This window comes from Nocardioides donggukensis, assembly GCF_014842875.1.
GTDB classification, from domain to species: Bacteria; Actinomycetota; Actinomycetes; order Propionibacteriales; family Nocardioidaceae; genus Nocardioides; species Nocardioides donggukensis.
Window position 1 is genome coordinate 168,087 of sequence record NZ_JACYXZ010000004.1, and the last position, 113,742, is coordinate 281,828.

Annotated in this window: 108 protein-coding genes, 1 tRNA gene and 1 riboswitch (2 of these 110 running past the window's edge); of the genes, 29 read left to right on the forward strand and 80 right to left on the reverse strand. The window is 73.0% G+C overall.

Annotated elements, in window-relative coordinates:
* A protein-coding gene (locus IE331_RS14555) for a Ppx/GppA phosphatase family protein (RefSeq protein ID WP_192144183.1) crosses the window boundary here: on the reverse strand, positions 1–188 show its 5' end (the start). Its footprint begins 802 nt before the window's first position; 188 of the gene's 990 nt are visible here — the first part of the coding sequence; it begins with the start codon at positions 186–188; its stop codon lies beyond the left edge, outside the window.
* Positions 189–260: 72 nt separating this feature from the next.
* Between IE331_RS14555 and IE331_RS14560 the strand changes: the two genes are divergently transcribed.
* From IE331_RS14560 to IE331_RS14570, 3 genes are all read left to right on the forward strand, one after another.
* Positions 261–1,004 carry a hypothetical protein gene (locus IE331_RS14560; protein ID WP_192144184.1) on the forward strand — a complete coding sequence of 248 codons (744 nt, stop codon included), beginning with the start codon at positions 261–263 and terminating at the stop codon, positions 1,002–1,004.
* 98 nt (positions 1,005–1,102) lie between these two features.
* On the forward strand, positions 1,103–1,741 hold the full coding sequence (locus tag IE331_RS14565; RefSeq protein ID WP_192144185.1) for a VOC family protein: 639 nt from the start codon (positions 1,103–1,105) through the stop codon (positions 1,739–1,741).
* 2 nt (positions 1,742–1,743) lie between these two features.
* Entirely contained in the window at positions 1,744–2,442 is a 699-nt protein-coding gene (locus IE331_RS14570; protein WP_192144186.1) for a class I SAM-dependent methyltransferase, read from the forward strand.
* A 12-nt stretch (positions 2,443–2,454) separates the two neighbouring features.
* Here the strand turns inward: IE331_RS14570 and IE331_RS14575 are convergent, their stop codons facing one another.
* Positions 2,455–3,492, reverse strand: a complete 1,038-nt coding sequence (locus IE331_RS14575; protein ID WP_192144187.1) for a LacI family DNA-binding transcriptional regulator — start codon at positions 3,490–3,492, stop codon at positions 2,455–2,457.
* Positions 3,493–3,588: 96 nt separating this feature from the next.
* Between IE331_RS14575 and radA the strand changes: the two genes are divergently transcribed.
* The gene (gene radA, locus IE331_RS14580; protein ID WP_192144188.1) at positions 3,589–5,010 is read left to right on the forward strand and encodes a DNA repair protein RadA; all 1,422 of its coding nucleotides are present in this window, start codon (positions 3,589–3,591) and stop codon (positions 5,008–5,010) included.
* A 105-nt stretch (positions 5,011–5,115) separates the two neighbouring features.
* On the forward strand, positions 5,116–6,201 hold the full coding sequence (disA, locus tag IE331_RS14585; RefSeq protein WP_201931812.1) for a DNA integrity scanning diadenylate cyclase DisA: 1,086 nt from the start codon (positions 5,116–5,118) through the stop codon (positions 6,199–6,201).
* Between the two features lie 16 nt (positions 6,202–6,217).
* Here the strand turns inward: disA and IE331_RS14590 are convergent, their stop codons facing one another.
* Positions 6,218–6,991 carry a hypothetical protein gene (locus IE331_RS14590; RefSeq protein ID WP_192144189.1) on the reverse strand — a complete coding sequence of 258 codons (774 nt, stop codon included), beginning with the start codon at positions 6,989–6,991 and terminating at the stop codon, positions 6,218–6,220.
* Positions 6,992–7,079: 88 nt separating this feature from the next.
* On the opposite strand from IE331_RS14590, the gene IE331_RS14595 reads away from it, so the two are divergent.
* Positions 7,080–7,964 (forward strand): A/G-specific adenine glycosylase, encoded by an 885-nt coding sequence (locus IE331_RS14595; protein WP_192144190.1) that lies wholly within the window; start codon positions 7,080–7,082, stop codon positions 7,962–7,964.
* Between the two features lie 166 nt (positions 7,965–8,130).
* Here the strand turns inward: IE331_RS14595 and IE331_RS14600 are convergent, their stop codons facing one another.
* From IE331_RS14600 to IE331_RS14645, 10 genes are all read right to left on the reverse strand, one after another.
* A complete protein-coding gene (locus tag IE331_RS14600; protein WP_192144191.1) occupies positions 8,131–10,704 on the reverse strand; it encodes an ATP-dependent Clp protease ATP-binding subunit in 2,574 nt (857 codons plus the stop codon).
* Between the two features lie 261 nt (positions 10,705–10,965).
* A complete protein-coding gene (locus IE331_RS14605) occupies positions 10,966–11,316 on the reverse strand; it encodes a histone-like nucleoid-structuring protein Lsr2 (protein ID WP_192144192.1) in 351 nt (116 codons plus the stop codon).
* 119 nt (positions 11,317–11,435) lie between these two features.
* Positions 11,436–12,215 carry a type III pantothenate kinase gene (locus tag IE331_RS14610; RefSeq protein WP_192144193.1) on the reverse strand — a complete coding sequence of 260 codons (780 nt, stop codon included), beginning with the start codon at positions 12,213–12,215 and terminating at the stop codon, positions 11,436–11,438.
* Positions 12,212–13,084: a carboxylating nicotinate-nucleotide diphosphorylase gene (nadC, locus tag IE331_RS14615; protein ID WP_201931831.1), complete on the reverse strand. Its 873-nt coding sequence runs from the start codon at positions 13,082–13,084 to the stop codon at positions 12,212–12,214. The genes IE331_RS14610 and nadC overlap by 4 nt, the downstream gene beginning before the upstream one ends.
* 71 nt (positions 13,085–13,155) lie before the next feature.
* Positions 13,156–14,865 carry an L-aspartate oxidase gene (locus IE331_RS14620; protein WP_192144195.1) on the reverse strand — a complete coding sequence of 570 codons (1,710 nt, stop codon included), beginning with the start codon at positions 14,863–14,865 and terminating at the stop codon, positions 13,156–13,158.
* A 9-nt stretch (positions 14,866–14,874) separates the two neighbouring features.
* Positions 14,875–15,294 carry an aspartate 1-decarboxylase gene (gene panD / locus IE331_RS14625; RefSeq protein ID WP_192144196.1) on the reverse strand — a complete coding sequence of 140 codons (420 nt, stop codon included), beginning with the start codon at positions 15,292–15,294 and terminating at the stop codon, positions 14,875–14,877.
* On the reverse strand, positions 15,294–16,169 hold the full coding sequence (panC, locus tag IE331_RS14630) for a pantoate--beta-alanine ligase (protein WP_192144197.1): 876 nt from the start codon (positions 16,167–16,169) through the stop codon (positions 15,294–15,296). Before panC ends, panD begins: the two co-directional genes overlap by 1 nt.
* A complete protein-coding gene (locus tag IE331_RS14635) occupies positions 16,166–17,065 on the reverse strand; it encodes a Rossmann-like and DUF2520 domain-containing protein (RefSeq protein WP_404821751.1) in 900 nt (299 codons plus the stop codon). The genes panC and IE331_RS14635 overlap by 4 nt, the downstream gene beginning before the upstream one ends.
* A 267-nt stretch (positions 17,066–17,332) precedes the next feature.
* Positions 17,333–18,964, reverse strand: coding sequence for a class I SAM-dependent methyltransferase (locus IE331_RS14640; RefSeq protein ID WP_192144199.1), 1,632 nt, complete (start codon positions 18,962–18,964; stop codon positions 17,333–17,335).
* Positions 18,965–19,080: 116 nt separating this feature from the next.
* Positions 19,081–20,289 carry a hypothetical protein gene (locus tag IE331_RS14645; RefSeq protein ID WP_192144200.1) on the reverse strand — a complete coding sequence of 403 codons (1,209 nt, stop codon included), beginning with the start codon at positions 20,287–20,289 and terminating at the stop codon, positions 19,081–19,083.
* Positions 20,290–20,361: 72 nt separating this feature from the next.
* Between IE331_RS14645 and IE331_RS14650 the strand changes: the two genes are divergently transcribed.
* Positions 20,362–21,795: a bifunctional cytidylyltransferase/SDR family oxidoreductase gene (locus IE331_RS14650; RefSeq protein ID WP_192144201.1), complete on the forward strand. Its 1,434-nt coding sequence runs from the start codon at positions 20,362–20,364 to the stop codon at positions 21,793–21,795.
* 5 nt (positions 21,796–21,800) lie between these two features.
* Entirely contained in the window at positions 21,801–22,766 is a 966-nt protein-coding gene (locus IE331_RS14655; protein WP_192144202.1) for a sulfotransferase family protein, read from the forward strand.
* Here IE331_RS14655 and IE331_RS14660 read toward each other — a convergent pair.
* The 15 genes from IE331_RS14660 to dacB form a co-directional block, all read right to left on the reverse strand.
* A complete protein-coding gene (locus tag IE331_RS14660) occupies positions 22,763–24,001 on the reverse strand; it encodes a hypothetical protein (protein WP_192144203.1) in 1,239 nt (412 codons plus the stop codon). The two genes, IE331_RS14655 and IE331_RS14660, sit on opposite strands and share 4 nt — an antisense overlap.
* The gene (locus tag IE331_RS14665) at positions 23,998–25,083 is read right to left on the reverse strand and encodes a sulfotransferase family protein (protein WP_192144204.1); all 1,086 of its coding nucleotides are present in this window, start codon (positions 25,081–25,083) and stop codon (positions 23,998–24,000) included. The genes IE331_RS14660 and IE331_RS14665 overlap by 4 nt, the downstream gene beginning before the upstream one ends.
* Before the next feature lie 31 nt (positions 25,084–25,114).
* Entirely contained in the window at positions 25,115–28,648 is a 3,534-nt protein-coding gene (locus IE331_RS14670; protein WP_192144205.1) for a bifunctional glycosyltransferase/CDP-glycerol:glycerophosphate glycerophosphotransferase, read from the reverse strand.
* A gap of 149 nt (positions 28,649–28,797) precedes the next feature.
* On the reverse strand, positions 28,798–31,740 hold the full coding sequence (locus IE331_RS14675; RefSeq protein ID WP_192144206.1) for a CDP-glycerol glycerophosphotransferase family protein: 2,943 nt from the start codon (positions 31,738–31,740) through the stop codon (positions 28,798–28,800).
* Between the two features lie 22 nt (positions 31,741–31,762).
* The gene (locus tag IE331_RS14680; protein WP_192144207.1) at positions 31,763–32,350 is read right to left on the reverse strand and encodes a hypothetical protein; all 588 of its coding nucleotides are present in this window, start codon (positions 32,348–32,350) and stop codon (positions 31,763–31,765) included.
* Positions 32,351–32,359: 9 nt separating this feature from the next.
* Positions 32,360–32,836: a DUF3180 domain-containing protein gene (locus IE331_RS14685; protein ID WP_192144208.1), complete on the reverse strand. Its 477-nt coding sequence runs from the start codon at positions 32,834–32,836 to the stop codon at positions 32,360–32,362.
* 31 nt (positions 32,837–32,867) lie between these two features.
* On the reverse strand, positions 32,868–33,434 hold the full coding sequence (gene folK / locus IE331_RS14690) for a 2-amino-4-hydroxy-6-hydroxymethyldihydropteridine diphosphokinase (protein WP_192144209.1): 567 nt from the start codon (positions 33,432–33,434) through the stop codon (positions 32,868–32,870).
* A gap of 6 nt (positions 33,435–33,440) precedes the next feature.
* Complete coding sequence (gene folB, locus IE331_RS14695; protein WP_318646830.1) at positions 33,441–33,839, reverse strand: dihydroneopterin aldolase; 399 nt, start codon at positions 33,837–33,839, stop codon at positions 33,441–33,443.
* Complete coding sequence (folP, locus tag IE331_RS14700; protein ID WP_201931813.1) at positions 33,836–34,687, reverse strand: dihydropteroate synthase; 852 nt, start codon at positions 34,685–34,687, stop codon at positions 33,836–33,838. The genes folB and folP overlap by 4 nt, the downstream gene beginning before the upstream one ends.
* 29 nt (positions 34,688–34,716) lie before the next feature.
* Positions 34,717–35,331, reverse strand: a complete 615-nt coding sequence (folE, locus tag IE331_RS14705) for a GTP cyclohydrolase I FolE (RefSeq protein ID WP_192144211.1) — start codon at positions 35,329–35,331, stop codon at positions 34,717–34,719.
* Complete coding sequence (ftsH, locus tag IE331_RS14710) at positions 35,328–37,418, reverse strand: ATP-dependent zinc metalloprotease FtsH (protein WP_192144212.1); 2,091 nt, start codon at positions 37,416–37,418, stop codon at positions 35,328–35,330. The genes folE and ftsH overlap by 4 nt, the downstream gene beginning before the upstream one ends.
* A 114-nt stretch (positions 37,419–37,532) precedes the next feature.
* Positions 37,533–38,084: a hypoxanthine phosphoribosyltransferase gene (gene hpt, locus IE331_RS14715; RefSeq protein WP_192144213.1), complete on the reverse strand. Its 552-nt coding sequence runs from the start codon at positions 38,082–38,084 to the stop codon at positions 37,533–37,535.
* A gap of 126 nt (positions 38,085–38,210) precedes the next feature.
* Entirely contained in the window at positions 38,211–39,224 is a 1,014-nt protein-coding gene (gene tilS, locus IE331_RS14720) for a tRNA lysidine(34) synthetase TilS (RefSeq protein WP_192144214.1), read from the reverse strand.
* A 3-nt stretch (positions 39,225–39,227) separates the two neighbouring features.
* Positions 39,228–40,316, reverse strand: coding sequence for a zinc-dependent metalloprotease (locus IE331_RS14725; protein ID WP_201931814.1), 1,089 nt, complete (start codon positions 40,314–40,316; stop codon positions 39,228–39,230).
* Positions 40,317–40,358: 42 nt separating this feature from the next.
* Positions 40,359–41,795, reverse strand: coding sequence for a D-alanyl-D-alanine carboxypeptidase/D-alanyl-D-alanine endopeptidase (dacB, locus tag IE331_RS14730; protein WP_192144215.1), 1,437 nt, complete (start codon positions 41,793–41,795; stop codon positions 40,359–40,361).
* Between the two features lie 102 nt (positions 41,796–41,897).
* On the opposite strand from dacB, the gene IE331_RS14735 reads away from it, so the two are divergent.
* Complete coding sequence (locus IE331_RS14735) at positions 41,898–42,392, forward strand: inorganic diphosphatase (protein WP_192144315.1); 495 nt, start codon at positions 41,898–41,900, stop codon at positions 42,390–42,392.
* 24 nt (positions 42,393–42,416) lie between these two features.
* On the opposite strand, the gene IE331_RS14740 is transcribed toward IE331_RS14735, so the two are convergent.
* The 9 genes from IE331_RS14740 to IE331_RS14780 form a co-directional block, all read right to left on the reverse strand.
* A complete protein-coding gene (locus tag IE331_RS14740) occupies positions 42,417–44,357 on the reverse strand; it encodes an acyl-CoA dehydrogenase family protein (protein WP_192144216.1) in 1,941 nt (646 codons plus the stop codon).
* Positions 44,358–44,400: 43 nt separating this feature from the next.
* Entirely contained in the window at positions 44,401–45,798 is a 1,398-nt protein-coding gene (locus IE331_RS14745; RefSeq protein WP_192144217.1) for a C40 family peptidase, read from the reverse strand.
* Between the two features lie 263 nt (positions 45,799–46,061).
* Complete coding sequence (locus IE331_RS14750; protein WP_192144218.1) at positions 46,062–47,111, reverse strand: phosphatase PAP2 family protein; 1,050 nt, start codon at positions 47,109–47,111, stop codon at positions 46,062–46,064.
* A 29-nt stretch (positions 47,112–47,140) separates the two neighbouring features.
* The gene (locus tag IE331_RS14755; protein WP_192144219.1) at positions 47,141–48,142 is read right to left on the reverse strand and encodes an ABC transporter ATP-binding protein; all 1,002 of its coding nucleotides are present in this window, start codon (positions 48,140–48,142) and stop codon (positions 47,141–47,143) included.
* A gap of 2 nt (positions 48,143–48,144) precedes the next feature.
* Positions 48,145–49,800, reverse strand: coding sequence for an ABC transporter permease (locus tag IE331_RS14760; RefSeq protein ID WP_201931815.1), 1,656 nt, complete (start codon positions 49,798–49,800; stop codon positions 48,145–48,147).
* Positions 49,776–50,873: a thiamine ABC transporter substrate-binding protein gene (locus tag IE331_RS14765; RefSeq protein WP_201931816.1), complete on the reverse strand. Its 1,098-nt coding sequence runs from the start codon at positions 50,871–50,873 to the stop codon at positions 49,776–49,778. Before IE331_RS14765 ends, IE331_RS14760 begins: the two co-directional genes overlap by 25 nt.
* Positions 50,865–50,997, reverse strand: a riboswitch (TPP riboswitch). Its footprint overlaps the gene before it by 9 nt.
* A gap of 30 nt (positions 50,998–51,027) precedes the next feature.
* Positions 51,028–52,326, reverse strand: a complete 1,299-nt coding sequence (locus tag IE331_RS14770) for an MFS transporter (RefSeq protein ID WP_192144220.1) — start codon at positions 52,324–52,326, stop codon at positions 51,028–51,030.
* A gap of 9 nt (positions 52,327–52,335) precedes the next feature.
* Complete coding sequence (locus IE331_RS14775; RefSeq protein ID WP_201931817.1) at positions 52,336–53,937, reverse strand: SLC13 family permease; 1,602 nt, start codon at positions 53,935–53,937, stop codon at positions 52,336–52,338.
* A gap of 106 nt (positions 53,938–54,043) precedes the next feature.
* The gene (locus tag IE331_RS14780) at positions 54,044–55,072 is read right to left on the reverse strand and encodes an MBL fold metallo-hydrolase (protein WP_192144222.1); all 1,029 of its coding nucleotides are present in this window, start codon (positions 55,070–55,072) and stop codon (positions 54,044–54,046) included.
* A gap of 155 nt (positions 55,073–55,227) precedes the next feature.
* On the opposite strand from IE331_RS14780, the gene IE331_RS14785 reads away from it, so the two are divergent.
* Entirely contained in the window at positions 55,228–55,932 is a 705-nt protein-coding gene (locus IE331_RS14785) for a GAF and ANTAR domain-containing protein (RefSeq protein ID WP_192144223.1), read from the forward strand.
* A 13-nt stretch (positions 55,933–55,945) separates the two neighbouring features.
* Here the strand turns inward: IE331_RS14785 and IE331_RS14790 are convergent, their stop codons facing one another.
* Positions 55,946–57,526, reverse strand: a complete 1,581-nt coding sequence (locus IE331_RS14790; RefSeq protein WP_192144224.1) for an ABC transporter permease — start codon at positions 57,524–57,526, stop codon at positions 55,946–55,948.
* Positions 57,523–58,464 carry an ABC transporter ATP-binding protein gene (locus tag IE331_RS14795; protein WP_192144225.1) on the reverse strand — a complete coding sequence of 314 codons (942 nt, stop codon included), beginning with the start codon at positions 58,462–58,464 and terminating at the stop codon, positions 57,523–57,525. The genes IE331_RS14790 and IE331_RS14795 overlap by 4 nt, the downstream gene beginning before the upstream one ends.
* Positions 58,465–58,519: 55 nt before the next feature.
* On the opposite strand from IE331_RS14795, the gene IE331_RS14800 reads away from it, so the two are divergent.
* The 3 genes from IE331_RS14800 to IE331_RS14810 all read left to right on the forward strand — a co-directional run bounded on the left by IE331_RS14800 (position 58,520) and on the right by IE331_RS14810 (position 61,244).
* Complete coding sequence (locus tag IE331_RS14800) at positions 58,520–59,002, forward strand: GbsR/MarR family transcriptional regulator (RefSeq protein ID WP_192144226.1); 483 nt, start codon at positions 58,520–58,522, stop codon at positions 59,000–59,002.
* A gap of 127 nt (positions 59,003–59,129) precedes the next feature.
* The gene (locus IE331_RS14805) at positions 59,130–59,978 is read left to right on the forward strand and encodes a serine/threonine-protein kinase (protein WP_192144227.1); all 849 of its coding nucleotides are present in this window, start codon (positions 59,130–59,132) and stop codon (positions 59,976–59,978) included.
* Positions 59,979–59,987: 9 nt separating this feature from the next.
* On the forward strand, positions 59,988–61,244 hold the full coding sequence (locus IE331_RS14810; RefSeq protein ID WP_192144228.1) for a patatin-like phospholipase family protein: 1,257 nt from the start codon (positions 59,988–59,990) through the stop codon (positions 61,242–61,244).
* A gap of 16 nt (positions 61,245–61,260) precedes the next feature.
* Here the strand turns inward: IE331_RS14810 and IE331_RS14815 are convergent, their stop codons facing one another.
* From IE331_RS14815 to IE331_RS14840, 6 genes are all read right to left on the reverse strand, one after another.
* Positions 61,261–61,776 carry a DUF6314 family protein gene (locus IE331_RS14815; protein ID WP_192144324.1) on the reverse strand — a complete coding sequence of 172 codons (516 nt, stop codon included), beginning with the start codon at positions 61,774–61,776 and terminating at the stop codon, positions 61,261–61,263.
* A 1-nt stretch (position 61,777) separates the two neighbouring features.
* Entirely contained in the window at positions 61,778–62,263 is a 486-nt protein-coding gene (gene bfr, locus IE331_RS14820) for a bacterioferritin (protein ID WP_192144229.1), read from the reverse strand.
* Positions 62,250–62,456 (reverse strand): (2Fe-2S)-binding protein, encoded by a 207-nt coding sequence (locus IE331_RS14825; RefSeq protein ID WP_192144230.1) that lies wholly within the window; start codon positions 62,454–62,456, stop codon positions 62,250–62,252. The genes bfr and IE331_RS14825 overlap by 14 nt, the downstream gene beginning before the upstream one ends.
* A 79-nt stretch (positions 62,457–62,535) precedes the next feature.
* Positions 62,536–63,336: a siderophore-interacting protein gene (locus IE331_RS17040; RefSeq protein WP_192144231.1), complete on the reverse strand. Its 801-nt coding sequence runs from the start codon at positions 63,334–63,336 to the stop codon at positions 62,536–62,538.
* A gap of 225 nt (positions 63,337–63,561) precedes the next feature.
* Positions 63,562–63,637 (reverse strand) — tRNA-Thr (locus tag IE331_RS14835).
* A 109-nt stretch (positions 63,638–63,746) separates the two neighbouring features.
* Positions 63,747–63,944 (reverse strand): hypothetical protein, encoded by a 198-nt coding sequence (locus IE331_RS14840; RefSeq protein ID WP_192144232.1) that lies wholly within the window; start codon positions 63,942–63,944, stop codon positions 63,747–63,749.
* A gap of 115 nt (positions 63,945–64,059) precedes the next feature.
* On the opposite strand from IE331_RS14840, the gene IE331_RS14845 reads away from it, so the two are divergent.
* Positions 64,060–64,992: a LysR family transcriptional regulator gene (locus IE331_RS14845; RefSeq protein ID WP_192144233.1), complete on the forward strand. Its 933-nt coding sequence runs from the start codon at positions 64,060–64,062 to the stop codon at positions 64,990–64,992.
* Positions 64,993–65,013: 21 nt separating this feature from the next.
* Here the strand turns inward: IE331_RS14845 and IE331_RS14850 are convergent, their stop codons facing one another.
* The 8 genes from IE331_RS14850 to IE331_RS14885 all read right to left on the reverse strand — a co-directional run bounded on the left by IE331_RS14850 (position 65,014) and on the right by IE331_RS14885 (position 76,808).
* Positions 65,014–65,463, reverse strand: a complete 450-nt coding sequence (locus tag IE331_RS14850; RefSeq protein ID WP_192144234.1) for a DUF1801 domain-containing protein — start codon at positions 65,461–65,463, stop codon at positions 65,014–65,016.
* A 78-nt stretch (positions 65,464–65,541) separates the two neighbouring features.
* Positions 65,542–67,113: an alpha/beta hydrolase gene (locus IE331_RS14855; RefSeq protein WP_192144235.1), complete on the reverse strand. Its 1,572-nt coding sequence runs from the start codon at positions 67,111–67,113 to the stop codon at positions 65,542–65,544.
* Positions 67,110–68,264, reverse strand: coding sequence for a DNA polymerase III subunit delta' (locus tag IE331_RS14860; protein ID WP_192144236.1), 1,155 nt, complete (start codon positions 68,262–68,264; stop codon positions 67,110–67,112). The genes IE331_RS14855 and IE331_RS14860 overlap by 4 nt, the downstream gene beginning before the upstream one ends.
* On the reverse strand, positions 68,261–68,938 hold the full coding sequence (tmk, locus tag IE331_RS14865) for a dTMP kinase (protein WP_192144237.1): 678 nt from the start codon (positions 68,936–68,938) through the stop codon (positions 68,261–68,263). Before tmk ends, IE331_RS14860 begins: the two co-directional genes overlap by 4 nt.
* Before the next feature lie 398 nt (positions 68,939–69,336).
* A complete protein-coding gene (gene topA / locus IE331_RS14870; protein WP_192144238.1) occupies positions 69,337–72,066 on the reverse strand; it encodes a type I DNA topoisomerase in 2,730 nt (909 codons plus the stop codon).
* A 169-nt stretch (positions 72,067–72,235) separates the two neighbouring features.
* On the reverse strand, positions 72,236–73,795 hold the full coding sequence (locus tag IE331_RS14875) for a DUF7059 domain-containing protein (RefSeq protein WP_192144239.1): 1,560 nt from the start codon (positions 73,793–73,795) through the stop codon (positions 72,236–72,238).
* Positions 73,796–73,942: 147 nt separating this feature from the next.
* Entirely contained in the window at positions 73,943–76,261 is a 2,319-nt protein-coding gene (locus IE331_RS14880; RefSeq protein WP_192144240.1) for a sodium-translocating pyrophosphatase, read from the reverse strand.
* A 205-nt stretch (positions 76,262–76,466) separates the two neighbouring features.
* Complete coding sequence (locus IE331_RS14885) at positions 76,467–76,808, reverse strand: STAS domain-containing protein (protein WP_192144241.1); 342 nt, start codon at positions 76,806–76,808, stop codon at positions 76,467–76,469.
* A 169-nt stretch (positions 76,809–76,977) separates the two neighbouring features.
* On the opposite strand from IE331_RS14885, the gene IE331_RS14890 reads away from it, so the two are divergent.
* Positions 76,978–79,302: a DEAD/DEAH box helicase gene (locus IE331_RS14890; RefSeq protein WP_201931818.1), complete on the forward strand. Its 2,325-nt coding sequence runs from the start codon at positions 76,978–76,980 to the stop codon at positions 79,300–79,302.
* Between the two features lie 114 nt (positions 79,303–79,416).
* Here IE331_RS14890 and IE331_RS14895 read toward each other — a convergent pair whose 3' ends face one another.
* The 14 genes from IE331_RS14895 to IE331_RS14960 all read right to left on the reverse strand — a co-directional run bounded on the left by IE331_RS14895 (position 79,417) and on the right by IE331_RS14960 (position 88,895).
* Complete coding sequence (locus tag IE331_RS14895) at positions 79,417–80,733, reverse strand: signal peptidase I (RefSeq protein WP_192144243.1); 1,317 nt, start codon at positions 80,731–80,733, stop codon at positions 79,417–79,419.
* Positions 80,733–81,335: a TasA family protein gene (locus IE331_RS14900; protein WP_192144244.1), complete on the reverse strand. Its 603-nt coding sequence runs from the start codon at positions 81,333–81,335 to the stop codon at positions 80,733–80,735. Before IE331_RS14900 ends, IE331_RS14895 begins: the two co-directional genes overlap by 1 nt.
* Positions 81,332–82,102, reverse strand: coding sequence for a hypothetical protein (locus tag IE331_RS14905; protein ID WP_192144245.1), 771 nt, complete (start codon positions 82,100–82,102; stop codon positions 81,332–81,334). Before IE331_RS14905 ends, IE331_RS14900 begins: the two co-directional genes overlap by 4 nt.
* Entirely contained in the window at positions 82,099–82,695 is a 597-nt protein-coding gene (locus IE331_RS14910) for a signal peptidase I (RefSeq protein ID WP_201931819.1), read from the reverse strand. The genes IE331_RS14905 and IE331_RS14910 overlap by 4 nt, the downstream gene beginning before the upstream one ends.
* An 82-nt stretch (positions 82,696–82,777) precedes the next feature.
* Positions 82,778–83,323 carry an alternate-type signal peptide domain-containing protein gene (locus IE331_RS14915; RefSeq protein WP_192144246.1) on the reverse strand — a complete coding sequence of 182 codons (546 nt, stop codon included), beginning with the start codon at positions 83,321–83,323 and terminating at the stop codon, positions 82,778–82,780.
* Between the two features lie 151 nt (positions 83,324–83,474).
* Complete coding sequence (locus IE331_RS14920; RefSeq protein WP_318646831.1) at positions 83,475–83,963, reverse strand: Rv3654c family TadE-like protein; 489 nt, start codon at positions 83,961–83,963, stop codon at positions 83,475–83,477.
* Positions 83,960–84,403, reverse strand: coding sequence for a TadE family type IV pilus minor pilin (locus IE331_RS14925; protein WP_192144248.1), 444 nt, complete (start codon positions 84,401–84,403; stop codon positions 83,960–83,962). Before IE331_RS14925 ends, IE331_RS14920 begins: the two co-directional genes overlap by 4 nt.
* Positions 84,400–84,567: a DUF4244 domain-containing protein gene (locus IE331_RS14930; RefSeq protein ID WP_192144249.1), complete on the reverse strand. Its 168-nt coding sequence runs from the start codon at positions 84,565–84,567 to the stop codon at positions 84,400–84,402. Before IE331_RS14930 ends, IE331_RS14925 begins: the two co-directional genes overlap by 4 nt.
* A gap of 167 nt (positions 84,568–84,734) precedes the next feature.
* Positions 84,735–85,460, reverse strand: coding sequence for a type II secretion system F family protein (locus IE331_RS17045; RefSeq protein WP_192144250.1), 726 nt, complete (start codon positions 85,458–85,460; stop codon positions 84,735–84,737).
* Positions 85,457–86,278, reverse strand: coding sequence for a type II secretion system F family protein (locus tag IE331_RS14940; RefSeq protein ID WP_192144251.1), 822 nt, complete (start codon positions 86,276–86,278; stop codon positions 85,457–85,459). The genes IE331_RS17045 and IE331_RS14940 overlap by 4 nt, the downstream gene beginning before the upstream one ends.
* Positions 86,272–87,129 carry a CpaF family protein gene (locus IE331_RS14945; RefSeq protein WP_192144252.1) on the reverse strand — a complete coding sequence of 286 codons (858 nt, stop codon included), beginning with the start codon at positions 87,127–87,129 and terminating at the stop codon, positions 86,272–86,274. The genes IE331_RS14940 and IE331_RS14945 overlap by 7 nt, the downstream gene beginning before the upstream one ends.
* An 83-nt stretch (positions 87,130–87,212) precedes the next feature.
* On the reverse strand, positions 87,213–88,199 hold the full coding sequence (locus IE331_RS14950) for a hypothetical protein (protein ID WP_192144253.1): 987 nt from the start codon (positions 88,197–88,199) through the stop codon (positions 87,213–87,215).
* Complete coding sequence (locus IE331_RS14955; RefSeq protein WP_192144254.1) at positions 88,199–88,381, reverse strand: hypothetical protein; 183 nt, start codon at positions 88,379–88,381, stop codon at positions 88,199–88,201. Before IE331_RS14955 ends, IE331_RS14950 begins: the two co-directional genes overlap by 1 nt.
* A gap of 106 nt (positions 88,382–88,487) precedes the next feature.
* On the reverse strand, positions 88,488–88,895 hold the full coding sequence (locus IE331_RS14960; protein WP_192144255.1) for a hypothetical protein: 408 nt from the start codon (positions 88,893–88,895) through the stop codon (positions 88,488–88,490).
* Positions 88,896–89,094: 199 nt separating this feature from the next.
* Here IE331_RS14960 and IE331_RS14965 point away from each other — a divergent pair, with 199 nt between their 5' ends.
* Positions 89,095–89,250 carry a hypothetical protein gene (locus IE331_RS14965; protein ID WP_192144256.1) on the forward strand — a complete coding sequence of 52 codons (156 nt, stop codon included), beginning with the start codon at positions 89,095–89,097 and terminating at the stop codon, positions 89,248–89,250.
* A 148-nt stretch (positions 89,251–89,398) separates the two neighbouring features.
* On the opposite strand, the gene IE331_RS14970 is transcribed toward IE331_RS14965, so the two are convergent.
* The 3 genes from IE331_RS14970 to IE331_RS14980 all read right to left on the reverse strand — a co-directional run bounded on the left by IE331_RS14970 (position 89,399) and on the right by IE331_RS14980 (position 91,390).
* A complete protein-coding gene (locus IE331_RS14970; protein WP_192144257.1) occupies positions 89,399–90,439 on the reverse strand; it encodes an AAA family ATPase in 1,041 nt (346 codons plus the stop codon).
* A 173-nt stretch (positions 90,440–90,612) separates the two neighbouring features.
* Positions 90,613–91,014 carry a DUF2116 family Zn-ribbon domain-containing protein gene (locus IE331_RS14975; RefSeq protein WP_192144258.1) on the reverse strand — a complete coding sequence of 134 codons (402 nt, stop codon included), beginning with the start codon at positions 91,012–91,014 and terminating at the stop codon, positions 90,613–90,615.
* Positions 91,015–91,123: 109 nt separating this feature from the next.
* Positions 91,124–91,390 (reverse strand): MerR family transcriptional regulator, encoded by a 267-nt coding sequence (locus tag IE331_RS14980; RefSeq protein ID WP_192144259.1) that lies wholly within the window; start codon positions 91,388–91,390, stop codon positions 91,124–91,126.
* A 464-nt stretch (positions 91,391–91,854) separates the two neighbouring features.
* Between IE331_RS14980 and IE331_RS14985 the strand changes: the two genes are divergently transcribed.
* Complete coding sequence (locus IE331_RS14985) at positions 91,855–92,883, forward strand: hypothetical protein (protein WP_192144260.1); 1,029 nt, start codon at positions 91,855–91,857, stop codon at positions 92,881–92,883.
* On the opposite strand, the gene IE331_RS14990 is transcribed toward IE331_RS14985, so the two are convergent.
* From IE331_RS14990 to ssd, 5 genes are all read right to left on the reverse strand, one after another.
* On the reverse strand, positions 92,866–93,999 hold the full coding sequence (locus IE331_RS14990; RefSeq protein ID WP_201931820.1) for a DNA methyltransferase: 1,134 nt from the start codon (positions 93,997–93,999) through the stop codon (positions 92,866–92,868). The genes IE331_RS14985 and IE331_RS14990 overlap by 18 nt on opposite strands.
* Positions 94,000–94,004: 5 nt before the next feature.
* Positions 94,005–95,483, reverse strand: a complete 1,479-nt coding sequence (locus IE331_RS14995; RefSeq protein ID WP_192144261.1) for a recombinase family protein — start codon at positions 95,481–95,483, stop codon at positions 94,005–94,007.
* A complete protein-coding gene (locus tag IE331_RS15000; RefSeq protein WP_192144262.1) occupies positions 95,480–95,890 on the reverse strand; it encodes a hypothetical protein in 411 nt (136 codons plus the stop codon). The genes IE331_RS14995 and IE331_RS15000 overlap by 4 nt, the downstream gene beginning before the upstream one ends.
* Positions 95,891–96,010: 120 nt before the next feature.
* Entirely contained in the window at positions 96,011–96,382 is a 372-nt protein-coding gene (locus IE331_RS15005; RefSeq protein WP_192144263.1) for an ATPase, T2SS/T4P/T4SS family, read from the reverse strand.
* Entirely contained in the window at positions 96,379–97,431 is a 1,053-nt protein-coding gene (ssd, locus tag IE331_RS15010) for a septum site-determining protein Ssd (protein WP_192144264.1), read from the reverse strand. The genes IE331_RS15005 and ssd overlap by 4 nt, the downstream gene beginning before the upstream one ends.
* 140 nt (positions 97,432–97,571) lie before the next feature.
* Here ssd and IE331_RS15015 point away from each other — a divergent pair, with 140 nt between their 5' ends.
* Complete coding sequence (locus tag IE331_RS15015; protein ID WP_225580163.1) at positions 97,572–98,369, forward strand: HAD family hydrolase; 798 nt, start codon at positions 97,572–97,574, stop codon at positions 98,367–98,369.
* 349 nt (positions 98,370–98,718) lie between these two features.
* On the opposite strand, the gene IE331_RS15020 is transcribed toward IE331_RS15015, so the two are convergent.
* Positions 98,719–99,483 (reverse strand): Fic family protein, encoded by a 765-nt coding sequence (locus tag IE331_RS15020; RefSeq protein WP_192144266.1) that lies wholly within the window; start codon positions 99,481–99,483, stop codon positions 98,719–98,721.
* Positions 99,484–99,536: 53 nt separating this feature from the next.
* Between IE331_RS15020 and IE331_RS15025 the strand changes: the two genes are divergently transcribed.
* The 7 genes from IE331_RS15025 to IE331_RS15055 all read left to right on the forward strand — a co-directional run bounded on the left by IE331_RS15025 (position 99,537) and on the right by IE331_RS15055 (position 107,408).
* Positions 99,537–100,394 carry a class I SAM-dependent methyltransferase gene (locus IE331_RS15025; protein WP_192144267.1) on the forward strand — a complete coding sequence of 286 codons (858 nt, stop codon included), beginning with the start codon at positions 99,537–99,539 and terminating at the stop codon, positions 100,392–100,394.
* A gap of 4 nt (positions 100,395–100,398) precedes the next feature.
* Entirely contained in the window at positions 100,399–101,511 is a 1,113-nt protein-coding gene (locus tag IE331_RS15030; RefSeq protein ID WP_192144268.1) for a sensor histidine kinase, read from the forward strand.
* Positions 101,508–102,266, forward strand: a complete 759-nt coding sequence (locus IE331_RS15035) for a LytR/AlgR family response regulator transcription factor (RefSeq protein ID WP_192144269.1) — start codon at positions 101,508–101,510, stop codon at positions 102,264–102,266. Before IE331_RS15030 ends, IE331_RS15035 begins: the two co-directional genes overlap by 4 nt.
* On the forward strand, positions 102,263–102,640 hold the full coding sequence (locus tag IE331_RS15040; protein WP_192144270.1) for a DUF485 domain-containing protein: 378 nt from the start codon (positions 102,263–102,265) through the stop codon (positions 102,638–102,640). Before IE331_RS15035 ends, IE331_RS15040 begins: the two co-directional genes overlap by 4 nt.
* Positions 102,637–104,163: a sodium/solute symporter gene (locus tag IE331_RS15045; RefSeq protein ID WP_192144271.1), complete on the forward strand. Its 1,527-nt coding sequence runs from the start codon at positions 102,637–102,639 to the stop codon at positions 104,161–104,163. The genes IE331_RS15040 and IE331_RS15045 overlap by 4 nt, the downstream gene beginning before the upstream one ends.
* Before the next feature lie 136 nt (positions 104,164–104,299).
* Positions 104,300–106,285 (forward strand): acetate--CoA ligase, encoded by a 1,986-nt coding sequence (gene acs / locus IE331_RS15050; RefSeq protein ID WP_192144272.1) that lies wholly within the window; start codon positions 104,300–104,302, stop codon positions 106,283–106,285.
* 208 nt (positions 106,286–106,493) lie between these two features.
* Positions 106,494–107,408: a hypothetical protein gene (locus tag IE331_RS15055; RefSeq protein ID WP_192144273.1), complete on the forward strand. Its 915-nt coding sequence runs from the start codon at positions 106,494–106,496 to the stop codon at positions 107,406–107,408.
* A gap of 173 nt (positions 107,409–107,581) precedes the next feature.
* On the opposite strand, the gene IE331_RS15060 is transcribed toward IE331_RS15055, so the two are convergent.
* On the reverse strand, positions 107,582–108,259 hold the full coding sequence (locus IE331_RS15060; protein ID WP_192144274.1) for a Crp/Fnr family transcriptional regulator: 678 nt from the start codon (positions 108,257–108,259) through the stop codon (positions 107,582–107,584).
* A gap of 137 nt (positions 108,260–108,396) precedes the next feature.
* Here IE331_RS15060 and nth point away from each other — a divergent pair, with 137 nt between their 5' ends.
* Genes nth through IE331_RS15080 form a run of 4 tightly spaced genes read left to right on the forward strand, consistent with a single transcriptional unit; the run spans position 108,397 to position 111,594 of the window.
* On the forward strand, positions 108,397–109,101 hold the full coding sequence (gene nth / locus IE331_RS15065) for an endonuclease III (protein WP_201931821.1): 705 nt from the start codon (positions 108,397–108,399) through the stop codon (positions 109,099–109,101).
* Positions 109,098–109,712, forward strand: coding sequence for a TlpA family protein disulfide reductase (locus IE331_RS15070; protein ID WP_192144275.1), 615 nt, complete (start codon positions 109,098–109,100; stop codon positions 109,710–109,712). Before nth ends, IE331_RS15070 begins: the two co-directional genes overlap by 4 nt.
* Complete coding sequence (locus IE331_RS15075; RefSeq protein ID WP_201931822.1) at positions 109,709–110,422, forward strand: NUDIX hydrolase; 714 nt, start codon at positions 109,709–109,711, stop codon at positions 110,420–110,422. The genes IE331_RS15070 and IE331_RS15075 overlap by 4 nt, the downstream gene beginning before the upstream one ends.
* Positions 110,419–111,594 carry a MarP family serine protease gene (locus tag IE331_RS15080; RefSeq protein WP_192144276.1) on the forward strand — a complete coding sequence of 392 codons (1,176 nt, stop codon included), beginning with the start codon at positions 110,419–110,421 and terminating at the stop codon, positions 111,592–111,594. Before IE331_RS15075 ends, IE331_RS15080 begins: the two co-directional genes overlap by 4 nt.
* 15 nt (positions 111,595–111,609) lie before the next feature.
* On the opposite strand, the gene IE331_RS15085 is transcribed toward IE331_RS15080, so the two are convergent.
* The 3 genes from IE331_RS15085 to IE331_RS15095 form a co-directional block, all read right to left on the reverse strand.
* Positions 111,610–112,011, reverse strand: coding sequence for a phage holin family protein (locus IE331_RS15085; RefSeq protein ID WP_192144277.1), 402 nt, complete (start codon positions 112,009–112,011; stop codon positions 111,610–111,612).
* Between the two features lie 45 nt (positions 112,012–112,056).
* Positions 112,057–113,307, reverse strand: a complete 1,251-nt coding sequence (gene nhaA, locus IE331_RS15090) for a Na+/H+ antiporter NhaA (protein ID WP_192144278.1) — start codon at positions 113,305–113,307, stop codon at positions 112,057–112,059.
* 81 nt (positions 113,308–113,388) lie between these two features.
* Positions 113,389–113,742, reverse strand: the 3' end of a protein-coding gene (locus tag IE331_RS15095; protein WP_192144279.1) for an MBL fold metallo-hydrolase. Its footprint extends 465 nt past the window's final position; the window shows 354 of its 819 coding nt (coding positions 466–819); its start codon lies beyond the right edge, outside the window; its stop codon occupies positions 113,389–113,391.

Consider the following 113,742-nt stretch of genomic DNA (forward strand, 5'->3'; position numbering starts at 1 on the left):
GCCTCGGCGGTGAACTCGGCGAGCGCGTCGATGCCGGCCCGCGTCACCGCGCCGTCGTCGTCGAGGTGCTCGGCGAGCCGGAGGGGCGCCTTGTGCGAGAACGCGGGCAGGGGCGCGGCGCCACCGTGCGCATCCACGACGAGCAGGTGTCCGGTGTTGGATCCGATGTCGAGAACACCCAGCCTCATCGCGGCCTCGTGTCCCCGCCGTGCAGCCAGGGCCTCATGGGTCCCCACGGTATCCCCACGTAGGGTGGGCGAGTGCCTGAAGTGGACCTCGACTTCCCCCGCGCCTGGATCGAGTTCACCGATCCGGCCGACGCCGACCAGGTGTTCCGCTGCGACCTCACGTGGCTCACCTCCCGCTACACCTGCATCTTCGGGCAGGGCTGTCCGGGCATCTACGCGGACGCCCCGGGGGTGGGCTGCTGCACGCTGGGGGCGCACTTCAGCGACAAGGCCGACGAGCGCCGGGTGGCCGGCTTCGTGGCGCAGCTCGACGACGACACCTGGGAGCACCGGGCGCAGGGCCGCGGCAGGCGCTGGGTGACCACCGACGAGGAGGGCGCCCGCAAGACCAGCACGGTCGACGGCGCCTGCATCTTCCACAACGGCCCGGACTTCCCCGGCGGCGCCGGCTGCGCCCTGCACGGGCTCGCGCTCCGCCAGGGCCGGCACCCGCTCGAGACCAAGCCCGACGTCTGCTGGCAGCTGCCGATCCGCCGCAGCTACCGCGACGTGGAGCGCCCCGACGGCACCGAGTACACCGAGGTCTCGATCGCGGAGTACGACCGCCGCGGGTGGGGGGCCGGGGGCCACGACCTCGACTGGTACTGCACCGCGAACACCGAGGCGCACGTCGCCCTGGAGCCGCTGTTCGTCACCAACGCCGCCGAGCTCACCGAGCTGATGGGCGAGGCCGGGTACGCCGCCCTGGCCGAGCACTGCGAGGCCCACCTGCGGTCCCGTTCGGCGCTGGCGCGGCATCCGGCCGACCCCGCCTGAGCGCGCCCGCGGGCCCCGACCCCGGCCAAACCCTCTCGACGTCAAGAGACCCGACCCCGATGTCCGCCGGTCATCCGCCGGAGTTCACAATGCTTGACATGCGCTTGGATCATCTCTCCTTCGCGGCCGGACCCGACGGGCTGGCCGGTACCGCTCAGAGGCTCGGGGACCTGCTCGGCACCGGATTCCTCGACGGCGGCATCCACCCCCGATTCGGCACCAGGAACATGATCCTGCCGCTGACCCAGGGCACCTATCTCGAGGTGGTGGAGGTGCTCGACCACCCGGCCTCGGACAAGGCGCCCTTCGGCCAGGCCGTCCGCGCCAGGTCCGCCCTCGGTGGCGGCTGGCTCGGCTGGGTCGTGGCCGTCGACGACATCGTGCCCCTGGAGGCGCGGCTGGGTCGCGAGGCCGTGGACGGCAACCGGCACCGGCCCGACGGCAAGGAGCTGTGCTGGAAGCAGCTCGGCGTCAACGGGCTGATCTCCGACCCGCAGCTGCCGTTCTTCGTGCAGTGGCTGTGCGCCGACGAGGACCACCCCAGCGCCGGCGGCTCGCCGGACTACGCCCTGGCCTGCCTCGAGATCGCGGGCGACCCGCACCGCGTGAGCGAGTGGCTGGGGCAGACCGTCGAGGAGCCGCTCGAGGACGTCAAGGTCGAGTGGGTGGCCCCGAACGGCACCCCCGGCATCATCGCCGCGCACATCCAGACGCCGAACGGCCTCGTGCGGATCTGAGCATGGCCTCGGTGTCCGCGGGGGCGGTGCCGAGCCCCAACATCTGGCACCACACCGCGACGTACGAGCTCGAGAACCACGCCGCCGACCCCGAGCGCAACATCGAGGCCGCGATGCGGCGGATCGCCGACTGGACCGGGCGCAGCCTGCTAGACCTCGGCTGCGGCACCGGCTTCCACCTCCCCCGCTGGGCCGAGGATGCCGCATCGGTGCTCGGCGTCGAGCCGCACGGCGACCTGGTGGCCCTGGCCCGGCGGCGTACCCGCCGGCTCGCGAACGTGCAGGTGCGCCAGGGAGCGGCGCAGCAGATCCCGGCGGCGGACGCGTCGGTCGACGTCCTCCAGGTCCGCTGGGCCTACTTCTTCGGTCCCGGCTGCGAGCCCGGACTGGCCGAGGTCGAGCGGGTGGTGCGCCGCGGCGGCACCGCGTTCGTGATCGACAACGACGCGACCAGGTCGACGTTCGGCGGCTGGTTCCGCAGGGGGTACCCGAGCGTCGACCCCGACGCGGTCGAGCGGTTCTGGGCCGGGCAGGGGTTCACCCGGACGCCGGTGGACATCCGGTGGGCCTTCGGGTCCCGCTCCGACTTCGAGGCGGTGGTCCGGATCGAGTTCGGCCCGGACGTGGCCGAGCAGGTGCTGGCCGAGCACGACGGGGCCGAGGTGGACTACGCGGTCAACCTGTGGAGCCGGACGTACTGAGGCTGCCGGGACCTACCGGGCCGCACTCGTGCCCCGCACCCGCAGCGTCGGCTCCAGCAGCCTCGGCGGCAGCAGCATCGGAGGCCGGGCGAGCAGCCCCTCCAGGGCCGCGACCACCTCGATCGCCACCTCCTCCAGAGGCAGCCGCACCGAGGTCAGCCCGCCCGGCACCAGCTGGGCGGCCTGGGAGTCGTCGAAGCCCACCACGGCCACGTCCCGGCCCGGGGTGATCCCCCGCTCGGCGAGCGCGTGCAGGGCACCCATCGCCAACGTGTCCGAGGCGCACAGGATCGCGTCCGGCCGGGCCTCGTCGAGCAGCATCGCCGCACCCTCGCGGCCCGACGACAACGTGTCGTCCACCCGCGCCGCCAGCCCCGTGGTCGGCAGCCCGGCCTCGCGCACGGCGGCGGTCCAGCCGGACCGGCGGTCCTCACCGATCCGGGAGTCCTTGCGCCAGCCCAGCCAGGCGATCCGCTGCCGGCCGACGGCCAGCAGGTGCCGGGCCGCGAGCGCACCGCCGGCCGCGCCGTCGACGTCGACCCAGGGGTGCTTGGCGGACGGGGACTCCCAGGGCCGCCCGAACGCCACGAACGGCACCCGCTGCCGCTCCAGCCAGGTGGTCTGGGGGGTCCCGAGGAAGGTGTCGGTGACCACGAAGGCGTCCACGGCGGTGGAGTTCACCAGCTCCTCGTAGCCCACGGACGGGTCGGCGTCGTCCCCGGCGAACAGCAGGACGTGGTAGCCGGACTGGCGGCACCGGTCGACCAGCGAGTGGACGAACCTGTCCATGAGGGCATCGGCTGTGCCCTCGTGCGCCGGGGGGTGCCGCAGGCCGATCAGCCGGGAGGAGCGGGTGCGCAGGTTGCGGGCGGCCCGGTTCGGCGTGTAGCCGAGCTCGGCGATCGCGTCCTGCACCCGCGCCAGCGTGTCGGGGCGCAGCAGGGCGGGGTTGTTGAGGGCGTTGGAGACCGTCTGCCGGGAGACCCCCGCCCGGTCGGCGACATCGGCGAGCGTCGGCGGCAGGACCGGACGCCGGTACGGCGCGGTCACGCGGCCCGCCTCGATCGAGGCCTTGATCGATCCAATGTCACAGGGCCGAGCATGCCATCCCGCGCCTGTCGGTGTCGTGACCTAGGTTGGGCGACCATGAGCAGACGACAGGGCCGGGCCACCTACCGCTGCGCCGAGTGCGGCTGGGAGACCCCCCGGTGGGTGGGTCGGTGCGGCGAGTGCCAGGCGTGGGGCTCGGTCGCCGAGACCAGCACCGTGACCCAGACGCGAGCCAGCGCCGGGCCGGTCACCGCCCCGGCGGTGCCGATCGGCGAGGTCGCCGCGGAGCACGCCGCGACCCGCGCCAGCGGGGTCGCCGAGCTGGACCGGGTGCTCGGCGGCGGGCTGGTGCCCGGGGCCGCGATCCTGCTGGCCGGCGAGCCGGGCGTCGGCAAGAGCACGCTGCTGCTCGAGGTCGCCGCGCAGACCGCCCGCGCCGGACGCCGCACCCTCTACGTCACCGGGGAGGAGTCCGCCTCCCAGGTGCGGATGCGCGCCGACCGCACCGGCGGGGTGCAGGACGAGCTCTACCTCGCCGCCGAGACCGACCTCGGCGCCGTGCTCAGCCACGTCGAGGAGGTCCGGCCGGAGCTGGTCGTGGTCGACTCGGTGCAGACGATCGGGTCCTCCGAGATCGACGGCGTCCCCGGCGGGGTCACCCAGGTCAAGGAGGTGGCCGCGGCCCTGGTCCGGACGGCCAAGACCCGCAACATCACGCTGGTGCTGATCGGCCACGTCACCAAGGACGGCTCGATCGCCGGGCCGCGGGTGCTCGAGCACGTCGTCGATGTCGTGCTCGGCTTCGAGGGCGACCGCAACTCCCGGTTCCGGATGCTGCGGGCGATGAAGAACCGGTTCGGCCCCATCGACGAGGTCGGCTGCTTCGACCTCTCCACCGACGGCATCAGCGCGGTCGCCGACCCGACCGGCCTCTTCGTGGAGCACCACCAGCAGCAGGTCCCCGGCACCTGCGTCGCCGTGAGCATGGAGGGCCGTCGGCCGCTGCTGGCCGAGGTGCAGGCCCTCGTGGCGCTGACCCCCTCGGAGAAGCCGCGGCGCACCACCTCGGGGCTGGACTCGGCCCGGGTCGCGATGGTGATCGCGGTGCTCCAGCAGCACGGCAGCCTGCGCCTGCACTCCCAGGACGTCTTCTGCTCGACGGTCGGCGGCGCCCGGCTCACCGAGCCGGCCACCGATCTCGCGATCGCGATCAGCCTGGCGTCGTCGACGTACGGTCGGGCGGCCCCGCAGGGCATCGTCGCCATGGGTGAGATCGGGCTGGCCGGCGAGCTGCGCCGGGTCCGCGACCTCCCGCAACGGCTCGCCGAGGCGGCCCGGCTGGGCTTCTCCTACGCCGTGGTGCCGACCGACCGGGCGCACGGCGGCCCGCGGCACCGGGGCGAGGAGCGGATGGTGGACGGCCTCAAGGTCATCGACGTGCCGACCGTCGCCTCGGCCCTGCACCTGCTGGGGTTCCACGGGGCGATCACGGCGGCGCCGGACCTCGAGGTGCGCTGAGGGGGACGGATCCGGCACCGGTCGCCTAGACTGACGGGCACCGGCGGACGAGGGCCGCACCGGTGGCGCCGCTGGGCGTCGCAGAGGACATGACGAGGGAGCAGCGTGGTCGGCATCGAACGCTCGGACGACCTGCTGCGCCTGCGGGCGACGCTGGCGTCGATCGCACCGGGCACCGCCCTGCGCGACGGCCTCGAGCGGATCCTGCGCGGGCGCACCGGCGCCCTGATCGTCCTGGGCCACGACCACAAGGTCGAGTCGATCGCGACCGGTGGCTTCACCCTCGACGTCCCGTTCACCGCCACCGGACTCCGTGAGCTGGCGAAGATGGACGGCGCGATCATCCTCGACTCCGAGATCAGCCGGATCCACCTCGCCGCGGTGCACCTGATGCCGGACCACACGATCCCCAGCGCCGAGACCGGCACCCGGCACCGCACCGCGGACCGGGTCGCCCGGCAGACCGGGTTCCCGGTCATCTCGGTGTCCCAGTCCATGCAGATCATCGCGGCGTACGTCGGCGGCACCCGGCACGTGCTCGAGGACACCGGCCAGATCCTGTCCCGGGCCAACCAGGCACTGGCCACGCTCGAGCGCTACAAGCTGCGCCTCGACGAGGTGGCGAGCACGCTGTCCGCCCTCGAGATCGAGGACCTGGTCACGGTCCGCGACGTGGCCGTGGTCGCGCAGCGGCTGGAGATGGTCACCCGGATCGCCCGTGAGATCGAGGACCACGTGCTCGAGCTCGGCACCGACGGCCGGCTGCTCTCGCTGCAGCTCGAGGAGCTGGTAACCGGGGTCGACGCCGAGCGCGAGCTGGTGGTCCGCGACTACCTGCCGGCCGGTCGCAGGCCGAAGAGCGCGGAGGCACTGCTCGGTCGGCTCGACGCGCTCTCCCCAGCCGACCTGGTCGACCCGGCATCGGTCGCCCGCGCCCTGGGCCTCAGCGCCAGTGAGCACCTCGACGGAGCGGTGGCTCCGCGCGGCTACAGGCTGCTCGCCAAGGTCCCGCGGATGCCACCCACGGTGGTGGACCGGCTCGTCGAGCACTTCGGCACCCTCCAGAAGCTGCTCTCGGCCGGCATCGACGACCTGCAGGCCGTCGACGGCGTGGGCGAGCTCCGGGCCCGCAGCGTCCGGGAGGGGCTCTCCCGGCTGGCGGAGTCGAGCATCCTCGAGCGCTACGTCTGAGCCAGGTCCGACCGACTCAGCCGTCGGGCTCCTGGGCACCGTCCCGCTGACCGTCCGGGGTCTCCTCGGTCGGCCGGGTCTCGCCGTCGGCACGCTTCGTCTTCTTGTCCTGCGGCTCCGGCTCGGCGGTGCGGGTCACGGTGGTCTGCGGCTGCCGGCGGAGCCGGAACTGGGTGTCGGTCGGCTCCCCGCCGAGCGAGGCGGCCACGACGTGGTAGTAGCCCGGCACCGCCCAGTCGGTGAACCGACTGCAGTCCTCGTCCGAGCGCTTGCCGTTCCAGGTGAAGGCGTATCGGGCTGGCTGCTTCTTGCGCACCACCAGGTCCTTGGCCGGGAGGACACCCGGGCACTGCTGGCTGCTCCAGATCTCGTCCCGGCCGGAGGTGATCTTCACGACCAGCGAGCTCCGCGAGGCGGTCCACGTGCACGCCGGCTCGGAGCCGCTCACGTCGAACCGGATCCTGATCTCGTCGTCCGCCACGGCCTGCTCGAGGGCGGGGGTGACCACCACGTCCGACGACGCGCAGGGGCCGGAGGGCTGTGCCGGCTTCCGCTTCTTCTTCTTCTTCTTGCTCTTCTTCGTGGCCGTGTCATCGGCCGACGGCTCGCTCGTGGGCTGACCCCCGACCTGCGCCGCGGTGGCGCCGCTCCCCGACTCCGCGTCGCTGCCGTTGCCGAGCACCCGGCCCAGGCCGAAGACCAGCCCGAAGGCGACGACGAGCACCAGCACCCGGCGCGTCCAGTAGACGCGGGGCGGCAGGGGACCCCGGGGCCGGGTCACAGCGCTCATGGGGGAACCGTAGCCAGTGCCGACCGCCCAGGGCCGCAGCGACACCGTGCCGGCCCCGATTCCCTGCCCCGTCTAGCATGTGGGGGCCATGAGCGTCCTCCACGAACCGGCCCTCGCGTGGTACGCCGACCACGCCCGGGACCTGCCCTGGCGGCGACCGGAGTCGAGCGCCTGGTCGGTGCTGGTCTCGGAGCTGATGCTGCAGCAGACCCCGGTCGCGCGGGTGCTGCCGGTGCACGAGGCCTGGCTGGAGCGGTGGCCGGAGCCGGCCGCGCTGGCCGCCGAGCAGCCCGGCGCCGCGGTGCGGGCCTGGGGACGGCTGGGCTACCCCCGTCGGGCCCTGCGGCTGCACGCCGCGGCCGTGGCGATCCGGGACCGGCACGGTGGGCAGGTCCCCGACGACCACGCCGCGCTGCTGGCGCTGCCCGGCGTGGGTGAGTACACCGCCGCCGCGGTGGCCTCGTTCGCCTTCGGGCGCCGGCACGTGGTGCTGGACACCAACGTCCGCCGGGTGCTGGCGAGGCTGGTCTCCGGGGTGGAGCTGCCCGCCCCGTCGGTGACCCGGGCGGAGCGGGAGCTGGCCGGCGGGCTGCTCCCGGACGACCCGGGGACGGCCGCCACCTGGGCGGTGGCCGTCATGGAGCTCGGCGCCCTCGTCTGCACCGCCCGCTCACCCGGCTGCGCCCGCTGCCCGGTCGCCGACCGGTGCGCCTGGCGGGCGGCCGGCCACCCGGCATACGACGGGCCGCCGCGGCGCGCCCAGGCCTGGGCCGGCACCGACCGGCAGTGCCGGGGCCGGCTGATGGCCGTGGTCCGCGACAGCGAGGCCGCGGTGCCCGAGCACCGCCTGGAGGCGGTCTGGCCGGAGGCCACGCAGCGGGACCGGGCCCTGGCCGGCCTCCTCGCCGACGGCCTCCTGGTCCGCCTCCCCGCATCCGACTCCCCGCAGGGCCCCCTCTACGCCCTCCCCTGACCCCGACCCGTCGTCAGTGTCGGCCCGTACCCCGCCGACCCGTCGTTACTGTCGGGTTCACCGGCAGGTCGGTCCGACACAAGCGACGGGTCGGCGTGTTCAGGTCCGATACAAGCGACGGGTCGGCGCGCTCGGGCCCGACACAAGCGACGGGTCGGCGTCAGGGTCAGTCGTCGGTGCCGCCCGACTTGGTGACGTCGGTCGGACCCTCCTCGCCGTCGTCGGTGAGCGGCTCGGCGCCACCCACGTCAGCACCCTCGAGCGGGGGCACGTCGGGCAGCGTGCCCATCTTCTGCCCCTGGAAGGTGAACGTCGCTGCCGGGCCCTCGCCCTCGACGCCGACGAGCACGATCTGGCCGGGCCCGACCTCGCCGTAGAGCATCTTCTCGGCGAGCACGTCCTCGACCTCGCGCTGGACCGTCCGCCGCAGCGGCCGGGCCCCGAGCACCGGGTCGAACCCGCGCTGGGCCAGCAGGTCCTTGGCGGCCTGGGTCAGCTCCAGCGACATGTCACGGTCCTTGAGCCGGAGCTCGACGGCGGCGACCATGTTGTCGACCATCGCGACGATCTGCTCCTGGGTGAGCGGCGGGAAGACGATCATCTCGTCGACCCGGTTCAGGAACTCCGGCCGGAAGTGCTGCTTGAGCTCGTCGCCGACCTTGGCCTTCATCCGCTCGTAGGAGCCTGCGGTGTCCCCGGTCTGGTTGAAGCCGAGGTTCATCCCCTTGGCGATGTCCCGGGTGCCGAGGTTCGTGGTCATGATGATCACGGTGTTCTTGAAGTCGACCACCCGGCCCTGGGAGTCGGTCAGCCGACCCTCCTCCAGGATCTGCAGCAGCGAGTTGAAGATGTCCGGGTGCGCCTTCTCGACCTCGTCGAAGAGCACCACCGAGAACGGCTTGCGCCGCACCTTCTCGGTCAGCTGGCCGCCCTCCTCGTAGCCGACGTAGCCGGGCGGGGAGCCGAACAGCCGCGAGACCGTGTGCTTCTCGGAGAACTCGCTCATGTCGAGCTGGATCAGCGCGTCCTCGTCACCGAACAGGAACTCGGCGAGCGACTTGGACAGCCAGGTCTTCCCGACGCCCGAGGGGCCGGCGAAGATGAACGAGCCGCCGGGTCGCTTGGGGTCCTTGAGCCCGGCGCGGGTACGACGGATGGCGCGCGAGAGGGCCTTCACGGCCTCCTCCTGGCCGATCACGCGCTTGTGCAGCTCCTCCTCCATCTTGAGCAGCCGCGTGGACTCCTCCTCGGAGAGCTTCACGATCGGGATGCCGGTCGCGACGGCGAGCACCTCGGCGACGAGCTCCTCGTCGACCTCGGCCACGACGTCCATGTCGCCGGCCCGCCACTGCTTCTCGCGCTCGGACTTCTTGAGGATCAGCTGCTTCTCCTCGTCACGCAGGGACGCGGCGGCCTCGAAGTCCTGGCCGTCGATGGCGCCCTCCTTGCGCTGGCGCACCTCGGCGATCTTCTCGTCGAACTCACGCAGGTCCGGCGGCGCGGTCATCCGCCGGATCCGGAGCCGGGAGCCGGCCTCGTCGATCAGGTCGATGGCCTTGTCCGGCAGGAACCGGTCGGAGATGTAGCGGTCGGCCAGCGTGGCGGCCGAGACCAGGGCCTCGTCGGTGATCGTGACCCGGTGGTGCGCCTCGTAGCGGTCGCGCAGGCCCTTGAGCATCTCGATGGTGTGCGCGATCGACGGCTCGGAGACCTGGATCGGCTGGAAGCGGCGCTCGAGGGCGGCGTCCTTCTCGAGGTACTTGCGATACTCGTCGAGCGTGGTGGCGCCGATCGTCTGCAGCTCGCCCCGGGCCAGCATCGGCTTGAGGATCGAGGCGGCGTCGATCGCGCCCTCGGCGGCGCCGGCCCCGACCAGGGTGTGGATCTCGTCGATGAACAGCACGATGTCGCCGCGGGTGCGGATCTCCTTGAGCACCTTCTTGAGGCGCTCCTCGAAGTCGCCGCGGTAGCGGGAGCCGGCCACGAGGGCACCGAGGTCGAGGGTGTAGATGTGCTTGTCCTTCAGCGTCTCGGGCACGTTGCCCTTGACGATGTCCTGGGCCAGCCCCTCGACGATCGTGGTCTTGCCGACGCCCGGCTCACCGATGAGCACGGGGTTGTTCTTCGTCCGGCGGGAGAGGATCTGCATGACCCGCTCGATCTCCTGCTCGCGCCCGATGACCGGGTCGAGCTTGCCCTCGCGGGCCGCCTGGGTGAGGTTCCGGCCGAACTGGTCGAGCACCAGGGACGACGACGGCGCGTCACCCTGGGTCGGCGCGCCGGAGGTGGCGCTCTCCTTGCCCTGGAACCCGGACAGGAGCTGGATGACCTGCTGGCGCACCCGGTTGAGGTCGGCGCCGAGCTTCTGCAGCACCTGGGCGGCGACGCCCTCGCCCTCGCGGATCAGGCCGAGCAGGATGTGCTCGGTGCCGATGTAGGAGTGGCCGAGCTGCAGCGCCTCGCGCAGTGACAGCTCGAGCACCTTCTTGGCGCGCGGGGTGAAGGGGATGTGGCCGCTCGGCGCCTGCTGGCCCTGGCCGATGATCTCCTCGACCTGGGCACGCACGGCCTCGAGCGAGATGTCGAGGCTCTCGAGCGCCTTGGCGGCGACTCCCTCGCCTTCGTGGATGAGTCCGAGCAGGATGTGCTCGGTGCCGATGTAGTTGTGGGAGAGCATGCGGGCCTCTTCCTGGGCCAGCACGACCACCCGACGGGCTCGGTCTGTGAACCGCTCGAACATGTACGCCTCGCTCCTCGCATGTGGTCCGCTTCGCGCCGAGCTCCCGGGGGTGGAACGGCGGACGGACACGTTGATCTGTGGGACCAACGTCCGGCTCCACCCTACGTGTTCCCGCCCAGCGTCCGACAGCGATCGCTGTCAGCGAACACGGGGCGCAGCGGTGGTCCGGAAACCGGCCCCGAGCCGGCCCGAGACGGCCCAGAGACAACGCAGTCCGGCCCGGCCGGACCGGGTGCGTGGGGTGTCCGGGCGCGTGCGGCCTCAGTGCGCGGCGTCGTACGCCTGGCGCACCTCGGCGGAGACCCGGCCCCGCTCGGGGACCTCGAGCCCGTTCTCGCGCGCCCAGCCGCGGATCTCGGCGGCCGACGGACCTGACCCCGAGCCCGACGGCGACCCGGACCGGGCCGGCGCCGACGAGCGGCGGGAGGTACGACGACCGCTCACCCGGCGGGCGTGTCCGACGTACGCCGCGAGCGCCTCCCGCAGCTGCGAGGCGTGGGCGGCGTTCAGGTCGATCTCGTAGGTGGAGCCGTCCAGACCGAAGGTGACCGTCTCCTCGGCATCGCTGCCGTCGATGTCGTCGACCAGGACCACGTGCACGCGCTGAGCCATGAATCGAATTCCTCACGCCGGAAAAAGAAAAAGGGATTACCCGAATCATGCCACGGAATTACCGCGTCCAGTGCGGAGGTGCTCTCGATAACCACCGCGTCGGCACTCGACCGGGATTATCAGGGGGAATTCCGGTGGAACACCAGCTCGAGGCCGCAGAGCGTCAGCCACGGGGCGTGGTCGGTGAAGCTCGTGCACTCCTCACGCACCAGCGGGGCCAGGTGGCCGGTCGAGACGACGTCGACCTCCTGCGCGGGCACCCCGAGCTCGGCGACCATCCGGGCCACGAGGCCGTCCACCTGGCTGGCGTAGCCGAACAGCATCCCCGACTGCAGCGCCTCGACGGTGTTCTTGGCGATCACCGTGCGCGGCCGGAGCAGCTCGACCTTCCGCAGCTGGGCTCCGCGCCGACCGAGCGCCTCCAGCGAGATCTCCAGGCCGGGCGCGATGGCCCCCCCGACGTACTGCCCCTCGGCGCTGACCACGTCGAAGGTGGTGGCGGTGCCGAAATCGACGACGATCGTCGGACCCGAATACTGGTGCGCCGCCGCGAGCGCATTGATGATCCGGTCGGCGCCGACCTCTCGGGGATTGTCCATGAGGACCGGTACGCCGGTGCGCACGCCCGGCTCGACGACCACCGCCGGCACCGCACCGAAATGCGTGGTGAGCATCTCCCGCCATTCGTGCAGGACCGCCGGCACCGTCGCGCACACCGAGATCCCGTCGAGCTCCGCGCCGTCCGGGGCGTCCCGGAGCAGCCCGCGCAGCAGCACCGCCCACTCGTCGGAGGTCCGCCGCTCGTCGGTGGCCACCCGCCAGTGCGAGCCGACCCGGCCGTCGTCGACCAGGCCGAGCACGGTGTGGCTGTTGCCGATGTCGGCGCACAGCAGGGTCATGGCCGCAGGTCCATCGCGATGTCGAGGACCGGCGCCGAGTGGGTGAGCGCACCGACGGCGATGAAGTCGACCCCGGTGGCCGCGACGGTCGCGGCGGTCTCCAGGGTGAGCCCGCCCGATGCCTCGAGCCGGGTCCGGCCCGCCGAGCGCCGGACAGCCTCGGCCATCTGCTCGGGGTCCATGTTGTCGAGCAGCACCTCGGGCGCGCCGACGGCGAGCAGCTCGTCGAGCTGCTCCAGCGTGGTCACCTCGACCTGCACCGGCACCTCGGGGTAGCGGGCCCGCACCCGCTCGTAGGCGGCGACCACCCCGCCCGAGGCGAGCACGTGGTTGTCCTTGATCAGCGCCATGTCGGAGAGGCTGGTGCGGTGGTTGACGCCGCCGCCGCACCGGACGGCGTACTTGTCGAGGAGCCGGAAGCCCGGCGTGGTCTTGCGGGTGTCCCGCACCCGTGCCGAGGTGCCGGCGAGGGCCGAGACCCAGGCGGCGGTGGCGGTGGCCACCCCGGAGGCGTGGCAGGCGTAGTTGAGCGCGGTCCGCTCGGCGGTCAGCAGCAGCGCCGTGCCGCCGGTCACCGAGAGCAGCACGTCACCGCGCCGGACCCGGGTGCCGTCCGGCACGGGCCGGGAGAGCTCGACGTCGGCACCGAGCACGTGGCGGAACACCAGCTCGGCGACGGCCAGGCCGGCGAGGGTACCGTCCGCCCGGGCCACGAAGTCCGCGGTCGCCGCGTCCGCGGCCGGGATGGTCGCCCAGCTGGTGACGTCGTCGCCGGGCAGGTCCTCGGCGAGGGCGGCCACGACGTCGGCGTGCGCCAGCACCGGGTCGAGGCCGGCATCGGTGAGCTCGGCGAGCAGGTCCGGGGGCATCTCCGACAGCGGGGCGGCCACGATCCGGTCGACCAGCCCGGTGGGTACGTCGTCCTGCCGCGGCTCGGCGTTCATCGTGCGGCTCCGGTAGGCTCGGCGAGGTCCGTGGCGGGCGCCGGCCGGAACTCGGTGCGCAGCACGCCGTCCACGAGGCGGCTGTCGATGTGACCGGCCCAGCGGGCGTCGTCACGCTCGGGGCAGTCCTCGCGCCAGTGCGACCCGCGGGTCTCGCGTCGCAGCAGGGCCGCCCGGGCCAGCGCCTCCGCGATCACGACCAGGTTCGTGGTCTCCCAGGCCAGCGTGCCCACCTCCCCGGTCTCGGCCGCCAGGGCCGGCAGGGCCGCGCACGCCTCCTCCAGGCCGTCCTCGGAGCGGAGGACGCCGACCAGGTCGGTCATGACCTCCTGCAGCCGCGGCCGGGCGTCGGCGGGCACGACGTGCGCCGCCCGGTCGTCGGGGACCGGGTCCTGCCAGGGGCGCAGCTCACCGGGCAGCACCTCGGCGATCCGGCGGGAGAACACCAGTCCCTCGAGGAGCGAGTTGGAGGCGAGCCGGTTGGCGCCGTGCACCCCGGAGCAGGCCGCCTCGCCGGTGGCGTAGAGGCCGGGGAGGTCCGAGCGGCCCCAGAGGTCCGTGGCGACGCCGCCGGAGGCGTAGTGCTGGGCCGGCGCGACCGGGATCAGCTCGTGCACCGGGTCCACGCCGTGCTCCCGGGTGGTGGCGAGGATGGTCGGGAACCGGCGCTCCCAGAAGTCGGCGCCCAGGTGCCGCGCGTCCAGCCACATGTGCGGTCGCCCGGCCTCGTGCATGCGCCGGGTGATCGCCTTGGCGACGACGTCCCGGGGCGCCAGGTCGGCGAGCTCGTGCTGGCCCAGCATGAAGCGGTGCCCGTCGTCGTCGACGAGGAAGGCGCCCTCGCCGCGGACCGCCTCGGAGATCAGCGGCTGCTGGCCCTGGGAGTCGGGGCCGAGGTACATCACCGTCGGGTGGAACTGGACGAACTCCAGGTCGCGCAGCGTGGCCCCGCCGCGCAGCGCGAGCGCCATCCCGTCACCGGTGGAGACGGCCGGGTTCGTCGACTGGGAGAACACCTGCCCGAGCCCGCCGGAGGCGAGCACCACGGCCCGGCAGTGCACCGCGCCGACACCGTCCCGCTCTCCCTCGCCGATGACGTGCAGGGTGACCCCGGCCACGCCCCCGTCCGGCGCGTGGAGCAGGTCGATGGCCAGCGCGTGCGCGATGACCTCGATGCCGGGCTTGGCCTCGACGGCGGCGATCAGCGCGCGCTGGATCTCGGCCCCGGTGGCGTCGCCCCCGGCGTGCGCGATCCGGTCCCGGTGATGGCCGCCCTCCCGGGTCAGGGAGAGCTCGCCGGCCGGGGTCTGGTCGAAGCGGGTGCCGAGCGCGATCAGCTCGCGGACCGCCTCCGGACCCTCGGTGACCAGCGCCCGGACCGCCGCCAGGTCGCAGACCCCGGCCCCGGCCACCAGCGTGTCCGTCTCGTGCTCGGCGGGGGTGTCGCCCGGTCCGAGGGCCGCGGCGATCCCGCCCTGCGCCCACTGGGTGGAGCCGGCCGAGAGGACGTCCTTGGTGACCACCAGGATCCGGCCGCCGGACCCCTCCAGCTCGGCGTGCAGCCGCAGCGCCGCCGTCAGGCCGGCGATGCCGGAGCCGACGACCACCACGTCCGAACGCGTCGTCCATCCCGGTGCCGGCGCCAGCAGGCGACCGGGGGCGGCGGCGGCCGCGGCCCGCTCGGCGGGCACCTGTGCCGGGTCCATCCGCGCAGGCTACCGGGTGCTCGTCGTGTCCCCGCGGACCAGCCCGGGCCCCGAGAACGTCTCCGCGGGGTCGAAGCCGGTGGCCAGCACCCGGTTGTCGGCGTCCACAAACACGACGTGCGGCTGGAGCTCCTTCGCCTCGGCGGTCTCCATCTGGGCGTACCCGATCAGGATCACGACGTCGCCGGGGTGCACCAGCCGGGCGGCCGCACCGTTGATGCCGATCACCCCGGAGCCCCGCTCGCCGGCGATCGTGTAGGTCTCCAGGCGGGCGCCGTTGGTGACGTCGACGATGTGCACCAGCTCGCCGGCGAGCAGGTCGGCGGCGTCGAGCAGGTCCTCGTCGACGGTCACCGACCCGACGTAGTGCAGGTCCGCCTGCGTGACCGTGGCCCGGTGGATCTTGCTCTTCATCATCGTGCGCAGCATCAGCTGTCTCCTTCGTAGGGCGATCCGAGGACGAGTGGCAGGTTGTCGATGAGCCGGGTGCCCCCGACGCGGGCCGCGATCAGCGCCCGGGCCGGTCCCTGTGCCGGCGCCGGACCGAGGTCCGGCGCGGTGATCTCGAGGTAGTCGAGGTCGACGCCGTGCGCCTGCCGGAGCTCGGCGCGGGCGGAGCCGAGCGCGGCGTCGAGACCGTACGGCGCGGCGTGGGCGGCCGCCCGCAGGATCCGCGCCAGGGCGCCCGCGCTGCGCCGAGCCTCCTCGTCGAGGTACCGGTTGCGGGAGCTCAGCGCCAGGCCGGTGTCGTCGCGCCGAGTCTCGGCCCCGACCACCTCCACCGGGTGGCCGAGGTCGGTCACCATCCGGCGCACCAGCGTGAGCTGTTGGTAGTCCTTCTCCCCGAACACCGCGAGGTCCGGCCCGACCAGGCCGAAGAGCTTGGCGACGACGGTGAGGACCCCACGGAAGTGCCCGGGGCGGGTCCGTCCCTCGAGGACGTCGGCCAGCGGTCCGGGGTCGACGGTGACCTGCGGCTCCCCACCGGGGTAGACGTCCTCGACCGACGGCGCGAAGACCACGTCGACGCCTTCTGCCGCGCACACCTCGAGGTCGGTCTCCAGGGTGCGCGGGTAGCGGTCCAGGTCCTCGCCCGGCCCGAACTGCAGGGGGTTGACGAACACCGAGACCACCACCGGCCCCTCGCCGACCCGCTGCCGGGCGACCCGGGCCAGGGCGGCGTGCCCCTCGTGCAGTGCGCCCATGGTCGGGACCAGGCCGATCCTGGACCCGTCCCGACGGGCGGGGGTGAGCAGCCCGGCCAGCTCGGCGCGCGTGTGCGCTACGGCGGGGGTCCGGCTCACCGGCGCGGCCGTGGGCTGGTGGTCTCGACCGGCGCCGGGAGCTCGGGCGCGGCGGCCGCGTCCAGCAGGCCGGCGATCCTCCGGGCGCGGATCGGGAGCAGACGACCGTCGTCGACGGCACGGCCCAGCGTGGCGCGCGCCATCGCGACGTACGACCCGAGCGCCTGCGGTGTGGCCTCGGCGAGATCCGCGAGGTGCGCGGCGACGGTGTTGACGTCTCCCCGGACGATCGGTCCGGTGAGGGCGGCGTCGCCGTAGTCCAGCGCGTTGTCCAGGGCCGCCTGGAGCAGGGGCCGCAGGGTGTCGGCGGGGCTGTCACCGCCAGCCGCGGCGAGCATCTCCAGGGCCTCGGTCACCAGCGTGACGAGGTGGTTGGCGCCGTGCGCCAGACCCGCGTGGTAGAGCGTGCGGCGCTCCTCGGGGACCCACATCGGGCGGCCGCCCAGGTCGGCCACGAGCGACTCGACGAGGGGCCGCTCGGACTCGTCCGCGGTCACGCCGAACACGCAGCCGGGCAGCCGGGGCAGGTCGCGGTCGGTGCCGGTGAACGTCATGGCCGGGTGCATCGCGACCGGCCGCGCGCCCACGGCCACGGCCGGTGCCAGGATCTCGAGGCCGTGTCGGCCGGAAGTGTGGACGACGTACTGCCCGCGGCGGATCGCGCCGCTGGCCGCGAGCATCCCCACGACGTTGCCGAGCATGTCGTCGGGAACGGTCAGCAGGAGGACGTCGCAGGCGCGGGCCACGGCGCTGGGCTTGGCCACCCGGACGCCCGGGAGCAGCGTCTCGATCCGGGTCAGGGAGGCGGCCGACTCGCCTGCGGCGGCGGCGATGTCGTGGCCGGCGGTCCGCAGGGCCGAGGCGAGGACCGCGCCGACGCGACCGGCGCCGACCACCCCGACGGACAGGCCTGCGGGGAGATCTACGGGCTGATCAACGGGCTGGGCGTCCGCGGGCCCGTCGGGGCCGTCGGGGCCGTGGGCCGGTGCTGACCCCGGGTTCGGGTGTGCCAAGAGGACCAGATCCTTTCGTTCCAGTCCCGCCGACCACTCCCGGCCGCAGGGCGGACGGGAGCCGGTGTGGGTACCAGACGGTGTGTCAGATCACCGCGAGCCTACGCCCGGGCCCTCCGAGGCCGGAACCGCGCAGGCCCGTGGCCTACCTCACAGGCGTCGGCCGACGATCCGGCACAGGACCGGGTCCTCCCCCTTGTACGGCGACAGGCCGGCCCCCTCCTCGAAGTGCAGGATCTCGAAGCCGCGGGCCTCCCGCAGGTCCGTGGCCAGGGCCCCGGCGCTCTGGAACCGTCGGTAGTGCTTCTCGTGCACCTTGTCCGTCTTGGCGTCGGCGTCGGTGCGGAACTCCGCCGCGAACAGGTCCCCCGGTCGGGCGTGGGCACTGATCGCGGAGAGCAACCCGTCCTGGACGCTCTCCGGGATCGCGTGCAGGAAGAAGCGCAGGTAGAACAGCACCGGCCCGTCGGCACGCTCCTCGACCTCGTCGAGCGCACGCCCCAGGTCGTCCACGTCCGCCACATCGGCGACGTCGAAGCTCACCAGCTCGGCGAGGTCCAGAGACGCGGCCCGCTCCCGAGCATGGTCGATGCCGACGACCGACTGGTCGAGGCCGAGCACGGTCCGTCCGGAGCGCCCGAAGGCGCAGGCGTCCCGGCCGTCGCCGCAGCCGATGTCGATGACCGTGTCGGGGACGCCGGACATCGCGTCGACGAACTCGAAGAACGTCGAGCCCGAGGTGGATCGCGTGCGGCTGTAGAAGTCCGACCAGTAGATCCGGGTGCGCTGCTCCTGGCTCAGGCCGGCCTCCGGGACCGAGTCCAGACGCTCGATGTTCCAGTTGAACCCCGGCTTCGGACGGCGCCAGTCGTCGCCGTACAGCATCGCCACGACGCGTCCGGGGTCTGCCGGGATCCGGGTCCGTCCGCCGGCGAACTCGATCTCGCGGGTGCCGGCCCACTCGCCGGTCGTCAGCGTGTGCGTGCTGGCGACGCCGAAGGGGAACCTCAGCCGGTCGTCGAGGTCGAAGTACGTGTGGAAGACGTCGATCCGGTGCTGTGGCTCCTCCGGGTCGCTCACGTGCAGCACGAGGGGATGCGCGTCGACCTCCAGCCCGTGCCGGATCAGGGTCATCGCCACCTCTTCCAGCTCCAGGGCGACCTCGGGCGCGGTCCGGTGCCGGGACACGTACGCCGTGTCGTAGTCGGCGTCGTGACCGATGAAGCCGCCCTCGCGGACGGCTCCGAGCAAGGTGCCGTAGACGATGAAGAGGTCGAGCCCGTGCTCGTCGGCCAGGATCCGGGCAGCCCGTGCGTGCAGCCCGAGCACGGTCCGCTGCCACTCGACGTCGAGTCGCTTGGAGAGCGCGATCTCCCCGAACTGGGTCAGCACGTAGCCCTCCTCGAGCTTCTCGCGCAGTCGCTCCAGCCCGTGCTGCCCCCTGCCCGGCGGCGTGAGGAACATGCCGTGGCCACTGATCGGCAGGGGCTGACCCTCGACCCGGACCGTGATCCGGGTCCCGCGGTCGACGTACTGCCAGATGTCGCGGACCCGGAACGAGAAGGTCCGGATCTGGTCGTCCGAGCGGCGCCGGTCGCCGCGCGGAGCGTTCGCCGGGCGAAGCCTCCGGCGGCGGGTCCCTGGAGCCGAGAGCGCACCGCCCACGGTGGCGAAGGTCGACGCCAGCACCAGGGATCCGAGGTGCAGGCTGACCCGGGTCGGCGGCAGGTCGGCCGGGACCGACACCCAGCCGACGACGAGCCGGTCCGAGAACTCCTCCACCACACCCACCGGACCTCGGGAGACGTCAAGGACGTCCCCGGACTGCGGGCGTGCGCTGCGGCCGCGTCGGACGACACGGTGTCGGAGACCCTCCTGGACCCGGACCAGGAGGGCCTTCACGACGTGGTTCCGGCCCGCTTGAGGCGCCGGGCCAGCCGATCGACCAGCCCCGGCGGGGGATCCGGGGTCGGCGGCGCCTCCCGGCGCGGTTCACCGGCGGTGGAGCGGTCGAGCTGGGGGCGCCGGGCCGCGGTCGCCGCGGCCACGACGGCCGAGGCCGCCGTCTCCACGCTCACCGCGGGCAGCTCGGCGGGGTCGCCGACGGGGACGTCGTCGGGGACCAGCAGGGAGGAGACCTCGCCCACGATCCGGCATCCCGACCTCTCGAGGTCGGCCACCCGTCGGTCGCTGATCGCACGGACCTGCTCGGCCGCCCACGACGGGAGCGGCGGCGTCCGAGGACCGGCCGGCGGCGCCACCCGGGCGTTCATGTCGGCGATCAGCCCGCCCTTGACGAGCACCCGACGCTGCTTCACGCCGACCTTCAGCGTCGCCAACTCACGGTTGACCGCCCGGAGCAGCTCGGTCTCCGGCCAGGAGAGGCTGCGGTTGGACCGGTCGGCGTGGTTCTCCAGGGTGCCGGTGGGCAGGCCGAGCAGTCCCTCGAAGGTGCGGTGCAGCATCATCCGGTCCGACTCGTCGGCGACGATCAGCGTGAACCGCTCCGGCCCGACCACGTCGACCCAGCGGCGTACCAGCTGGGCGGTGTCGTGGGCGTGCCAGACGTTGTGGCGGTCCCAGTCCCACTCCTCGCTCTCCCGGTCGAGGACCACGCGCAGCCACTCGGCGTAGGACCGGCGCTCACCCGCCTTGACCCGCTCCTGCCACTGCGAGGGCAGGTAGCGGTCCAGTCGTCGCGCCACCGCCACCACGTGGACGGCGTCGCCGCCGAGGTCGTCGACCACGCGCCGGATCTCCTGGGGGCGGGCGCGCCCGAAGTCCTCGTTGCTGATGCAGACCCGGCTTCCCCCGGCGGCCTCGACCTCGGCCACGAGGTCGTGCCAGTGGCTGATGTCGGGCGCCTCGGTGCCGGCAGGCCGACCGGCGATGCCCAGCGCCCAGCCCGCCTTCTTCGGTCGCTGCGCGGTCGGTCGGGAGGACGACGGGTCCGGCTCCTCGAAGCCGACGTACGCCGCCCCGTGGCCGGCCAGCGCGGCCCGCGCCTCGATCATCGAGACCTGGACGGCCGTGCTGCCGGTCTTGTGCGGCCCGATGTGCACCAGGCGGGCACCGTCGGGCAGGAGGAGGCTGTCGCTGGGGCTCACGGAGGGTGTCTCTCGTCGCGGGGGCCGAGGTCGCGGTCAGGATACCCGAGCCGGATCTGTCACCATGACGCCATGGAGCCGAGCACGAGCCGTCCGATCCGCAACGTCGCGGTCCTCCTCGCGGGGGGCGTGGGGACCCGGGTGGGACTCGACATCCCCAAGCAGCTGATCAAGGTCGCCGGGAAGACGATCCTGGAGCACTCGCTGCAGGCCCTGCACGGTCATCCCCAGGTCGACGAGGTCCTGATCATGATGACCCCGGGGCACCTGGACGCCGTGCGCGAGATCGTCAAGCGCGGCGACTACCACAAGGTGGTCGACATCCTCGAGGGCGGCGACACCCGCAACGCGACCACGCTCAGGGCGCTCGACCGGCTCGGGGACGACGAGTGCCACGTGCTCTTCCACGACGCGGTCCGACCGCTCGTGACCGCGCGCATCGTCTCCGAGTGCTTCGAGGCGCTCAAGACCCACCCGGCCGTGGACGTGGCGATCCCGTCGGCGGACACGATCGTCGAGGTCGACGAGGACGACGTGATCCGGGCGATCCCGCAGCGAGCCGCCCTCCGCCGCGGGCAGACCCCGCAGTGCTTCCGCTCGTCGGTGATCAAGCAGGCCTACGCCCGGGCCGTCGAGGACCCCGACTTCGTCTCCACCGACGACTGCTCGGTGGTGCTGCGCTACGTCCCCGAGGCGCCGATCGTGGTCGTGCACGGCGACGAGCGGAACATGAAGGTCACCGAGCCGATCGACGTCTACCTCGCCGACAAGCTCTTCCAGCTGACCCGCAACGACCTGCCGGTGCCGGCCGACGAGGCCGAGTACCGCGCCGCCCTGGCCGGCAGGACCGTGGTCGTCTTCGGCGGCAGCTACGGCATCGGGGCCGGCGTCGCGGCCCTCGCGGAGAGCCTCGGCGCGGACGTCTTCACGTTCAGCCGGTCCAGCACCGGCACCCACGTGGAGCGGCGCGAGGACGTCGCCGCCGCGGCCCGGTCGGTGATCGAGAAGACCGGGCGGGTCGACTACGTCGTCAACACCGCCGGCGTCCTGCCGCGGGGCACGCTGATGGAGACCAGCGAGGAGACCGTCTACGCGGCGACCGAGATCAACTACCTGGCGCCGGTCTTCATCGCCCAGGAGTTCTTCCCGCACCTGCGCGAGCAGCGCGGCTCCCTGCTGCTGTTCACCTCCAGCTCCTACACCCGCGGCCGCAGCGGCTACAGCCTCTACTCCAGCGCGAAGGCGGCCACCGTCAACCTCACCCAGGCCCTCGCCGACGAGTGGGCCGCGGACGGCGTCCGGGTCAACTGCATCAACCCCGAGCGCACCGCGACCCCCATGCGGACCAAGGCCTTCGGGCAGGAGCCACCCGGCAGCCTGCTGGACTCCGAGACGGTCTCCCGGACCTCGCTCGACGTGCTCATCTCGGACCAGACCGGGCACATCTTCGACGTCCGCAAGGACGACCCCTTCGCCACGGGCACCGACAGCGGGACGGTGGGTTGAGGACGATGGCACCCAGCAACGACGCGAACGACGACACCGTGGGACCCGACGGGCACGAGACACCCGACGCCTCCGGGGACCGGATCGCCCGCCGGCGCCGGAAGCGGATGGAACTGCTGGACGAGGTGGAGCGGCACGTGCCGATCTCCTTCTCGCTGGTCGGCGTCCAGAAGGCCGCGACCAGCACCCTCTACCGGATGCTGGCCAAGCACCCCCGGGTGGTCGGCGGCCCCGAGAAGGAGATGCGGTTCTTCATGATGGAGGACCGCGACTGGGAGCACCCCGACTACAGCGAGTACGTCCGCCCGGCCCGCTCCGAGCGCGCCGACATGGCCGGCGACGCCACCCCGGAGTACTTCTTCTGGCCCGGCGCCATGGAACGGATGCGCCGCTACAACCCCGACCTGCGGCTCATGGTCTCGGTCCGCGACCCCATCGAGAGGGCGATGTCGCAGTGGTCGATGCAGCGGGACCGGGACCCGGACTTCCCCGACGTCCCGGACGCGATCGCGGCCTACGCCTCGGACCGCCTACCGGACCGGGTGCCTGAGGGGATGCCGCCGTTCGAGCTGCGCCGGCAGTCGCTGTTCACCCGCGGCCTGTACGCCCAGCAGCTGCGTCGCGGCTACGAGCACTTCGACCCGAGCCAGTGGCTGGTCATCGACTTCCGGGACCTCGCGGCCCGTCCGCACGAGACGCTCGACAGGGTCACCGACCACCTCGGGATCCCCCGGTTCCGCAAGCCCCCGGAGAACCAGCAGCGCAACATCACCCGCAACGACCACACGGGCGCCGCCCCCTCGGTCGACGACGTCCGCCGCCTCGTGGACCTGTTCGCCGACGAGCTCCGCGACTTCGAGGAGCTCTCGGGGCTCGACGTCAGCGGCTGGTCGACCAGCCGGGTGCTCGCGGGCGACCAGTCGGTCGAGGACCTCACCGAGCAGATCGCCCGGAAGCTGGGCCTGGCCTAGCCCGCCGAGCGACCGAGGACGCGACGCAGGACCCTGCGGGGCAGGAGCCGGGCGCCCGACCGCGGAGCCGGGGCCGCGGCCGGCTCGGCCGCGGCCCGCTTCGTGGCCGCCTGCCGCTCCGCGCGACGGGTCTCCTTGACCGCGCGCCGCCGAGCCGCCTTGACGGCGCCACGGCGGGCGCGTCGCTCGTGCTTGCGCAGCCGTCGGGCCCCGACGACCAGCCCCTCCATCGCGCGGACCGCGATGTCCACCGGCACCGTCTCGACCTCGGTCGCTGCCGTGCTCGGCACCGACGCCCGGTCGACCCGGAGCAGCTCGAGATCGCCGACCACGTTGACGCCGAGCGCCTGCAGGCCCTGGAACCGCTGCTCGCTCAGCTCCACAACGCGGTCGTGGGCCCACTCGGGCAGGCCGCGGACCGCGGAGTCCTCCCGCGACACCTCGGTCCGCACCAGCGTCGGGGTCAACCCCTTGGTGACGAGGTCGTAGCGGTCCCGGTCGCTCCAGCCGGCCTCCGCGAAGCGCACGTTCAGCCGTCGGACCAGCTCGATCTCGGCGGTGCTCAGCGACCGGTTCGACGCGGACTCGTCGGCCGCGAGCATCCCGGTCGGCAGGCCGAGCATCGACTCGAACGTGCGCGGTAACCGGTCGCGGTCCGCGTCGTCGCCCACGACGAGGGTGAAATTCTCGGCTCCGACCAGGTCGGCCCACCGGCTGACCAGGGAGACCGTGTCGTGCGGGACCCAGACGTTCCGCCAGGCCCAGTCCTCGCTCCGCTCGGCCAGCACCACCCGCAGCCACTCGTCGTACGTGCGCTGGTCGCCCACCTTGACCCGCTGCTGCCACTGCGAGGGGAGGAGCCGGTCGTAGCGCCGGGCCACGGCGATCACGTGCGGACGGCTCCCACCGAGCTCCTCGACGACCCGCCGGGCCTGCTCGTCGGTGGCCCGACCGAACGCCTCGTGGCTGATCACCACGCCGCGCTCGCCGGCCTCCCGGATCTCGGCCAGCAGCTCGTCCCAGTCCTCCATCCGCGGGGCCGGGCCGCCGTGCGGTGCCGAGAAGCCGAGGCCCGCGGCTGCCGCGTGGACCGGGCGACCCCGCCGTCCCGGGTACACCCAGCCGTGCTCCAGCAGCGCCGCCCGCTCCCGGTTCAGGGCCGACTGCACCGCGGTGGAGCCGGTCTTCTGCGGCCCGATGTGCAGCAGGTGGGTCCCGGGCTCGAGAGCGCTCACGCCCGTCCTCGCCGGCGACCCGGCAGTCGGCCCGCGGCCCGCTCGACGACGACCCGCAGCAGATCCCGGCCGCCCGTCTCCTCGACCAGCCGTCCGGTCGCGGCCGTCGGGGTCTCGGGTCGGGTCGCCTCCCGAGCGCCGGCGGCCCGCGCCTCGGCCCGGGCCTCCTCCACGGCGTCGTGACTGATCGCCGCCGCGGCGGCGAAGAGCCGGTCGTACCGCGCAGCCAGGGCGTCGAGCTCGGCACTGGCCGACTCGTCGGCGCCCCCGGCCGCGTGCAGGACCATCAACTGGTCCCAGATGCCCTGCGCGATCTCGACCAGGTCGTCGGGGACGTCGAGGTCGTCCCAGGTCACCCGCACCCGACGCAGGTCGGGGTCGATGAAGTCGTCCACCGGGTGCCGGGTGCCGGGCGTCAGGTCGCCGGTGTAGCTCAGGCCCAGCTCGGTGGCGACCTTCTCCAGCGCCGGCCGCCAGTCCTCCAGCAGGTCGGTGTACCGCACGAACGTGCGGTGCTGGCCGCGGGTCTCCCGCTCGCTGATCAGCGAGTTGTTGACCCACCGGGCGACGTTGAAGATCTCGTACCGGTGGCGCTGGGCCTCGTCGGTCTGGGTCGCGTAGTAGGCGCTGCGGCTGCCGATGACCTCGGCCGGGTGCCGCAGCATGGAGAGGTAGCGGATCTCGAGGCCGACCTCGGCGGCCGCCTCCCGCCACAGCTGCTGCGCCCACACCGAGCGGGGGTCCTTGACGACGACCTGGCGGTGACCGGCGCACCGCTTGCGCAGGAAGCCCACCAGCTCCGCGCGCATCTCGGGGGTGGTGGCCTCGTGGGCCCGCTCCAGGGCACCGGGGCGGGAGTCCATGTCGTGGATCCCTGCACCGGAGGCGATCCGCTTGTGGAACCGCACCGCCCACTTCGACTCGAAGAAGCCCTTGGGGTTGGAGTCGTTGGCGCCGAGGAAGGGGCCGGGCACCTCCAGGCCGAGGTGGTGCAGGCTGCCGGCGATGGTGCTGGTCCCGCTCCGGCCGGTGCCGGTCACGAGCACCAGGACACCACGGTCGGGCAGGTCAGCGGGGGGCACGCGGCGACCCTACCAAGGCGCCCGGGACGGCTCAGGCGTCGCCACGGGGGGCGATCACCGCGTCCACGAAGCGGCGGCCGGCCTGGCCGTCCTCGAGGTCGAGGAACTCCTTGCGGAACCGCTCGTACGCCGCCGCGTGCCGGGCCCGCACCGCCGGCAGGTCGGCCAGCGCGTCGACCACCTCGTCGGTGGTCTCCAGCAGCGGGCCGGGGGCCGTCGGCTCGAAGTCGAAGAGCCAGCCCCGGGTGTCCTGGTAGCGCTGCAGGTCCGGGACGTGGAAGATCATCGGCTTGCCGGTGACCCCGAAGTCGAAGCGGAGCGAGGAGTAGTCGACGATCGCGGCGTCGGCGGCCAGGTAGAGGTCGGAGACCTCGGGGTAGTCGGTGACGTCGATGACACCCTGCCGCCTCCCGGCGCGCTTGCGGATCCGGGCGTTGAAGGCGTGGCCACGCACGAGGAACACGACGTCGTCACCGAGCCGGCGGTGTGCCCGGGCGAAGTCGAAGAAGTCGGCCATGACCGCCTTCGAGTCGTCCGCGGAGAGGTAGTCGCGGAACGTCGGCGCGTAGAGCACCGCGGTCTGCCCCTCCCGGACCCCCAGCGACTCCCGGGTGACCGCTCGGATGTCGTCGGCGGCGTCCGAGAGCAGGACGTCGTTGCGGGGGTACCCGATCTCGAGGACCTCGCCGTCGTAGGCGAAGTCTCGGCGCAGCAGGGGCGTGGCGTAGCGCGCCGGCGACACGAGGTAGTCCCACGCCCGGGCCCGGGCGTCGTAGGCCTCGATTTTCGCCCGGGAGACCTGCAGGCTGCGCCAGTGGGAGTGGCCCATCAGCTTGAACGGGTAGCCGTGGAAGGTCTGCACGAGCACCTGCCCCGGAGGCTTGGTGTGGTACTCCGGCTGGTACATGTTGTCGACGTAGTAGCTCACCGAGCCGAGCAGGTCGTACCACTCGCGGCTGTTGACGACCACCGGGATGCCACCGTCGGGGACGTTCACGCTGTGGTCCTGCACCGCCCAGTAGACGGGCAGGTCCGACCCGCGGCGGGCGAGCTCGCGCTGGATGGACAGTCCGTTGTCGGTGGCCTGCTCCCCGAAGTAGGAGCGCATCAGGATGCCCCGGGTGAGACCACCGCCCGTCCCGCTGGCGGCGCGGAGCCGCTGCTGCTGGTACTTCCCGCGCGCCGCGCCGATCGGGCGCACCAGGGTGAGCCGGACCACCGCGGCCGGGCCGCGCACGACGAAGCCCTCGTGCCGCTCGGTGCGGACCAGGACCGGGAGGTCGCGACCCAGCCGCGCCGAGACCAGCAGCGGGACCTGCTCGGACTCGGCCCCCTCGACCAGCAGGGACAGGTCGTGGTCGCCCAGCGGCAGGGGCCGCCGGCCGAAGCGGAACAGGTCGTGGCGCAGGTCGAGGCTCGCGGTGAACCGACCGTCGGCCACCTCGACCCGGTCGCCGACGGAGGTCACCTTGTGGCTGCGGGAGTGCAGGGCGACCCGCGATCCGGCGCCCAGCAGCCGACCGCTGACCACGAGGTGCTCGCCGCGGATCGTCACCTCCTCGGCGACCGCGCCCAGCGACCACTCCCCGACGACCAGCTCGGCGTTGCGGTTGGTGTCCAGCACCAGGGTGGTCGGGCCTGCGACGACGGCCTGGTCCACGGCCCCGCGGGGGATCATCGGGACGAGCGTGCCGTCGACGGTCCGGGCCAGGACCCGCCACCCGGTCTCGGCCCCCGCGGCCGGCGTCGCCGCCTCGGGAAGGGCGAGCGAGAACGCGCCGTCCGACCCGGGACGCGTGGTCGCCCGGTCCGTGCCGGAGACCACCTCGACCGCGGTGACCTCGGCACCGTCGACGATGCGTCCGGACAGGGTCCGGCCGTCGAGGACCGGGTCGGCCACGGTGACGCCCGAGGTGTCCATCCGGAATCTCAGCTGCTGGCGGAACGACCACACCGACGTCAGCCGGGCGTGGTCGCCCACCTGCCAGGCCGGGATGATGCCCGCCGCGCCACTGCGCAGCAGCCGGGTGATCGGCGTGCTGACCGCGAAGCCGCCGGCCTCGACCCGGAGCTCGGCCGCCCAGAGGTCGTCGGGCCGTCCCGAGGCGAGCACCTCCTCCAGCGGCAGGTCCACCGCGAACGTCCCCTGGGAGTAGTCGCACCAGAAGTCGTCCACCGGGGGCGGGAACGCCGTGGGCGGGCGGTCGGTGGCGACGAACACCCGCTCCTCGCCGGAGCGCTCGTTGCGGAGCACCACCGACGTGGTCGAGGCGAACCGGGCCAGGTCCACCTTGGCCAGGAAGCCCCAGCCCGCGAGCCGGCACCAGCCGCTGCCGTCGCGCTCCAGCCAGCGGACCGACTCCACGGCGTGCGCCAGCCGCAGCTGCTCGGGCCAGAGCGTGAACAGGTCCTGGCCGAGCTCGGGGTCGTCGACGAAGGGCAGGTGCACGAGGATCCCGTCCTCGCGGACCGTGGTGTCCCACTTCTCGGACCGCCCGTGCTCGAGCCGGACCAGCTCCTGCGCGTCCGCCCGGCGGTCGAGCAGCGCCAGCCTGATCAGCACCCGCTTCTCCGGGCTGGTCTGTCGCCAGATCCACTCCGGGGTGCGGTCCGCGAAGAAGCGGACGATCTCGACCAGCTCCCGCCAGTAGTCGTCGTCGACGGTCCCCTTGCTGGTGAGGTACCAGTGGAAGTGGGCGTCGAAGAGGGTCGCCAGCCACCCGTCGTACACGGTCCGAGACAGCTCGGCCGAGAACGTCTCGTGGCTGACCTGCCAGGCGGCGATCCGGGCCCGCAGGTCGGCCAGGCTGGCGGTCTGCTGGCTGATCGAGCTCTTGTCGTCGCGGGCGCGGTACTCGTAGACGATGTCGGGGATCACGTCGATGCTGGCGGCGCGGGCGAGCAGCTGGGTGATGATCGGCTGGTCCTCGTAGGCGACGCCCTCGCGGAACCACAGGCCCTGGGCGTCCCAGAAGTCGCGCCGGAAGACCTTGTTCCACGTGTAGAGGTTGCGCAGCAGCGGCAGGAACTCCTCGACGGTCACGGCGGTGCGCCGGCTGCCGTGCACGGCGTCGACCCAGGTGGGCCGCCACCGTCGCAGCGAGTCGAACCGCTCGACGGAGCCGACGACGATGTCCGAGCCCGAGGCCTGGGCGGCGTCCATGAGCGCCCGGAGCGCGTGCTCGGGCAGCACGTCGTCGGAGTCGACGAACGTCAGGAAGGATCCCTTGGCCTCCCGGATCCCGGTGTTGCGGGCGGCGCCGAGCCCGCCGTTGGGGCGGGTGACCAGCCGGCAGCGCGAGTCCTGCGCGACGTAGAGCTCGGCGATCGCCCGGGAGCCGTCCGGGGAGCCGTCGTCGACCAGCAGCACCTCGATGTCGTCGAACGACTGGCCCAGCACGGAGTCCAGGCACTCGGCCAGGTAGGCCTCGACGTTGTAGAAGGGCACGATCACGCTCAGGCGCGGCCCCCGGAGCCGGCGTACGGCGGCGCTGCGGCCGAGCCGTCCCCGGACCCGTCGGGCCAGACCGCGGCCCCGGCGGGCCACCTGCTCAAGCCGCGGCACGGGCACCTCGCGCGGTCACGGTGACCGCGGCGGACGGGACGAGGGACGGGCCGACAGACCGACCGACAGGCTGGCCGGCAGACCGGCCGGCAGGCGTCACGACGGACGGCGGGAGCGGGGGCTGGAGCGGGGGAAACACGCGGGGAACTCTACCGTGGCTCGCCGGGCTCCCCGGGGCCCCACAGGGCGGTCACCACGCGGGCCGCGGCCCGGCCGTCGTGGAAGCGGTTGAACCGCTCGTTGAAGGCGGCCATCTCCCCGGACCAGCCCTCGCGCAGGGCGGCGAGGTCCTCGAGCGCGGCCGCCACCTCGTCGGTGGTGGCCAGGAGCGGGCCGGGTGCCGACTCCTCGAACGGGAAGAGGAAGCCGCGGCTGGTGCCGGCGTAGTCCGCCAGGTCCGGCACCAGGAAGACCATCGGCAGGCCGGTCACGGCGGCGTCGAACCGGAGCGAGGAGTAGTCGAGCACCGCGGCGTCGGCGGCCAGGATCAGCTCGTTGATCTCCGGGTGGGAGGACACGTCGATCGTCCGGGCCGAGGACCCCGGCGGGCGGTGGAACCGGTGCCCACGCAGCAGGACGACGTGGCCCGGTCCGAGCCGCTCGGCGAGCCGCTCCACGTCGAGGTGGGTGACCAGCGGCGCGGCGCGGAAGTTGGTGGCGAGGTCGTCGCGCCACGTGGGGGCGTAGAGGACGGCGACGTCGTCCTCGGCCAGCCCCAGCGCCGCCCGGGCCCGCTGCCGCAGGTGGGCGGCGCCCGGTCCGACCAGGGCGTCGTCACGGGGGTAGCCGTGGTTGAGGATCGTGCCCTCGAAGGCGTACTGCTCGCGGTAGTGCCGGTCCATCTCCGGGGTCGGGGTGAGCGCGACGGTCCAGGTGCCTGCGGTGTCGGCCAGCTGCCGCCGCAGCCGCAGGGGTGAGTGGTTCTTCGAGCGCCACAGCGCCAGCCCCATCGACTTCGACGGGTAGCCGTGGAAGGTCTGCACCAGGCGCTGGTCGGGGCGGGTCCGGTAGAACCGGTCGACCTCGACGTTGCTGACGACGGTGCCGGCGCGGGCGAGGGCGTCGTACCACGCGCGGCTGCGCAGCAGCACGGGTCGGGCGCCCTCCGGCACCGGGACCGCGTGGTCTGCCACCGTCCAGAGCGTGCGCAGACCGGGGTGCCGGGCCCGGAGCTCGTCGTGGATGGCCCGGGGGCTGTCGGTCGCGCCGGTGCCGGCATAGGAGCTGAACAGGACCAGACCCGGGTCCGTCGGCGACTCCACCGCCGCGTAGGCGGAGCGCAGGCGGTGCTGCGCCCGCGGTCCCAGCTCGTCGTCGGCCAACGGGGCGGCCAGCTCGACCAGGAGCTGGTCCCGGAGGCCGCGGCGGAACCGGACCCGGTGGTCGGCGTGGACGGTGTCGAGCGGCGTGAGGGCGGCCAGGGACGGTGCGATCGACAGGTCACCGCCGGACGTCTCGTCGTCGCCCTGCCAGGCCAGGTGCCAGGTGCCCGTCGGGAGGGCGCACGGACCGGTGCCCCAGGCCTCCCGGCGCAGGGGCACGGCGGCGGTGAAGCGCCCCCCGTGCACCTCGACCTCGGCCGGCACCCGGAGCCCGGCCAGGCACAGTGCCGCGGTGAAGGCGCCGCGTGCCGGGCCGCGCACCAGCAGCCGCCCGTCGACGACCTCGACCTGCTCGGCCGCGGGCGGGTCGGGGCTCACGGCGGCATCCTCCGTGGCCTCCCCGGCGGACCCCACGGTCAGACCGTCCGTGCCGTCGAAGCGGACCGCCCCGCCGCCGGCCAGGTCGGGGGCGCCCAGCAGCCCCGCCGAGCCGCGGGCGTCGCGCTCGGTGACCCGGCCGCTCAGCTCGAGACCGGCCACCTGGACGCCGACCTCGAGCCGCCAGCGCCCCCGCCCGCCGGGGCCGGCCGGCAGGGGGGCCAGGGCGACCTCGAGGCAGCCGGTGTCGTGGCTCTGGTGGGCGCGACCGGCGAACCGGGTCACCTCCGGGTCCGGCCGGACCGTCACCGGGAGCTCGACCGCCGGGCGGTCCCCCGTGGCGTCGACGAGGTGCGCGGTGAAATCGGGTGGCGACTCGGCGTAGTCGACCTCGGGCACGACGGCGTACACCGTGGCCACGAGCGCGTCCTCGGTCCGGCGCACCCGGCGGAGGGAGAGCCGCAGGGTCGGCCGCACCTCGAGCAGCCAGGGCGGGGGCTCCACGCCGGGCACCTCGAGCCGGGCCCGGACCGTGCCGGACCCGGCCCGGGTCGGGAAGCTCCCGCGCTCGAACCAGCGGTCGACGGTGAGCCTGCTCATGGCGTCGCGCTCGCCCTGCCCCACGAGCCAGAGGCGGAGCCGGGTCTCCACGGGGAGTCCGCTGAGCGCTGCGGGGGTCAGTGCCGCCGCGACGGCCGCCAGCCGGTCGACGTCGGCGGCGCCGGCGTGCTCGAGGTCGTCCAGGACCGCCTCGAGCGGGTCCGCCACCCGCGCCGGGGCGACCCCGGCCTCGAGCACGGCCGCCAGGTGCCCGGCCTCGGGGGCAGCCGGGGGCACGGTGCCGAAGGGGACGGACCAGGTGCGTTCGGCGCCGTCGCTGACGGAGTCCGCCAGGCGCACCTCGCGGCCGCTTCCGGGCCCGCCCCGCCGTCGGGTCAGGGCGGCCTGGGGGAACCGGCCGTGGGCGGGGTCGAACACCGGCGCCCGGTCCCGCCGCCACAGGCGCTCGCCGAGGTCGGGGCCGGCGCCACCCACCCACGACACGTCCGGCGCCAGCTCCCCGGTCAGCCGGGACAGGGCGTCGGGGCGCAGCGTCTGGGACGCCTCGAGGAACAGCACCGCGTCGCAGCGGGTGCTCGCCCGCCCGCGGTTGCGGGCGGCGTTCCCGCTCTCCTCGGGCGGGGCGACCCGCAGGCCCTGCAGCGCGGGCAGCCCGTCGGGGAGTCCCTCACCGGACCAGCCGCAGAGCCAGGTCTCCTCCGGCGGCCGGTGCTGGTCGGCCAACGACCCGAGGCAGTCGGCGAGGTGCCGGGACTGCCGCGGGCCGACGGTGACCACGACCGCGACCGAGGTACGTCGTCGTCGGAGGGCACGGCGGACCCGGTGCCACACGTGCGCGCTCCGGCGACCTGCGTCAGGCGTGCTGGCGCAGCGGCATCGAGGCGGCGTCCTCCCAGGCCTGCAGCTCGGACCTGAGGTCGGTGACCTCCTGCTCGAGCTCGGCGGCGAGCACGATCGCCTCGGCGGCCCGCTGCTCGGCCTCCTCGACCTTGCCGGACTCGACGACCAGGCGGGCCTCGGCCTGCTCGGACCGACGGGCCTCGGTGCCGACCCGCAGCGTGGTCTCGGCGATCCTGCGCTGGACGACGACGAGCTGGCCCTCGAGCTCGTGGATGAGCTTCTGACGGTCGGCGATGCGCTCGGTCATCGCCTCGGCGAAGGCCTCGTTCTCGCGGGTGCGCTCGTCGGTGAGCGCGCGGTAGGCCTGGGCCTGCTCGGCGCGGTCGCGGGCGGCGTCGATCCGGGACTGGTGCAGCTCGGAGTGGATGATCTTGGTGGCCAGCGCGCCGAGGAGCACGGAGCTCGCGGCGGCCAGGGTCGTGACGAGGGCGGATCCGGTGATCACGGCGGCGATGACGATCGCGGCCGAGAGCATGATGAAGGCAACTGCGACCGTCACGCGCGTGCTGCGCTGACGGCGTCGGGCGTTGGGGGAAGCCATGGGCACAGGTTAGGCGTCGTCGGCCCCGTCACGGACCCGACACGCGCGTTCGAGGAGGAGAGCTGCGCCGCAGGTCAGAAGGCCCCCGAGGGATCCGAGACCGGACCGGAGCATACGTTGGCCGGCCAGCTCGGCCTCCAGACCGAGCCAGCTCACCCCGTAGCCGGCGTACCCGCCGGCCACCAGCGCACCGACGAGGGCGCACGCCTTGGCGAGCACCAGCCGGTTCACCGCCTGGTGGGACTCGAGGTAGCGGCGCTGGGCCACGGTGCGCCAGGTGATCCAGGCGGTGCCGGCCAGGATCGCCGCCACCAGGAACAGCGCGAGCACCTGCGGCCAGGTCACCACCGGCGAGGAGTCCGCCAGCCGCCGGGCGACCGGCCGCACGAGCCAGCCGCCGACCAGTCCGGCCAGCCCCCAGCCCACCAGGACGCCCGGCGGGGTCGGACGGACCGTCCCGACGTCCTGCCGGGGGTCCTCGCTCACGGCGCCGCGGCGCCGCCCGGCGACCGATCGGTCACTGGAGCTCGATGACCAGGTCGTCGCGCAGCGTCACCTTGCCGTCGGCGGTCTCGAGCAGCTCGGCGACCGGGCCCGCGTCGGGAAGGACGGCGTCCGGCTCGAGGTCGTGCCAGGGCCGGAGCACGAACGCGCGGTGCCGGGCCCGCGGGTGCGGCAGCCGGAGGAAGTCGTCGTCGGCGCGCCGGTCCCCGACCACGATCAGGTCGACGTCGAGCGTGCGCGGCGCGTTCGGCTCACCCGGACGCTCCCGGTCGAACGCGTCCTCGATCGCCAGTGCCCGGTCCATGAGCGTGGCCGCGGGCAGGGTGGTGTCGATGAGGACGACGGCGTTCAGGAACATCTCCGCGTCGTCGGGGGCGTCGATCGGCTCGGTCTCGTAGACCGGCGAGACCGCGGTCACCCAGACGTCGGGGGTGTCGGCCAGCGAGTCGACCGCCCCCTGGAGGCTCGCCATCCGCTCCCCGAGGTTCGAGCCCAGGGCCAGCACCGCCCGCCGGATCGGGTGCATCTCCCCGGTCAGCGTGTCGGTGTCGACGATGTGCGGATTGGGGGTCTCGGTCACGGGCCCTCACGTCCTTCTGCGGGTAATCGTCAACGCGACTCCTGAGAAGGTCGCGTCGATCGGGGCATCCGGCTTGTGCACGGTCACCCGGCACCATTCAACCCGACCGTCCAAGAGGCAGACGTCCGAGATGCGCTGCGCCAGGGTCTCGATCAGGTCCACCGGATCGGTCTCCACTGCGGCTCTCACCGAGCCCACGAGCCTTCCGTAGTCGACCGTGTCGTGCAAGTCGTCCGAGGCCGCCGCAGGCGTGGTGTCGAGCCCCAACGTGAGATCCACCACGAACCGCTGCCCCTCGCGGCGCTCGAAGTCGAAGACCCCGTGGTGCCCGTGGCACTCCAGCCCGGAGATCGTCAGCTCGTCCTGTGCCACACCCGCTCCCCTCGTCGTCGCCCGCCCGGTCACCGGGGCCCCCCGGTGGAGCCCCAACGGGCCGCGACGGCCAGAGCGTCCCGGGTGGCCCGCACGTCGTGCACCCGCACCGCCCACACGCCGGAGCGTGCCAGCAGGGCCACCAGCGCCGCGTGAGCGTACTCCCGCTGGTCCACCGGACGCGGGCCGGCCCCGTCGTCGAGCAGCGTGCCCAGGAACGACTTGCGGCTCGCCCCCACCAGCAGGGGGTGGCCGAGGCCGGCGATCTCGCCGAGGCCGGCCAGCAGCTCCCAGTTGTGGTCCGGGGTCTTCGCGAACCCGAGGCCGGGGTCCAGCACCAGCCGCTCCGCGGCGATCCCGGCCTCCCGGGCCGCCGCCACCCGGGCGGCCAGCTCCTCCCGCACGGCGCCGACGACGCCCCCGGGGCCGTCGTACGCCGCGTGCCGGTGCATCTCGGCACTGTGCGCGCGCCAGTGCATGGCCACGAACCGCACACCGTGCTCGGCGGCCACGTCCAGGATCGCCGGGTCGGCCAAGCCGCCCGAGACGTCGTTGACGACGCTCGCTCCGGCGCGTACGGCGGCGTCGGCGACCTCGGCCCGCATCGTGTCGACCGAGACCGTGGCACCGCCGGCGGCCAGCTCGGTGATCACCGGCACCACCCGGTCCAGCTCCTCGCCCACGAGGGGACGGGTGGCCCCGGGCCGGGTCGACTCGCCGCCGATGTCGAGCAGGTCCGCCCCCTCCTCGACCAGCCTGCGCCCGTGGGCGACGGCGGCCGCGGGGTCGACGTACCGGCCGCCGTCGGAGAAGGAGTCGGGGGTGACGTTGACGACCCCCATCACCAGGGGTCCCGCCCGGTCCCCGCCCGTCGTGCTCATCCCTGGCTCATCCCTGGCTCACCCGCGGCTCACCCGCCGCGGTGGATCAGGGCCATCGCCTCGGAGCGGGTCGCCGCGTTGTGCATGATCCCCCGGACCGCGGAGGTGATCGTGCGGGCGCCGGCCTTTCGGACGCCGCGCATGGTCATGCACAGGTGCTCGGCCTCGATGACGACGATGACGCCGCGGGCCTCCAGGAGCTCCATCAGCGCGTCCGCGACCTGCGTGGTGAGGCGCTCCTGGACCTGCGGTCGCTTGGCGAAGACGTCCACGAGCCGGGCCAGCTTGGACAGGCCGGTGATCTTCCCGGACTCCGACGGGATGTACCCGACGTGCGCCACCCCCGTGAACGGCACCAGGTGGTGCTCGCACATCGACCACAGCTCGATGTCGCGGACCATGACCATCTCGTCGTGGCCGATGTCGAAGGTCGTCGTGAGCACGTCCTCCGGCGACTGGCGCAGGCCGGCGGTGACCTCGGCGTAGGCGCGCGCCACCCGCGCCGGAGTGTCCCGGAGGCCGTCCCGGTCGGGGTCCTCCCCGATCGCGGCGAGCAGCTCCCGCACCGCGGCCTCGGCCCGGGGGATGTCGAAGTCCGGCACCTCGGCTGGGGCGACTCCGCCCCGTCCGATCGGGTCGGTCATCGCGTGTCGGGCCCCGGGTCGGCCGCCGGGCTGCCGTGGATGTCGCCACCCGGGCCGGGCGGGGTGATGACCATGCCGCCCTCCCGGTCGTCCCCCTCGCCGGTGCCGTCGCCGGTGCTGTCGCCGGGGCCGTGCTCGCCCGACCCGGTCCCGTTCTCCGACCCACTCTCGGGGGCCGCCCCCGGCGGCACCTCCACCGGCGGGATCATCGAGGGCACCCGGTCCGGCGAGCCGGTCCAGGCCGGCCGGGGGGAGCGACGGCGCAGGGCGGTGAAGACCTCGGCGACCTCGGCCTTGTCCAGCGTCTCGCGGTCCATCAGGGCCAGGACGAGCGCGTCGAGCACGTCCCGGTTCTCCTCGAGGATGTCGAAGGCCTCCTGGTGGGCGAAGGCCACGAAGTTCTTGACCTCCTCGTCCACGATCGCCGCGACGTCCTCGCTGTAGTTGCGCTGGTGACCGATGTCGCGGCCGAGGAACGGCTCGGAGTTGGACTCGCCGAGCTTGATCGCACCGAGGCGCTCGGTCATGCCGTACTGCGTGACCATGGCCCGGGCCAGGTTCGTGGCCTTCTCGATGTCGTTGCCTGCGCCCGTGGTGGGGTCGTGGAAGACCATCTCCTCGGCCGCCCGGCCGCCCATCATGTAGGCGAGCATGTCCAGCATCTCGGAGCGGGTCTGGGAGTACTTGTCCTGGTCGGGCAGGACCATCGTGTAGCCCAGGGCCCGGCCGCGGGGCAGGATCGTGACCTTGTGCACCGGGTCGTTCCCGGGCAGGGCCGCGGCCACCAGGGCGTGCCCGCCCTCGTGGTAGGCCGTGATCAGCTTCTCCTTCTCGCTCATCAGGCGAGTGCGGCGCTGCGGGCCGGCGATGACCCGGTCGATGGCCTCGTCCAGCGAGTGGTCGTTGATCAGCTTCTCGTTCAGGCGGGCGCTGAGCAGCGCCGCCTCGTTGAGGACGTTCGCGAGGTCGGCACCGGTGAAGCCGGGGGTCCGTCGCGCCACGCTGAGCAGGTCCACGTCCGGCGCCATGGGCTTGCCGCGGGAGTGCACCTGGAGGATCTGGTGCCGGCCGTTGAGGTCCGGCGCGTCGACGCCGATCTGGCGGTCGAAGCGACCGGGGCGGAGCAGGGCCGGGTCCAGCACGTCGGGGCGGTTCGTCGCGGCGATCAGGATCACGCCGCCGCGGACGTCGAAGCCGTCCATCTCCACCAGCAGCTGGTTGAGGGTCTGCTCCCGCTCGTCGTGGCCGCCGCCCATCCCGGCACCGCGGTGCCGGCCGACGGCGTCGATCTCGTCGATGAAGACGATCGCGGGCGCGTTCTCCTTGGCCTGCTCGAACAGGTCGCGGACCCGGCTGGCGCCGACGCCGACGAACATCTCGACGAAGTCCGAGCCGGAGATGGAGTAGAAGGGCACGCCGGCCTCGCCGGCCACGGCCCGGGCCAGCAGCGTCTTGCCGGTGCCGGGGGGCCCGTAGAGCAGCACGCCCTTCGGGATCTTCGCGCCGACGGCCTGGAACTTGGCGGGCTCCTGGAGGAACTCCTTGATCTCGCCGAGCTCCTCGATGGCCTCCTCGCACCCGGCGACGTCGGAGAACGTCGACTTCGGCATGTCCTTGCTGATCAGCTTGGCCTTCGACTTGCCGAACTGCATGACCCGGCCGCCGCCGCCCTGCACCTGGTTCAGCAGGAAGATGAAGATCGCGATGATCAGGATGAACGGGATCAGGGTGGCCAGCAGCGAGCCGATCAGGCTCGGCTGCGGGTTCTCGGAGTTCGACTCCTCGATGTCACCGGAGGCGATCTGGTCGTTGACCGCGCTGATGATCCCGCCCTGCTGCCCCTTGACCCAGTGGGCCATGACCTTGGCGCCGCCCTCGCGCTCCACGCCGTCGTCGAGGACGGCCTGGATCTCCTGGTCGTTGTCGACGAAGGTGATCTCCTTGACCTCGCCGGCGGCGATGTACTCCGACATCCGGGAGGTCGAGATCTCGTCGTACTCCTGGGGCACGGCGTACTGGAGGGCCAGCACCACACCGACCACGGCAAGGACGATCCAGAGCCACGGACTCTTGAAAATGCGCTTCACGGACTTCTCTCGGGACAGCCCAGAACGGCACTGAGCGGTGACCTATGTAGGGAATGACGGTACAGGGTCGCGGCAATCGGCTCGGGGGTATCGCGGGCTTCGGGAATGGGGGCCTCAGGAGTACACGTGCGGGGCCAGCGTGCCGATGTCGCGCAGGTTCCGGTAGCGCTCCTGGTAGTCGAGCCCGTAGCCGACCACGAACTCGTTGGGGATGTCCCAGCCGACGTACTTCGGCTCGACCGGCATGGCCAGCGCCTCGGGCTTGCGGAGCAGGGTGGCGATCTCGACGCTGGCGGGGTTGCGGCTGGAGAGGTTGGAGATCAGCCAGCTCAGGGTCAGGCCGGTGTCGATGATCTCGTCGACGACGAGCACGTGCCGACCCGAGATGTCGGTGTCGAGGTCCTTGAGGATCCGGACCACGCCGCTGGACTTGGTGCCGGAGCCGTAGGAGCTGACCGCCATCCAGTCCATCTCGACGTGCCGCCCGAGGCCGCGGGCCAGGTCGGCCATCACCATCACGGCCCCCCGCAGGACGCCGACCATGAGCAGGTCGCCGCCGGCGTAGTCGGCCTCGATCTCGGCCGCCATCTCGCGGAGCCGGCCCTGGATCTGCTCCTCCGTGAAGAGGACGTTCACCAGATCGCTCTCGACGTGAGCAGTGTCCATGCCGCTCAGCCTGCCACAGGGACCCTGGCCGCCCGCCGGTGGGCCATTCGGCCGCAATTGCGGCCGTTTGACACATTTCTGAGCCGATTCCATGTCACACGGCCGCAATTGCGGCTCTTCGGCGGGTCAGCGTTCGTGACCGGCCGGGGCGCCGCCCGCGAACACCAGCAGCCCGCCGACGCGCAGCAGCCGCAGGTGGCCGGGGAGGTCGACCCACTTCTGACCCCGCCACGCGGTGAGCAGCCGGTCCATCCCCGCGACGTGCTCGAGGAACAGCTCCGAGGCGGGCGCCCCGGCCGCGAGGGCCGCCGAGCGCAGGACGCGACGCCGGACCGGGGCCGGGAGCCCGCCCGTCTCGACGACGTCCAGCGCCGGGTCCCGGTACGCCGTGGGGGCCGGGCGCCGCACCCGGGCCAGCGCCTGGTCGGCGAGGTCGTCGAGCAGCTCCATGTCCGGTCGCAGCAGGTCGGCGGTCCGGGCCAGCGAGACGGCGACGCCGGGCCCCAGCTCCGCCTCGAGGACCGGGAGCACCCGGTGCCGGACCCGGGCCCGGGTGTAGGCCGGGTCCTCGTTGTGCGGGTCCCCCCAGACCGGGAGCCCCTCGGCGTCGCAGGCGGAGGCGGTGTCGGCGCGGGACACCTCGAGCAGGGGGCGTCGGAACACCTCGAACGCGCGCCGCATCCCGGCGATGGACCGGCCGCCGCTCCCCCGGGCCAGGCCGAGGAGCACGGTCTCCGCCTGGTCGTCGCGGGTGTGCCCGAGCAGGACGGCGGCGGCACCGAAGCGCTGCGCCATCTCGCGCAGCACGGCGTACCGCGCCTCCCGGGCCGCGGCCTCGGGACCCAGACCCGGGGCGTCGGCCCGGACCCGTGCCGAGACGGTCTCGTCGGCGCCCATCGTCGCCATCTGCGCGACCACGGACGCGGCGTGCTCGGCGGAGTCCTCCTGGAGGCCGTGGTCGACGGTGGCGCCCACCACCCGCCGACCGGCCCGGTGGCACTCGAAGACCGCCGCCGACAGCAGCGCCACCGAGTCCGCACCGCCGGAGCAGGCGACGAGGACGGGCCCCACCTCGGCCACCTCGGCCAGGTCACGGCGTACGGCGCGGCGCACGGCGGCGACGGCGGGGTCCAACGCCATGGGTCAGCCGTGCACCCGGGCCACCCAGGCCGACGGGTCGGCGATCTCGGCCTTCGAGGGCAGGTTGCCGGGCTCGGCCCAGACGGCGTTGAAGCCCTCCATGCCCACGTCGCCGACGACCCCGCGGACGAAGATCGCCCCGTCGCGGTACTGCGCCATCTTCGCGTCCAGCCCGAGGAGCCGGCGCAGGACCTTGTCGAGCACCCCGACCCCCTTGCGCCGCTCGGTGAACCGGCGCCGGATGTCGGCGACGGTGGGGATCACCTCGGGCCCGACACCGTCCATGACCACGTCCGCGTGCCCCTCGAGGAGCGACATCACGCCCGTGATCCGGTCGACGACCTCCCGCTGCTCCGGCGTGCTGACCAGGTCCAGCAGGCTGCCGCCGCCGCGCAGCGCCTCCGAGATCTTGGCGAAGCCGTCCTCGAGGGCCCGGGTGGGCTCGACCGAGCCGACGAGCGCGTCCATCTCCGAGAGCAGGTGGTCGCGCATCCACGGGACGGCGGTGAACTGCACCCGGTGGGTCTCCTCGTGCAGGCACACCCACAGCCGGAAGTCGGTCGGGTCGGCGTCGATCTCCCGCTCGACGTGGACGATGTTGGGTGCCACCAGCAGCAGCCGGCCGTGCGCGGCCGGACCCGACGACGCCGACCCCGACCGGCCCGAGGACCCCTCCAGCCCGTGGAAGGGGTCGAACTGGCCGAGCACCTTCGAGCCCATGAACCCGAGCAGCAGACCGACCTCGGCGCCGGTGACCCGGGACCCGATCATCTGCGCCACCGGCCCCGGCACGCCCTTCTTCTCGGTCAGCCGCTCCACGACCGGCTGCAGGATCGTCGCGAACCCCTCCGCGTTGGCGCGCACCCAGCCGGGCCGGTCCACGACCAGCACGGGCGCGGTGCGCTCGGCGGCGGTGAGCCCGGTGAACTCGCGCACCAGCGGCGTGGACAGCTCCGCCCCGGCGCGGAGCTCGGCCACCACGGCGTCCGCCTCGTCGCGGGAGACCTCCGGGCCCTGCCCGGCGAACCGGGTGCCGATGCGCACCGCGGTCTCCCAGTCCACCATCGTGGCCTGCTTCGGCTCGTCCGTCATGACCGGAACCCTACGCGGGCGGTCCGCACCCGGCGGCCCGGCTCAGGAGCAGCGGCAGTCGGCGAGGGCGGAGGCCATGTCGTCGAGGGCGGCCCGGGCGTCGAGGGTGTCGGCGAGCCGGACCCGGTCGGCCAGCAGCACGAACGTCAGCACGTTGCCGTCCAGGTCTGCGGTGACGCCGGCCAGGCCGTGCACCCCGCTGAGGGTGCCGGTCTTGGCGCGGACCCGGCCCGGACCGGCCGCCGGGACGTCGACGAAGCGTCGGGCGAGCGACCCGGTGAAGCCGGCCACCGGCAGCCCGGTCACCACGCCGCGCAGGTCGGGGTGCCGGTCGGACTCGGCCAGCCCCAGCACGGCCAGCAGCGTGGCGGGGGCGAGCCGGTTCATCCGGGACAGGCCGCTGCCGTCGCGGATGACCGCGCCCTTGAGCGGCACCCCCAGCCGCTCCAGCACGGCCCGCACTCCCGCCGCCGCGCCCGCGAACGAGCCGGCACCGGACTCGGCCAGCCCGACGTGGTGCGCCAGCACCTCGGCGCCCTCGTTGTCACTGACCGCCAGCACCCGCTCCACGAGCTGACGGACCGGTGGGCTCCGGACCGCCGCCACCTCGGCGCCGGCGACGTCCGCGACCCTGCGCGGCTCGGCGGTCACCTCGAGGCCGGCCGCCTCCAGCTCCTCGACGAAGGCCGCCGCCGCGGCACGGGCCGGGTCCGGCTCGAACCCGAAGCCGTCGGCCCGCGCCCCCTCGTTCACCCACAGGGCGACGATCGGCGCGACGACACCGTCGCCGACGTACGACGCGGGCCAGTGCGGGCTCGCGGTCGGCCCGCTGAAGAGGGAGTCGTCGTAGTCGAGCCGGACCCGGCCCCTCCCGTCGGCGAGCAGCGCCGCCGCCGTCTCGCCGGCCAGCGTGGCGAGGTCCGCGTACGCCGGGTCGGCACCCGAGCCGCTCGGCCGGCGGCGCAGGGAGGGGTCACCGCCGCCGACCAGCACCAGCCGGCCCCGGCCCACGCGGTCGACCCGGGTCTCGAAGCTGCGCTCGGGGCCGAGGGCCTCGAGCGCGGCGACGCCGGTCAGGAGCTTCATCGTCGAGGCGGGGGTGGCGGGTCCGCCGTCGTTGTCGAAGAGCACGGTGCCACCCGGTCCGGCGACCGCGATCGAGGTGTGCGGGCCGAGGTCGTCGTCGCCGAGGTGGGGACGCAGCGCGCGGCGCACCCGACGCGGGTCGGCCGCCCCAGCGGCGGCGGCCGCGACCGGGGTCGGCGCGGCCAGCTCCGGCAGGTCGAGTCCGCTCGGGGGTGCCACGGCGGCCGGTTCCGGCGGTTCGCTCCAGCCGAGTCGGCCGGGGACGTCGTACTCGAAGGAGGCGAACGCGGCGGCGAGGATCGCCAGCACGAGCAGCGTCGGCAGCCAGTACCCGAGGCGGCCGGGTCTGCCGTTGCGGCGACGCCGGGAGTGGCGTGTGTCACCTCGAGCCACGGCCTGGGTCCTTCCGAGTGAGCGTTCGGGGCCATTGTGCGCGAGGATGACCCTGACCCGCCGTCCGGGTCGCCCGATCGATCGAGTGTGGAGGCAGACGTGCTGGAGTTCGACGTGCTGGTGGAGATCCCCAAGGGTGAGCGCAACAAGTACGAGGTCGACCATGAGTCCGGGCGGATCCGCCTCGATCGCATGCTGTTCACCTCGACCGCGTACCCCAACGACTACGGGTACATCGAGAACACGCTCGGCCAGGACGGCGACCCGCTCGACGCGCTGGTGGTCCTCCAGGCGCCCACCTTCCCGGGGTGCCTCATCGCCTGCCGGGCGATCGGCATGTTCCGGATGACCGACGAGGCCGGAGGCGACGACAAGGTCCTCTGCGTCCCCACGCACGACCCCCGCCTCGAGCACCTGCGCGACATCAACCACGTCTCGAAGTTCGACCGGCTGGAGATCCAGCACTTCTTCGAGGTCTACAAGGACCTCGAGCCCGGCAAGTCCGTCGAGGGCGCCAACTGGGTCGGCCGGGACGAGGCCGAGGCCGAGGTGCTCGCCTCGATCGAGCGCTTCAAGAAGACCGGCGGCAAGCACTGACCCCACCCCGGGGGCACGGAGGGCTCAGTCACCCCAGGTGAGCAGCTCCGGGGCGCGCAGCATCTCCTCCGGGACGCCGAACGCGTCCACGAGGTCGACCGCGAGCGGGCGGATCTTGCGGCACAGGTCCGAGACCTCCCGCGAGATCGCCTTCGAGCGGGCCGAGCTGAGTCGGCCGTGCTCCATGAACCAGCCGCGGTCGGCCTCGATCGTGCTCAGCGCGTAGAGGTCCGAGAGCAGTCCCAGCGCCACCTTCAGGTCGCCGTCGTCGAGGCCGGCCAGCTTCTCCACGAACGCCTCGAGCACCAGCCGCTCCACGTGGGCCCGGGCGGCGCCGATGACGTGGTCCTGCACCCGGGAGAAGACCTCGCCGAGGTCCATGCCCTGGTCGACGCCGCGCTTGAGCCGTCGGGCGGCCCCGGCGAGCATGTGCTCCTCGCGGAACCGGAGCATGGTCAGGTGGTAGTCGGGGTCCAGCAGCCCGGCCTCCTGGTCCCACTCGTCGCCCCCGGGCAGGGCGTCCTTGAGCCGCTCCAGCAGCTTGTGGGCGCTGGTGCGCTCCACGACCGTCTCCACCGCGAGCCCGGCGACGAAGCGCACCAGCCCGAACTGGTCCATCTCCTCGAACTCGCTGGAGTAGTCGGTGAGCAGGCCCTTGGCCACCAGCTGGAGGAGGACGTGGTTGTCGCCCTCGAAGGTGGTGAACACGTCGGTGTCGGCCTTGAGCGCGTCGAACCGGTTCTCCGAGCGGTAGCCGGCGCCACCGCACGCCTCCCGGCACTCCTGGATCGCCCCGGACGCGTGCCAGGTCGCGAGCGCCTTGAGGCCGGCCGCCTCGGACTCCAGCGCGCGCCGGGCGCGCTCGTCCTCGGCGAGACCCGAGAACACCTCGTGCAGCCGGCCGGCCACGACCTCCTGGGCGAAGTGCAGGGCGTAGGTGCGGGCGATCAGCGGCAGGAGCCGCCGCTGGTGCATGCCGTAGTCGAGCAGCAGCTCCTCCCGGCCCTCGGAGGTGGCCTCGAACTGCCGGCGCCGGTCGGCGTACCGGGTGGCGATCGTCAGCGCCACCTTGGCGGCGTTGACGCCGGCCCCGCCGACGCAGACGCGGCCCTGCACGAGGGTGCCGAGCATCGTGAAGAAGCGCCGGTTCTGGTTCTCGATCGGTGAGGTGTAGGTGCCGTCCATCGTGACGTCGGCGAACCGGTTCAGCAGGGCCTCGCGCGGCACCCGCACCCGGTCGAACCAGATCCGGCCGTTGTCGACGCCGTTGAGGCCCATCTTCTGGCCGCAGTCCTCGATCCGCACCCCCTCGACGACGGCGCCGTCGCGGCGCAGCGGGACCACGAACGCGTGCACCCCGTGCCGCTCGCCGGCCACCTCGAGCTGTGCGAAGACGACGGCCGTCTCGGCGTGCCGGGCGGCGTTGCCGATCCAGTCCTTGCGGGCGGTGTCGTCCGGCGTCTCGATGACGAACTCCTCGGTCGCCGCGTCGTACGTCGCGACGGTGGCGAGGGCCTGCACGTTGGACCCGTGCCCGCTCTCGGTCATGGCGAAGCAGCCCATGAGCCGGCCGGTGACCAGGTCCTCGAGGTGGGCCTCGTGGTGCCGCCGGGTGCCCAGCTGCAGGATCGCGCCACCGAACAGGCCGAACTGGACGCCGACCTTCACCAGCACCGACAGGTCGCCGAAGGCGAGGGTCTCGAACGCCGCCACGGACGCGCCGATGTCGCCGCCCCCGCCGTACTCGGTGGGGAAGCCCATCCCGGTCTGGCCGGTCGCGGCCATCTCGATCACCAGGTCGCGCACGCGGTCCCGGTAGTCGTCGCGGTCGAGCCGCTCGGCCTCCTCGAGGATGCCGGCGTGGCGGACCAGGTTCGTGCGGACCAGCGCCCGCACCTCGGCGTACCTGCCGTCGAGGAGGGCGGTCAGGGCGGGGACGTCGACGACGGGCTGCTCGTAGGCCATGGCCTCACTCTGCCACCGAGGACCGCGGCGGCGTCCGGGACCGTCAGGGGCGGGCGAAGAAGTTCGGCGGGATCCAGTAGTAGATCGACTCCTGGACGACCGGTCGCCCGGTGCGCGGCGCGTGGATCATCTGGCCGTTCCCGATGTAGAGGCCGACGTGGTAGATCGACGACGGACTGCTCGAGGACCCCCAGAACACCAGGTCGCCGGCGCGCAGCTGGGAGGAGCCGATCGCGGTCCCGGCGGAGTACTGGCCCACCGAGTAGTGCGGCAGCGACTTGCCGCCCTGCTGCCAGGCCCGCATCGTCAGCCCGGAGCAGTCCCAGGCACCCGGGCCGGCGGCGCCCCACCGGTACGGCTCGCCGAGCTGCTGCTTGGCGAAGGCGATGGCGCGCTGGGCCCCGGAGACCGACGGCGGCGGTGGGGCCGGGTCGGGCTGCGGCGCGGGGGTGGGCTGCGGGTCGGGCTGGGGGCTGGGCTGCGGGTCGGGCTGGGGAGCCGGCGCGGGGGCGGGCTCGGGCGCGGGCTGGCGGTCGGGCTGGGAGCCGGCCGCCGATCCGCCGCCGGTGTTCGGTGCCGGCTGCGACGCCGCTGGGGTGTCGCCCCCCGACGCGCTTGCCTCAGAGGCGGCCGCGGCGGCGGCGTCGGAGGCCTGCTGCTCGGCGGCCGCGGCGTCGGCCGCGCGCTGCTGGGCCGCCGCCTCCAGCGCGGACTGCCGCTGTGAGGCCAGGGACACGGAGATGTCCTGCAGCCGGGCCAGCTCGGCGATCAGCCGCTCCTTCTCCCGGGTCACGGCGGTCGCCTCGGCGAGCGCGGAGCGCTGCTCGGACCGGGCCGCGTCCCGCTTCTCGGCGGCGGCCGCCTCGAGCTCCGCCGCGGCCGAGCGAGCCCGCTCCGCCCGGTCGGTGGCGAGACCGGCCACGTCCAGGGCCGCCTCGTAGCCGGCCTGGGCCTCGTCCATCGCCGAGGTCATGCTGTACATCGTGTTGGCCTGCTCGACGACGCCGTCGATGCCGTCCTCGCCGACCATCGCCGCGAGCGCGGTCATCTCGGGGGACATCTCGTACGCCGACGCGAGCACGTCGCCGTACCCGCGCTCGTGCTCGCCCAGCGAGGCCACGGCCACCGCGACGTCGGCCTCGGCACGTCGCACCTCGCGCCGCGCCTCGGCGAGCTGCCACCGGCTGGCGTTGTAGGCCTCCGCGGCCTGGGCGGCGCGGACGCCGGATGCCTGGAGCCGCTCGTTGGCCAGCACCAGGTCGGTCTGCACCGCGGCCACGTCCCGGCTCTTGGCGCCGGCCGCCTCCTGGGCCGCCGCGACCTCGTCCTTCGAGGGAGCCTCGCCGGGGGCGGCACCAGCCAGCGGGGCGGTCGTTCCGAGCAGCATCACCCCGGTCAGGACGGCCAGCCCGCAGCGGCGCCCGACGGTCTGCCTACGCACGTTCGGCTCCCCTTGTCGTCGTGTTGCCTCGGGCGACTTCCCTTTCGTCCGAGGCAACGTCAAGCACGCTAGTGCTCACGAGTCACAAGTGAAACAACTTTCACAACTTTTTTCGACTTTCTCGGCGCGTCGGCTTGACGAACCACGCTGTTGTAATTCGTCGAACTCGGACGAATCCGGACACAAGCGACGGGTCGGCGGCCCTGAGCCCGACGCAAACGACGGGTCGGCGGTCCTCAACCCGACACAAGCGACGGGTCGGGTCAGGCGTCGTCGACGGGGACCTTGGAGGTGGTCGTCGTCGGGTGGCTGGCCAGGCCGTGCCGGTCGAACTTCTGGCCGGACGCCAGGCCGCCGATGTAGAAGGAGATCAGCGCGATCGCGACCCCGGCGATGTCGTCGGCGACGTAGTGCCACCCGAAGTAGAGGGTGGCGACCACCGTGGTCACGAAGTTGAACCACAGCACCCAGTGCACCCACCGGGTGCGGAGGGTGTACTGCGCCATCAGGGCCACCAGCAGCGTGATCGCGACGTGCAGGCTGGCGAAGCCGGCCACCGACTGCACCGCCCCGTCGAAGCCGTCCCAGAACAGGACCGCCTCCCGCCCGTTGTACAGCGAGTCCATCAGCTGGGTGGTGCCGGTGTTGTCGAGGTCGTTGTAGAGCCAGGAGTACTCGAAGCCCGGGCCCAGCGTCGGCAGCGCGTAGTACGACGCGGTCCCCAGGCTCCAGGCCAGGGTCTGCGAGGTGGCGAACCAGTAGCCGAAGCTGATGTTGCGCGACCAGATCAGCCACGCGGTCAGCCCGAGCGGCACCATCGGCAGGAACGCCAGGTAGATGAAGGACAGGAAGTGGGCCACGACGCCGGTCCCGAGGACGGCGTGCAGCACCACCGCCGGCTCGCTGCCCAGGAAGAGCGCCTGGTCGAGCAGGTGCAGGGGGCGGTCGTACTTCTCGGTGCCCATCGCCTCCGGCAGGAAGGACTTCAGGTTCCGGTAGCTCACGTAGGTGATGTAGAAGCAGACCAGGCCCATGACGACGAGGGTGAGCCGCTCCCGGTTCCAGTGCGAGCGCCAGCGCTCGACCACCACGGGCCACATCAGCCGCGGCTTGCCGCGCGAGACCCAGACCGCCCGGGGCAGCATGTCCAGCAGCAGCGCACCGAGGATCAGCAGCGGCACCCGGGTGTAGGCCGGGCCCAGGAAGCCCTCGGGGTCCACGATCTGCTTGTCGAGACTGGTCGCGGTGAGCACCGCGAGCGACGCCATGAGCAGGGCGACTCCGAGCAGGAGTGCGTAGGCCCGGCGATACATTCCTGCATTCTAGGGACCGAGCGAAGGGCTCAGTCCATCGGGACCTCGGCCAGCCGCCCCGGATCGACCGCCAGTCGGACCCGCTCCCCGGGCCCGACGCCCGAACCGTGGGCCACGGCCTCCACCTCACCGACCCCGGCGACGTCGACGACCAGGCGGAGCGCCTCGGGCGTGGCCCGGGCCGAGCGGACCGTGCCCACGAGCGGACCGTCCTCGGCGACGGCCAGGGCGGAACGGCGCAGCGCCACCTGGTGCCCCGTCGGCAGTCCGGCCGCCGCGAGGACGCGGCGGGCCGGATCGCCGTCCAGCACGGACGCGTAGCCGAGGAAGCGAGCCGCCTCGGCGTCGGCGGGCGCGCGCCAGACCTCGCCCGGCGTGCCCTGCTGCACCAGCCGGCCCGAGCGCATCAGCGCGATCCGGTCGGCCACGGCGAACGCCTCGTCGTGGTCGTGGGTGACGAGCAGGGCCGTCGTCCCGGCGGCGACCAGGATGCTGCGCAGGTCGCCGGCCAGCCGCGAGCGCAGGCTGCTGTCCAGTGCCGAGAGCGGCTCGTCGAGCAGCAGCAGCCGGGGCTCGACGGCCAGGGCCCGGGCCAGCGCCACCCGCTGCCGCTCCCCACCGGAGAGCGTCGCGGGCGACCGGTCGCCGTACCCCTCAAGACCGACAAGCGACAGCAGCTCCTCGACCCGTCCCGCCGACTCGCGCCGCGGGCGGCGCCGGATCCGCAACGGGTAGCCGACGTTCTCCGCGACACTGCGGTGCGCGAAGAGCTGGCCGTCCTGGAACATCAGCGCGAACCCGCGCCGGTGCGTCGGGACACCGTGCAGGTCCCTGCCGGCGTACCGGATCACACCGTCGTCGAGCGGCTCCAGGCCGGCGACCGCCCGCAGCAGCGTGGACTTGCCACAGCCGGACGGGCCGAGCACCGCGAGCACCGCCCCCGCCGGGAGCCGCATCCCGACCCGGTCGACGACCGGGGTGCCGTCGAAGCGCACGGTCACGCCGTCCAGCTCGAGCCCCGTCTCCGTCATCCTCAGAACCCTCCCAGGCCCGGCACCCGGAGCCGTTCGACGAGCAGCATCACCACGGCGGTGGCGCCGGCCAGCACCACCGAGGCGGCCAGCGCCATGCCGAGGTTGTCGAGCCCCGGGCTGCCGATCAGCCGGAAGATCACCACCGGGACCGTCGGGTGCTCGGCGCGGGCCAGGAACGAGGTCGCCCCGAACTCGCCTAGCGAGACCGCGAACGCGAACCCGCCGGCGGCGAGCAGGGGCTGCCGCAGCGCGGCCAGGTCGATGCTGGCCAGGATCCGGAGCGGGGAGGCCCCCAGCGACGCGGCGGCCTGGCGCTGACGGTCGTCGATGCCGGCGAGCACCGGCACGATGGTGCGGACCACGAGCGGCAGGGCGACCAGCGCCTGGGCGATGGGCACCAGCAGCGGCGAGTCCCTCAGGTCGACCGGCGGCTGGTCGAGGGTGATCAGGAAGCCGAAGCCGAGGGTCACCGCGGAGACCCCCAGCGGCAGCATGAAGAGCCCGTCCAGCCCGGCCCGGACCCGCCGCTCGACCGTCGAGCGGGAGCGGCGGGTCACCACGACGGCGACGAGCAGCCCCATGGCGAGCGACATCCAGGTGGCGTCCACGGCCGTGCGCAGCGAGTTGCCGAGGGCCTCGGTGACCGGCACCACCAGCGCCCGCCCGGAGCCGGTCGTGCCCAGGGCACGGTAGTTGTCCAGGCCCCAGCCCTCACCCACCCGCAACGACCCGGCGAGCAGGGTGCCGAGGGGCAGCGCCACCAGCACCAGCGCGAGGGCCGTGGCCGCCAGCGCCGGGAGGTCCCCGCGGCCCGGCCGTGCCGGGGCCGGCGTACGGCGGTCGATCGGCGCCGCGCGTCGGCTCCGGGCCCGGTGCGCGACGACGAGCAGGACGGTCACCACCAGCAGCTGCAGCAGCGAGAGCGCCGCCGCGGCCTGGAGGTCGAGCAGGTTGTTGGTCAGCAGGTAGATCTCGGTCTCCACTGTGGCGTAGCGCAGGCCTCCCAGCACCAGCACGACCCCGAAGGCGGTGGCGCAGAACAGGAAGACCACGCTGGCCGCCGAGACCACCGCACCGCGCAGCGCGGGCAGGGTGACGGTGAGGAACACCCGCAGCGGCGCGGCCCCCAGCGCCGCGGCCGCCTCTGCGGGCCGCGGGTCGAGGGACTCCCAGCTGGAGCCGACGGTGCGGACCACGACCGCGAGGTTGAAGAAGACGAGGGCCGCGATGATCGCCACCGGGGTGCCGTCCAGCCCGAGCCCGCCCAGCGGCCCGGCCTCGCCGATCAGCTGCCGGAAGGCCACCCCGACCACGACCGTCGGCAGCACGAACGGCACCAGCAGCGCGGCCCGCAGGACGGCCCGGCCGGGGAGGCGCAGCCGGTAGAGCGCGTACGCGGTCGGCACCCCGAGCAGGAGCGTCAGCGCCGTTCCGGCGGCCGCCGACCAGAGCGTGAACCACACGACCCGTCGCACCCGCGGCCGGGCCAGGACCTCGAGCACCTCCCCCGGCGCGAACCGGCCGTCGACGACGAAGCCCTGCGCGACCATGCCGCTGACCGGCAGGAGGAAGAAGACCCCGACGACCAGCAGCGGACCCGCGGCCAGGCCCGCGAGCGTGAGCAGCCGGCTCAGCGGGTGGTGACGTCGGTCCACTCGGTCAGCCACTCGGCGCGGTTCTCGGCGATCTCGGCGGGGTCGACCGAGTAGGTCTCGTCGGGCTGGATGGCGAACCGGGCCCAGTCCTCGGGCAGCTCGGTCTCACCGTCCACGGGGAACACGTACATGTTCTCGGGCAGCGCGGCCTGCACCTCCTCGCCGAGCAGGAAGTCCACGACCTCCTCGGCCCCGGCCGGGTTCTCGGCGTTCGCCAGGACCCCGGCGTACTCCACCTGCCGGAAGCAGGTGTCGAGCAGGGCGGCGGTGGTCGTCTCCCCGGACCTCTCGTCGACCGTGAACGCCGGCGAGCTGTCGTAGGAGACCACGATCGGCCGCTTGCCGCCGCCCCCGCCGCCGGTGAAGTCGACGAAGTAGGCGTCGCTCCAGCCGTCGGTGAGCTTGGCGCCGTTGGCCATGAGGTCCTCCCAGTAGCCGGGCCAGTCCTCGCCGTACTCCGCAATCGTGCTCAGCAGGAAGGCCATCCCCGGCGAGCTGGTGGGTGCGCCGGGGACGACGAGCAGATCCTCGTACGCCGGGTCGGTGAGGTCGTCGAGCGTGGCCGGAGGCTCGAGGTCGCTGCGCTCGAACCAGGCGGTGTCGACGTTGATGCACACCGACCCCTGGTCGACCGGCGCCAGCCGGCCCTCGCCCTCGGGCACTGCGAGGTCCTCGGCACCCGGCGGCACCGGGGCGTCGTACTCGGCGAACACGCCGGCCTCGAGCGCCCGGGAGGCGAAGGTGTTGTCGACGCCGAACGCCACGTCGCCGATCGGGTCCTCGCCGGTGAGCACGAGCCGGTTGGTGAGCGAGCCGGCGTCCCCCGCGGGGCGGACCTCCAGCTCGAGCCCGGACTCCCGCTCGAAGCGACGGATCAGCTTCTTCGGCAGCTTGAACGACTCGTGGGTCACCAGCACCACCGTGGACCCGGGCTCGGCGCTCCGGTCCGGCGTCCCGGAGGCGTCCTCGCCGGACTCCGTGGCGAGCGTGCAGGACGCGAGCGCCAATGCGGTGACGGTGGTGATCGTGGCGCCGATCATGGATCGGGCCGTGGTCGTGAGACGACGCAACATGTTCCGACTCCCTTCGCCGGTGCTAACCGGATCAGGTCGTGAGGGTCTGCGGCGGTTCCGCACTCTCAGCTCCCCCGTGGCCGGCTCGCGGCCGTGGTTCGGGAGGGCTCCCCTGTCTGTGCCGATCAGGCTACAGGGCCCGTCGCGAGCGGCCTCAGGTCGGCCCCCGGCGCCCGCCGCCCCAGGCCACCGGGTCACGCGGCGGGCGGGTCCGCAGGTCGGCGATGAACAGCCGGCGGGCCAGCAGGATCAGCGAGCCGGCGGCGACGAAGAGCACGGCACCGGCCAGCCAGGCGGGGGCGTAGCCCACCTGACCCACGAGGATGCCGAAGACCAGCGGCCCCACGGCGCCGCCCGCGAAGGCGCCGGCCTGGACCACGCCCGAGGCGGCGGCCGGCCGGTCCCGCCCGATCCGGGCGACGGCGAAGAGCAGCAGGCCCGGCCAGGCCCACCCGACCGTGAAGGCGAGCAGCCCGAAGCCGGCCACCGCCCAGGCCTCGCCGATCGCGAGGCCCACGAAGCAGAGGGCCCCGGCGTACATCTGCCACGCCACCACGGGCAGGTTGCCGCCGGTGCGCCGGTCGGCGCGGTGCCCCGACGCGACCCGGACCACGATCGACCCGAGGGAGCCGGCCGCCATCAGCAGTCCGGCCTCGGAGGCGGTGAGCCCGACCCGGAACCCCCAGGACGCCACGAAGGCGCCGAGGGAGTTCGCCGACGCGCTGGCCAGCGTGATCGCCAGCCCGCACAGCACCAGCGGCAGCCGCGGCGGCCGGTCGGTGTCGGCCGGCGGTCGCTCGGCCGCCCCCTCGGACGGTGTGCCGGCCGTGGCGGGCACCGCGGGGCCTGCCCGACGCGCGGCACGCCGCGCGGTCACGGCCGAGCCGAGCAGGACCAGCAGCCCCACGACACCGGTGGTGAGGAACGTGCTCCGCCAGCCGAACGCCTGGCCCGTCGTGGGCACGGCCAGCCCGCCGAGCATGATCGCGAGCGGGATCGCCGACTGCTTGATCCCGAACCCCAGCCCGCGGCGGTGCGGCGGCAGGGCGCGCGCCATGGACAGGTTCGCGGTGGTCTGGCAGGCGGCGTTCCCGGCGCCGAGCAGCACCATGCAGGCCAGGAGGCTGACGGGCCCCGTGGCCAACCCGGCGACGGCCAGGCCGCCGGCACCGACCAGCGCTCCCGCGAGCGCCAGCCCACGGCGCCGGCCGAGCCGGTCCACGAGTCCGCCGCCGAGGACCGAGGACACGGCGGCGGAGGCGAAGAAGGCGCTGACGGCGGCCCCGAAGAGCCCCAGCCCCACCTCGAGGTCGGCCCGGATCCACACCGCCTGCGAGCCCAGCAGGAACGGCGGCAGCGCGCCCAGGGTGGTCAGCGCGGAGGCTCCCGCCATCAGCCGGGCGGACCGGGACGAGGCCGGTCCCCCGATCCTGGCTGGGATGCGGACTCTCACCGCTGCAGGCTAGATGACCAGGTCGAGCGCGAACGGGCCGACGACCACCGTGAACAGCGTGATCAGCACGACACCCACCACGTTGAGCACCACGCCGCCGCGCGCCATCTCGCTGATCTTCACCGCGCCGGTGCCGAAGACGATCGCGTTCGGCGGCGTGCCGACCGGCAGCATGAACGCGCACGTCGCGGCCAGGGCCGCCGGGATCAGCAGCGTGGTCGGGTCGACGCCGATCCCGACCGCGACTCCGCCGAGCACCGGGATGAAGGTGGCGGCGGTCGCGGTGTTGCTGGTGATCTCGGTCAGCAGCAGCACGATCACCACGACCGCGGCCAGCAGCAGCACGATCGGGAGCGCCTCGAGGCCACCGACCTGCTGACCGAACCACTCGTCCAGCCCGGTGGCGGCGACGGCGCCGGCCAGGCTCAGTCCGCCACCGAAGAGGAGCAGGACACCCCAGGGGAGTCCCTCCTCGGCGTCGTTCCAGTCGAGGGTCATCCGGCCCCGGTCGTCACCGGGGACGAGGAACAGGGCCACGCCGGCGGCGAGGGCGATCACGGTGTCGTCGAAGCTGTCCAGCCAGGCGAACCGCTCACCGAGGTCGCCGATGCTGGCCAGCAGCCCCGGCACGATCCAGAGGAAGGCGGCCGAGCTGAAGACCGCGAGCACGACCTTCTCGCCCCGGGCCATGGGGCCGAGCCCGGCGATCTGCTCGTCGATGAGCTCGGCGCCACCGGGGATCTCCTGCAGCCGGAACCGGAAGACCAGCCGGGTGATCACCAGCCAGGCGATCGCGATGAACACCACGACGATCGGCAGGCCCAGCATCATCCACTGGACGAAGCCGACCTCCTTGCCGAGCTCGGTGCTGATGTAGCCGGCCACGATCGCGTTCGGCGGGCTGCCGAGGAGGGTGCCCAGGCCGCCGATCGAGGCCGCCCAGGCGATCGAGAGGACCAGCGCCACCCCGAAGGTCCGCACGTCCTTGTCGTCGACGACGTCGCTCACCGCGCGACCGCTGCTGAGCTGCTCGCCGGCGTCCGGGGCGGCCTGGGCGGTGCCGTCGGCGCCGCGGTGGCTGTTCTCGACCACGAGGGTCAGGACGCTGATCGCGATCGGCAGCATCATCAGCGTGGTGGCGGTGTTGGAGACCCACATCGACAGGAACGCCGTCGCGATCATCATGCCGAGGATGATCTGGCGCGGGTGCGTGCCCACCCGCCGCAGGGTCAGCAGGGCGATCCGGCGATGCAGGTTCCACTTCTGCATGGCGATCGCGATCAGGAAGCCGCCCAGGAACAGGAACACGATCGGGTCGGCGTACGGCAGCGTCGCGTCGTCGATCGCGAGCGCGGTGAGGGGTGGGAACAGCACGATCGGGAGCAGCGCGGTGGCCGAGAGGGGCAGGGCCTCCGACATCCACCAGACCGCCATGAGGGTGGCCACGGCCGCCACCACCCGTCCGTCCCGGGACAGGTCCGCCCCGGACAGCGAGAGGTAGACGACGAGCGCGAGCACCGGGCCGAGTGCCCGGAAGCCCCAGGTGAGCGCCGGCGAGCGGGCCGGTTCGCGGTCGTCCGCCTCGTAGTCGTACTGCCCCTGCTCACGCACGATGCCCGACACTGTGCCTCCCGAAGTCCGAGTTCAGGGGACGCTACCCGGCGGCCCCGGGGCCCAAACCCGGCCGCCCGGCCGACCGGCTGCGGCCGGTCAGGCGTCAGGCCGGCGCGTAGAGGGTGCCGTCGTCGTCGGGCGTCGCCCGCAGCTCGCCCCGGGCGACGAGCAGGTCCAGGTGGGCGTGGGTCTCCAGCGTGGCCAGCGCCGCGTTGAACAGGTCGAGGTCGTCGAGCCTGCGGGCGTGCCGGGTCCACGGCAGCCGGCGGGCGACCGCGTACGCCGTGGCCGGCTCGTCGGCGATCGCCTCCCGGCACAGGTCGAGGCGCTCCTCGTGGAAGCGGAGCAGCTCGTCGATGCGGGCGTGGGTGGAGCCGGCGACCGGTCCGTGTGCCGGCAGGAGCAGCAGGTCGGGCAGGGCCCGCACCTTGGCGAGCGAGCCGAGGAAGTCCCCCAGGGGCTGGGCGGCCCGCACCGGCTCGAAGCCGATCGACGGGGTGATCGTCGGCAGCACGTGGTCGCCGGCGAAGAGCATGCCGGCCCCGCGGTCGGCGAAGACGAAGTGGCCCTGGGTGTGGCCGGGTGTCGCGATCGCCTGCAGGTCGCGGCCGGGCAGGGCGATCGTGTGGTCGCCGTCAAGCCAGGTGTCCGGGTAGCCCCACAGGTCCAGGTCGGGCGTCGCGTCGCGGGTGTAGGACGCCCAGGCGGTGCCGATCCGCGGGGCGCCGGCCCGACGGAGCATCTCGACGTGCGGGTCCTCGCGGTCGCCCTCCGCGTGGATCAGGTCGATGGTGGGCTTGTCGCCGAGGCCGAGCGAGACGTGCGACCCGAACTCGCGCCGGACCGTGACGGCCTGCGTGTAGTGGTCGCGGTGCACGTGGGTCACGAGGAACCGGGTGATCTCGGAGACCTTCCGGTCGATCGAGGCCAGCGCACTCTCCAGCAGGGCGCGGGACTCCGCGATCGCCCAGCCCCCGTCGATGAGCGTGAGGCCGTCCGCGGTCTCGATGGCGTAGACGTTGACGGCGCGTAGGCCGTCCATCGGCAGCGGGAGCGGGATCCGGTGCACGCCCGGGGCGACCGGGTGGGCGCCGGGCGCGGTCCAGGACGGGGCCGCGGGGGTCGGTTCCATCCGGCCCATCCTGTCAGGGTGCCGGCCGCGGGCGACGCCGGCCGTCCCGTCGCGGCGATTGGTCAGTCGCACTCGCTATTATCTCGGACCGCGGCCGCGCCGGGTCGCGCACGCTCGAGCCGTCGGGGGAATACCCTGACACCGGAGGAGAGTCGATGGGTGAGGGCCTGGAACTCGCGGAGCTGTTGGCCGAGGTCAGTCGTGACCTCGGTCGGGAGGCCGTGGAGTCGGTGACGTTCGAGCGAGTGGCGCACCGCGCCCTCGACGTCGTGCCCGCCTGCGAGAAGGCCGGGGTCGCCGTCCGCAAGCGCCGGCGGCGGATCGCCACGGCGGCCGGCACCCGCGACGCCGTCTCGGTGCTCGACGAGCTCCAGTGCCGGCACGGTGAGGGGCCGACGCTCATCGCCGCCTTCGACGAGGACCACTGCCTGGTGCCGGACGTGCCGGCCGACACCGCCTTCCCGACCTGGTCCCCGGCCGCCGCCGCGGTCGGCCTGGGCTCCGCGCTGAGCGTCCGGCTCGCGGTCGAGGAGCAGACGCTGGGCGCCCTGACGCTCTACAGCAGCCGGCCGCGGGCCTTCGACGCGACGACGGTGGCGCTGGCCCGCGTGTACGCCGCCCATGCCGCGCTCGCGCTGGCCAGTGCGAAGACGATCACCGGCCTCTCCGCCGCACTCGAGTCCCGGCACCTGATCGGGATGGCCCAGGGGGTGCTGGCGCACCGGTACGGCGTGAGCTTCGACCGCGCCTTCGAGGTGCTGATGCGATCCTCCAACGACACCAACACCAAGCTGCGCGACGTCGCCGCCGGGGTGCTGGAGAACGGGACGCTGCCGGAGCTCGAGCGGGAGGCCGGCTAGCGCCGGACCGGTCTCACCCGGCGAGGTCGCGGCGGCGCAGCCCGACCATGCCCAGCGCCCCCAGCCCCAGGCCCACGGCCAGCACGGTGGCGGCAGGCCCCACCGCGAAGTCCTCCACCGGCATCTCGGCCAGGTGCCAGAACGGCGAGAACGCGGAGAGCCACCCGGGCAGGTCGAGCAGGTTGCCCAGGTAGCTCTGCACGAACGCGAACACGACCAGGGCGAAGGCGGCCGAGCTGTAGCGCGGCAGCCAGCCCGTGAGGAGCACGGCGAGCCCGGCGACCACCAGCACCGCGGGGGTGAGCGCCAGCCCGGCGGCCGTGAAGGTGCCGAACGAGCTGCTGTCACCGGACGCGGCCGCGAAGGCGGCGGCGGTGGCCAGACCGATCAGGCCCATGATGACGACGGTGGCCACCACGGTGACCGTCAGCGACCCGAGCGCCCACCTGGTGCGCGACAGCCCGGTCGCGAGCACCGCCTCGGCGCGACCGGCCGACTCCTCCGAGCGCAGGCGCAGCGCCGAGGAGGCCGCGAAGCCGGCGGCGACCACCCCGAGCAGGCCGAACGCCGTGACCAGGAAGGCGCTGACCGGGTCGGCGCCGGTGCTGGCGAAGAACTCGGCCAGGTCGGGGTTGGCCGCGATCATGTCGTCGAGCTCGGGTCCGACCGACCCCATCAGCAGGGCACCGAGCACGAGGCCCGTGGTCCACCCGAGGATCGAGCCCCGCTGGAGCCGCCAGGCCAGTCCCGTGGCCGTGCCCAGCGAGCCGCGGGCGCGGGCCGGTCCGGGGCGCGGGTGCAGCATCCCGGCACCGGCGTCCCGGTGCGCGGTCAGCCAGACCGTGGGGCCGACGAGGGCGACGGCGAGCGCGACCAGCGGCAGCAGCAGCCACCAGCGGGCGGCGCCGTACGGCTGTGTGAGCAGCGCCCAGCCCAGCGGGGACAGCCAGCTCAGGGCGTTGTCGGCGACGTCACCGACACCGCGGACGACGAAGGACAGCGCCAGCACGCCCATGGCGATGCCGAGCGCGCTGCGGCTCGCGGAGGTGAGCTGCGCGGCGGCCGCCGCCACGCCCGCGAAGACCAGACCGACCGCGGCCAGCACGGTGCCGTGCAGGACCGAGCCACCCGGGTCGAGGCCGCTCGCGACCAGGACCACGGCGTCCAGGATCCCGATCGTGACGCTGGCCGCCGTGGCCACCACGGCCGCGGCGAGCATCGCGGCGTGCCGGCCGCTCACCGTGGCCCGGAGCAGCTCGGCGTGCCCGGACTCCTCCTCGGTGCGGGTGTGCCGGACGACGAGGAAGGTCACCATCAGCGCTACCGCGACCAGGCCGCTGACCGAGATCTCGTACGCCGTGATCGCGCCGACGTTGTCGAGCCCGTCCGGGCGGCCGCTCATGAGCCGGGTGGCGGGCGAGTCGGCCGTGCTGGCGTAGCCGGCCATCTCCTCCGGGGTCTCGTACAGCCCGGTGATCGCGCTCGCGGTGGCGCCCACCAGCGCGGTGATCGCCAGGATCCAGATCGGGAGCCGGACCCGGTCGCGGCGCAGGATCAGCCGGATCAGGTGTGGGGTGCCGGTGAACGCGTTCACGCCGGCACCTCGTCGCCGGACCGGGTCCGCTCCGCGGTCGCGTCCGCGGCGGCGACGTCGTCGCCGTACTGGCGCAGGAAGAGCTCCTCGAGGGTGGGCGGGTGCGCCGTCAGCGAGCGGACTCCGGCCGCGCTGACCAGCCGCATCGCCTCGTCCAGGTGGTCGGTGTCGACGTCGAAGGTGACCCGGTGGTCGTGGAACTCCGGGTGGTGCACGCCCGGGAGCGCGTCCAGGCCCCGCACGCGGTCGGCGGTCTCGGCGACGACGGTGGTGCGGGTCAGGTGCCGCAGGTCGGCCAGCGTGCCGCTCTGGACGGTGCGGCCGGCACGGATGATGCTCACCTTGTCGCACAGGGCCTCGACCTCGGCGAGGATGTGGCTGGAGAGCAGGACGGTGGCGCCCTGGGCGGTCGCCTCGTCCACCGACTGCTGGAAGGCGGCCTCCATCAGCGGGTCCAGCCCGGAGGTGGGCTCGTCGAGGAGCAGCAGCTCGGCGTCGGCGGAGAGGGCGGCGACCAGTGCCACCTTCTGCCGGTTGCCCTTGGAGTAGGTGCGTGCCTTCTTGGTCGGGTCCAGCTCGAAGCGCTCCAGCAGCTCGGCCCGACGCCGGTCGTCGAGACCGCCCCGCATCCGGCCGAGCAGGTCGATGACCTCGCCCCCGGTGAGGGTCGGCCAGAGGTTGACGTCGCCGGGCACGTAGGCGATCCGACGGTGCAGCTCGGAGGCCTGGCTCCACGGGTCCCCGCCCAGAAGCCGGGTGCTGCCGGCCTCGGTGCGGAGCATCCCGAGCAGGACCCGCATGGCGGTGGACTTGCCGGCGCCGTTCGGCCCGAGGAAGCCGTGCACCTCCCCGGTCGCCACGTGCAGGTCGAGCCCGTCGAGCGCCCGGACCTCGCCGAAGGTCTTGACCACGCCGTCCATGGAGATCGCATTCGTCATGAAACCACCATAACATTCAGAACATTGTGAATATCCAAGAGGTTATGATCGTCACATGACCACTCAGTCGGACCTGCAGCGTGCCGTGGAGCGCGTCGGCCAGACCCTGGAGCTGGAGGGCATCCCCCGCATGCCGGCGCGGGTGTTCGCCTACGTCCTGACCTGCAGCCAGGAGAGCTACAGCGCCCGCGACCTCGCCGAGGGCCTCGAGGTGAGCCCGGCGGCGATCTCCGGCGCGGTGCGCTACCTCACCGACAACCGGCTGGTGGTCAGGGAACGGGCGCCTCGGTCCCGCGGGGACCTCTACCGCCTGGTGGACGGCGACGTCTGGGCCACGATCATGCGGGCCCGGGTGCCGCTGGTCGACCAGATCCGCTCCGGCGTCGAGGACGCGATCGCGATCCTCGAGCGCCGACCCGACCACGAGGTCGGCCTGGGCCTGGCCCGACTGCGGGAGACCCGCGACTTCTTCGCGTTCGTCGAGGCCGACCTGGGCGAGATGCTCGAGCGCTGGGCGAAGTGGAAGGCCGAGCGCTGATCCACCCGCAGGGGCGGGATTGGAACCGCGCATTTCGGGTACCCGCGGCCGCCTCTGGTCTACTTTGGACCATCTGCCACCAGACATCACCGCGCCCGGACCTCGGGCCCGACCCGGAACGGCGCCGATGACGGACACTGCTGCGAGACGGACCGAGGACGCCCCTCGGGCCGCCGGCGAAGTGGTCGGTGACCGGTACGAGCTCCTCGAGCTGGTCGGCACCGGCGCCATGGGATCGGTCTTCGTCGCCCAGGACCTGGTCCTGGAGCGGGTCGTGGCGCTCAAGCGGATGCACACCCAGCGCCCCGACGACGAGGTGACGCTCACCCGCTTCCGCAACGAGGCCAAGTGCCTGGCCAGGCTGGAGCACCCGAGCCTGCCGAACGTCTACGACTTCGGCGAGGAGCTGGTCGGCCCGGCCCTCCATCCCTACCTGGTCATGCGGTTCCTGTACGGCGACGCGCTCTCGGACGTCCTCGCCGAGCGGGGCCGGCTCGAGCAGGACGAGACCCTGCGGCTGGTGGGCGCCCTCGCGGACGCCCTGCACGTGGTCCACGAGGAGGGGATCGTGCACCGCGACCTCAAGCCGGGCAACGTCATGATCCAGCCGGACGGCGTGCCGATGCTCATCGACTTCGGGATCGCCACCCCCGAGGACGCCGAGCCACTCACCCAGACGGGCGAGATCCTCGGCACGATGGACTACATCAGCCCCGAGCAGGTCTCGGGCCGCCGCGCCAGCCCGAGCTCGGACATCTACTCGCTCGGCGTGGTCGCCCACCTCTGCCTCACCGGCGAGCGGCCGTTCCGCCGGGCGAACCCGGTCGCCTCGGCGCTCGCCCACGTCAACGACCCGGCGCCGCCGCTCCCCGACGACCTCGACCCGAGTGCGCGCCGCACCCTCGAGTCGATGCTGGCCAAGGACCCGGCGGACCGCCCGACCGCGTGCGAGGTCGTGCGAGCCCTCGCGGTCTAGCATCGACGGGTGACACCCTCCTCCACCGCCACCGGCCCCGACGACGAGCGGGTCGCCCTGGTCCTCGACGCCGGCGGCGCCCGGTCGGCGTACCAGGTGGGCGCGCTCGAGGTGCTGCTCCCCGAGCTCGAGGCCCAGGGCCGGCGACCCACCGTGCTCGTGGGCACCAGCGCCGGCTCCCTGCTGAGCGCGGCCCTGACCTCGACCGCCCACCTGGACGCCGGCGAGCAGTCCACGCGGCTGCTCGAGGTGCTCGGCCGGGCCACCAAGCGCAACGTGATCCGCCCGCTGTGGCGGCAGGCTCCGGTGGTCGCGGCCCGCTACGCCTCGGAGACCCTGGGGCTGACCGGCTTCCGGCTCCGCGGCTTCTTCGGCACCCAGCCGCTGGCCGCCACCCTGGGCAGCGCGATCGACTGGGACGCCCTGCACCGCAACGTCGCCGACGGCACCGTCCGGGCCAGCGCCGTGTGCGCCACCGCCGTGCGCACCGGCCGGGTCACGATGTTCACCGAGTCCGCCGGCGACCTGCCGGCCCCGTCGCCCGGGCAGCACCGACGCTACGTGCACACCCGGCTCGGGGTGCCGCACCTGATGGCGTCCTCCGCGATCCCGGCCCTCTTCCCCTCGGTGCGGGTCGACGAGCCGGCCGAGGTGGCCGGTTGGTACGTCGACGGGGCCACCCGTCGGCGAGTCCCGCTCGCCCCCGCCCTCGAGCTGGGGGCGGACCGGGTGGTCGTGGTGGGCACCGGCAGCCTCCGACCGGCCGAGGCGGACCCGGAGAAGGACCAGGAGGAGGTCGACCTCGGCGACGGTGGCGCCACCCTCCTGGGGGCGGTGATGGACGACCCGCTCCGCCACGACCTGCGCCGGCTCGCCGAGACCAACGAGCTGGCCGCCGACGCCGGGCTGGCCGAGCACCTCTCCCGGCACCGGACCGGCCGCGGCCAGGCGGCGTACCGCACCGTCCCGTACGCCGCGGTCGCGCCGTTGTCCGGGGAGGACCTGAGCCGGGTCGCGATGGAGGTCTACCGGGCCAACCACGGCACGCTACGCCGCACGCTCGGCGACCCGGACCTGCAGATGATGCACCGGATGCTGGGCAGCGACAGTCCGCTGCAGGGCGAGCTGCTGTCCTACCTGCTCTTCGACCCGGACTTCTTCGACGCCGCCTCGGACCTCGGTCGGCGCGACGCCCGGAGCTGGCTCGCGGCCGAGCCCGGCCTGTGGCGGACCGGTCCGCTCGGGGCCTTCGGGACCGACGACTGAGCCGCGCGCGGTCGGCTCACGACCGGGTGTAGCGGGTGCGGGTGAGGTAGTCCTTGGCCGGACCGCTCGCCCGCCAGGCGACGCTCCAGGTCCCGGCGTCGGGGTCGGCCTCGATCCGGCCAGTGTAGTGGTCGGGCCGGCACGGGTGCTCCAGGACCTCGCCGACCGCCCAGGGGTGGAACGGGCGCCCGTCCTCGAACGTCACCGCCCAGCCGCCGATCTCACCGGCCTCGCCCTTGTCGCCGGCCTCGCCTCTTTCGCCGGCCTCACCCTTCCCGCCCGCCTCGCCCGCCTCGCGGACGGCGTACAACGTGCGCTGGACCGGGGTCGGCTCCCCCGACTCCGCCGACTCCCCTGCGGCCCCGGCGGCCCCGGCTCGTCGCATCGAGCCGTGCTCGGACCAGCGGATCCGCCCCGGCGCCACCTCGACGAGCTCGGCCTCACCCTCGACGAGGATCCGCTCGCCGCCCCGGCGGTCCTCGATCGTCCGGTCGAGGCGCCACCGACCGAGGAGGTCGCGGGGCGACGGCACGCTACTCGGGAGACGCGGAGTCGATCTGCTGGGCGAGGTACTGCCCGACGCCGACGTGGCCGATGGCGTCGAGCTGGGCCTCGAACCAGTCACCGTGCGTCTCCTCGTCGCGGACCATCTCCTCGAACACCGAGGCGGTGCCGTGGTCACCCAGGTCGTGGCACTCCTGGGCGGAGGCGTTGAACTGGGCCACGGCCGCCTTCTCGCTCTCGAACGCCAGCCGGAGCATCTCCTCGGGCGTCTCGCCGACCTGGATGCTGTTGAGCTTCTGCAGGTTCGGGTGCCCGTCGAACATGAGGATCCGGTTGATCAGCGCGTCGGCGTCCTTCATCTCGTCGATGGAGAGGTCGTAGAAGACCTTGCCGAGACGTCCCAGCCCCCAGTTGTCCAGCATCCTAGCGTGCAGGAAGTAGGTGTTGGTCACGGTGAGCTCGAACGTGAGCGCATCGTTGAGCAGCGTCACCACGCGGGGGTCAACTGGCTGCACCTGCCACCTCCTGGACCGGTGGAGCGATGGGGTTGCCATGCTCGCACAGCAGCCGCTTCAAGGAGAAGATACACGCGCCGCAGCCGCTGCCGGCGCCGGTGGTGCGACAGATCCCGGCCAGCGTGCGGGCGCCCTGGTCGACCGCCGCGACCACGGCCCGGTCGTTGACGACCGCACAGTGGCAGACGATCATCGGCGTGCCCTTCGGATGACTGAGGTGAGCCTTACCTCATCAAGCCTACTTAGGTTCGCCTAAGTAGCGCAAGCGGGAGTCAGGCGACGTCGGCCTCCATGGCCTGCACGAAGTCACGCTTGACCGCCCGCCAGGACTCGTCGGTCATGTCCCGTCGCCAGTAGGGCGAGCAGGACATGTCACCGCGCGCCAGACCACGCTCGGCCAGCAGGTGCCGCCGGATCGCCCGGATCTCCCCGGCCTCGCCGTGCACGAACGCGTGCGCCCGACCCTCGGGGAAGGGGAGCTCCGCCACGGCCCGGGCCAGCAGGTCCGGGTCGTCGGGACCCCCCGTGCGGTGCACCCAGCCGAGGTCGAGGTCCGCCTCGCTGCGCAGGTCGAGCTCGTGCGCCGCGCCGTCGCAGAGCAGCCGCGCGACGACCCGGCGTCCTGCGGGGATCGCCTCGAGCGAGGCGGCGATGGCCGGGAGCGCGGACTCGTCGCCGACGAGCAGGTGCCAGTCGGCCTCCGGGTCCGGCCGGTAGCCGCCGCTGGGGCCCTCGAAGACCAGCACGTCGCCGAGCCTCGCCCGGGCGGCCCAGGGGCCGGCCGCGCCGCTGTCGCCGTGCACCACCCAGTCGATCGTCAGCCGACCCTCGACCGGGTCCCAGGAGCGCACCGTGTAGCGCCGGCGCGCGGGCGCCAGCTCGGCCGGCTGCTGCGCGCGGACCTCGGCGGGGTCGAACACCTCGCCGTACGGCGCCCCGGCCGGCGGGATCGCCACGTTGACGTAGGCGTCGGTCGCCTCGGGCATGACCAGGCCGTCCAGGCCGGGCCCGCCCAGCACGATCCGGACCAGGCTCGGCGTCAGCCATCGGACCGTCTCGACCCGTCCGTGCACCACGACCTCCTCGCGTCTCGAGCAGCAGCAACAGCAACAGCAACAGGTAAGGCTACCCTTACTTGGCTGCGGATCGAGCCGCGGGGCAGGTCAGGCTCTACGTTCTGCAGGTTCTGCGGCCGAGAAACCTGCAGAACGTAGAGACTCGGCGCGGGCGGCCACGACGAGCGCGGGCGACGGGGCGGCCACGAGGAGCGCGGGCGACGGGCCGGCGGGGAGGATCTGTGGAGCCGCCTGTCGGAATCGAACCGACGACCTATTCATTACGAGTGAATCGCTCTACCGACTGAGCTAAGGCGGCGCGCTGCCCGGGACGCGGCCCGGGCAACCCGGGGAAGTATACGGACCCTCCCCGTAGCGCACGAAACCGGCGGCCCCACGGGGACCGCCGGCTCCGGCGACGGATCGGCTCAGGCAGCCACGGACTCGCGCTCGGGGCGCGTGACGGGCTCCTCGGTGGCGGGGGCGTCGAGCAGGGACGCCTGCTCCGAACCACACCAGCAGGTGAAGGCGACGGCGAGGCCACCGTCGACGGTGGCCATGCCGGTGACCTGGCTCATGAAGATCAGCTGACGCTTCTGGCACGCGGTGCACTGGTGGACGAACATGGTGGACCTCCCTCGAGGGTGGTGGATGGGTACACCCTTATTGTGTGGCAGTGCAACTGATAGGGGTAGCCTCGGTTTTCTAGAGTTCCCCAAGGAATCCTCTATGGTTGTGAGCGTGCTCTCACTCCACCAGCTGCGCTGCTTCCTGGTCACCTACGAGCGCGGCTCGCTCACCGCCGCCGCGGACCACCTCGGCTACGCCCAGCCGTCGATCTCCGAGCAGATCCGCGGTCTCGAGAAGACCCTCGGCGTCGACCTGTTCACCCGGGTCGGCCGCGGCGTCACCCCGACCGCCGCGGCCGAGGCGCTCCGCCCGCACGCGGAGCGCACCCTCGAGGCCGCCGAGGACGCCCGGCGCGAGATGGCCTCGGTGGTCGCGCTCGAGACCGGCACCATCAGGTTCGGGATGTTCGGCACCGCCCGCCTGTACGCCGGCGCTCAGCTGATCGCCGACGTGCTGGCCCGACACCCCGGCGTCCGTGTCGAGCTGGTCGGCCAGAACTCCAGCGACGTGCAGGAGGACCTGCGGCGCGGACGGATCGAGGCCGCGATCATCGCCGTGCCCCAGGTGCACAGCGAGGGCATGGAGGTGGTCCCGGTGGCCCACGACGAGCTGGTCTACATCAGCGCCGATCCCGAGCACCTGCGCAGCCCGATCACGGCGGCCCGGCTCGCCCGCAGCTCGCTGGTGATGCCCGAGACCACCTGGCGCGCCGACGACTCGACCCGGATCGTGCTGCGGCAGATGCTGCACGAGACCGGCCGCAACCCGCAGACCCGGATCGAGGTGGAGGACGTCGAGACCGCGGTGGAGCTGGTCGGCATGGGGCTGGCCGACTCGGTGATCCCGAAGGGGGCCGCCGAGCAGCTGCTCCCGCGCCTGGCACCGCACGTCGGGGTCGCCTCGCTGTCCCCGAAGCAGGTGGACACGATCGCGATCGTGCACCGGGTCGGCGCCCAGCTCTCACCGGCCGCGCGGCTCATGATCGAGCTGGCCACCCGGCGGATCCAGGCCATCGCCGACCCGATCGAGCGCCGCCGCCGCTGAGCGCGGGTGCGGCAGCGGGGCTCAGCGGCGGTTCGCCCGGGCGGCCTCGTAGACCGCGATGAACTCCTGCGGCGGCACCCGCCGCACCACCTCGGCGACCGCCTCGAGGTGCAGCTGGTCCAGCCGACGGAACCGGACGCAGGACTTGCCCATGTCCAGCTTCAGCCCGCGCTCGGCGTACTGCTCCCGGAACCAGTCCTCCAGCCCCTCGTCGGCGTAGATGCCCATGAGGTAGAGCGCCATGTAGTTCTTCTGCGAGGCCAGTGCCAGCACCTGGAGCGGTTGCTTGTTGTAGGTGTCGGGGTAGGTCTCCAGCGGGATGCCCCAGGTGATCATCCCGAAGCCCATGGCCTCCTGGTAGCCCTCCGGCAGGTTCTCGTTGACCAGGTCGCGGACGATCGACACCGCCGCGCGCCGGTCCTCGGGCAGCTCGTCGAGGTACTCCTCGACCAGGGTGGCGTCGCTGTGCATGGTCCCAGTATCCCCCGCCCCGCCCCGCCGGTCGGGCCGGGAGTCTGGCCGGCAGTCAGCCGGCAGTCAGGCTGCGACTCAGGCTGGGCAGTCCACGTCGCCGTCGGGGACCGTGCCCTCGACCAGGTAGGACTCCACGACCTCGTCGACGCAGGCGTTGCCCATGTTGTAGCCGGTGTGCCCGTCGCCGTCCCGGCTCACCAGCACCGCCGAGGCGAGCTGGTCGGCGAGCGCCTCCGCCCAGCGGTACGGCGTCGCCGGGTCCCGCGTCGTGCCGATCACCAGCAGCGGGTCGGCGCCCTCCGCGGTCAACGGCTCACGCGGCTCGGGCGGCTCGACCGCCAGGCCGGCGCAGCCGGTCAGCGACCAGGCGAAGATCCGGCCGAAGGTCGGGGAGGCCTCCTCGAACGCGGCGAACTCCTCCGGCACCTCGTCGACGGGCGTGAAGCCGGGATCGTCGAGACAGTTGATCGCGTAGATCGCCTCCGAGCTGTTGTCCGTGTAGGTCCCGTCCGGGCCGCGCGAGGTGTAGAGGTCGGAGAGCCGGAGCAGCCCGGTGCCGTCGCCCTGCATCGCGCGGGACAGGGAGGCCGTCAGCAGCGGCCAGTTCGTCTCGCTGTACAGCGGCGCGACGATGCCGTAGAACGCGTTGCCGACCCGCAGGGTGCGGTCCCCCACCGGGAGCGGCTCCCGGTCGACCCGGTCCAGCAGGGCGCCGATCTCGGCCAGGGCCTCCTCCCGGTCGGCGCCGAGGAAGCAGGGGCCCTCGGCCAGGCAGTCGTCGACGTAGGCGGTGAGCGCCAGTTCGAACCCCGCGGCCTGCTCCAGGGTCAGGTCCCGGTTGGACAGGGAGACGTCGACGGCGCCGTCGAGGACCAGCCGCCCGGCCCGGTCGGGGAACAGGTCGGCGTAGGTGGCCCCGAGCTTGGTGCCGTAGGAGGCCCCGAAGTACGTCAGCCGGTCCTCGCCGAGCGCCGCGCGGATGACGTCCATGTCGCGGGCCGCCTCGACGGTCGAGACGTGGGCGGCCAGCTCGCCGCTGCGCCGCGCACACCCTGTCCCGATGAGCTCCAATTGGCGCTCGAACGCGGTGACCTCGGACGGCGTGTCCGGGTCGGCGTCGAGGGCGATGAAGCGGTCCAGCTGGCGATCGCCGAGGCAGTCGACCGGGCTGCTGGTGCCGGTGCCACGCGGGTCGAACCCCACGATGTCGAACCGGTCCCGGATCCGGTCGCCGAAGAACGAGCCGGCCCGGTCGGCGTACGACGTGCCCGGCGCGCCCGGCCCGCCGGGGTTCACCACGAGCGAGCCGACCCGGTCGGCCGGCCGCCCCGCGGCGACCTTCAGCAGGGCCAGCTCGATCCGCTCGCCCTCGGGGTCGTCGTAGTCCAGCGGCACCTCGATTCGGGCGCACTCGCGGTTGCCGCAGGAGGACCACGCGAGGGACTGGTCGTAGTACGCCTGGAGCCGCGGGTCGGGGGCCGGCTGCCCGCCGGGCTCCGGTCCGGTGGAGGTCTCCGGCGCGGCGGTCGGGGCGCGCAGGGTCCCGGTGCCGCCGGCATCCCCGGAGTCCACGAGCCGCCACACCGCCAGTCCGCCGCCGGCCAGGACCAGCGCGAACAGCAGCAGCCAGACGACGACGCGCTTCACGGACGGCTCCCCTCGGGTAGGCGCAGCGCGACCATCATGGCCTCCAGCGCCAACATCGCCGGGACGTTGAACTCGAGCATCTGCTTGCGGGCGGTGAAGATCGCCTCCACCCGCCGCAGGTTCGACTCCGGCGTCGTCACCCGCACCAGGCGGTCCAGGTCGGTGCGTGCCTCCTCGTTCACCAGGGCCGTGCCGGCGCCGGTGCCGAGCACGATCGCGTCGCGGTAGACCGACACCAGGTCCATGAGGCCGCGGTCCACGACGTCGAGGACCCGCCGCTTCGCCCGGGTCTTCTGGCCCCGCTCGAGGGCGGCCAGGGCAGGGGCGTACTCCCGGGGCCGGCGACCCCGCTCGACCACGCCGTACGACGAGTCGAGGTCGCCCTTCTCGCGGCTGTCGAGGTCGTCGGTGATCCCCTTCGCCTCCTCGGCCGCCATGTCGTAGAGATTCCTGGCCGCGTCGAGGCAGGAGCCCAGCGTGGTCAGCCGCACCGGGAACGCCACCACGTCGCGCCGTCGGCCCCGGGTGGCGTCGTCCTTCGCCAGTGCCCGGGCCCGGCCGATGTGACCCTGGCTGTAGCGGGCGGCGTAGGCCGCGACCGACGGCGAGACCTCGGCGGTGCGGACCAGGAAGTCGGCCACCGCCTCGGGGGTGGGCGTGCTCAGCGTGACCAACCGGCACCGGGACCGGATCGTCTGGAGGACGTCCTCGACGGTGGGGGCGCAGAGCATCCACACGGTGCGGTCGGTGGGCTCCTCGATCGCCTTGAGCAGGGCGTTGCAGGCCTGGTCGGTGAGCCGGTCGGCGTCCTCCACGATCAGCACCTGCCAGCGGTTCCCGACCGGGGCCAGCGCCGCCCGGCGCACGAGGTCCCGGACCTCGTCGACGCCGATCGAGAGCTTGTCGGTGCGGATCAACGACACGTCGGCGTGCGAGCCGGCCAGCACCGTGCGGCAGGAGTGACAGGTGCCGCAGCCGGGCGGCTCGGACTCGCACTGCAGCGCCGCCGCGAAGGCGACCGCGGCGTTGGACCGGCCCGAGCCCGGCGGGCCGGTGAACAGCCACGAGTGGTTCATGCCCCTGCCGGCGGCGGCCGGGGTCAGCGTCTCGACGACCGCGCGCTGGCCGACCAGCGAGTCCCAGACGCTCATGCGCGGGCGGACCCGTCGAGCAGGGACTCGACCCGAGCGGCCACCAGCGCGGTGATCTCCTCGGCCGGCGCCCGGGCGTCGAGCACCAGGTAGTGCTCGGGATCGGCGGCGGCCATCCCCAGGAACGCCTCGCGGACCCGCTGGTGGAACGCCGGGGACTCGCCCTCGATCCGGTCCCGCGCCTCGAAGCGGCCCAGCCCGTGCTCTGGCTCGAGGTCGAGGACCACGGTCAGGTGCGGGCGCAGGTCGGCGGTGGCCCAGCGGTTGACCCGCTCCACGTCCTCGGCGGACAGGGCGCGGCCGGCGCCCTGGTAGGCGATCGCGGAGTCGACGTAGCGGTCGGTGATCACGATCTCGCCGCGTTCGAGCGCCGGGCGGACCAGCCGCTCGACGTGCTCGGCCTTGTCCGCGGCGTAGAGCAGGGCCTCGGTGCGGTGCGCGAGCTCGCCGGTCGCCGGGTCGAGCACGATCTGGCGCACCCGCTGCCCCACCACCGTGTCGCCGGGCTCGAAGGTGAGCAGCACGGTGTGGCCGGCCGCCTCGAGCCGGTCCCGCAGGGCCCTCGACTGGGTGGACTTGCCGGACCCGTCGCCGCCCTCGAAGCACAGGAAGACGCCTCGCGGGGAGTGCACACCGCCGGTGACGGCTGGGTGATCTGCGGGGGCCGGGCTCACGGCGTACACCCTAGGCGCAGCCGCCCACACCGCTGACGGTGGTTGAGGAAGGCCGCCCGCCGGTGGTTGAGGAAGGCGCGCCCCCGGTGGTTGAGGAAGGCGCGCAGCGCCTGTCTCGAAACCACCCTTGGTTTCGAGACGCTCGCCGGGGCTCGCTCCTCAACCAGCGGGGCTCGCTCCTCAACCAGCGGGACGGCTCGGTTTCGAGACGCCCGTCCCCCGGTGGTTGAGGAAGGCGCGCAGCGCCTGTCTCGAAACCACCCTCGGTTTCGAGACGCTCGCTGGCGCTCGCTCCTCAACCGGCGGGACGGCTGCTCAACCGGCGGGGTGGCTTGGTTTCGAGACGCTCGCCGGGGCTCGCTCCTCAACCAGCGGGACGGCTGCTCGATCGGCGGGGGTCAGGACTTCTTGGCCGCCGCCTTCTTCGTGGTCTTCTTGGCAGCCGTCTTCTTGGCGGCCGTCTTCTTCGCGGCCGTCTTCTTGGCCGTCTTCTTCGCGGGGGCCTTCTTGGCGCCCTTCTTGGCCGCCTTCTTCGCCGGGCCCTTGGCCCGGCGCTCGGCGAGCAGCTCGGCGGCCCGCTCGAGCGTGACCTCCTCGACGCTGTCGTCCTTGCGCAGGGTGGCGTTGTACTCGCCGTCGGTGACGTACTCCCCGAACCGTCCGGCCTTCACCACGACCGGCTGCCCGGAGACCGGGTCCTCGCCCAGTTCCTTGAGCGGCGGCGCCGCGGCGGCCCGACCGCGCTGCTTGGGCTGGGCGTAGATCGCCAGGGCCTCGTCGAGGGTCAGCGTGAACAGCTTCTCCTCGGAGTCGATCGAGCGGGAGTCCGTGCCCTTCTTCAGGTACGGCCCGTAGCGGCCGTTCTGGGCGGTGATCTCGACGCCCTCGGCGTCCGTGCCGACCACGCGTGGCAGCGACAGCAGCTTCACCGCCTCGTCGAGCGTGATCGTGTCGAGCGACATCGACGCGAAGAGCGAGCCGGTGCGCGGCTTGGCCGACTTGGGCGCGTCCTCGGGCAGCTGCTCAGTGACGTAGGGACCGTAGCGGCCGTTCTTCGCCACCACCCGCAGCCCGGTCTCCGGGTGGCTGCCGAGGTCGATCTCCTCGCCGGCCGGGTTCGCGAGCAGCTCCTTGGCCTTGGCCAGGGTCAGCTCGTCGGGCGGCAGGTCATCGGGCACGTTCGCGCGGGTCGGGTCGCCGGCGGCGTCCCCGTCGTCGCCGGGCTGCTGCTCGACGTACGGACCGTAGCGGCCGACCCGCAGCACGACTCCCGAGTCCGGCCCGCCGACCGGGAACGTCGCCAGCTCCTTGGCGTCGATGTCACCGAGTCCGTTGACCAGCGGGTGCAGTCCCTCGACGGTGCTGGAGCCGTAGTAGAACTCGGCCAGCTCGGTTTTGCGGTCCCGCCGCCCGCCGGCGATGTCGTCGAGGATGTCCTCCATCCCGGCGGTGAACTCGTAGGAGACCAGCCGGCTGAAGTGGTCCTCGAGGAGTCGCACCACGGAGAACGCCAGCCAGGCCGGCACCAGCGCGGTGCCCTTCTTGTAGACGTAGCCGCGGTTCAGGATGGTGCCGATGATCGAGGCGTACGTCGAGGGTCGGCCGATCTCGCGGTCCTCGAGCTCCTTGATCAGCGTGGCCTCGGTGAACCGGGACGGCGGCTTGGTCTCGTGACCGGACGCGCTCACGGAGGCCGCCGTGACCCGGTCGCCCTCGGCCAGCTGCGGCAGCCGGGTCTCCTGGTCGTCGCGGGCGGCGTTGTCGTCGGTGCCCTCGACGTAGGCCTTGAGGAACCCGTGGAAGGTGATCACCCGGCCGTTGGCGGAGAAGACGACGTCCTCACCGGTGCCGGCCGCGCCGCCGAAGCGGATCGAGACCGACTGGCCGACGGCGTCCTTCATCTGGGAGGCGACGGTGCGCATCCAGATCAGCTCGTAGACCCGGAACTGGTCGCCGGTCAGGCCGGTCTGGGCGGGGGTGCGGAAGTGGTCGCCGGCCGGGCGGATCGCCTCGTGCGCCTCCTGCGCGTTCTTCACCTTCGAGGCGTAGGTGCGCGGGGCGTCGGGCAGGTACTCCGCGCCGTACAGCTCGCGGACCTGGTCGCGGGCCGCGCCGACCGCCGCCCCCGACAGCGTCGTGGAGTCGGTGCGCATGTAGGTGATGAAGCCGTTCTCGTAGAGCCGCTGCGCCACCGACATCGTGACCGAGGCGCTCATGCCGAGCTTGCGGCTGGCCTCCTGCTGCAGCGTGGTGGTGCGGAACGGCGCGTACGGAGAGCGCTTGTAGGGCTTCGACTCGACCGAGCGGACGTCGTACGTCGTGTCCCGCAGGCCGGAGGTCAGCGCCTCGGCGGCCTTCCGGTCGAGGTGGACCACCCCGTCGGGACGCTTGAGCCGGCCGTCCTGGCCGAAGTCGCTGCCCCGGGCGACTCGGGCGCCGTCCACGGAGTGCAGCTTGCCGGGGAACATCCGCTGCTCGTGGTCGGCGCCGGCGTCGAAGGTGCCCTCGATGTCCCAGTACGACGCGGCGGTGAAGGCCATCCGGTCCCGCTCCCGGTCCACGACCAGTCGGGTGGCGACCGACTGCACGCGACCGGCGGAGAGGCCGCTCATGACCTTGCGCCACAGCACCGGCGAGACCTCGTAGCCGTAGAGCCGGTCGAGGATCCGGCGCGCCTCCTGCGCCTCGACCAGGTCGTCGTTGATCTGGCGCGGGTTCTCGACCGCGGCCTGGATCGCCGGCTTGGTGATCTCGTGGAAGACCATCCGGTGGACCGGGATGTTCTTGGGCTTCAGCTCGTCGAGCAGGTGCCAGGCGATCGCCTCGCCCTCACGGTCCTCATCGGTGGCGAGGTAGAGCTCGTCGGCGTCCTTGAGCAGGCCCTTGAGCTTGGTGATGTGGCTCTTCTTGTCGCGCGGCACCACGTAGTAGGGCGTGAAGTCGTGCTCGACGTCGACCGCCAGCCGGCCCCACGGCTTGTCCTTGATCTTGGCCGGGGTGTCGGCGGCGTTGTTGGGGAGGTCCCGGATGTGGCCGATCGAGGACTCGACGACGTAGCCCGAGCCGAGGTACCCCGCGATCGTGCGGGCCTTGGCAGGCGACTCGACGATGACCAGCTTGTGTGCCACGGAACTCGTTCTCTCCTGGAGGGACGGCCGGGGTCCCGCGGACGGTCGCGGGGCCTCTCGGCGGCTTACGGTAGCGCGTGTTCCCACCGGCCCGGGTCGGCCTGTCCCACGGGGAGGGCCGACGGCCCACCCGGCGACCCGCCCCGGACGTCCCGGGGCGGCCGGTCGGTCAGGCCTCGAGGAACCCCTCCTCGACCAGCTCCCGGACCACCGGCAGGTACGCCGTCCGGGCGCCGGCGGCGTCGACCTCGAGCAGCCCGGCCAGCGCCTCGAGGATCCGGCCGACGGACAGGTCCCCGTCACAGGCGCCGACCAGCGCCGCCTCGACGGTGTCGGCCTTCCGGGCCCGGCGCAGGCCCCGCTGCTGGCGCAGCACGATCGTGTGCGGGTCCTCCGCGCCCGGGGCGCCGACGGTCTCCTGGCGTACGTCGCTGCGCGCGACGAGGTGGCTGGCCAGAAGGGACTCGTCGTCGGTCCGGTCGAGCATCCGGACCGCCTCGGCCCACGCGCGGACGGTGGGTGCGATCGGCTGCTCGACCTCCCAGGGCCACTCCTCCCAGCGCAGGCGGGGCACCTGGTCGGTGCGGCGCAGGTTGATCCAGCCGAAGCCGACCGCCTCGATCCCCTGCTCCTCGAACCAGGCCAGCCAGGTGTCGTAGCGGTCGAGGTAGTCCGGGTGGCCGTGCAGCCCCGCGTCCTTGAGCCAGAGCTCGACGTAGGCGGCCGGGTCGACCACCTCGCGGCGCACCACCCAGGCGTCGCAGTCGCGCACCCAGTCGGCCAGCCGCTCCTCCCAGGGCTGGTCGTCGCGGACCGCCCAGTTCGCGAGCACCTGGCACCAGCCGCCGGGGGTGAGGTGACCGGGCGCCGCGCGCACGATGTCCTCCACGACCCGGTCGCCGGGCAGTCCGGAGTCGCGGTAGACGAGCCGCTCGCCGGTGGCCGGCGAGATCACGAACGGCGGGTTGGTGGCGATCAGGTCGAACCGCTCGTCGCGCACTGGCTCGAAGAAGGAGCCGTCCCGGACATCGACCCGGTCCGCGCCCAGACCGTTGAGGGCGGCGTTGAAGCCGGCCATCCACAGGGCCCGGGCGTTGACGTCCGTGGCCACCACCCGTCGGCTGTGGGCGGCCAGGTGCAGGGCCTGGACCCCGCAGCCGGTGCCGAGGTCGAGCGCCGCGTCCACCGGCTCCCGCAGCGTCAGCTGGGCGAGCGAGGTCGAGGCGCCGGAGATGCCGAGCACGTGGTCGCGGCCCACCGTCCCGGGCAGGCCGTCCAGGCCCGGGGTCAGGTCGCTGACCACCCAGAGGTCACGCTCGTCGTCGGCGTAGGGCCGGCAGTCGAGCCGGGCGGCCACCTCGCCGACGCTGCGCTCGAGGATCCCGGCCGCGCAGAGCCGGTCCAGCAGGCCGCGCCGCCCGTCGCCCCCGGGCCGTCCCCCGGAGCCGGACAGCGCCGCCTCGGCGGCCTCGAGCCGCACCGGGGTCTGGAGCAGGAAGAGCCGGGTCAGCGTCTCCAACGGCGAGCCGCCGGCGGTCCGCCGCAGGGCCGGCGTGGTCTCGCTGCGCCCCAGCGCCGCGTGCGCCGTCGTACCCAGCAGGTCGGCGACGCCGTCGTGGGTGAACCCGGCCGCGCCGAGCGCCTCCCCCAGCCGGCCGGCCAGCCCGGTGTCGACCGACGGCCCGGCAGCGGCGGACGGCCCGGCGGCGGGACCGGTCTCGGGGCTCATGCCGCGCATCGTCCCACGCGACCCGTCGTCAGTGTCGGCCCCCAACACCCCGACCCGTCGCTTGTGTCGGCCGTAAATGCCGCGACCCGTCGCTTCTGTCCGCGCCGGGGTCGGCGGAGGTGGACAGAAACGACGGGTCGCGGTGGGTCAGGCGGTGTCCGGCGAGCCCGGGGTGCCCGGCGTGGTGGCGTGGGCGTCGTCGCCGAGGACGACCTCGCGCTGCTTGGACACGAAGACGGCTCCGGCGATGATCGCGACCGCCACCAGGGCGATGGTGATCCGCAGGACGTCGTTCTGGTCGTCGCCGACGCTCATCGAGACCACGGCGCTGGCGATCAGCAGCGAGACCAGGTTCATCACCTTGATCAGCGGGTTGATCGCCGGGCCGGCGGTGTCCTTGAACGGGTCGCCGACGGTGTCGCCGATGACCGTCGCCTCGTGGGCGGGCGAGCCCTTGCCCCCGTGGTTGCCGTCCTCGACGAGCTTCTTGGCGTTGTCCCAGGCACCACCGGAGTTGGCCAGGAAGACCGCCATCAGCGTGCCGGTGCCGATCGCACCGGCCAGGAACCCGGCCAGCGCGGTGGCGCCGAGGCCGAAGCCGACGGCGATCGGTGCCAGCACCGCGAGGATGCCCGGGGTGATCAGCTCACGCAGGGAGTCCTTGGTGACGATGTCGACGACCTTGCCGTACTCCGGCCGGCCGGTGCCCTCCATGATCCCGGGGATCTCCCGGAACTGGCGGCGCACCTCGTAGACCACCGCTCCCGCGGCCCGGGCGACGGCGTTGATGGCCAGGCCCGAGAAGAGGAACACGACCGCGGCGCCGATCAGCACGCCCACCAGCACGGCCGGGTTGAAGACGCTGAAGTCCAGCAGGTTCGCCTCGTCGGCCGTCGGGTTGGCGTCGCGCAGCGACTCGAACACCGAGGTGGCGTAGGAGCCGAACAGGGCCGTGGCGGCCAGCACCGCGGTCGCGATCGCGATCCCCTTGGTGATCGCCTTCGTGGTGTTGCCGACGGCGTCCAGCTCGGTGAGGATCTGAGCGCCCTCCGGGCTGACGTCGCCGGACATCTCGGCGATGCCCTGGGCGTTGTCGGAGACCGGGCCGAAGGTGTCCATGGCGACGATCACGCCGACGGTGGTGAGCAGGCCGCAGCCGGCCAGCGCCACCGCGAACAGCGAGACTGTCAGCGCCGCACCGCCGAGCAGGTAGGCGCCGAAGACCGCAGCGCCGATGACGAGCGTCGTGTAGACCGCCGACTCGAAGCCGACCGACAGGCCGGAGAGGATCACGGTGGCCGCACCGGTGAGGGAGGTCTTGCCGACGTCCTTGACCGGGCGGTGCTCGGTGCCGGTGTAGTAGCCGGTCAGGGCCAGGATGCCGGCCGACATCACGATGCCGATCACCACGGCCGAGGCCGCGATGAACCGTGGGTCGCCGTCCGCCGAGGCGAGGTCGCCGGCGATGTTGGTGAAGTCGGCGAAGCTGCTCGGCAGGTAGACGTAGGACAGCACGATGCTGGCCACCGCGGCGATGCCCGAGGAGAGGTAGAACGACTTGTTGATCGTGGTCAGGCCGTTCTCGCCCACCTTGGGCTTGGTGAGGTAGACGCCGGCGACGGCCGTGAGCGCGCCGATCGCGGGGATCAGCAGCGGGAACACCAGGCCCTTGTCGCCGAAGGCCTGCGAGCCCAGGATCAGCGCGGCGACCAGCGTGACGGCGTAGGACTCGAAGAGGTCGGCGGCCATGCCGGCGCAGTCGCCGACGTTGTCGCCCACGTTGTCCGCGATCGTCGCGGCGTTGCGCGGGTCGTCCTCGGGGATGTTGTTCTCCACCTTGCCGACCAGGTCGGCGCCGACGTCGGCGGCCTTGGTGAAGATGCCGCCGCCGACCCGCATGAACATCGCGAGCAGTGCGGCGCCGAAGCCGAAGCCCTCGAGCACGTCGGGCGCCTCGTCCTGGAAGAGGAGTACGACGACGCTGGCGCCCAGGAGGCCCAGGCCGACGGTGAGCATGCCGACCATGGCGCCGGTGCGCAGACCGATGGTCATGGCGGGCTCGCGGCCGGCGGTGTTGGCCGCGGACGCGACGCGCAGGTTCGCGCGGACCGCGAGGTTCATGCCCAGGTAGCCCACCGTCGCCGAGAAGCCGGCCCCGACGAAGAAGAAGATCGAGCGGAAGATCCGGACGGTCGTGTCCTCCGCGGGCAGCGCCAACAACAGGAAGAACGCCACCACGGCGAAGATCCCCAGCGTGCGGAACTGCCGGGTCAGGTAGGCGTTGGCGCCCTCCTGCACTGCCTGTGCGATGCGCTGCATGTTGTCGGTGCCTTCACCGGCGGCGAGCACCTCGTTCCGGAACATGGCGGCCAGCCCGAGCGCGACGAGCGCGATCGCGGCGACGACGATGACGAGAACGAGATTGCCTCCGGAGACATCCACGACAGCGGGGTGGATCCCGGTCATGTTTCTCCTCGAGTGTGATGCTGCTAACGCGAACGAGCCGGATTCTACGCACGGCGCGGGGCCTCACGGCAGCAGGGTGTGACCCGGGACACGTCCGTGTCGGGCGGGACCGGCGGGTCGGGACAGCATCGCGGAACGCCATCCGCTGGACGGGACCAGGCAGGACCAGCCGGACCTCGTGGGAGAGGGGCGGCGCCGGGTCGGGTCAGCCGGCGTCGGCGGCAGCGGCCTCGGGCGAGTCGTGGATCGTGAACACCTTGGCCAGGCCGGTGATCCGGAAGATCTTGAGCAACCGGTCCTGGTTGCAGATCAGCTGCAGCGAGCCGTTGTGCGCCCGGACCTTCTTCAGCCCACCCACGAGCACGCCCAGGCCGGTGGAGTCGAGGAACTCGACACCGCTCATGTCGATGATCAGGTCGTAGACGCCCGCGCCGACGAGGTCGGAGATCTTGTCGCGCAGCTTGGGGGCGGTGTAGACGTCGATCTCGCCCTCGACCGCGACAATGGTCACGCCGTCGGCGTCCCGCGTCACAAGAGTCAGGTCCACGTGTCTCCTCCACGGGCTCGAGAGCCTCCAGGCCTTCGGAGTCCTCAGTCGCCCCGATGCGTCCGCCCATATCAAACCATGCGGCCCGACAGTCGCGCATGCGCATCCTCGCGTCCGCGGTGCGTGCCGTCGGCGACCCACCGTCGGTGCCCCTTGCCAGACTGGGCGGGTGCCCTCGTCTCCCCCGTCCTCGACGCCTCCGGTCCGGGACCTCGTCACCCGGCTCAGCGCGGGCGACCGGGCCGACCGGCTGACGCACCTGGAGGTCCTGCCTCCGCGTGCCGCGACGTACGCCGACTGGCCGGCCTGGGCGCCCGGGGACGTGGTCGCCGCCTGGCAGGGCCGGGGCGTCGACCGTCCGTGGGCACACCAGGTGGAGGCCGCCGACCACGCCTGGGCCGGGCGCCACGTCGTGGTCTCCACGGGGACCGCGTCGGGCAAGTCGCTGGCCTACCAGCTGCCGGCGGCGACGGCCAGCCTCACCGGGCGCGGCGCGCGCGGGGAGCGCGGGGCCGGCACGCTCTACGTGGCGCCGACCAAGGCACTGGCCCAGGACCAGCTGTCCGGGCTGCTCGACCTGGGCCTCGGTCTGCGCGCCACCACCCACGACGGGGACAGCTCCCGGGAGCAGCGGGACTGGGCCCGCGACCACGCGGAGCTCCTGCTGACGAACCCCGACATGCTGCACCACTCGCTGCTGCCGGGGCACGAGCGCTGGGGACGCTTCCTCGGCTCGCTGCGGTTCGTCGTCATCGACGAGTGCCACCACTACCGGGGTGTGTTCGGTGCTCACGTGTCCCACGTGCTGCGACGACTGCGCCGGGTCTGCGCTCTGCACGGCGCCGACCCGACGTTCGTGCTGGCCTCGGCGACCGTGGCCGAGCCGGCCGAGCTCGCCTCCCGGCTCACGGGCCACGACGTGGTGGCGGTGACCGAGGACGCCTCGCCGCGCGGGCAGGTGGCCCTGGCGCTGTGGGAGCCGGGCTTCACCTCGTTCGTGGGAGAGAACGGGGCACCGGTACGCCGTGCCGCGACGTCCGAGGTCGCCGACCTGCTCACCGACCTCGTCCTGGAGGGGGCCCGGACGCTCGCCTTCGTCCGCTCCCGCCGAGGCGCCGAGACGGTCGCCCAGACCTCGGCCGGTCACCTGGCCGAGGTCGCGCCGGAGCTGGCCGGCCGGGTCGCGCCGTACCGCGGCGGCTACCTCCCCGAGGAGCGCCGGGCCCTGGAGCAGCGCCTCCGGTCCGGTGAGCTCCTCGGGCTGGCCACCACCAACGCGCTCGAGCTCGGCATCGACGTCAGCGGTCTGGACGCCGTGCTCCTGGCCGGCTTCCCCGGCACGCGGGCCGCCCTGTGGCAGCAGGTCGGCCGGGCCGGCCGGGGTGCCCGCGATGCCCTCGGGGTCCTGGTGGCGCGCGACGACCCGCTCGACACCTACCTGGTCACCCACCCCGAGTCGCTGCTGGGGAGGCCGGTGGAGGCGTGCGTCTTCGACCCCGGCAACCCGTACGTGCTGGGGCCGCACCTGTGCGCGGCCGCCGCGGAGTCACCCCTGTCCGTCGGCGACCTGCCGCTGTTCGGTCCCACCGCGCGCGAGGCTGTGGACTCGTTGGCCGCGTCGGGCCTGCTCCGACGCCGGTCGTCGCGCTGGTTCTGGACCGACCGGCGACGGGCCAGCGACCTCGCCGACATCCGGTCGGTCGGCGGTGCGCCGGTCCAGCTCGTCGAGTCCGCCACCGGGCGGGTGGTCGGCACCGTCGACGCCGCCGCGGCCCACGGCTCCGCCCACCCCGGGGCCGTCTACGTGCACCTCGGCGAGACCTGGCTGGTCTCCGAGCTGGACCTCGGGACCAACGTCGCCATGATGGACCGGGCCGAGGTCGACCACAGCACGTCGGCCCGGGAGGTCACCGACATCCGGATCGTGCAGGAGCGCCGGCACGAGGCCTGGGGGCGGTGCCGGCTCGCCGTCGGGGAGGTGGAGGTCTCCCACCAGGTGGTGTCCTACCTGCGACGCCGGGTGCCGACGGGGGAGGTGCTCTCCGAGGAGCCGCTGGACCTGCCCGAGCGCAGTCTGCGCACGACCGCCGTCTGGTGGACGGTCCCCCCGGGGGTGCTCTCCGACGCCGGCCTCGAGGACTCGGACCTGCCGGGATCGGCGCACGCCGCCGAGCACGCCTCGATCGGGTTGCTTCCGCTGTTCGCGACCTGCGACCGCTGGGACATCGGCGGGGTCTCGACGGCCCTCCATCCGGACACCGGCATGCTGACCGTCTTCGTCCACGACGGGCACCCCGGTGGTGCGGGCTTCGCCGAGCGGGGCTTCACCTCGGCCCGGACCTGGCTCACCGCCACCCGGGAGGCGATCGCGAGCTGCGGGTGTGCCGAGGGGTGCCCGTCCTGCATCCAGTCCCCCAAGTGCGGCAACCAGAACAGCCCGCTCGACAAGGCCGGGGCCGTCGCGCTGCTCGACGTCCTGCTGGCCGACGCCTGAGCCGAGCGGGTGCCGGGCCCGGCCGGACTCTGGGCCTGGGCCGGCGTCTGGGCCCGGCCGACGTCAGGGCCCGGTCGGCGTCCGGGCCCGGCCGGCGTCAGGGCCCGGCCGGCGTCAGGGCAGCGAGACCGGGGCCGGCACGCAGACCCGCCGCGTGCCGTTGCCGGAGAACACCACCAGGTTGGAGGCGGCCGACTCACCGCCGGGCACGATCGCGACCAGCCAGAACGAGCCCGCGACGTTGTTCAGGCCGGCCACCAGCTCGGCACTGCGCACCGTGCCCGGGGTGATCGACTGGGGCGGGTACAGGTCGTCGGTGTAGCGGATCTCGAACGACGAGGGGTTCACGCTGGAGGTCCAGTCGATCGAGGTGGTCTGGTTGCCGTTGCTCACCGTGCAGCCCGTGATGCGCGGCGCCGGAGGCGTCGCGACGGCGCGGCTGAACGTGCCTGAGGTGGCGCCCGCGGAGTCGGTGTAGAACGCCTCGGTCTGCCGCGGCGCCGGGAGCAGCGCCAGCCCCAGCGCGACCGCGCAGACCACGACGGCGAGCGGCTTGCGCAGGTCGCGACGGGGGCCGCCGGGCTCCCCGGTGCCGCCCGAATCCCCCGACTCGGTGCCGGTGGCGTCCGCCTCCTCGGACCACTGCTGGAGCACGGCGTCCCAGTCGGCCGGCAGCCAGTCCTGGTCGGGCTCGCTCGGCCGCCAGCCGGTCGTGGTCGGGCCGATCGGTACGGCGACCTCGGCAGGGACGGCATCGACCAGGTCGGTGGGACGGTGCGCGAGCCCCTGCTCCGGCTCCATGCCGGGACCCGTCTCTGGACCTGCCTCCGGGCCCGGCTCCGGATCTGTCCCGGAACCCGGCTCGGAACCCTGCTCGGAGCCGGGCAGCGGTGCCCGCCGCCCGAACGCGATGACCAGCGCCACGGCCGCCAGGGCGCCGCCGCCGAACATCCCCACCGGTCCGCTGAGCCAGGTGGCGACGTACCCGGCCCGCGGGATGTCGAAGAGCACCCGGTCGGCCTCGCGCACGACGTACACGTCGCTGTCGACCACGCGGTTCGCGTCGCCCCGGAGCACCAGGCTGGCCTGGTCGCCGGAGAGCGCCACGTCCTCGATGCGGTGGGTGACCCGGACGTCGCCCTTGGTCAGCACGGTCACCACGTCGCCGACCGCGAGGTCGGTCGCGGGCACGGTGCGGGAGACGGCCAGCGCGCCGGTCTCGATGGCGGGCGCCATCGAGCCGGACCTGAACACGACGAGCCGCAGGTCGAGCGTCACCGCGGCGAGCGCGACGAGCACGCAGAGCACGCCCGCCACCGCGCCGGCGGTCAGGGCGGCCTCCCGGAGCAGCCCGGGGAGCCGGGTGCGCAGGGGTGCCGCGGTTTCCGGGCTCCCCGGGCTCCGCGTGCTCGTCGCGCTCGTCGTCGTCATCAGGGTGCGCCGACCTGCTTGGCGTTGAAGGTGAACGTGGCGGTGGTGGACTGGCCCTGCCCGGTGGTGGTCCCGGACGGCAGGGTGGCGCTGACGCAGACGTTCTCGCTGCCGGAGGCGGCCACGGGCCGGTTGGCCGAGATCACCTGCTGTGCGGTGTTCATCGTCGCGTTGAAGGTCTGGGTGCCGCCGGTGCAGGACATCGACGCGCCGGACCCGCTCACCGCGCCACCGGGCACCACCCGGAAGACGAGGAGCGACCCGAGCGGCCCCGGCGCGACCCCGGTGGCGGTGTAGGTGAAGTCGATGCTGCCGGCGTTCTGGACGTTGACCGCGGCGGCCTTGGACTGGCCGGGCTCCATGTTGGCCAGGGCGAAGCTGCTCGTGAACGCCGCGGGGTTGTTGTCGGCCCCGTTCAGCTTGATGTCGAGGGTCCCGGCGGTGAACGTGCCGCCCTGGAGGGTGGCGGTGTCGGTCCAGTAGGCCAGCGTGCTGACCGTCCCGAGGCCGAGCACGATGCCCAGGCTGAGGACCGCCCTCGTGCGCGCGCTGCGCAGCCCTCGCAGCAGTCGGCGCGGGGTGGGGAGTGTGCGGTCGGTCATGCGTGCCTCCGGTGGTCTTCGTCGTCGCGACGACGTCCGAGAACGAGTGAGAGCCCGACGCCGACGAGTGTCGCGCCGAGTGCGAGGAGCCAGCCGATGGCCGGCGCCCCCGTGTCGGGAAGGTTGCCGAGGGCCAGGCCCCCGGGTGTGTCCTGGAGCGGAGCGCCCGGGGCGCCCGAGCCGGCCGGGACGGCCGGCTCCCCGGGGGAGCCGGGCCCACCGGGAGTGCCGGGCCCACCGGGAGTGCCGGGGTCCCCGGGCGCCGGGTTGGCCGGGTCCGGGGTGACGATGTCGTCGGTGACCTGGGTGAGGCGCAGCCCGAGCGCCAGCTCGGACGACCTCAGCTGGGTGTCGTTGCCGGCCGCCTCGGCGAATCGCGCCGTCACCCGGAGCCGGGCCGACCTGCCGGGCTTCAGCAGGGCCCGGGAGCGCAGCTGGCCGTCCTGGTCGGTGGACGCCCAGCGACCGCCCGCGCCGCGGACCGTGATCCGGAGGACACCGAGGTCGATGAGCGAGCCGAGGTGGTCGTCGAGGACGTCGACGACCAGGCGGCCGGGCTGGGCGGCCGCGTTGCGGACGTGGAAGGTGGCGGTGCGCCGGTCGCCGGGCACCCAGCGAAGGGCGTTGTCGAACAGCGGCCGGTCCAGCTCGCGGGCGAAGCTGCGCCCGTCGTTGCTGACCAGCAGCTGGTCGGCCGCGAGCGCCGGGGCCGGGCTCCAGCCGGACAGGCAGAGCGCGAGCGCCAGGACGCCGAGCACGCGCCTCACGGGCGTGCCCCGGCGTCCTCGAGGACCGGCTCGGCGTCGTCGTCCGGTGCACCGGCCGGACGACGACGCCCGCGCGCGGCGGTGGCGAACATGAACGAGGCGTAGCCGAGCAGGACCACGGCCACGCCGGTCACCATCGTGTTGCGCTTGTTCTGGTCGACCGCGACGTGCAGCCGGCCGACGTACGGCACGGAGTACCAGAGCCGGCCCTTGATCTGGACCGGGATGACCTCGCCCTCGTCGGCCACCCGGTTCGCGTCGCCCTGCGTGCGGAACGCCGGACCGCCCTTGCCGTCGCTGGTCACCGCGATCACACGGTGCGTCACGACCGCCGGCTGCCCGGAGGCGAGCTGGTAGGTGATGACGTCGCCGACGTTGATCTCGGCCGGGTCGACCGGCCTGACGACGACCAGGGTGCCGGGCGGAGCCGTCGGCACCATGGACGAGGTCAGGATCGCGTACGGCGTGGCGCCGCCGACCCTGGGGATGAGCACCGCGACCGTGATCAGCAGCACCATCGCGGCCACGAACGTCCAGGCGACCGCGGTGGTCACCAGGCGCAGGGCCGTCGCTGTGTGCCGTCTCGCGGTCACGGGTGCCTCTCTCGTCAGGACCGGTGGTGTGGTTGCCGCGGCTGCGGCAACCACACCGTCCGGACCGGGTGGGTGCGGTGGATCAGTTGTGGACCTGGGTCAGGCTCACGGTGTAGTCGGAGAGCTCGAGCGCGAGGTCCTGCGAGGTGTTGTCCTCGGCGCCGTAGGGGAAGGTCACGGTGATCGTGGCCTTCAGCTCCTCGCCGTCGTTGCCCTCGGTGATCTCGGTGATGGTCGCGTCGCCGATCGTGAACGATGCCGCCGTGGTCACCTTGGCCGCCAGGTCGCCGGTGGAGGCGCCGCCGGTGGTCGCGAGGGTGGCCCGCAGGTGGTCGCCGACCGCGTTGACGTCGAAGGTGCACTCCTTGGTGATGACGTCGCCGGGCACCAGCGTGCTGCCCGTGCCGAACACGGCGTCGGCGGTGGCCTCGTCGCCGTCGAGGATCCAGTCGGCGGCCGCGCAGCTGTCGGCGTCACCCGTGGTGTCGTCGAGGCTCATCTGGCCGGACGAGATGGTGCTGCCACCGATCGTGACCGCGTCGGACCAGTAGGCCAGCGAGCCGGCTCCGCCGAGCAGCAGAACGCCCGCTGTCGCTGCGGCCACGGCACCCTTGGTTGAGTTGCGCATGCGTGAGTCATCCCCATTCATCGTGTGTGGGCGGCCCCTGGCCGCTCCCCCCGGTGGTGCGGACCCGACTGGGTCCCCCAGGGTGAACACTGGGGTCGGCCACCGGTGCCGGCGTGCGGTTTGGGGCCCCGGTGGACACGCTGTGGATGATTTATGTCCGAGGCGTAACCGTGCCGCCCGCCCCGGGCCCCGCGCGTGCCGTGGCTGTGGGGGTCCACCCGAATCCCAGGTACCGCGGACCCACCACCCGCGCCTCGACGAGCACGTCCGCGTCGAGCACCGTGCAGGCACTCAGCCGGGCGCCGTTGGCCTCGGCGATCCGCGCCGACGCCCCGCAGGCGTCCTCGCCGCGGGCGAGCGCGGTCGCGCCGGCGAGGGCTGCCAGATCGACGGCCCCCTGCGCCCGACGGTGTGCGGCCGTGGTCGCGGCGACGAAGGCTGCAGCCAGACCGATCAGGAGCAGCACCCCGGCGAGCGCCACGAGGAGCACGCTGGCCGTGCCCTCGTGGTGCCGACCCGCGCGGCGGGGGCGGCCAGGCTGAGGGCCGGGCTTGGGGCCCCGCGTGAAGACGGGCTGAAGACCAGGCCGAATACCGGGCTGAAGACCGGGCTGAAGACCCGGGTCACGGTGGCGGCTCACGGCTCCTCGACCAGCGCGACCGCGGTGGCGTCCGCCTCGGCTCCGGGCAGCCCGCCGAGCAGGCCCCCGGGAGGGGAAACGGGCAGGCGCACCCGGACCTCCACCCGATCGGCGTCGTGCACGACCTGCACCGTGGCACCCGGGGCGACCGTCCGCGCCAGCGCCGTGGCCCGGTCGGCCGGGTCACCCCGGGCGAGGGCCCTGGCCGCCTCCCGCGCCGCGTCGGTGGCCCGCACCTGCGCCAGCCCGACGGTGACCAGCCACAGCAGGGCGACGGTCAGCGCCACCAGCAGCGGCAGCACCAGCGCGGTCTCGGCGGTGACCGCACCCCGCTCATCGCCACCCCGGCGGGCCGGTCGCCCCCGCGCCGGCCGCCCCCGCGCCTGTCGCTCCCAGGCCGGTCGCTCCCAGGCCGGTCGCTCCCGGGCCCGGCCGGTCACCCGATGCCCAGCATGGACAGCACGTGCTCGAACATCTGCCGCAGCATGCGGTCGCCGAAGCCTCCGGTCATCAGCTGGTACAGCACCCCTGCCAGCCCGGCGCCGGCGGCCGTGCCCACGGCGTACTCCGCCGTCGTGATCCCGCGTTCGTCCGGTCCACTCATCCGTGCCCTCCTCCAGTACGACGGCCGCACCGTGCGGCCACCAGCACCCTTGGCGATGCCGGCGACCGCCGGGCCGGACCCGGGTGCGGCCTGTGGAGCACGGCAGACCCCGCGCGCCCTGTGGACGCCGCCCGGGCCGTTGGCCCGGGAGCAGGGCGCGCACCCGGTCACCACGAGAGCGCCCCCAGCGTCGTGACGACGACCGGCACGATGCCGAGCAGCAGGAAGGCCGGCAGCAGGCAGAGGCCGAGGGGCAGCGCCGCCCGGACCCCCACGGCCCGGGCCCGGTCCTCGACGACGCTCCTGCGCTCGGCGTGCAGGTCGTCGGCCAGCCGCCGCACCTGGTCGGCCACCGGCGCTCCCGACCGCTCGGCGCGCTCCAGTGCCCGGCCCAGCGGACCCAGTCCGGGCCGGGCGGCCAGGGCTGCCCACACCCGCGTCGGCGGGACGCCGACCAGCAGCTCGGCTCGGGCGGCGACCAGGGCCGTCGACGCCGGTCCGGGCAGGGCCCGCGACACCGCGTCGAGGGCGTCGCCCAGCCCGGAGCCCGTGCGCAGCACGAGCCCCAGGAGCAGCACGACCTGGGGCAGCTCGGCCTCGGCCTGCTCCCGCGCCCGTCTCGAGGCGACCGGCTCGACCCGGCCGAGCAGCCAGAAGCCGCCCGCGGCCAGCGCCGGGCCGACGACCCATGCGACCGACGGATCGAGCCACACCGCGGCGGGCAGACCACACAGCAGGCTCGCCGTCGCCCGGTGCCGCCGCAGCCGACCGGGCCCGTCGGGCCGCCCCACCACCGTCCGCGCGGGTGAGGTCACCGAGCGGTACCGGTGACTCGGCCGGGCGAGGAGCACCGAGAGCGCGAGGCCCGTCGCCGAGAGCAGGGCGAGGCTCACGGCCCGGCCCGGTCCACCGACCGGGCGATCGCGTCGATCCAGGCCAGGCCGATCCCGGCCAGCCCCAGGCCCGCCGCCAGCAGGGCGACACCGGGGCCGGTGCCGATAAGGAAGGCCGCCGGGGCGGCCCCGCCCCCGGAGCCCACGGTCAGCGTGAGGACGGGCAGCCCGGCCACGAGGTTGGCCGTCGCGCGGGCCGACGCCAGCTCGGAGCGGACCACCCGACGCGACGCCTCCCGCTCCCGGAGCATCCGCGCGACCACGGCCAGCGACTCGGCCAGCCCGCCGCCGCTGCGGTGCGAGACCTGCCAGGCACCGGCGACCAGGCGCAGGTCCCCGGCGCCGGGCTGGCACGAGAGCGCGCGCAGCGCCTCGGGCACCGAACCGCCCAGCCGGGCCGTCCTCGCCAGCCGCCGGGCCGCGGCCCAGTGCCGCCCGGCCGCGTCGAGGGCTGCTTGAGGGGTCTGGCCGGCAGCCAGCTCGGCCGCCAGGGCGTCGCAGGTCTCGCGGACCTGGATCCCGGTACGACGCGCTGCGGCCGCCCGGCGTCGGCTGCGACGCAGGAGCCACCCGGCAGTGACCGCGGCCGCGACCACCACCGCGGCCCGGACCAGGGCGGTCGAGCCGGTGACCGCGATCAGCGCCACCGCCCCGGCACCCAGCAGCACCAGACCCGGGAGCAGGCCCGCGATAGCGGTTCCGCCTCCTGCCCGGGACGACGAGGCCCGGGCCGCCCAGGGAGCCCGGGCGGGGCGAGGGGGCGCCAGGAGCACCAGCGCCACCGCGACCAGCACCGCGCTCGCCGACCCCGTCAGCACCGGTCCGCCCCCGTCGGCGAGTCACCGGGCGGGCCGGGGCCGGACTCGAGCCTCGCCAGCAGCCGGTCGATCGCCGGCCCGGTGCGGGTGCCGGCGTGCCGGTCGAACCGCACCGCCCACTCCATCGTGGTCAGGCCGCCCGGCCCCCGGACCGGGACCGCCACCTCGACGAGCCGGCGCGTGGCGCCGTCCCGGGCCAGGTGCAGCACGGCGCCGACCGCGGCCCCGAGCTGGCTGTGGGCGGCCTCGCGACCCAGCCCGGCGGCCAGCGCGAGCGCCTCGACCCGGGCTGGCAGGTCCTCCGCCGAGTTGGCGTGGACGGTGCCGCACCCCCCGTCGTGACCGGTGTTGAGGGCCGCGAGCAGGTCCACCACCTCGGCCCCGCGCACCTCGCCGACCACGAGCCGGTCCGGCCGCATTCGCAGCGCCTGCCGGACCAGGTCCCGCAGGGTCACCGCGCCGGCGCCCTCGATGTTCGCGGTCCTGGCCTCCAGCGCGACCACGTGCGGGTGGTCGGGGCGCAGCTCGGCGGAGTCCTCGGCGAGGACCAGGCGGTGTCGGGGGTCGACGGCGCCGAGCATCGCCGAGAGGAGGGTTGTCTTGCCGCTGCCGGTGCCGCCGGTCACCAGGAAGGCCGTCTGCGAGCGGACCAGCCGGCGGACCAGCACGAGCCCGTCGGCGGTCAGGGTGCCGCGCTCGGCGAGATCGGCGAGCGACAGGCCGGCTGCGTGCGGCACCCGCAAGGAGATCAGGGTCCCGGGCCGCGACAACGGGGCCAGGACCGCGTGGCACCGGGTGCCGTCGGCCAGCCGGACGTCGACGTACGGCGCCGCGTCGTCAAAACACAGCATTTGACATATCGATTTCACGCTCAGACGGCATGGCGACCGCTCGGGGTCGGCTGGCACCCAACCGGACCGACCCCGAGCGGAGTTCAGAGGCGGTCGATCACCTTGTGCAGGTGTGCCCAGGGCTCACGGCTGGGCTTCGGGCTCGGGATCACGCGCCATGCCGGGAGCACGGGCGGGAAGTCGCCCTCGACCTCCGCCCGGAGCCGCTGCGCCCTCGACGGCGACTTGTGGCTCAGGTACGTCACGACCGCCTGGGCCCGGGCGGGCCAGCCGATCGCGCCCGCATCCTCGATCGCAAGCGCACAGGCCGGGCAGGCGTGGCCCCAGATGCGTTCCGGTCCCCTCGACCCCAGAGCCTTCGGGTTCGTGTTGACCTCGCGCCACACCGCGCGGCTGACAGCCTCGACGCCACCGCGACGGGCGACTTCGATCGCCGCGCGGTTCACAGAAGCGAGACCGCAGAACACACACCCGCCCGTCGGGCAGCGGATCGCCACCGGCGGCTCGGACTGCGCCAGCCGATCGCGCAACCCAGCGGCGTAGGCCCGGCGGAGTTCGTCACGCTGCGTGAGCGTGACATGTGCCCAGGGGCGAGGGCTGCACAGACCGATGGTCAGTGTCAGCGGGTTGCTGAATCGCACGCTGTGGGCTGCGGGGTGCAGCCGGGGCAGGAGCAGACCCAGGTCTGTGCTCGTCGTCTGCCCGATGATCTCCAGACCGAACAGCACTGCCTCGACCCGCTCGACGGCGATGTCCGGGCCGATCCGGGCGGCGTAGGCGGGGTGGGCGGTGACGTAGGCGGCGGCGCTGGTGCGTACGGCCTCGCACGAGGAGCACCGCGTGAACTCAGCCGACCGAGGCGGCAGATGGCCGCTGGACGGCTGGGCAACCGTGGACGAGACCCGGCGATCGTCCACGGCGATGCCGCACGCCTCGCAGGCGAGGTGCCCGGGCGGCAACTTGATCGGATCGTCGGGCACCTTGGCCCTGAGCGCGGCGATCTGCTCCTCGCTCGTCTGGGACTTGGGCGGCGGGCCCGTGTACTTGGGCGTGTTCGCGGTGACCGGCATCAGTTCGTCCCCTTCTCCCTCTTGGCCTTGCGGATCGCGGCAACGGATCGTCCCGCCGTTTCCGGGCCGACCTCGCGCAGTTCGCGTAGCAGCGCCCGCTCGTCCGCCGTCAGGGCCTCCGTGGTCGTCGTCAACTTGGTGAACGCCTGCTCACGGGTCTTCCTCCTCGGCTCCACGGTCACCTTGAACCTGCGCGGCCTCTTGGGCGTCGGCCTCGGAGGGGGCGGCGGCTCGGAGTAGCCCGAGCGCCCAAGGGCCTCGTTGTAGCGGTGCGCCGCGGAAGACGGTTCACGAGACATGGCGGCACCGTCCGCAGATCGGGACGCGGGGCTTGGGCCGGTGGACCCACATCTCCAGGTCACACCGCAGGCAATAGCCGAGCCAATAGCGCGCCGGGCTCTCGGGCCTGAGCACCACGATCGGCAACCTGGCCCGGTGCTGGCGCACGTCGTTGGAGAAGCGGCTCAGGTGCCCCGCTCGCTCGAAGTCAGTTCGGGTCTGCTTGGCCCGCTGTTCGAGGTCGGAGACCGCACGAGTCGCGCGGTCGAGCGTGGATGCCGTCTCCTCCCACTTCTTGGCATGGCGAGTACGGGAGGCAACGAGGTTGTCGCGGTCGTCCAAACCGCGATTGGACGCGTTGTTGTCGATCTTCTTCGCAAGGGTCTCGCCGTGGTTGCGGCGGTGCGGTGCAGGCATGCGGGCACTCCGATGGAGTAGAGCCCGGCCCATGCGCCAGCAGCGGTGTGAAGTCCCCGCCAGTCTCTCCCCGATCGGCCGATCTGTCGAGACCTCAAGCGGGGTTGAGAAAATCACTTGCGAGGCGACACCGTACTACGTGGCAACCTCAACCTGACTTGAACTTCTGGAATACTGGAACCGAGAGGAAGGACCGCCCATGACCGCCGAGACCAAGAAGGCGCAGCCGCAGACCCTCACGGCCTCCGCCGCGCCCAAACGGCCCAGCCTGCTCACCCACATCGAGGCGAAGCAGGCCAAGCAGGCTCAGCGTCTGCGGCTCCGCGAGGACCGGCGGGTGTCGCGCGCCCACTGAGCCGCGCATGCTCTTGTGTCATGTGTCGTGTGTCTATAAGAGAGAGCGTGTGTCGCTCTCTCCGACACACGCTCTCCCTATCTGGATGAAGGCGGGCGGGTTGGTGTGTCGTGTGTCGCCACACCCATAGACACTCGACACAAGAGAACTACTCCTTCGGTGCGAACACGTAGGCCCAGAGGCGGATGGGGTTGCCCTTCGTCCGCTCCTTGCGCTCGACCGCCCGGCCCGCCTCGACCAGGCGCTCCACGGCGGCGCGGCGGTACTTCCCTCGGTCGCCACGCCCACACAACGGCGTCTTGAGGGTGCCCTCGTGGCCTGCGCTGAGCAGGTCAGCGAGCACGTCATCGTCGGTGGCGTCCTCGGGCTGCTCATCAAGAGGCAGATCCGCCACCTCACCGCGCCTCGGCTTGTTCTCCTTCACTGCCTCGGGAGTAGTGAGGTAGAACGAGCCGCCAGGACGTGTCAGCAGCACCGCCGCCGGCGCCTTGATCACGCTGTCGCCAGAGCGGTCCTTCATCACCCGGAGGTTGGACCTGCCTGCCTCGGGCCTTGCCCGTGAGAACGGCGCGACCTTCTCGACCCAGATGTGGAACTGCGGGACCTCGCGCTTCTTGTGGGAGCCCGACGGCCGCGGACCGTCCGAGACTCCCGAGTGGTCGATCACGAGGACCGCCGCGTTGAACGTGTCAGCGAGCCACACAGGCAGTTCTGCGAACCACGCCGCCACATCGAGCGAGTCATTGTCAGATGACCCAGCAGCCATCGCCATCGAAGCCGAGAGCGAGTCGATCACCACGACCGTCAGGCGCCGCCCGAAGGCTGCGACCTCCTCGGCCACTCGTCGCTGTCCCGCCGAACTCATCGGCGGCGGCTGGTGACAGAAGTACACGCCAGCGACAATCTCGTCGTCGGTCAGGCCGAGTTCGCGCAGGAGCGCCACGGCCTGCGACTGGCCCATCTCGTGATCCACGATCATCGCGAGATTGCCTGCCCTCACCTGCTCGACCACGGCGATGTAGCAGACCGGGGTCTTGCCGGACCCGAACTCACCGTGCACGAGGGTCACCCACCCACAGCGGATCAGGTACTTGCCCAGCATCACCTGAAGGATCGTTGGCTGTGGCACGTCCTCCACCTTCGTGAGGTCCTGGGCCGCCCACCCCACGCCGGAGTCATCCGCCTGCATGGCCAGGCTGCGTGCCCACGCACGCCGTCGCAGGCAGGTCACGCACGCCTGCCCGTCGTGTCCGTAGCCGGTCTCGGCGCATGGCGACGGCTCCGGGTCGTCGACCGGTACGAGCGTGTCGTACGCCCCGTTCCCTCCGACCTGCCAACGCAAACCCTCAGGCGGGTCGCTACTCACTCGCGCCCCTCGATGTAGGTCCGCAGTTCATCGAGCGCGGCCTGCATCTCCACCAGCATCTCCGACGGGGTAGGTGGGTCAGGCTTCTGCTCCGCGCGCCACACGTTCCAGCACTCCTGCGAGCAGAAGCGGAAGCCCCACGTCAGCGGCTCCCCACACTGTTCACAGGCTCCGTGCGGTTCGGGTTCACGAGGGCTGCGGACCTCGCCCCGGTCCCAGCGACGTCCCTCGTACCCAGGGTGGCGACCCTTGCCGTAGGCGCGGTCCAACATCGCGTCCGTCTCCTCCGGCGTGGCGGTCATGCGGCTGTACGTCGTCACGAACGCCACGAAGGGGTCTGACGTGGCAGCCTGGTCTTCGGCAGTGAAGTCGCCCGAGGAGGGCTGGTGCTCAGACATCAGCCCTCCTCGTTCTTCACGAGGGACAGCAGCAGCGCAACCTGCTCGCACTGCTCGTCGGTGAGGGGCGGCAACGACGCCGCCACCTGCTGAGGCGTCGGCGCGGACATCAGTCCATCACCTCGAAGTCGGCGACCACGTTCGAGAGGTCCTTGACCACGGCATCCGGCCCGAACGTGGCGTACTTCTGGCGCTTGCTGAGCACCTTCGCGGCCTCGTCCACGTCGACGTAGTGGCCGCGCTTGCCGGGCAACTTGAAGACGGGCAAGTCACCCTTCTTCACGCGGTTGTAGACCGTGCCGGGGTCGCACTGGTTGAGTTCAGCGACCTTGGGGATCGTCGCGAAGCGACGGGTAGGGAGAGCGCTCTGGCTCATGAGAATGGCTCCTCACAGGAAGCCACGTGGGTTTAACCGAGCCCGTGGCCTGCTGGGGGAGCCTGCTTAGATGTCGCGCTACGCCTTCAATGTCGGCGGGCCGTCCCTGTCGCGCGTGGTGGTGGCGGATTCAGGAGAGGCCACCTGCCCTCCAATTTAGATTCTACACGCCGAATTACAGTCATGCAATTAGCCCGCCGGAAGATTTGCGGCGCTTATCGGGAGTCATTCCGATAGTTTCGACTGGTCAATACCAAAGAATGCCGAATACGCCTCTGACCTGCGGAAACAATGCCCGGCAATCACGTCACCAGACGGCCAGAGTCGCCACTCTCCCGGCCTTTCAGGGGTCGAATGGGCGACGGGTCGGCGCGTCCAATGCCAGGCATTCAGCGCCGGGCTCGCGCTTGCTGACCTGGCGGTTCCGGTCGAGTCCGGGCCTCGCCTGTGATTGGCTCTGGACCGTGACTGAGGAGAGCGCCGAGGAGTACCCGCCCGGCTACACCGATGTGGGCGAGGGCGGAGCGACCGCCGCCGCTGCCGTAGGTACCCCGGAGGAGGCCCCCGAAGCAGCCGAGGAGGGCACCGCCGCGCCGACGCCTCCCCAGCCCAACGAGGAGGACAAGCGGTTCCCGCTCTGGGAGCGCGTGCAGGAGGCGCTGCTGTCCCTCCCGCCGTACTTCCGCACGGAGACGAACATCGAGGGCCTGCAGGCCACCGATCTGTTCACGCTGAACACCATGCTCGGGGCGACGATCGAGATTCAGATCGTCCAGGCGCTCAACGCGATGCGGGAGGTCTGGGACCCAGACGACGAGTACAAGACATACGGCTTCGAGCGCCGGTCGCAGACCTTCCCGGACGTGGTTCTGGTGTCTCGGCACAAGGACGGCACCGAGGACATCCTGTTCGGCATCGAACTCAAGGGCTGGTACCTCCTGAGCAAGGAAGCCGAGCCGTCGTTCCGCTACAAGGCCACGCCGAACGCCTCGTCCGAGTGGGACCTCCTAGTCGTTGTCCCGTGGTACCTGCACAACGTGCTGTCCGGATCGCCCAAGGTCCTCGCTCCGTTCATCACCTCATCCCGTCACGCGGCTGCCTTCCGCAACTACTGGTGGCAGCACGTGCGCGACGCGAGATCCACGACGGACATCGAGATTCCTGACGTGACCCCGCCGCCGCCGTACTTCACCAAGTCCACTGCAATCTCCGACAAACCGAAGTCGGACTCGGGGGGCAACTTCGGACGCGTCGCCCGGATCGGGCTCATGGATGAGTGGGTGGAGGCGATGCTCTCGCACGGCGTGGCCGGGATCGCCGCCCGCCACTGGATCGACTTCTTCAAGACGTACACCGAGGACAGGGTGTCCGACCTCGAAGCGATCTTCGAGCGATGGCGCAAGGCTCAGGCCAAGACCCGCAGCCCGCACCCGGCGTCGGAGCGGATCAGCGATCTCCTCGACGAGGTGGCGGCGCTACTTCGGGAGTCCTGACACCTCCCACTGCGCTGCCTCGGCCAGCCGCTTCTCGGCGATGTCGGCGAAGCGGTCCTGCATCTCGGCGGCGTACGCGGCTCGGCCACCCTCCACCGCCGCGACCGACCCGGAGGCAGTGCCGCCGAAGGGCTCCCATAGCACGTCCTCTGGCTCGGTGACGGCGTTGATCAGCCTCCGCATGAGTTCGAGCGGCTTCTGGTTCAGGTGAGCCGCGCTCGCCTCCGTGGGGTTGTGGGTCCGTGGGGCGGAACGCTCGCCACCACCCCGGATGCGCTCGGAGGACCGGAGCGCTCCGTGCTGCCACACGTTCGTCAGCCCGTGGACGTGGTTCCACCGGTACCGCATGGTGGCCCATTCCTTGCCGGTCACCGGGCGCGTTCCGTCGAGGGAGTAGTACGGCCAGCCCGACGGGTCGCCGTGCTCGTTGGCGTAGTCCACCAGGCGCTGCATCATCTCCGCCGGCGGCCAGTACCAGAGCCAGTCCTGTGTGAGGTACTTCCGCGTAGCCGCGTTGCGGACGCCGCAGGCTTCGTTGGCGCGGTTCAGTGCAAGCCCCGCGCGCTGCCACTCGGCGCGCATCCACTTCTGCACCGGCAACATCTCGCCCGCCGACGGCATTGTGAGACGGCGTTGGTATAGGACCACGACCTCGGTCACGACCGGGAATCGGCGGATGGTCTTACCGTTCACGTTGCCCGCGACGTGCGCGATCCCCTTGTCCCACACGACGGTCTGCACGTAGTCCCAGCCGTTCTCGACCAGCAGCGCGTGCACGGTCGCCCAGCCGACCTCGGTGTTCCAGAACCAGAGCACCGTGCCCGGGTGGGCACGACGCGTCCACGCCTCGACGTGCGGGCGGTACCACTCGGTCAGCCCCTCGGCGTCAACGGTGTCGCCGACGAACCCGCGCACTCCGTACGCGCCGTCCGACATGATCACGTCCGGGGTAGGCCAGGTCTCGTACGCCTCGGCGACATCGCCTCGATGCAGTTCGTACGGCATCCCGCCTCCTCGCTTGTGGTGAATCCTAGGGCTCACGTGCTGGGCCTCTGGCACTTGGCTCGCCGTTGCGGGCCGGTTGTCGAACAGGTCGCGGGCGAGCCCATCGTCCATCCGACTCACGAGGCCACCGCCGACGTGATGTCCAGCCGCTCCGACGACCACTTGTCGCCGCGCTTCACGATCGGGAGGACGGTCACCCTCAGCAACGAGCGCAGCACCGCCCGCTGCACGTCCACCGGAGCCTCCATGAACTTCGCCCCGGGATCGGCGGCGCAGAAGATCGGGGAGGTGGACGACTGCTTCGCGGCCTCCGCCAGCCGCGCGTCAATCTCCGCGATCTCGGTCTCCGCCTTGGCCCTCTTGCGGTTGAAATCGCGCGTGTCGAGCAGGTCGTCATCCCACTCGCGCTCCAACTGCTCGACCCGCCTGGTCAGCGTCATACGGCGCTCCCGATCCCCCTTCGTCGCGCCTTCGCTGTCGTGGCCGAGCATCGCCCCGATGATCTCTGGGTCTCGCACCTTCTCCGCTACGACCTCGCGCACGAAGTCGTCGGTCTTCTCCGCCGCGATGCTCAGGTGGTTCTGCTCTGAGCAGCGGTAGTAGTACCTCCGGGGGCAGTCGCACTTCCTGACCTCGCCCCTGACCGGGCACGTCGGCAGGTGATTCACCTTCGAGGTCGGGCGCATCAGCGCGCCGCAGTCCGCCACCCCGCAGACGTACGACCGCGACCCCAGCCACCGAGGCTCGGTCGAGGTGTGGATGCGTCGCGAGGGGTCGAGCAGCATTGACGCGCACGCGTTCCACTTGTCCTTGTCCACGATCGCGGGCCAGTCCGCCTCGCCGATAACCTCGAAGCGCGTCGGGCAGTCCTCGCGGCTCTCGTGGCGGCGGTCGGCGCGTCCCTTGTGCACCAGCCCGGCATTGCGAGGGCGCACAAGCACGTCGCGCAGCCGCATGTAGGTCCACGGCTTGCCGGTCGATGTCTTGTGCCCCTTCGCGTTGAGTTCGTTCGCCACACCACGCAGCGACCGGCCCGCGAGGATTGCCTTCGTGGCGTCGCGGATCACCTTGGCCTCGTCCTCACGGACCGTCACACCGTCGTTGTTGTAGCCGTAGGGCCGTGGGCCTCCTCGGTACTTGCCCGACTCAGCCGCCTGGCGCTTCGCGGCCCTCATTCGGTCCTTGGCGTGCTCCACCTCGTACTGCGCGATGTTGCCCAGCGTCCGGGCCACCATCCGCCCCGACGGGGTGGTGAGGTCCACCTCCCCGGCCTTCACGGTCTGGATCAGCAGCCCGTGGTCATCGGCCAGCCGGACGAACCTGTCGAGGTCGGCCACCCGGCGCGTCAGGCGGTCCGTGTGCCACGTGACGATGCCGTTGACCTGCCCGTCCTTGACCGCCCTCAGCATCTCCTCGTACTGCGGGCGGCGCTTGCCGCTGTAGGCGCTCAGGTCGTTGTCCACGTACACCGCGACGACCTCCCAGCCCAACCGTTCGGCGAGGTCGCGGCAGTCCTTCTCCTGTCGCTCGACGCCGAGCCCGGCGCCAGCCCGGTCCTTGCTGATCCGGCAGTAGATCGCCGCGCGGACCTTCATCGCGCACCGCCCAGCCGCAGTGCCGCGAGGCGCTGCTCATCGAAGTCTCGCTGCGGGCCGTAGGTCTTGTCCGTCATCGCGAGGTTGACGATCCGCACCTTGTCCGGCCTCGGCGGGTCGCCGAACTCGCACCAGAACTTCCGCGCGCGGTCCTCGGTGAACAGGTAGACGTTGGTCCGCTTCCAGAACTTCCCCCGCTCCCCGAAGGTGCGGACGATGCGTCCGACCCGCACGGAGTCGGCGGAAGCGAAGCCCGGCGTCCGGCCTCCTCGGACCCACCAGTGCGGGGCGAAGTCGGCGTAGGTCTTGGCCCACGTCCACGTGAGCGTCGGGGCCAGGTCGAGCCACCATCGCAGGTCGTCTGGTGTGGCCGGTCTGTCCCAATCTGGGATGCTGTCGTTGCTCATCGAGGTGTCCTCTCGGTGGGTACAGCCCGTCCGGTGTTCCAGCACCGGGCGGGCGCTTTCGTTGCGAGGGCAGGCCATGACCACGGCCTCTGCCGTCTCTCCTGCCCTCATATGTCAATCTTACAGTCTTGACTCGTCGAGCCGCCGCCCGCCTCCCGCCGCGAGCCGCTGGGCGAGGCGCCGGACCGCCTCGTCGGAGGGGAACCGCACCGAGGTCGGCTCGAGCCCCGACCCCCGGTCCACCCAGACCTGGTCGGCGCCGTTGACCAGCACGTCGGTCACCCCCGGCTCCCGCAGCAGCGGCTCCAGGACACCGGCCCCGAGCACCTCGGCCCGGAGCGTCTCGTGGACCGCGAGGACGGTCGCGTCGCCGACCGGGCGGCCCGCCGACCGGAGGGCGTCCGCGACCCGCTGCGGGGTCACCGTCCCGCGGCCGACGGCCAGCCGGCCCCGGACCTCCTCGACCAGCGTCGCCGGCGTCGGGTCGGTCACGCCGCCGCTCCCCGGGCCTCGGCCGCGAGCGCGGCCAGCGCCTCCCGGGCGGCCCGGGCGAGCACGCTGCGTCGCGACCTCACCGGACCCAGGCCGAGGTCGACCGCCTCGTCCAGCCCCCGCTGGTCCGGCATGGTGGCGATGACCGGCGCCCCCACCAGCCGCGCGACCTCGTCAGGGTCGACGCCGGGGCCACGCACCACCACCGACACCGGGCCGCACCGCTGGGCGCGGTCGACGAAGCGCGCCGCCGAGGACAGCCCCGGGACGGTGCCCCGAACCGTCACCACCAGGTGCCGGCACCGGGTCATCAGGTCCTCGACCACCGTCCCGCCGCCCCGCGGGAGGTCGAGGACCACCCACGCGTGGCCCCGCGTGCCGGCGGCCAGCGCCTCGCGGGCGGCGAAGGCCTGCAGGGAGCCCCGCGGACCCGGGGACCAGGTGAGCACGCCGAGCCCGCGTCGTCGAGGCAAGGAGTCCCGCAGGGCCCGGGCGCTCAGCCGGCCGCTGGTCTGCTGGAGCGCGTCCCACCGCACCCCCTGGAGGCGGTCCAGTCCCAGCACCCGGTCCACCCCGGGTCCCCACGGGTCGGCGTCGATGAGACAGGCCGGCGCCTCCAGGGCCGCGGTCGCGGCCAGCGCGCAGGCGAACGTGGTCGCCCCGCTCCCTCCGGAGCCGCCGACCACGCCGACGCTGACCCCCGTGGGCGACGCGCCCTCCCCGGCCTCGGCGAGCACCTCGAGGACCCAGGCGTCGGACCGCGGGAGCTCGGCGACGTTCTCGGCACCGACCGCGAGGGCCGAGCGGAAGGTGTGGTCCGGGACCCGACCCCAGCCCACCAGGTGCACCCCGCCGCGCCGACCCGGGGAGCTGGCGGCGACCTCGTCGACCAGGTCGACCCCCAGCAGGACCACCGTCGCCGTCGGCCACGACCGCAGCGCCTCGGTGGCGTCGCCGGCGACCACCGGCTCGCCGCCCGCGGCCGCTGCCAGGCGCAGCAGCTCCTCCAGCAGGTCGTGGTCCCGGGTCACGATCAGAGGTCGTCGCATGGGTACGACGCTCCCCCGGCGCGGCGTCGTACCGCTGCGGCACCCGGCCGTCCTGGGGACGGAGCCACCCCGCGCGAAACCTGTGGACGCGGACCGGGTCGACGCCGGGATCCGCCACAGCGCCACCTAGGATGTGGCGCATGGCAACGCGGACCGCGGCCTTCTTCGACCTCGACAAGACGATCATCGCGAAGTCGAGCACGCTGGCTTTCAGCAGGTCCTTCCAGGCGGGAGGGCTGATCTCGCGGCGCGCCGTGCTGCGCAGCGCCTACGCCCAGTTCGTCTACCTCGTGGGCGGCGCCGACCACGACCAGATGGAGAAGATGCGGCAGTTCATGTCGCAGTTGTGCGCGGGCTGGGACGTCGCCACCGTCAACCAGATCGTCGCCGAGACGCTCCACCACATCGTCGACCCGCTGGTCTACGACGAGGCCGTGAACCTCATCGAGGAGCACCACCTCGCCGGCCGCGAGGTGATCATCGTGTCGACCTCCGGCTCCGAGGTGGTCGGACCGATCGGGGAGATGCTCGGCGCCGACCGGGTGATCGCCACCCGGATGCAGATCGTCGACGGGCGCTACACCGGCGAGATCGACTACTACGCCTATGCCGAGACCAAGGCCGAGGCGATCCGCGAGCTCGCCGACCGGCACGGCTTCGACCTCGCGCGCAGCTACGCCTACAGCGACTCGGTCACCGACGCGCCGATGCTGGAGGCGGTCGGACACCCGCACGCGGTGAACCCGGACAAGGAGCTGCGCCGGATCGCCGTCGCCAACGAGTGGCCGGTGCTGCTGTTCGCCAAGCCGGTGGCCCTGCGCAGCCGGGTCCGGCTGCCCCCTGCGAGGCCCACGCTGGCGGCGCTCGCCGTGGGCGGCGCGGTCGCCGTGGGCGGGGCGATCCTGGTCGGCGCGAAGCGACGCGGCCAGTCCGCCTGAGTCGGCGCCCGCACCGGCCCGCCCGATCACGGGACGGTCACGCCGCGATCACGGGGACGGGTGGAAGTCAAGCCTTGTAACCGCCCGCCGACCGGCGTACACATGAAGTGCAGGACAACTGAAGAACCCGCACATGAGCCGGGTACCCACGCATCGATCTACCCTTCCTACAGGGCGCTAGTCACCGGGATATTCCCGGGGCAGCAGTTGGAGCGAGTGCAGCTTGGTAGCCCTTGGTCTCGTGTGTCAGCGGCGGCACCCGACCACGTCGGGTGCCGCTCGCATGTCCTCCCACCCAGGCCGGCAGCGCCCGCAGCGCCCAGGTCCGCAGCGCCCAGGTCTGGAGCGTTCAGCCCTGCAGCGGGCTGGCCTCCGCCGCCACGGCGTACGCCTCGGCCGCATACAGCAGCCACGCGTGTACGCCGCTGCTGCCGCCGGCGCCGGCATAGGCGCGCAGGTTCGACTCGTACTCGGCCCGCAGCCGGCGGTGCGCCTCCTCGGGGACCAGCAGCGACAGCTCGTCGACCCCGCGCGAGACCAGGACCAGGCGCTCGGCGGCCCGGGCCACGATCCCGTTGTGCGAGGCGAACGGGGCGGCGGTCGCCAGCTCGGCGTGGACCACGGCGGCCACCAGCATCGCCGGCGCCGACGTGGGGGCGACCAGCCGTCCGGCCAGCACCCGCAGCCGGTCCGCGGCCTCGGCGTCCCGGGGCCGCCCCAAACGGGACTCGTCGACCTCGCCGGACCCGGCGAGCGAGTGCAGGCGGGCGAGGGCCTGCAGGGGCGCGCGCTGCAGCGTCGGCACCAGCCCGAGCAGCTCGACCGAGACCCGCAGGGCCGCGCGGGCCACGTCGTCCCCGGCGCCCGAGCGGACCGCCTCCAGCTCCGAGGCCGACCCCTCCAGCACCGCGGACGCCCAGGCACCCCGCAGCAGGGACTCACCGGTCAGCTCCGGCGGCGTGCGGCGCAGGCCCCGGTCCCGCAGCATCGCGTCCACCCCGTCCCGGGTGCCGGCGAAGGCCGACGGCACGCCCTCGAGGGCGGCGAGGGAGGCCAGAGGATCGGCCGGGGCACGCGAACCGGCACGTGAACCGGCGGGGGGATCGGGGGGCATGGCACGGAAGGTTAGCCGCGGAATCGCCCGGGCCAGCAGGTAGCCTCGATCCAATGGACAGGCAGCACGCAACGGGACGACCGGCGTTCCCCTCGGACGCGGTGGCCTGGCTCGTCGGACCCGACCCGCGCTCGGTGGTGGTGCTGGGTCCCGGGGGCGTGGGCGGCCTCGCGGCGGCGTTCGCGGCCTCGGACCACGACGTCACCGAGGCCGGCCGGGGCACGGCCGCGGACCGCACGATGCAGCGCCTCCCCGACCGGTCCGTCGACGTCGTCGTCGCCGGCCAGGGACTGCCCGACGACCTGGCCGAGGTCGCCCGGGTGCTCCGCCCCGGAGGGCAGCTCGCGCTGGTCTGGAACGAGCGTGACCAGCGGATCCCCTGGGCGCGCAAGCTGGACCGGCTGCTGGAGACCCGGACCGCCGGTGACCGGCCCGAGGCGCCCGTGGTCAACTCCGGGTTGTTCGGCTACGTCGCCGACCGCTCGTTCACCTACTGGCAGGTAGTCAACCACGAGTCGCTCGCGGTGCTGCTGCGCGAGGAGCTGGCCGCGCTCGAGGAGGAGGAGCGCGAGACCAAGGTGGCCGCCGCCCTCGACCTGTACGCCGACTACGGCCGGGGCCGCGACGGCATGCAGATGCCCTGGATCAGCCGGTGCTTCAAGGCCACCGTCGTCGAGTCCGCCTGGGCCTCACCGCGGGCGCTGGACGAGGTCGACCGCGGGGACACCGACCGGCGCCGGCCCCCCGGGGCCGACACCGGTGCCGACAGTGGGGCCGACCGGACCGGCGCGGACGAGGGGACCGGACCGATCGAGCCGCCCCGCGACCCGGTCGGACGCCGCGGTGCCCCTGGGCCCGCCGGGGACGACGCAACCGACGGGGCCGACCTGCTGCTCATCGACTTCCGGTGAGCTGATGCGGCTGCGGGCGCGTCGTCGCCATCTCGGCACGGAGGCGGACCGCGCCACCTTCCGCACCCTGCACACCGCCTCGCTCGCCTCACCGGCGCTGCGCGAGGGGCTGACCGTGACCAGCGCGGAGCGCAGCATCCGGCACCTGCGCACGCTGCTGGGCACCCCGGCCGTGGCGCTGACCGACACGGAGGGACCGCTGGCGTGGGACGGCGTCGCGAGCCACCACGTCGGCCAGTCCGCCGCCCTGGCCCGGGGCACGGTCTCCGAGGGACACACCAGGGTGGCGCTCGAGCGGGAGGTGCGCTGCCCGGTGCCGGCCTGCCCGATCCGGCAGGCGATCGTGTCCCCACTGGTGGTGGAGGAGCGGATCGTCGGCACCCTGCAGGTCTTCAGCGGCGGGGCGACCGCGGCGCTGGTGCGGGCCTCCGACGAGGTGGCCCAGTGGGTCTCCGGGCAGCTGGAGCTGGCCGAGCTGGACGCCTCCCGGACCCGGCTGATGGAGGCCGAGGTCAGCGCCCTGCGGGCCCAGATCAGCCCGCACTTCATCTACAACTCCCTCGGCGCGATCGCCTCGTTCGTGCGCACCGACCCCGACCGCGCCCGCGAACTGCTGCTCGACTTCGCCGACTTCACCCGCTACTCCTTCCGCCGGCACGGCGAGTTCACCACGCTCGCCGAGGAGCTGAGGTCGGTCGAGCGGTACCTCCTGCTCGAGCAGGCCCGCTTCGGCGACCGGCTGGCGGTGACCCTGCGGATCGCACCGGAGGTGCTGCCGGTGGCCGTCCCCTTCCTCTGCATCCAGCCGCTGGTCGAGAACGCCGTCCGGCACGGGCTGGCCGGGCACGGGACCGGCCAGATCACGATCGTGGCCCGGGACCTGGGGCAGGAGTGCTCGATCGAGGTGGAGGACGACGGCTCCGGCGAGGACCCGGACCGGGTCCGCCGGGCACTGGCCGGGGACGCCAGCCTGGACTCGGTCGGGCTCGGGAACGTGGACGCTCGGCTGCGCAACACCTTCGGGGACGACTACGGTCTGGTCGTGGAGACCGCCCCGGGTGCCGGCACGAAGGTGATCGTGCGGGTGCCCAAGTTCGCCCCCGGAGTGCACGCATGAGCCAGCCCGGACCCGAGCCCCGACCCGGGTCCGACGCGCCGTCGGGCCTGCGGGTCCTGGTCATCGACGACGAGCGGCCCGCCCTCGACGAGCTGTCCTTCCTGCTGGAGCAGGACCCGCGGGTGCGCGGCGTACTCACCTCCGACTCGGCGACCGAGGCCCTGCGACTCCTGCAGGACCTCGACGTCGACGCGATCTTCCTCGACATCCAGATGCCCGGCCTGACCGGGCTGGAGCTGGCCCAGGTGCTGTCGCGCTTCCGCAGCCCGCCGCCGATCGTCTTCGTGACCGCCCACGAGGAGCACGCCGTCGAGGCGTTCGACCTGCGCGCGGTCGACTACGTGCTCAAGCCGGTCCGGGCCGAACGGCTGGCGGAGGCGGTGCGCCGGGTGGTCGAGGGCGCCCGCTCGCCGGCCGCCGGGTCGGACGAGCAGATCGCGGTCGAGCGCGGCGGCGTCACCCGGTTCCTGAACCGCTCCGACATCCGGTACGTCGAGGCGCACGGCGACTACGCCCGCCTGCACACGCCGGACGGCTCGCACCTGGTCCGCACCCCGCTGTCGGTGCTGGAGGAGCAGTGGGGTCCGGCCGGCTTCGTCCGGATCCACCGGTCCCTGCTGGTGGCGCTGGGTCACGTCGACGAGGTGCGCACCGACGCCGGCCGGTGCACGGTGCTGGTCGGCGGGGCGGTGCTGCAGGTCAGTCGGCGGCACACCCGCGAGCTGAGGGAGCTGCTGACCCGGAGCCGGCCGTGACCGGCGGCCCGCCCGAGCGGGTCCGGGTCACCGGACCGGCCCAGCGCCGCACCCCCATGCCGCCCCGCACCGCGGAGATCGACGACCAGACCGCGCTCGGGTCGGTGCTGATGGGGTCGCTGCTCAAGGCGCAGCTGCGCGCGGCCGCGCTGGCCCTGCTGCCGCTGATCGGCTTCGCCGGCGGGTTGCCGCTGCTCTTCCACCTGGCGCCCGGGCTCGCCGACGAGCGCCTGCTGGGGGTGCCGCTGCCGTGGCTGGCGCTGGGCGGCCTGGTCTACCCGTTCCTCTTCGTCCTCGGCTGGTCCTACGTGCGCCGGGCGGAGCGAAACGAGCAGGACTTCGCGGAGCTCGTCGAGATCGTGGAACGGCCGTGAACCCGCCCGACTCGGCGCCCGGGATCGTCGCCGTCGTCCTGGTCGCCGTCGCCACCCTGGCGATCGGCACCTGGGGGCTGCGGTTCTCCCGCACCACCAGCGACTTCTTCGTGGCCTCCCGCTCCGTGCGGCCGGCGCTCAACGCCTCCGCCATCGGCGGGGAGTACCTCTCCGCGGCCTCGTTCCTCGGCGTCGCCGGACTCGTGCTCGCCTTCGGCGCCGACATGCTCTGGTACCCCGTCGGCTGGACGGCCGGCTACCTGGTGCTGCTCGTGCTGGTGGCCGCCCCGCTGCGCCGCTCGGGGGCGTACACGCTGCCGGACTTCGCCGAGGCCCGGCTCGCCTCCCCGCGGGTCCGGGCCGCCTGCTCGCTGCTGGTGGTGGCGATCGGCTGGCTCTATCTGCTGCCCCAGTTCCAGGGCGCCGGGCTGACGATGGAGGCCGCCATCGGCGCGCCGCGCTGGCTGGGTGCGCTCGTGGTCGCCGCGGTGGTGATGGTCAACGTGCTCTCGGGCGGCATGCGCAGCATCACCTTCGTGCAGGCCTTCCAGTACTGGCTCAAGCTCACCGCCCTGCTGGTCCCGGCCCTGGTCCTGCTGTTCGTCTGGATCGGCGACGGCGCCCCGAACCCGGCCGACGCGTCCTCGGCGGGCGGCGCGGCGGACCTGTGGTCGCTGCCGCTCGGCAGCGGCGGCAGCCAGGGCCTCTACCTCACCTACTCCCTGATCGTCGCCACCTTCCTGGGCACGATGGGGCTGCCGCACGTGGTGGTCCGCTTCTACACCAACCCCGACGGCCGGGCCGCGCGGCGTACGACGGTCGTGGTCCTGGCGCTGCTCGGGCTCTTCTACCTGATCCCGCCGGTCTACGGCGCGCTCGGCCGGGTGTACGGCGACGCCGACCGCTCCAACGTCCTGGTCCTCGAGCTGCCCCGGCTGATGGTGCCCGGGCTCGGCGGGGAGCTGCTCGCGGCGCTGGTGACCGCCGGCGCGTTCGCGGCGTTCCTCTCGACCTCGTCGGGGCTCTCGATCGCGGTGGCCGGCGTGATCAGCCAGGACGTGATCGGGCACGGCCGGGCCAGCGGCGTCGCGGCGTTCCGGATGGCCACCGTGGTGGCCGTCGTCGTGCCCGCCGTGCTGACCCTGCTCGCCCCCGACCTGGGCGTCGCCCGGGCGGTGGGCCTGGCCTTCGCCGTGGCCGCCTCGACGTTCTGCCCGCTGCTGGTGCTCGGCATCTGGTGGCGCGGCCTCACCGACGTCGGCGCGCTGGCGGGGCTGGCGGTCGGCTTCGTGGGCTCCGGGAGCGGCGTCGCCTACGCGCTGGCGACCCGGACCACGACCGGCTGGGCCGCGGTGCTGCTCGAGCAGCCGGCCGCCTGGTCGGTGCCGTTGGCGTTCGCGACGATGGTGCTGGTCTCGCTGGCGACGCGCTCGCGGGTCCCCGTCGACGTACGCCGGTTCATGGTCCGGCTGCACACCCCCGAGGCGGTCGCCCTGGACCGCGGGCCGCGGTCGGTGCGCTGAACCGCCCGCCCGCCCGGGGCGACCGTTCGTCGCGCGGTTGCGGCCACTCGTCCTGGGCCCCCTCGTCGCGGCCCGGATTCGGCCCTAGGCTGCGAACCAGACCCAAGAGCCCTCTTCAGCCCACTCAGGAGCGATCGTGAGCGAGACGAACGAGACCCTGTCCAACCTCCTGCACGAGGAGCGTCGGTTCGAGCCTCCGGCCGACCTCGCCGCCTCGGCCAACCTGACCGCGGAGGCCTACGAGCGGGCCGCCGCGGATCCGGAGGCATTCTGGGCCGAGCAGGCCGAGCGCCTCGACTGGTCGCAGAAGTGGGACCGCGTCCTCGACTGGGACGACCCGCCGTTCGCGAAGTGGTTCAGTGGCGGCACCCTCAACGCGTCGTACAACTGCGTCGACCGGCACGTCGAGGCAGGGCGCGGGGACAAGGTGGCGATCCACTTCGTCGGCGAGCCCGAGGGTGACGCCCGCTCGATCACCTACGCCGAGCTGAAGGACGAGGTGTCGCGGGCGGCGAACGCCCTGACCTCGCTGGGCGTCGCGGCCGGTGATCGGGTCGCGATCTACATGCCGATGATCCCCGAGGCCGTGGTGGCGATGCTGGCCTGCGCCCGGATCGGCGCCCCGCACACGGTGGTGTTCGGCGGCTTCTCCTCCGACGCCCTCGCCTCGCGGCTCACCGACTGCGAGGCGAAGGTGGTCGTCACCGCCGACGGCGGCTACCGACGCGGTGCCGCGTCCGCGCTGAAGCCGGCCGTCGACGAGGCACGCACCAAGACCGACGTCGTCGAGAAGGTGCTCGTCGTGCGCCGCACCGGGCAGGACCTCGGAGCGGACGGCTGGGACGACGCCGTCGACGTGTGGTGGCACGACGTGGTCGACACCGCCTCCGCCGAGCACCAACCGGAGGCCTTCGACGCCGAGCACCCGCTGTACGTCATGTACACCTCCGGCACGACCGGCAAGCCCAAGGGGATCCTGCACACCACGGGCGGCTACCTCACGGGGGCGGCGTACACGCACTGGGCGGTCTTCGACCTGAAGCCCGAGACGGACGTCTACTGGTGCACCGCGGACATCGGCTGGGTCACCGGGCACAGCTACATCGTCTACGGGCCGCTGGCGAACGGCGCCACCCAGGTGCTCTACGAGGGCACGCCGGACAGCCCGGAGCGGGGCCGCTGGTGGAAGATCATCGCCGACTACGGCGTCACGATCTTCTACACCGCGCCGACCGCGATCCGGTCGTTCATGAAGCAGGGCCGCGAGATCCCCGACCGGCACGACATGTCCTCGCTGCGGATCCTCGGCTCGGTGGGCGAGCCGATCAACCCCGAGGCGTACGTCTGGTACCGCTCGGTCATCGGCGGCGACCGCACCCCCGTCGTCGACACCTGGTGGCAGACCGAGACCGGCTCGATCATGATCTCGCCGCTGCCCGGCGTCACCCACGGCAAGCCCGGCTCGGCGATGACGCCGATCCCCGGGGTCAGTGCCGAGGTGGTCGACGAGGCCGGCGAGGCCGTGCCGAACGGGTCTGGCGGCTACCTGGTGCTGACCAGGCCGTGGCCGGCGATGCTGCGCACGATCTGGGGGGACGACGAGCGCTTCAAGGACACCTACTGGTCCCGCTTCGAGTCGCTCGGCTACTACTTCGCCGGTGACGGAGCCAAGAAGGACGAGGACGGCGACATCTGGGTCCTCGGCCGGGTCGACGACGTCATGAACGTCTCGGGCCACCGGCTCTCGACGACCGAGATCGAGTCCGCCCTGGTCTCGCACCCCAAGGTCGCCGAGGCCGCCGTGGTGGGTGCCTCCGACGAGGACACCGGCCAGGCCCCGTGCGCGTTCGTGATCCTGCGCGACGAGGCCGGCGACGGCGGGAAGGACATCGTCGAGGAGCTGCGCAACCACGTCCGCAAGGAGATCGGCCCGATCGCCAAGCCGCGACAGGTCATGGTGGTCGCCGAGCTGCCGAAGACCCGCTCCGGCAAGATCATGCGCCGCCTGCTGCGCGACGTCGCCGAGAACCGCGAGATCGGGGACGTCACGACGCTGGCCGACAGCTCGGTGATGGACCTGATCTCCCAGGGCATCAGCTCCGGCAAGGGCGGCGAGGAGTAGCCGGTCGGGGCAGCGCACGCCCGCCCGCCCGACCGCCCAAGAGCCGCAATTGCGGCCGTGTGACATGTTTTAGAGCCGATTCCATGTCAGACGGCCGCAATTGCGGCTTTACGGACATCTCGATCGGGACCGGAGCATCCACCACCGGTACGACGTGCCCTGTGGATGAGCTCAGCGGGGAACGGCTCGGCTGAGTCACCCTCGGAGGGTGAGCGAGCACCTCGACGACAGACGGCCCTTCACCCGCGACGATGCCGTGCGGCACGGCGTCGATCCACGCATCCTGCGCACCTCGCGCTACCGCCGCATCTTCCGCGGCATCTGGATCCGCACGGACGCCTGGCAGGAGACCACGCCGATCGAGGCGGCCCTCGCGCTGCACCCCGAGGGCGCCGTCGCCAGCCACTTCAGCGCGGCCCGGCTCTTCGGACTACCGGTGCCCGACCACCCCTTCGAGCACGTGACCGTCTTCGACCCCGACCACCGGCGGTACCGCCCGGAGATCAAGTCGCACGTGACCATCCACCCCATGCCCGCGACGTCGCGACGTGGGCTCAAGGCCGCGCACCCGTTCCGCACGTTCGTGGATCTGGCCGGCTGGGTCTCGCTGGTCGATCTCGTGGCGATCGGTGACGCCATGGTCCGGGTGCTCGGCGCCGACCCCGAGTCACTGGTCGCCTACTGCCGGGACAGCACCGACTACTACGCGGGGCCGGCACGCCTCGCCGCGTCGTACGTCCGCACCGGGGTCGACTCGCCGATGGAGACCAGGCTGCGCATGCTCATCGTCCTCGCCGGGCTTCCCGAGCCGAAGGTCAACCACGTGCTCTACGACCGGCATGGGAACGTCCGGCGTCGCTTGGACCTGAGCTACCCGGGGATCCGGCTGATCATCGAGTACGACGGCCGGCACCACATCGAACGAGTCGAGCAGTGGAGCGCCGATCTCGAGAGGCGGGAGGAGCTCGAGGACGGTGACTGGAAGGTCGTGGTCGTGACCGCCGCCGACTTCTACAGGCACCCGACCCGGACGCTGGAGCGGATCCGGCGCAGCCTGGTTCAGCGTGGCTGGGGACCGGTGCCGCCGATCAACCCCGCGTGGGCGGCGTACTTCAGCGCCTGACCCGGGCGGCGTACTTCAGCCCGTGACCTGGGCGGCGCCCAAGAGCCGCAATTGCGGCCGTGTGACATGGAATCGGCGAGAAAATGTGCAATTCGGCCGCAATTGCGGCCAAATGACAGGTCGGGCAGGTCGGACAGGGCGGGCAGGGCGGACGCGACGGGCCGCGACCCGCCTCAGCGGGCCCGGCGGGAGAGGCGCTCGAGGTCCATGATCACCACGGACCGGGGCTCGAGGCGCAGCCAGCCGCGGGAGGCGAAGTCGGCGAGGGCCTTGTTCACGGTCTCGCGGGAGGCGCCGACCAGCTGGGCGAGCTCCTCCTGGGTGAGGTCGTGGTGGACGTGGATGCCGTCGTCGGCACTGCGGCCGAACCGGTCGGCGAGGTCGAGCAGCGCCTTGGCGACCCGGCCGGGCACGTCGGAGAAGACCAGGTCGGCGACCACGTCGTTGGCCTTGCGCAGCCGCGAGGCCAGCTGCGAGAGCAGGCCGTGCGCGACCATCGGCCGCCCCTCGAGCCAGCGCAGCAGGTCGTCGTGGGAGAGCGAGGCGAAGGACGCGTCGGTGACGGTGGTGACGGTCGCGGAGCGCGGACCCGGGTCGAAGAGCGAGAGCTCGCCGAACATCTGGCCCGGGCCGAGGATCGCGAGCAGGTTCTCGCGGCCGTCGGAGGAGGTGCGACCGAGCTTGACCTTGCCGTCGACCACGACGTACAGCTTGTCGCCGGAGTCACCCTCGTGGAACAGCACTTCGCCGCGGCGCAGCTTGGTCTCGCCCATCGAGGCCCGGAGGGCGGTGGCGGCCTCGTCGTCGAGGGCGCTGAAGAGCGGGGCCTGACGCAGCACGTCGTTGTCCACAGTTCCTCCATGTCTCTTCTGGTGGCCGAGGCTTGATCCTAGCCGTGGTCTGGCTCACATCATGGACCATCGGCCCGCCACGACGGCACTCGGACCACGATCCGGGTGCACCGCAGCGCTCCACGTAGGCTGTCCGCGTGCCAGCCATCGAAACGCACACGGCGCTCGTACGTCGTGCCCGCAAGATCGATCGCATGCTCGCACAGACCTACCCCGACGCGCGATGCGAGCTCGACTTCGACACCCCCTTCGAGCTGCTCGTGGTGACGGTGCTGTCGGCCCAGACCACCGACAAGCGGGTCAACTCGGTCCGCCCGACGCTGTTCGCGGCCTATCCCGACGCCCCGGCGATGGCCGGCGCGGACCGGGCGGAGCTCGAGCGGATCGTCGGCCCGCTCGGGTTCTTCCGCGCCAAGACCGAGTCGCTGCTGAAGCTCTCCCAGGCGCTCGTCGAGCGCCACGGCGGGGAGGTCCCGCCTCGGCTGGAGGACCTGGTGAAGCTTCCCGGCGTGGGCCGCAAGACCGCCAACGTGGTGCTGGGCAACGCGTTCGGCGTCCCGGGCATCACCGTCGACACCCACTTCGGTCGCCTGGCCCGCCGGTTCGGCTGGACCAGCGAGACCGACCCCGTGAAGGCCGAGCACGCCGTCGGCGCCCTGTTCCCCAAGCGGGACTGGACGATGCTCAGCCACCACCTGATCTGGCACGGCCGCCGGGTCTGCCACGCCCGCTCGCCCGCCTGCGGCGCCTGCCCGGTGGCGCGCTGGTGCCCGTCGTACGGCGAGGGCCCGACCGACGCGACGCAGGCGGCGGCCCTGGTCCGCACCGAGGGCCGCGCATGACCCGGACCGCCCTGACCGCAGCTCTGCTGGGCGCGCTGGTGACGCTCTCCGCGTGCGGCGGGTCCCCGGACCTCCCGAGCCCCTCGCGCGCGCAGATCGACGTCGACACCCCGCAGCTGCGGGCGGCGAAGGCGAGGGCCGACGTGGCTCCCTGCGCCGCCGGCCCCGGGGAGCACGTCGACGGCGGTCTGCCGGCGGTCACGCTGCCGTGCCTGGGCGGTGGTGAGGACGTCGACGTCTCCACGCTGCGCGGTCCGATGGTGGTGAACCTGTGGGCGGTGTGGTGCGGCCCGTGCCGTGAGGAGCTGCCCATCTACCAGCGCTTCCACGAGCGGTACGGCGACCGGGTCGCGGTGCTGGGCATCGACTACCAGGACACCCAGCCGGCGGCGGCGCTCGACCTGGTCCGGGAGACCGGCGTGACCTACCCCCTGCTGGCGGACCCGCAGAGCGCGCTGTCCCTGAAGGACCCCCTGCCGAACATCCAGGGCCTGCCCTACCTGGCGCTCGTCGACGAGGACGGGGTGGTGGTGCACCAGGAGTTCGTGGAGGTCACCAGCCTCGGCCAGCTCGAGCGCCTCGTGGACGAGCACCTCGGGGTGGACCTGTGACCCCCCGCCCGATCCCCGAGTGGCTGGAGCCGGTCCGTGAGGGCGCCCGGTCGATCACGGTCCACGACCTGACCCGGTTCATGCCCCCGGAGGGCAACGAGGCCCGCCGCGGCGCGGTGCTCATGCTCTTCGGGGAGGGCCCGGAGGGGCCCGACCTGCTGCTCACCGAGCGCTCGCACACAATGCGCAGCCACCCCGGCCAGGTCTCGTTCCCGGGCGGGCGCATCGACGCCGGCGAGACCCCGCAGCAGGCCGCCCTGCGCGAGGCCCTGGAGGAGACCGGCCTGGACCCGAGCGGAGTCGAGGTCTTCGCCGAGCTGCCCGAGCTGTGGCTGCCGCCGAGCAACTACGCGGTGACCCCGATCCTCGGCTGGTGGGCCCGCGAGGAGGAGGTCGGCGTCGCCTCGCCCGAGGAGGTGCACGCGATTCACCGGGTCACGATCACCGACCTGGTCGAGCCCACGCACCGGATCACCGTGCGCCACCCCACGGGCTGGCTCGGCCCCGGCTTCCTCATCGGACCGGACCGCGACGTGATCCTGTGGGGCTTCACCGCCGGCATCATCTCCCGCCTCTTCGACCACGTCGGCTGGTCCTCGGACTGGGACGTCGACGCCGTCCGGGACCTGCCGTCGTACATGCTGTCCGGGGAGCCGTCCCGGATCCCCGTGCCACCCAACACCCAGTTCGAGGAGCGACCCGGCCGATGAACGTCCTCGACTGGCTGCTCGTGGTGATCGTGCTGGCCTACGCGCTCTCCGGCTACTGGCAGGGCTTCGTGACCGGCGCCTTCGCGACCGGCGGCCTGCTCCTCGGCGGCCTGACGGGCATCTGGCTGGCCCCGACGATCCTCGGCGACGCCCAGCCCTCGGTGTGGGTGTCGCTGGGCGCGCTGTTCGTGGTGATCCTCAGCGCCACCCTGGGGCAGGCGATCCTCCAGTACGCCGGCGCGCGGGTCCGCGAGCGGATCACCTGGCAACCGGCACGCGCCGTCGACGCAGTCGGCGGGGCGCTGCTCAGCGCGCTGGCGGTGCTGCTGGTCGCCTGGGCACTTGGGGTCGCGGTGGCCGGGTCCCGGATCGGCCCGGTGACACCGCTGGTGCGCAGCTCGGCGGTGCTGGCCGAGGTCGACAAGGCCATGCCGATGAACGCCAACCGGGTGCTCAACGCGTTCAACGACGTGGTCGGGGCCAGCTTCTTCCCCCGCTACCTCGAGCCGTTCGCCCCCGAGCGGATCATCGAGGTCGGGCCGGCCCAGCAGCGGGTGCTCCGCGACCCGGACATCGTGGACGCCGGTCGCAGCGTGCTGAAGATCCGCGGCAGCAACAGGTGCGGCCGCGGGGTGGAGGGCACCGGCTTCCTGATCTCCGACGACAAGCTGATGACCAACGCCCACGTCGTCGCCGGCGTGGACCGGCCGGGCGTGGTCGTGGACGACCGGACGGTCGACGCGGAGGTCGTCTACTACAACAGCGATCTCGACGTCGCGGTGCTGCGGGCCGAGGGCATCGGCCGGCCCAGCCTGCAGTTCGACCGGTCGGCCGGGCCGCGGGACCAGGGCGCCGTGCTCGGCTACCCCCAGGACGGCCCGTACGACGCCCAGCCGGCCCGGATCCGGTCCGAGCAGCGACTGCGCTCGCCCGACATCTACGGAGAGGGCTCGGTCGTGCGCGAGGTGTTCTCGATCCGCAGCCTGATCCGGCCGGGCAACTCCGGCGGGCCGATGGTCAACACCGCCGGCGACGTCGTGGGCGTCATCTTCGCGGCGTCGGTGACCGACGCCGACACCGGCTACGCGCTGACCGCCGACCAGGTCGCGGAGGCCGCGGCGACCGGGCTGGACCGCGAGCAGCGGGTCGGCACCGGCGACTGCGCCGGCTGAGCGACGCGGGAGGGCTCAGCCGCGCTTGAGCGCGGTCTTGGTCTCCTGCGCCTGGTGGATCGCGCGCTCGGGGCCCTTGACCTGCTTGACCTGCCGGATCCCGAGGAAGGCCAGCAGCCCGGCCACCAGCGTGTAGAAGCCGAACACGATCAGGAACGCCCAGTGCAGGTCGAGCCCGTCGCCGTTCCAGTGGATGAGGTAGGCCAGCGCCACCGAGAGCATGATGATCGCGAGCACCAGCACGAAGCCGGCCGCCGCGAAGAGACCCAGGCCGGTGCCGCCGTGCTTGATGCTGACCTTCAGCTCGGACTTGGCCAGCTGGATCTCCTGGGAGATGAGGCTGGAGATGTCACGGCTGGCGTCGGTGACGAGACGGCCGATCGTCGGCTCCTCGCCCTTCACCTCGTCGACGGGCATGCGGCAGGCTCCTGGAGATCGGCGTACGGGTCGGGCATTCGGACTCTACACTCCGCCGGGCGACGTGCCCGGGGCCTCGGGTTCGTCGGCGTACCGCGAGACGCTCCGGTGCCGGCGGTGCCAGCGATCCCGGCTCACCAGGAGGGCGGCGGCCGCGAGCGCGCTGACCAGGGAGCCCAGCAGCACCGCGGTCTTGGCCGCCTCGCGCTCGGGGCCGTCGAAGGAGAGGTCGGAGACCAGCAGTGACACGGTGAACCCGACACCCGCGAGCATCGCGACCCCGAGCACATCGAGCCACTTGATGTCCTCGTCGATCTCGGCCCGGGTGACCCGGGTGAGCACCCAGGCGCCACCGAAGACGCCGACCGGCTTGCCGATGACCAGACCGAGCACGACACCGATGACGACCGGGTCCGAGAGGAGGTCGCCGCCGCCCTCGATCACCACGCCGGCCGACATGAGCGCGAAGAACGGCACCGCGACGCCGGCCGAGATCGGCACCAGCCTGTGCTCGAGCTTCTCCGCCGGGCTGGCCGACTCGTCCTCGTCGGGACGGACCCGGGTGAGCAGGCCCAGGGCGACACCGGCGATGGTCGCGTGGATGCCGCTCTCGTGGGTGAACCACCACGCGCCGATCACGATCGGCACGTAGAACAGCGGGTTGGTGACCCGGAAGTGCTGCATCACGGAGTACGCCGCCACGAAGACGACCGCGAGCCCCAGGGCCTCGAAGGCGAGGTCGGTGGAGTAGAACGCGGCGATGATGACGATGACGATCAGGTCGTCGACGACCGCGAGGGTCAGCAGGAACGCCCGCAGCTGTCCCGGCATGGACGAGGCGACGACCGCGAGCACGGCCAGCGCGAAGGCGATGTCGGTGGCCGAGGGGATCGCCCAGCCGCCCAGCCGGCCGTCGGCACCGAGGTTGACGGCGACGTAGACCAGCGCGGGGACCGCCACACCGCAGATGGCGGCCACCACGGGCACGACGGCATCGGCGGGCTTGCTGAGCGAGCCGACGATGAACTCGCGCTTGAGCTCGAGACCGGCCACGAAGAAGAAGAGCGTGAGCGCGCCGTCGGCGGCCCAGTGCTCGATGTCGAGTGGCCCGAGCTTGAAGGCGCGCAGGGCCTCGTACTCGGGGCCGAGGGGGGAGTTCGCCCAGATCACGGCGACCGCGGCGGCCAGCAGGGCGAACGCGCCGCCCACCGTCTCGCGGCGCAGGAAGTCACCGACGAAGGTGTCCTCGCTGCGGGTCGGATCGGGCAGGAACCGCAGGCGGGTGAGCTTGACCATGTCCTCGTTCCGGGCTCGTGTGTGTGTTTCATTGTCCGCCGAAGCGGGCCGACCAGTCTTCCCGGCGCACCGCTGACCACCCTAGCGGTCGGCACCACCTGCGAGGTACGCGAGTTGGGCGCGCACGCTCAGCTCGGCGGCGCCCCACAGCACCGGGTCGACGTCGGCGTAGACGGTCTCCACCACCCGACGCGGCAGGTCCTCCGCGGACGGCGCCGCGGGGTCCCCGTCGTCGCCCCGCAGGTCGGCGAGCGCCGCCTCGACCTGGGCCAGCCGTTCGCGGCGGTGCGCCAGGTAGTGGTCGAGCGCGGACAGGGCGTCGTCGATGACCGGACCGTGACCGGGCCAGATCGTGCCGATCTCCCGGCTCTCGGCCAGCCGGTGCAGCCGGTCGAGGGAGTCGAGGTAGGCACCGAGCTGGCCGTCCGGGTGGGC

What these genes read in the sequence shown, in the direction of transcription:
- IE331_RS14565 (WP_192144185.1), top strand. Translation starts at nt 1,103, where the DNA reads ATGCGCTTGGATCATCTCTCCTTCGCGGCCGGACCCGACGGGCTGGCC.
- IE331_RS14570 (WP_192144186.1), top strand. Translation starts at nt 1,744, where the DNA reads ATGGCCTCGGTGTCCGCGGGGGCGGTGCCGAGCCCCAACATCTGGCAC.
- radA (WP_192144188.1), top strand. Translation starts at nt 3,589, where the DNA reads ATGAGCAGACGACAGGGCCGGGCCACCTACCGCTGCGCCGAGTGCGGC.
- IE331_RS14590 (WP_192144189.1), bottom strand. Translation starts at nt 6,991, where the DNA reads ATGAGCGCTGTGACCCGGCCCCGGGGTCCCCTGCCGCCCCGCGTCTAC.
- IE331_RS14595 (WP_192144190.1), top strand. Translation starts at nt 7,080, where the DNA reads ATGAGCGTCCTCCACGAACCGGCCCTCGCGTGGTACGCCGACCACGCC.
- IE331_RS14600 (WP_192144191.1), bottom strand. Translation starts at nt 10,704, where the DNA reads ATGTTCGAGCGGTTCACAGACCGAGCCCGTCGGGTGGTCGTGCTGGCC.
- IE331_RS14605 (WP_192144192.1), bottom strand. Translation starts at nt 11,316, where the DNA reads ATGGCTCAGCGCGTGCACGTGGTCCTGGTCGACGACATCGACGGCAGC.
- IE331_RS14610 (WP_192144193.1), bottom strand. Translation starts at nt 12,215, where the DNA reads ATGACCCTGCTGTGCGCCGACATCGGCAACAGCCACACCGTGCTCGGC.
- nadC (WP_201931831.1), bottom strand. Translation starts at nt 13,084, where the DNA reads ATGCCCCCGGACCTGCTCGCCGAGCTCACCGATGCCGGCCTCGACCCG.
- IE331_RS14620 (WP_192144195.1), bottom strand. Translation starts at nt 14,865, where the DNA reads ATGGACCCGGCACAGGTGCCCGCCGAGCGGGCCGCGGCCGCCGCCGCC.
- panD (WP_192144196.1), bottom strand. Translation starts at nt 15,294, where the DNA reads ATGCTGCGCACGATGATGAAGAGCAAGATCCACCGGGCCACGGTCACG.
- IE331_RS14650 (WP_192144201.1), top strand. Translation starts at nt 20,362, where the DNA reads ATGGAGCCGAGCACGAGCCGTCCGATCCGCAACGTCGCGGTCCTCCTC.
- IE331_RS14655 (WP_192144202.1), top strand. Translation starts at nt 21,801, where the DNA reads ATGGCACCCAGCAACGACGCGAACGACGACACCGTGGGACCCGACGGG.
- IE331_RS14680 (WP_192144207.1), bottom strand. Translation starts at nt 32,350, where the DNA reads ATGGCTTCCCCCAACGCCCGACGCCGTCAGCGCAGCACGCGCGTGACG.
- folP (WP_201931813.1), bottom strand. Translation starts at nt 34,687, where the DNA reads ATGAGCACGACGGGCGGGGACCGGGCGGGACCCCTGGTGATGGGGGTC.
- folE (WP_192144211.1), bottom strand. Translation starts at nt 35,331, where the DNA reads ATGACCGACCCGATCGGACGGGGCGGAGTCGCCCCAGCCGAGGTGCCG.
- hpt (WP_192144213.1), bottom strand. Translation starts at nt 38,084, where the DNA reads ATGGACACTGCTCACGTCGAGAGCGATCTGGTGAACGTCCTCTTCACG.
- tilS (WP_192144214.1), bottom strand. Translation starts at nt 39,224, where the DNA reads ATGGCGTTGGACCCCGCCGTCGCCGCCGTGCGCCGCGCCGTACGCCGT.
- IE331_RS14725 (WP_201931814.1), bottom strand. Translation starts at nt 40,316, where the DNA reads ATGACGGACGAGCCGAAGCAGGCCACGATGGTGGACTGGGAGACCGCG.
- IE331_RS14740 (WP_192144216.1), bottom strand. Translation starts at nt 44,357, where the DNA reads ATGGCCTACGAGCAGCCCGTCGTCGACGTCCCCGCCCTGACCGCCCTC.
- IE331_RS14750 (WP_192144218.1), bottom strand. Translation starts at nt 47,111, where the DNA reads ATGTATCGCCGGGCCTACGCACTCCTGCTCGGAGTCGCCCTGCTCATG.
- IE331_RS14755 (WP_192144219.1), bottom strand. Translation starts at nt 48,142, where the DNA reads ATGACGGAGACGGGGCTCGAGCTGGACGGCGTGACCGTGCGCTTCGAC.
- IE331_RS14765 (WP_201931816.1), bottom strand. Translation starts at nt 50,873, where the DNA reads ATGTTGCGTCGTCTCACGACCACGGCCCGATCCATGATCGGCGCCACG.
- IE331_RS14780 (WP_192144222.1), bottom strand. Translation starts at nt 55,072, where the DNA reads ATGGAACCGACCCCCGCGGCCCCGTCCTGGACCGCGCCCGGCGCCCAC.
- IE331_RS14785 (WP_192144223.1), top strand. Translation starts at nt 55,228, where the DNA reads ATGGGTGAGGGCCTGGAACTCGCGGAGCTGTTGGCCGAGGTCAGTCGT.
- IE331_RS14795 (WP_192144225.1), bottom strand. Translation starts at nt 58,464, where the DNA reads ATGACGAATGCGATCTCCATGGACGGCGTGGTCAAGACCTTCGGCGAG.
- IE331_RS14800 (WP_192144226.1), top strand. Translation starts at nt 58,520, where the DNA reads ATGACCACTCAGTCGGACCTGCAGCGTGCCGTGGAGCGCGTCGGCCAG.
- IE331_RS14805 (WP_192144227.1), top strand. Translation starts at nt 59,130, where the DNA reads ATGACGGACACTGCTGCGAGACGGACCGAGGACGCCCCTCGGGCCGCC.
- IE331_RS14825 (WP_192144230.1), bottom strand. Translation starts at nt 62,456, where the DNA reads ATGATCGTCTGCCACTGTGCGGTCGTCAACGACCGGGCCGTGGTCGCG.
- IE331_RS14840 (WP_192144232.1), bottom strand. Translation starts at nt 63,944, where the DNA reads ATGTTCGTCCACCAGTGCACCGCGTGCCAGAAGCGTCAGCTGATCTTC.
- IE331_RS14850 (WP_192144234.1), bottom strand. Translation starts at nt 65,463, where the DNA reads ATGCACAGCGACGCCACCCTGGTCGAGGAGTACCTCGACGAGCTGCCC.
- IE331_RS14860 (WP_192144236.1), bottom strand. Translation starts at nt 68,264, where the DNA reads ATGAGCGTCTGGGACTCGCTGGTCGGCCAGCGCGCGGTCGTCGAGACG.
- IE331_RS14875 (WP_192144239.1), bottom strand. Translation starts at nt 73,795, where the DNA reads ATGAGCCCCGAGACCGGTCCCGCCGCCGGGCCGTCCGCCGCTGCCGGG.
- IE331_RS14880 (WP_192144240.1), bottom strand. Translation starts at nt 76,261, where the DNA reads ATGACCGGGATCCACCCCGCTGTCGTGGATGTCTCCGGAGGCAATCTC.
- IE331_RS14895 (WP_192144243.1), bottom strand. Translation starts at nt 80,733, where the DNA reads ATGACGACGACGAGCGCGACGAGCACGCGGAGCCCGGGGAGCCCGGAA.
- IE331_RS14900 (WP_192144244.1), bottom strand. Translation starts at nt 81,335, where the DNA reads ATGACCGACCGCACACTCCCCACCCCGCGCCGACTGCTGCGAGGGCTG.
- IE331_RS14915 (WP_192144246.1), bottom strand. Translation starts at nt 83,323, where the DNA reads ATGCGCAACTCAACCAAGGGTGCCGTGGCCGCAGCGACAGCGGGCGTT.
- IE331_RS14930 (WP_192144249.1), bottom strand. Translation starts at nt 84,567, where the DNA reads ATGAGTGGACCGGACGAACGCGGGATCACGACGGCGGAGTACGCCGTG.
- IE331_RS14945 (WP_192144252.1), bottom strand. Translation starts at nt 87,129, where the DNA reads ATGCTGTGTTTTGACGACGCGGCGCCGTACGTCGACGTCCGGCTGGCC.
- IE331_RS14950 (WP_192144253.1), bottom strand. Translation starts at nt 88,199, where the DNA reads ATGCCGGTCACCGCGAACACGCCCAAGTACACGGGCCCGCCGCCCAAG.
- IE331_RS14960 (WP_192144255.1), bottom strand. Translation starts at nt 88,895, where the DNA reads ATGCCTGCACCGCACCGCCGCAACCACGGCGAGACCCTTGCGAAGAAG.
- IE331_RS14965 (WP_192144256.1), top strand. Translation starts at nt 89,095, where the DNA reads ATGACCGCCGAGACCAAGAAGGCGCAGCCGCAGACCCTCACGGCCTCC.
- IE331_RS14970 (WP_192144257.1), bottom strand. Translation starts at nt 90,439, where the DNA reads ATGCAGGCGGATGACTCCGGCGTGGGGTGGGCGGCCCAGGACCTCACG.
- IE331_RS14975 (WP_192144258.1), bottom strand. Translation starts at nt 91,014, where the DNA reads ATGTCTGAGCACCAGCCCTCCTCGGGCGACTTCACTGCCGAAGACCAG.
- IE331_RS14980 (WP_192144259.1), bottom strand. Translation starts at nt 91,390, where the DNA reads ATGAGCCAGAGCGCTCTCCCTACCCGTCGCTTCGCGACGATCCCCAAG.
- IE331_RS14990 (WP_201931820.1), bottom strand. Translation starts at nt 93,999, where the DNA reads ATGGACGATGGGCTCGCCCGCGACCTGTTCGACAACCGGCCCGCAACG.
- IE331_RS14995 (WP_192144261.1), bottom strand. Translation starts at nt 95,483, where the DNA reads ATGAAGGTCCGCGCGGCGATCTACTGCCGGATCAGCAAGGACCGGGCT.
- IE331_RS15000 (WP_192144262.1), bottom strand. Translation starts at nt 95,890, where the DNA reads ATGAGCAACGACAGCATCCCAGATTGGGACAGACCGGCCACACCAGAC.
- ssd (WP_192144264.1), bottom strand. Translation starts at nt 97,431, where the DNA reads ATGCGACGACCTCTGATCGTGACCCGGGACCACGACCTGCTGGAGGAG.
- IE331_RS15015 (WP_225580163.1), top strand. Translation starts at nt 97,572, where the DNA reads ATGGCAACGCGGACCGCGGCCTTCTTCGACCTCGACAAGACGATCATC.
- IE331_RS15020 (WP_192144266.1), bottom strand. Translation starts at nt 99,483, where the DNA reads ATGCCCCCCGATCCCCCCGCCGGTTCACGTGCCGGTTCGCGTGCCCCG.
- IE331_RS15025 (WP_192144267.1), top strand. Translation starts at nt 99,537, where the DNA reads ATGGACAGGCAGCACGCAACGGGACGACCGGCGTTCCCCTCGGACGCG.
- IE331_RS15030 (WP_192144268.1), top strand. Translation starts at nt 100,399, where the DNA reads ATGCGGCTGCGGGCGCGTCGTCGCCATCTCGGCACGGAGGCGGACCGC.
- IE331_RS15035 (WP_192144269.1), top strand. Translation starts at nt 101,508, where the DNA reads ATGAGCCAGCCCGGACCCGAGCCCCGACCCGGGTCCGACGCGCCGTCG.
- IE331_RS15070 (WP_192144275.1), top strand. Translation starts at nt 109,098, where the DNA reads ATGACCCGGACCGCCCTGACCGCAGCTCTGCTGGGCGCGCTGGTGACG.
- IE331_RS15080 (WP_192144276.1), top strand. Translation starts at nt 110,419, where the DNA reads ATGAACGTCCTCGACTGGCTGCTCGTGGTGATCGTGCTGGCCTACGCG.
- IE331_RS15085 (WP_192144277.1), bottom strand. Translation starts at nt 112,011, where the DNA reads ATGCCCGTCGACGAGGTGAAGGGCGAGGAGCCGACGATCGGCCGTCTC.
- nhaA (WP_192144278.1), bottom strand. Translation starts at nt 113,307, where the DNA reads ATGGTCAAGCTCACCCGCCTGCGGTTCCTGCCCGATCCGACCCGCAGC.